The sequence below is a fragment of the Winogradskyella psychrotolerans genome, from assembly GCF_018860545.1.
GTDB lineage: Bacteria > Bacteroidota > Bacteroidia > Flavobacteriales > Flavobacteriaceae > Winogradskyella > Winogradskyella psychrotolerans_A.
This window is the reverse complement of record NZ_JAHKPN010000010.1, coordinates 1-88,007: the sequence shown is the minus strand read 5'-3', so window position 1 is coordinate 88,007 and position 88,007 is coordinate 1. Positions and strand designations below refer to the sequence as shown.

Here is an 88,007-nt window from a genome sequence, read left to right as displayed (position 1 = left end):
CCGTTCTACGGCGAATATTACCATCAGAATCTCTTGTTAAGATATTATCAGTATCTGCTCCGTTATTTACGTTTCTTATTCTAGCGTCTCCGTTGATATCTAATCGAGCTGTTGGACTGTTTGTACCAATACCAACTCCATTAGTGCTACCGTCTATTACTAGAGTACTTGAGTCGAAATTAAGATCAAAGTTACCTTGCGTGATATAACGATTTTCTGTAATTGTACCATTAGTAGAGTAGATGTTATCATCACTTCCGCCACCAGCTGCTACAATTTGTGCAGCCGTTCTACGACGAATATTACCATCAGAATCTCTTGTTAAGATATTATCAGTATCTGCTCCGTTATTTACTGTTCTTATTCTAGCGTCTCCGTTAACATCTAATTTAGCTGTTGGGCTATTTGTGCCAATACCAACTCCATTGGCGCTACCATCAACAACCAAGGTGTTAGCATCTATATTCAAATCATAGTTACCAGTTGTTAATGTTCTATTAGTATCCAATGTTAAATTAGTATTAGCAATATTGCTATCAGTTACTGAAACTATATCTGATAATGGAACAGTTGCAGTATTACCATTTTCCAACGAAATACTCAAATTAGAGCCAATGACACTAAAATTGGTTATTATTTGCTTATCTACATTAGGGCCAGCTGCTACACGAACCCATTCACTATTGTCCCAATAATAGTAGCCAGGTTGAACATCATTTATAGATTGCGTATTGTACACTAATAGGCTTTCTACATTACCATTTGCAATGGTTGTAATGTCATTAGTACTTGTTAATTCTACTCTTGGTATAAGTATTCCTTGTGAGTTTGATTCTATCTCTAATATAGATGATGAGTTAGGTGTAGTTGTACCAATTCCTACTTGGGCATTTGCATAAAAACAAAATCCAAAGATAAACAGGGCAATTTTAAAATTTGAAGTTAGTTGAAGTCTCATTTTATAAAATCATTATTTTTTAGACCACAAATAAACACAAATAAAACCGATAAAATGCATTTTTTACCGTTCAAATACTGTAATCATCGGTAGGATGTAATTTTGTTTTGGTTGTTTCAATGAGTAATTGATTGAATGTTAATTTGTTAAAAATTTAGAACCAATCAAACTTTTTTTTGAAAAAAGTGAAAATATTAATGAATAATTTATGAGAAAAGGAGAATTTAATAAAGTTTAGAGCCAATAATTCTATAAATAGGATGGTGTTTCTGATAAAATAGCTGTTAAATCCAATTTTTATTGTAAACTTAGTGTTATACTTTCTCCATATGTAAGTCTAAATTGGATGAACTTTAATGTGTTTAATGGAGTGAGATTAATTCAATAGGCAATTATTAAATGGTGTTTATTGGAAACAATTCTTTTTAAGCTTGCTGTTAAAAAAGAGGATGAAAGCTAATCTTCGTGTTAAAAGAAGTTATTCATTTTACTCAGATTTGTCAGTATAAAGAGGTTTTAGGAGTGTTTTATCTAAATTGTAAAGAGTAATGAATTATGAAAATTACGTAAAAATCTGTAACATTTTTAATCATTTGCCGTCCTATTAGTATAAAATCATTAATCATGGAATCAAATTATTATACGCTTAAACGCACGGACAATCAATTATTAGTTATAACGCACTTATCTCAATTGTTAACTTATGTCACTGGTTTTGGTGGTCTTTTAGCACCATTAATTATTTGGGCAACTCAAAAGGAACAAGTGGACGGAATGGATGCTCATGGAAAATCGATTTTGAACTTTCAATTAAGTATGCTTATCTATTCTATAATTAGTATACCATTAATCTTCGTTGTTGGTTTGGGAATTTTAACCTTAACATTAGTTGCAATTTTGGCTTTTGTAATGCCAATTGTAAACGCTATAAAAGCTAGTAATGGAGAATTACCATCTTATCCATTGTCTATTAATTTTGTTAATTAGGATTTAAAAGAAATGGAAATGAAAAGGCTCACCTAAATATTGGTGAGCCTTTTTTAATTGAATTACTTTTGCAAGTATGTGTTAGCTATTCAGCATCACTGGCATAACAAGCATTGTTACATGCTCACCTTCATCTAAACCATCAATAGGTGTTAAGATACCAGCTCTATTTGGTAAGCTCATTTCTAATTGAACATTATCAGAACCTAAATTGTTTATCATTTCAGTTAAGAAACGTGAGTTAAACCCAATTTGCATATCGTCTCCTTGATAATCACAAGTTAAACGTTCTTCGGCTTTGTTAGAGTAATCGATATCTTCAGCCGAAATATTTAATTCTGCACCAGCAATTTTAAGCCTAATTTGATGTGTCGTTTTATTAGAGAAAATACTAACACGCTTTACTGAGTTTAAAAATTGATTTCTATCAATAACCAATTTATTCGGGTTCTCTTTAGGGATTACCGCTTCGTAATTTGGATATTTACCATCAATTAAACGACAAATTAATACTGAGTTTTCAAAAGTAAACTTGGCATTAGACTCGTTATATTCTACTAAAACATCATCATCACTACCTGCTAAAATACCTTTTAAAAGATTTAAAGGTTTCTTAGGCATAATGAATTCTGCCGTTTCCGTTGCACTAACATCGTTTCTTGTATATTTTACCAATTTGTGAGCATCAGTCGCTACAAATGTTAAGTTATCTTGAGAAAACTGAAAGAATACACCGCTCATTACAGGTCTTAAATCATCATTACCAGCCGCAAAAATTGTTTTACTAATTGCAGTGGCTAAAATGTCACCCATTATCGTTGTGGTACTAGCATCTTCTATAGAAACCGCATTAGGGAATTCTGCACCATCAGCATAAGCTAAAGCGTATTTACCATGATTAGAGCTAATTTCAACCGTGTTGTTTTCTTCAACAACAAAAGTCAATGGTTGCTCAGGAAATGTCTTTAAAGTATCTAAAAGTAATCTTGCTGGTAACGCAATACTTCCTTCAGAATCACTTTCAACATCAATTGTAGCAGACATTGTAGTTTCTAAATCACTAGCCGAAATCGTTAATTTCGATTGGCTAAGTTCAAACAAGAAATTGTCTAAAATAGGTAGTGTATTACTGTTATTAATAACACCTCCTAATACTTGAAGTTGCTTTAATAAATAAGTGCTTGAAACAATGAATTTCATGTGTTATATCTTAATTGTTTTATATCCGACACATGTAACATCTTAAATTGAATTTTTAAGATAAACCCAACCATATTTGGTTAGATGTTTCATGCTGAATAGATGTGTTTTATACTTTTATTCGTATTACAAATATATCCTAATAGAAGGGTTTTATAAAACAAACTTATTAACAAAATAGGCTTAAAAATGCACAAATCTCAACTTATCCTAGCTAGAAATTTAAGATGTGTATTTTCGCTTTCTTAAATAGTTAAATCCGAAACCAAATATGGCTAAAACTATGAGTGGCAATACAATATTAATAAGTTGCCATGTGGATTTGCTTTCTTTTATTTTTTCGGCATCTAAAAAAGCTACATTTATTTCTTTAGATCTTATGTTTATAAGTCCAGAATCATCCAAAAGGTAATTTACCGAATTCAGCAGAAATTCTTTGTTTCCAAATGATTTTCCTGTGAGTTGATCAAAACCTAATTCTTGTGGTCTATTTCTTATAACGTCATTTTTAATAAGATCTCCATCAGAAATTACAATCATTTTCGTCTCGGGACTTTTAGATTTAAAGTTCTTCACCTTAAAAGGTAATACACGTTGGTCATAAACCGAAGAAAATTCACCTTCCAAAAGAACCGCTAAATTTTGAGAACCTAGATTGTAACTGGCTTCATCTGGTGGACTAGTGACATTAGCTAATGAGATTGTGGTTGGTGCACCTTCTAATTTTGAGTTGGGAGAACTTTGTAGTAAGATAGACTTTTTAATACTGTTTTTTAAGGTGTCAATCGGACTCGCAAAATCAAATTTTACTAAGTTTAAATTCTTAGTAATGGAATGATTAGGGTTAGACGCAGCCAAAGGGGAATATTGCCACTGAATGGGTTGCATTTGTGCCTGACTTCCTTCTCCAATCGCCAACATAATTGGAGCAGAGTAGAGGTCTTTTACTAAGGTTGGGTTGACTCTTACCCCATACTTGAAGAAAAAATCGTTCAGTTGTAAATCACGCATTATAGAAACTCCAGTTCCTGTAGTATTTTTTAAACTGTCTTGATCCATGATTACAGATTCCGTGAGCCACAAACTTTTTCCACCATTCATAGTGTATTGGTCTAAAACTAATTTTTCATTTTCAGTAAACGGAATGCTAGGTTTAGCAGCTATGATTAAATCAAATTCACTTAACTTATCTAAAGTGCCTTGTGGATTTGATGCTACGCTATCTAATGTAAATTGTCCTAAATTATAATATGGTTTAACAGTTTGAAGAAAATCAGCAATGTAAAGATCATCTAACTCACCATTACCTTTTAAAATCGCAATCTTTTTTGATTTAGCATTAACGAGTTTACTAAAACCATCAGCAAACGCGTATTCTAACGATTGTACCGAATTATTAATTTGCTCTGGTAGCCCTTGTGTAATGCTTTTTTTTAGAAGAGGAATTTTAAGTGTTTGATCTTTATAACTGGCAAAAGCCCATGGGAAAATTATGTCTTGTGTTACTTTTCCGGTACTATTATCTGTGTTAATATAGGGTTCTAATCCTGCATTTGTTAATTGCTCAATATACTGTTGGCGTGTTGTTTCGTCTTCAATAGGATCAATATAGTTGACAAATATCTGATTTGTTTCAAGCTTAAATTCATCTATAATTTGTTTCACTTCAGTTTGAAGTAATCTGAATTCTGAAGGAAAATCACCTTCCAAAAACACATCGATTATTAAAGGAGAATCTAAGTCACTAATCAAGTCTTTTGAAACATCCGAAAGGGTGTATCGATGGTCTTTCGTAAGGTCGAAACGTTGAAATACTGAATTTGAAATCGCATTTATTATGATGATTCCAACAATAATAGCGACAATATATAATATAGATTTATTCTTTTTCATTCTCGAAAGTTATGTCTTCTTGATACGTTTTTAAGGCAACGACTGTATCGTTTTGAAAGGTAATTTCTAAGCATTCTCTTTCATCTGTAAAAGCTCCAGGTTCTATACCAAGGCCGTAATTCCATTTATTGGTATCGTGTACTTTTTTAGCGTCATCCCAAGTTAACCATTCTTCATTTCCTAAGAGCGTGGTAATTTTTTCTTTTGAAACTCCTATTAAAGTATCTGATTTCACCGTATTATCAATCATTTCATAACGTAGCGCCGGATTTTCTATCCAAGCATCACTATTAAAATATTTTTGATGATGATAATTACTAATAATATTTATAAACGGATAAAACATATAGAAAAACACGAAAGGTGTTAATACCAAACTGATTAAGGCAGATAGCCATTTGCGTTTGTCAACGGTGTTTAAAAACAAAAACAGAAGTACAAATACAACGATTAAGAATATGACTAATAAAGGTGTAATGATCATATTATTGTTTTTGAATTCTAAGTTTTGTGAATAATAAAAAGGCTAAGGCTATACTTATAAAATATACTAAATCTCTTGTGTCTATAACACCACGACTCATACTATTATAATGTGCTGACATGCCTAAATTTTCCATGTAAACAAGGTCACCAAAAATATTATAGTTAGACAGGCCTTCAAATCCAAAATAGAAAAAGAAACAAATAAAAACAGCAATTATGAATGCTACAATTTGGTTCTCGGAAAGGGTAGAGGCAAACACCCCAATTGCTGTATATGCACCAACTAAAAATAGCAATCCAAAATAAGAACCGATAGTACTTCCTATATCAAGGTTGCCTTCTGGGTTTCCTAATTTGGCTACTGTGTAAGCATACAGTAGCGTAGGAATTAATGCCATTACAATCAGCACGAAAGCTCCAAAATACTTTCCTAATACAATCTGAAAATGTGAAATAGGTTTGGTGACTAACAACTCTAAAGTCCCTTGTTTTTTTTCATCACTGAAACTACGCATGGTGACGGCAGGTACTAAAAATATAAGAATCCATGGAGCCAATAGAAAGAACGATGCTAAACTCGCTTGGCCAGTATCTAAAATATTGAATTCACCTTTAAACACCCAAAGAAATAGTCCATTGAGTAATAAAAACACACCAATAACCAAGTAACCGATTGGTGAGGCGAAGAAGGTGTTTATTTCTTTTTTTAGTATTGCTAACATATATTAGTGTTCAGTGTTCAGTGTTCAGTGTTCAGTGTTCAGTGTTCAGTGTTCAGTGTTCAGTTTTCAGTTTTCTTTGCTTCCTTGCGATGTATTTATTATATCATTTATTTGTACTCAATCTAACTGTAAACTGAATACTGCGACTGCTTACTTGAGCGAAGCGATTTTATCCACACTCCAAGCTTCAGGTTTTGCATTAAACAAAGGTTTTGTATTTGCCCAAACACCTTTAAACAATTCAGAATGTCTATAATTATTTAAATCGTCTTCAGAATTCCAATAGCTATAAGTGAAAAAAATATTAGTCGTATTCTGATCACGATACAACTCTAAAAACTTACAACCCTCAAAATTTCGAATTTTTTCTTTAACTGCTTCAAAATTAGCCAAGAATTCTTCAATCTTCGTAGGTTCAAAACTCATTTTTACAATTCTTACTAACAAAGCCTAAGGATTTAAGAAGTTAACAGTTACCGTGTCCATAGTTTTTAATCCCATTAATGTAGAAGCCCCTCCAACAGAGGTACAATTACTTTTATAAACCGCAATTTCTAAATAACCCGAAGAATTAAAAACCACCAAGCCTTTTCCATCCACGTTTCGTTTAGATTCTTCCATGTCATAATCTACGATATCTGTATATTTATTATGTATTTTTTCAAATTTATAGCTTCGAGCTGAAACTTGATAAGGTCTCGTTTTTTGAACCGACTCAAAAAACTTACGTTTAATATTAGTGACTACATTACCATAATTGTCAATATAAATTACACTGCCAATTATTTGGTTGTGCTCATCATTAATAAACGGCACTAAATTTTTAATAGGCTTAATAGTGTTAATAACTTTTCCGATGACATCCAAGGTTCCTCCTCTAGCAATATGGCAGGCGACCTTAACAAAAATGTCTAATACAGGAAAGTTGGTTTCAACCTTATCATGGATGTTTATCTCTACTATTTTTTCTGCAGCTATATCATTGCAAATCATACTCATAATACCATTGTTGGCACATATAAAGTAATGGTCATCTAGTTTTATTGCAATGTGCTTATTTTCAGGGCTTAACTCAGAATCAATTCCTATTAAATGAATCGTTCCTTTCGGAAAACTACTGTACGCATTTTGAATAATATAAGCCGCTTCAGATATATTAAATGGTGAGACGGAATGTGAAATATCTACAATTCTTATCTCATCAAGTTCACTATAAATAGCTCCTCTTATGGCTCCCGCAAAGTGATCTTTTTCTCCAAAATCAGTCGTTAAAGTGATTATCGCCATGAATTGATTGTTGATATTTTTTTAAGAATTATGGTTGTAAAATTATTAGATTTGTGTGTATTCACATGAATTACAAAATTAATAAAAGAAAACAGATTAACATATAAAATAGACCTCGCTTTTGAATGAACTAATCCTAGAACTCGAAGAAATATCTCCAAAGGAATTCTTCGGAGCCCAAAATGCAAATATTGAACTTTTAAAAAAGTATTTTCCTAAACTTAAAATTGTAGCCAGAGGCAATAAATTAAAGGCGTACGGAGATGAAGATTTACTCGAAGAGTTTGATCGGAGAATGACGATGTTGATGAAACATTTTGGAAAGTACAATAAGCTCGATGAAAATGTTATTGAGCGCGTACTTACAAGTCAAAGTAGTGATGATTATTCCACATCGGCTTCAAGTGATGAAGTCTTAGTGCACGGAGTTGGAGGAAAACTTATTAAAGCGCAAACAGCTAACCAACGTAAACTTGTAGAAAGTATGCGTAAAAATGATATGGTGTTTGCTATTGGCCCAGCCGGAACAGGTAAAACGTACACAGGCGTTGCATTGGCGGTACAAGCATTAAAGCGTAAAGAAGTTAAGCGTATTATCCTAACACGTCCTGCAGTAGAAGCTGGTGAAAATTTAGGATTCTTGCCTGGTGATTTAAAAGAAAAATTAGATCCATATATGCAACCCTTATATGATGCGTTGCGCGATATGATTCCTCATGAAAAATTAGATAGCTACGTAGAAAAAGGGGTTATTCAAATCGCTCCTTTGGCATTTATGCGTGGACGGACGTTAGATAATGCCTTTGTGATTTTAGATGAAGGTCAGAATACAACGCATGCGCAAATGAAGATGTTCTTAACCCGAATGGGAAAGAATGCAAAGTTCCTTTTAACAGGTGATCCTGGACAAGTAGATTTACCACGTCGAACGATTTCAGGATTAAAAGAAGCGCTTTTAGTATTGCAAAATGTTGAAGGTATTGGAATGATTTATTTAGATGACAAAGATGTGATCCGTCATAAGCTTGTCAAAAAAGTGATTGCAGCTTATAAAAGTATCGAAAATAGGGAGTGATGCTTATAGTGTTGTAAGTTAGGTTTTTAGGGCGTTTAGGTTCAAAATTGTATAAAATATACTAGAAATCATGTAAATATTTTAGTGTTAAATCTATATAATTTTGCTGATGTAATAAAAACTTATATAACATGAAAAAAGTAATTTTAATTATCGGAATAACACTAGGATTGAACCCATTATTTGCTCAGGAAGATGACGTAGATATCAATTCAGATAACGCTTGGCTTAAAGCAGGTATAACAGCAGGAGTACCTGTCAGCGATGCAGGTGATGTATCGTCTTTCACTCTAGGAGCAGACTTAAGAGGTCAATATTTATTTAACCCTAACTTAGGAGTTGGTATAGCTACAGGGTATAGCAATTATTTTGGCGAAGATGAATTTGATGATTTTGGTATTATTCCTCTAGCAGGTTTTGTACGTTATTATTTTACTCCAAATGGTCTTTTCTTTGGTTCTGACTTCGGTTATGGTTTTTTAACAGGAGTAGATGACAATGAGGGTGGACTTTATGTAAATCCTCAAATAGGGTACCACAATAGGGATTGGAATATTTACGCTTATTATCAAAATACGTTTGCTGAGAATGATATTGATATTCAAGCAGTAGGTATTGGAGCTACGTATAATATTAGGTTCAAATAATGAATAACAATATAGATTAATTAAAAAGGAGAAATTTTATTTCTCCTTTTTTTATTGAGTTTATTGTCTGACCCAAGTAAAGAAATTACATTTGTAATTCACAATAAATCTTGATTAGATGAACACCATAATTGAAACCAATTTCAATTTTCCGAAGCAAAAGAGTTTTTATAAAGGAAAAGTAAGAGCCGTTTATAATATTAATGACATGCAATTGGTTATGGTTGCTACCGATCGTTTAAGTGCTTTTGATGTGGTGATGCCCAAAGGTATTCCATATAAAGGTCAAATCTTAAATCAGATTGCTACAAAAATGATGAAGGAAACGGAAGATTTAGTGCCTAATTGGTTGGTGGCTACTCCAGATCCTAATGTAGCAGTTGGTCATTTGTGTGAACCTTTCAAGGTAGAAATGGTAATTCGTGGTTATATGTCTGGCCATGCAGCAAGAGAATATAAAGCTGGTAAACGCATGCTTTGTGGAGTGGCTATGCCAGAAGGTATGAAAGAAAATGATAAATTTCGTGAACCAATTATTACTCCAGCAACAAAAGCTGAAATGGGAGATCATGATGAGGATATTTCGAGAGAAGATATTTTAAAAAAAGGAATTGTTTCAGAGGAGGATTATTTAGTATTAGAGGATTACACCAGAAAACTTTTTCAACGTGGTATAGAAATCGCAGCAAAAAGAGGTTTGATTTTAGTAGATACTAAATATGAATTTGGAAAAACAAAAGACGGTAAAATTGTATTGATTGATGAAATTCATACTCCAGATTCGTCGCGTTATTTTTATGCAGATGGTTATCAAGACCGTCAAGATAAAGGAGAAGCACAAAAGCAATTATCTAAAGAGTTTGTTAGACAATGGTTAATTGCTAATGATTTTCAAGGCTTAGAAGGGCAAACCGTGCCTCCTATGAGTGATGAATACATTGCATCTGTAAGCGAGCGTTATATTGAATTGTATGAGAATATTACAGGAGAGGCGTTTGTAAAAGGAGATGTTAGTGATATTCAAAGTAGAATTGAAGCTAATGTTTTGGAGTATTTGAAGTGATTGTTTAGTCATGTCGAACACATGTGAGACATCACATTATTTTGGCATTAAGTTGATTATTTCTATTATGTGATTTCTCGTCGCTCATACTTCGCTCTGTCGAAATGACAAATCAATAATTATTCTAAAAAAATGCTCTTTAGTTTCAATTGTGATTTGGCTATACTGAACCAAAAAGGATTCATGTTCACTCATGTTTCGCTTTATCGAAATGCCAAATCAAATTAATAACGCTTTTTCAATATCTCAGTATGATGTTCCACATGATGCGCCGTCCACATAATTAGTTCTCTAACAGGCATTTTTCCCATTAATGGATGTGGTAATACAACGGTATCTAGATTGTGGTCGCTAATGCGTCTTGTTTTGTATTGTAGTTTCTTTTCTTCGGTTTGTAATCGGTTTAAGAGATATTGTTTGTCTGATAGTTTAGGAACCTTCATATTTTTTGAGCCTTTAAAAGTTGTGCCTTTGGCATCAATTAAAAGTTCATGATAGCGTTTTGCAACAGCATCGTATGTTCTTACTGGTCTATTGGCTTTTCCATATTTAAAACGCAGTAAAAATTTGGGCAAACTCAATACATTATTAAGTGGAATTATACTTTGTAATAAATGAAGTGTTTGCTGACCTGTTGTCCATTTACTTTCAGGTCCAAGTGTCCAAAATTCGTCTGGCTGATTTTGTAACCAAGTGATTAATTCAGAATGTTTAGCATCAATTAAATCAGCAATAGCTTCTTTATCCATATGAAAGAATTTGATAAAGAAAAGATAAGAACTTTTGTTGAATTGTTTATGGAGTAAAAATCATTTTTTTAAGAATCATCAACTATTCCTCAACTTCTTTTTCTTGAATTACAATTTTGTCTTTCTTAAAAATTGGAACTAAATACGAGAAATTAAATCCAAAACCTCCACCAAATCTGCTACTGTCATACGTTCTATTATAGCCAGGTATATAAAGATTTTCGTAATTATTAATTTCTTTATCAGAAATTAATACTTTAAGTTGAACATTAAATCCTGCAAAGAAATTATTAAAAATTTCGGCTTTTAATCCTATAATTAATTCTGTCCATAAAGCGGTCAACCCATCAAATTCTTTACCCTCTTCAACGGTATAGCGTCCATCCCAATATTGATTATAGGTATCGTAAATAGTGTAATTATTTAGGGTTTGACTAAAAGTACTTGCTCCAATACGCAAGCCTCCATAAATCATGTTTTCCATATCTAGCCAGTTTTGGTAAAAATTCATATCAATTCCAGCCTTAAAATAACTTCCTTTTGTTGTATTGTTTAAAACTTCATTTTCAAGAATACGTTCTTCGTTTCCGAGTTCACCAGCAATATAGATGCGTTTGGTAAGTCGATAATCGCCCATAATTTCAAAACCAGTGTAGTCGTCAGAAAAGAAAGTACGCGCAAGTTTACTTATATCAGCTCCAAGCCTTAGTCCATATTTTTCTTTAAAAACTAAAGTGTCGTTGACTGTTTTTTTCTTTTCTTGCGCGAAAGCCATTGTAGAAACTAACAGCAATAATATTACCGTTCTAGTGATAGATACGTACATGTGTTGTGTTTTCATTTGCTATACTTTCTTGGGTCGTTTCTTCAATTTCTATATTGGTAATCCACTGATCATCATCTGTAATTCTTGCAACACCTAAACTATTAAAGTTACTTTTGTAACCACAGGCTCTAGAAACATAAACAAATTCTGTATTGTACGAAATCTCTATAATATCAATATTTGATGAGGTATCATCATCATCATCTAATCTAAGGTCAGTATCTTTTTCTAAGACAAATCTCGTTGTTAAAAGTTCTCCTTCACCGCCTACAATAAGAGGTAAAGCAATGGTGTTACTATTTATGTTAAAAACATAGGAGTCTTCATCGTCATAATCTATAATGATGAGGTCAGATTCTTCAATGGGCTCTGTGGTAACGCCATCTTCATCGGTAAATAAACCATCTCCGTAAACAGTAATTCTAGATACATTTAATAATTCATCTGTGTCAGTAGCATCATAGAAGCCTACAATTAGCCGCGGAGTTGTTTGCGTGGTTGCTGCGCAAATATCATCTCGCTCGCAGTTAAAGTTAATGATAGCTAAGGTGATAAAACTTATAAAAATTAGTAGTCGTTTCAAATTTATTAATTTCAGTATTCAGTGATTAGTACAACTTTAAAATTAAAAAGTTTAAGTTAGTTTTTAGTTTTTTTCAAATAACACCACAGTTTCAATATGTGCAGTGTGTGGAAATTGATCGACTAAACTCAACTTTTTAATACTATAGCCTGCTTCCATCAATTGTTCTGTATCTCTTGCTTGAGTTGCCGGATTACAAGATACATAAACCAAACGTTCGGCATTGAGGTTTATTATTTTTTTAAGAGTTTTTGGTGCAATACCTGCTCTTGCCGGATCTAAAATAATGGTTCTGATTTTATTGGCGTATTCCGGATGTTCTGTAAGAAATTTACCAACATCTGCAGCATAGAATTTGAGGCCTTGTATCTTATTTCGTTTCGCATTTTCTTTAGCATCTTTAATGGCTGCTGCAACGATATCTACACCAACAATTTTAGTGTTTTCAGATTTGTTAGCTATAATTTGACCAATGGTTCCTGTACCACAGAATAAATCTAAAACCACAGTGTTGTCTACAGCTTCTTTATTTTCTAAAGCATAATCCACAACTTTAGAATACAATTTCTCTGCACATTTTGGATTGGTTTGAAAGAAGCTTTTCATGCTAATTTCAAAATTTAAACCCAATAGTTCTTCAACAATTTTATCGTCGCCATTCACTAATGAAATACTGCCAGTGGTTGCAATAGTTCTATCTCCAGTTTCATCGTTTATAGTATGCAATAGACCAGCGACCCTATCTCCAAATAATTCAACTAAATAGTTAGCAAATTTTTCTAAGTCAAAATGAGGTAAGTCGTAAGAGGTGGTAACTAAGTTAAATAGTAACTGATTGGTTTTGAAAGATTTTCTCACCACAAAATATCTAAAAAAGCCTTCGCGTTTTGGAGGATGCCAAGGAGCCAATCCAGTGTCTACACAATAGGCTTTGATATCTTTTAAGCGGTTTTCAAATTCCGCATCAAATAAACCGGAATCTTTTTTAAGATCATCTCCACACCACCATGTGCCACGCTTTTTAAAACCGAGTGTAAATTCGTCTACATCTGTTTTTAAGTCGTGATTATAGCCAATAGCAGAAAAGCCATATTCCATTTTATTTCTATAATGAAAGGTGTTTGGTGAGGTTACAAATTCATCAAATTTATCTTCGATATCAGCAACTTTACCAATGCGTTTAAATAACTCTAAGGTACTTTGTTTTTTATAGGTGTGCTGTTTTTCAATCGGTAAGTTGATATAAGGAGCGCCAGGAATACTTTGATATGGCATATCAATTTCGTCTTCAGATGGTTTTAAAACCTCAAAAAGTTTCCCTTCTGCATACTTTTTACTGGTTTTTTTAATCTGAGTTTTTACCAATTGTCCAGGTAATGTATTAGGAACAAAAACTACAAATTCACCATGCTCATTTCTAATGCGACCAATACCTTTACCGCCAAAGGCGTAATCTTCAATTAAGATGTCTAAGATTTGTCCGCGTTTTACAAATTTATTCCGTTCTCTTTTTGGCATTTCTTATAAGAATTTGGGTGCAAAGATAGTCGTAATTTATAAATAGTTCGGCTGAATTTGAACTCTATAATTTAGATAAACTTTAAAAAGAGTTTTAAGATTTATGTAATGCTTTTATCTATAAAGTATGGAGCCATAAATAGTCATTCCGAACTACTCTATTATTAAAATGAAAAAGAATTACAATAAGTTAAAAGTTTAGTCGCATTGGAAGATTTAGTTTGGTCGACTTTAAGAATTTATGTTTTCATTTTTAGTGGAGAACCGTGTTATAATAAATCCATGGCAAAACTAAACTTTACCAATTCGGTTACGCTATTTATGTTTAATTTTCGATAAATATTCTTTCTATGTGATTTTACAGTGTGTAATGATATGAAATTGAGATCGGCAATCATCTGGTTACTATTGCCTTGTGCTATTAGTTTGATAATGTTTTTTTCTTGTTTAGTTAACGATTGAAATTGAAGCCAACACGTTTGATTGTTTCGTAATGAAGAAAATATTGACGAAACTAGGTTATTTATTCCAGCTATTTCATCTAAAAAGTTTGATGCATTAAAATAGAGGTTATCATTAAGGTGCAATTTATTGGTGTAAAAATAAGTCATTTTATTATTGACTTTAAGGTGTTGTGTATAAGTGCATGTCGCTTGCCTGTCATCTATGAGTTTAAAAATATTAGCTTTATTAATAGCGTTTTGCATTAATAAGGGGCAAGATATTTCTTTAAGATAAGTCGTTCCTTTTTCTACAAGGTTTTCTAATTCTTGGCCTCTATTTATGAGTTTATGATTTGCATAAGTGATATCAAAATTGTCTTTTCTATTTATATGTATGGCTGTAGGAATGTAATCGGCTAATTGACAAAATTTGAGATAATCATTTAAATATAAATTTCGCAAGCGGAAAGCAAAATGCTGGTTATGTATTAAATGTTCTTTTTCTGTGTGTAATTTCATAAGTCAAAAACTTTTAAGGACGCCGTTTTCAAAAGTTCTATAAAGGCATTAGGTTGTTCTAAAGTTGGGTAATGCCCACAATTATTTATGAAAAGTAATTCGCAATTATCAGCTAGCACTTCAATTGTTTTAAGGTAATCTATGCTCACTGTTGGGTCTTGATTTCCTGCCACAATATATTTCGGAACTTGAAGATTTAAAAAGATATCTTTTTGGTTTGACCAGTTGTTTTTAGTGATATCTATTGCTAAAGCAGTTCTTACTAAAGGATTTGCTATTTTAAAATAACGAGATACGGACGGAGCAACTTCGGTCTTATAAACAGCAACTTTTGCTGCAGTTTCTATGTCTGTTTCTGTGGGGTTTTCAGTTAAGTAGGTGTTAAGTGCTGGTACAACATTAAAAGCCTCCTCAAAATTAATTGGATTTGTAACGGGGGGAGTACCAAATATCATTAAACCTTTTAGCCGTTTTATATCTTTTGCTATTTCAATAGCTAGATGGCCACCTAAAGAGTTACCTAATAAAAAAATATCGTCATCAATTGTATTTATATATGTGCTGAGTACCTTACATTGATTTTTCGTTGAAAACAGCTCAATATTACAGTCTTGATGCTCTACTGAGTGTCCTAACAATTCAACAGCGATAATAGTTTGATGAATTATTTGATCGGTTAAAAGGCTTTGGAATATTTCAGGGGAAGAGGAGTTCCCATGAATACACAAAATTGTACCTTTAGTAGAACCTTTTTTTACTAGGTGTACCAATTGATTTTTTGAAGTTAGTTAATTAATAGCTTTAGTAATATAGTAAAAATCTCTTTTTAAACAAAAAAAACGTGATTATTATCAAGAAGATAAGCTCCATTAGCTTATAAAAATGACCTACTAAGTTTTAAATCGGAAGGATTATTTGTAATTTGCGGACTTCAAGGGATGATTTCTTTCCCACGCTGAATTTTTGGACATCACATCTTCTCTAATGTATCTGTGAGTAACGTCTGAAAGGATAAAGGTAGATAAGGAATGGATATTTTATTCATTTATAATTTAACTTATTATGGCTGTTTTAGACCAATTAACATCGCAACAAGCGATAGATTTAGAAAACAAATATGGTGCGCACAATTACCATCCACTACCAGTAGTATTGAGTAGAGGAGAAGGTGTATATGTTTGGGATGTAGAAGGTAAGAAATATTATGATTTCCTTTCGGCATACTCTGCGGTAAATCAAGGGCATTGTCATCCTGAAATTGTTGCAGCGATGACTGTTCAGGCACAAACGTTAACTTTAACATCTAGAGCATTTTATAACGATATGCTTGGGAAGTATGAGCGATATGCTTCAGAATTATTTAATTTCGATAAGCTTTTACCAATGAATACAGGGGCAGAAGCTGTAGAAACGGCTTTAAAAATCTGTAGAAAATGGGCTTATGAGGTTAAAGGTATCGATGAAAACGAAGCCGAAATCATAGTATGTGAAAATAACTTTCACGGAAGAACAACAACAATTATTTCATTTAGCAACGATCCTGTAGCACGTAAAAACTTTGGACCTTATACTAATGGTTTTATAAAAATAGATTATGATAATTTAGAAGCTTTAGAACAAACTCTTAGTAATAATAAGAATGTTGCTGGCTTTTTGGTAGAACCAATTCAGGGTGAAGCCGGAGTTTATGTGCCAACAGAAGGGTATTTGTCAAAAGCGAAAGCTTTGTGTGAAAAATACAATGTATTATTCATTGCTGATGAAGTACAAACCGGAATTGCAAGAACAGGTAAGATGCTCGCTGTAGATCATGAAAACGTAAAACCAGATATCTTAATCTTGGGGAAAGCATTAAGTGGTGGCGCATATCCTGTGTCTGCTGTCTTAGCTGATAATGCCATTATGAATGTTATTCAACCAGGAAATCACGGAAGTACTTTTGGAGGAAATCCAATTGCAGCTGCCGTAGCTATAGCGGCTCTAGAGGTGGTAAGAAAGGAGGACTTAGCAAAAAATGCAGAAGTATTAGGGCAACTATTTAGATCAGAATTATCTAAATTTATTGAAACGAGTCCGATTGTAAATTCAGTAAGAGGAAAAGGGTTGTTAAATGCCATTTTAATCAACGATTCTGAAGATAGTGATACCGCTTGGAATATCTGTTTAAGATTAAGAGACAACGGTTTGTTAGCCAAGCCTACACACGGAAATATTATTCGTTTTGCACCACCTTTAGTAATGACTAAAGACCAATTATTAGATTGTGTGTCTATTATTACAAAGACCTTAAAAGAATTTGAATAACAGAATTTATATCTCATAAAAAAAGCGATTTTCTTAATTGAAAATCGCTTTTTTATTTATAAAAGATAGGACTATTGTGCCATCATTTCTTGCATTTTTTCTTGCATTAATTCTTGGTTTTGCAAAGTCTCCCATCCAAAATAAGAAATAATCCAAAGGATATAAGCAACCATCAATACACTAAGTACTACACCTATAATTCCCATTATTTTACCAGCTTTTACATTTCCAAAACCTGAATAATTTTCAGGGGCTTCCATGTATACTTTTGTGGCTTTACCACCAAGTATAATTGCTACGATTCCGAATATTAATCCAGGAACACCGTAACAACAGCAACCGATAATTGATAAGATTCCCATGACTAGTACTAAGGTTCCATTAGGGATTTGTTGTTTTTCCATTGTGTTAGTTATTTTAGTTGATTAAAAAGGTTTTTATGATAAAACTTATTACAATAATACTAATATTTAATATAAAAAGCCCTAAAATTATTTTATGACCTTTTTTAAATTGGAATTTAAGATGCAATAAAAGGAAGGAAAACATTAAAATAAGCGAATATATAGCAGGATACATAAAAAATGCTCCAACTAAATCACCTTTTAAAATTAGAGAAATTGAGCGCTGCATACCACAACCCATGCAATCTATATTAAACGTTTGCTTCCATAAACAGGGAAGCATATAATCATCAAGTCCTTCTATAAGTATTAGCATTTTGCTAAATTAACAATTTGCTAAAAACTATGGTAATTGCTTTTACTATTTTTCTAAACCTTATTTTTGTATTTGTTTTAATTATTGAATAATGGATATATCTAGACTCATAAATTTTATTTGTATTGTTGTTGGTGGTGTCATCGCTTTTTATGCGCAAGCACAGGAAGAGCAAAATACGTATATTTTAATCGGTGGTATTATGTTGCTTGTGTTTGGTATTTATAGAACGTCTAGAAATATACCGAGCAAATTTGATAAAGAAGAAGAATCTTTTATAAAAACAGAGAAAGAAGATGAAGTTTAAAGTTGGTGATACGGTTGAAACTATTGATGATGCCATTTCTGGAATTGTAACAAAAATTTCTGAAACCACAATTACGGTTGAAGATGTTCATGGTTTCGATTTTCAATTTGAAGCCAATGAATTGATGTTAACGGCTTCTGGAAATAGTTTAGAAAGTGCTGTTTACAATACCGATTTTGAAGCTGTAAAACGAGAGAAGCAAAGCAAAAAACGAAAATCGGCACCAACAGTAAAACCAAAAGAACGTCACGCTCCAAAATTTGAAGTCGATTTGCATATACACCATTTAACAAAATCGTCTAAAGGCATGTCTAATTATGATATGCTAAATCTTCAAATGGATACGGCAAGAGGACAATTAGAATTTGCTATGCGTAAACGTATACCTAAAATTGTATTTATACATGGAGTAGGCGAAGGAGTATTACGACAAGAATTAGAAACGCTTTTTAGTCGTTACAATAATGTAACATTCTATGATGCCGATTATAAAACCTATGGTTTAGGTGCCACTGAGGTTAGAATACTTCAAAATGTAGAACCTTAATAACTTTAATAGTCATCAGGATCAAAGTCCGTTATGGTAGTGGTTAATGTCCCAAAATCAATTTCTGTTGATCTAAAAATCGTTAAATCAGTATCTTTAATTATAAAATTGGTGGTTACCGTCCTTGTGTATGCATTCTCAAACGCATCGTAATCATCAAATTCATATGCGGTATCTTCTGCGGAGTTGAGATATAAAAGTACCAATACACCATTAACAGTAACACGGTCATCATTAGGGCCATTTTCGCCATTGGCATCTTCTAAGCGTGTAGGAATTAAATCTCCATCATCATCGGGATCTAAATAATCAGGAAGATCATCACTGTTTGTTGGATGGTTTGCATCAGTATTTAAAGGATTCGTTAAAGGATCATCATCTCCGTCTTCATCCAATTCGTCAAGTTCATTTTCTGTTAATACATTATCTCCATCATCATCGATATCTAAATAATCGGGTATGCCATCGTTATCTGTGTCTTGAGGATCGTCAATACCTCCAGGACCATATTCTGAAATACTTGGCACTCCATCATTATCGTCATCTACGATAGTAGAGGTGATGTAGACATCTCCAGAGCCAGCTTCGTAATCATCAATTATCGTTAAATCATACGGAGTAATTATAGCACACATATCGTCTTCATCTAACTCTCTATTATACGTTCTATAAATAAAACGCACGTCATCTTCGTCAATTGTTAATTCTTCAGGAACATCTACAGTAGTTGCAGATGTAAATAAAGCATCATTTGTAGTGGACTTAGGGAAAATTAAAATAAGGGCTTCATTCGGGTCCTCACGTGTATCATAAACAAGATGATATTCTTCAAAATTCTCACAATAGTCTAAATCTTCATCAAAATCTAAATCTACAGTTAAGATATCACCATCATCACAGGTGGTTAAAAAAGCAAAACAAAAGAGAATTAAAAAACGACGGATCATAGATACAATTTTTAACAAAAATAACGGATTTGTAAAATTATAACGCTCCATTATCTAAATAATTTTATTTAGGATATTTTTGCACCTAGAAAAGTGCATGTTCAAAATGTTTTCATTTATGGAAAAGATGATAGCGCAATGCATAAGTACAAAAAACAAGACTACATTTACACCTATGAATTCAGTATATTTAGATAACGCAGCAACTACAGCTTTACGACCCGAAGTTATTGATCGTATGACTCAGGTGCTTAAAGAAAGTTACGGAAATGCGTCTTCTACTCACAGTTTCGGACGTGCATCTAAGGCGTTGTTAGAACAATGTAGAAAAAATATAGCGGCTCACTTTAATGTTTCGGCCTCAGAAATAGTGTTTACCTCTGGTGGTACAGAAGCTGATAACTTAGCATTACGAAGTGCTGTTAGAGATTTAGGCGTTACAGAAATCATTACCTCTAAAATTGAACATCATGCGGTTTTACATACCGTTGAACAGCTAGCAAAGGAGTACAATGTAACGATCCAGTATGTCGATTTAGATGAGTGTGGTTTAATAAATTACTCCCATTTAGAAGAATTACTACAATCTGCCAACCATCCGCTAGTAAGCCTAATGCATATTAATAACGAAGTAGGTAATATTTTGGATATTAAAAAAGTAGCTCATCTATGTAAAGCCTATAATGCAATGTTTCATTCTGATATGGTGCAGTCTGTTGGACATTACAACATCAATTTAAAGGAAATTCCTATAGATTTTATGGCAGCAAGTGCCCATAAGTTTCATGGACCAAAAGGTGTTGGGTTTTGTTTTATACGAAAAGAATCGGGTTTAAAACCGTTGATTTTTGGAGGGGAACAAGAACGCGGTTATAGAGCGGGAACAGAAGCTATACATAATATTGTAGGAATGGATGAAGCTTTGAAGCTAGCGTACGCTAATCTAGATGATGATAAGACCTACGTTTCCGAATTAAAAGATTATTTCATTCAGCAAATAAAAACACATTTATCTCATGCGAGTTTTAATGGTGGATGTGAAGATGCGATAAACAGCACCTATACATTGGTTAATGTCTGCTTGCCAATTGCACCAGCAAAAGCACCAATGTTACAATTTCAACTCGATTTAAAAGGGATTGCATGCTCTAGAGGTAGTGCTTGCCAAAGTGGAAGTAGTCAGCTATCTCATGTGTTATCTGCTTTTTTAAGTTTAGATAAACTAAAACAGCCATCAGTTCGTTTTTCGTTTAGTATGTATAATACCAAAGAAGAATTGGACTATGTCGTTAGTGTTTTAAAGGAATTTGTAATTGGAGTTAGTTCTTAATAATTACTTTTTGAGACTTTGATTTTGTGTTTGTTTGAGTTGAAACATTTACAACATAAACACCATCACTTAATTGCAACGTAGAGATCTCGTACTCGCTCTCAATAGTATCAACATTAGATTGAAATATACGTTTACCAGAAACATCAAAAATCTCAATAGTTTTAATATCTAAGCTATTTGGATTTTGTACCGTCAGTTGATGTTTGCCATTGTCCTGAAAAATATTTAACGATGTATCATCGAATTCATAAATGCCTAAAGTACTTTCTGTTGTAAATACGATTTCAAAACGATCCGTGTAGCTTCCTGGCTCAATATTTAATTCATAATCTAAGTTTCTTAAATTAGTATAGGAATCATTGACATTATCATGAATATAAATGCCTTGTGTTTCACCGAAATTCTGAATGTCAAATATTCTAAAGCGTAAGGGCTGTTGTTGTTCAATATCAATAGTAATTGGAATACCGAGAGCGTCTTCAAAAGCAAATGCTTGTCCAGAATATACTTTTTCATCTAAAGAGAAATAGGCATCTGAACTGTAGCTTTCTGAACGTATGAGTTCTAAACCATAATCAAATCCGGGGGTCGCAGAATCATGAAAATTTAAAACCAATTGTCTTGTGTATTGAGATGCGTCATCACTAAAGTCGACATTAATTCTAAAGCGTTTATAATCTTCTGGTATTATAGGAAGTCCATTATCTTGGTATTGTATGCCTATTGGTTCATTCGTTTCAGAAGTATTAGAATCGTTTGTAGTACTCCTAAAAAAGTAACTATCACCATCAGATTCTTTTGCAAACGCACGATGTGAATTCCTAGTGTACACTGCAGCTGGTGCTTCTGGTGTGCCAGCGATACCTTCAACCATAAAGCCTTGCCCAACGGGTATGTAGCGTACCGCTTGTTTTGATCCTGAGCCTCCAGGTCCAGGAGGTAAAGAAAATACGTTGTCTTGTTCATCGTATGTAAAGAAAACAGCAGGAGTGTTAGTGATAATTCCACCAAATTCATCTATTGTAAATAAAGAGTACCCACCAATATAATCTTGTAAGACATGAGAGGCTACATTACCATCTTGTTCCCAATATTGTAGTGTACCATTAATAGATGCTTGGTTGGCTGGATCATGAATAAACGCAGCGGAATCCATAGCACTTGGATACGGATTACCAATTAAAGTGTTTAAGCCATTAGCAACATCATTTGTAATAGTACCATTGTTTGGCTTGCCTCTAAAGTCATACAATTGGCTACCTGTTGAACCCGTTCCATTTCCTTTCATGGTAAAGCCAAGTCCAGGTTTAATATTTCCTGTAGCTCCAACAAAAACCCAATCGAGGTATTGATCTGATATTTGATATGTCCATAACCAACGTTGAGCTATCGATAATGGACTAGCACTGCCGTCGTAACCTCCTGCAAATAATGCATCTACGCTAGATGTTAATCCTGTAGCATCATCAATTAAATTAACGCGTGCATCTTCATTTCCAAAAGCGGCTGAATTATTACCAACAGGCGAACACCAATAATTATAACTCCATTGGTTTACTGTTCCTGTTTGATAGACACTCAATTGACCAAGACCAGAATTACCAGTGGTTCCATTACCTTGAAGAAGCTGAGCTTCCTCTCTTAGATATATTTTAGAATCAGCATCATCAATATTAACATCGTCTGTAACATAGACATATTGGTTTTTTACAAAGACATAAGCGTCATTTTGAACACTAAGTTGCGCGAATGAAATACTACAACAAATTAGTAGTAATGAAGAGAGAAGGAGTTTCATAAGTCTTAAATTTTGAACTAAAGTATTCAGGGTAAGTTACTCAAAATAATTTAGCTGCTCAAAATTAGTTATTTATAATAATGTTTTCTTGCTGAATTCATCCAAAAACACACTCATTTCATTCTAAACAAGACAATAATCTAAAAACGTGCAGACAATCTTACATTAAATACACGTGGTGTTAAATAATTAGGAATTGCATATTGTTGCTTGCTATACACATCTCTAACCCAAGTATTGGTAATAGAGTTTTGGTTGTTAAACATATTATAGATCTCAAAACCAATAGCAAGTTCTTTAAAGGACGTTTTCCATTTAGAATTGTATGTTTTTTCAGGATTAACAAGTTGGTATGAAATTCCTAAATCGGCACGTCTATAATCACGCAATCGCAATTGGTAATTATAAGGATCGGCGTAACTTGGTGAACCACCAGGAACACCAGTATTGTAAACCAGGTTTAAATACATTTTTAAATCTGGCATATTAGGCACATAATCTTGAAATAATGCACCAAATTTTAAACGCTGATCGGTTGGTCTCGCAATATAACCACGGTCATCTATATTTTCTTCGGTTTTTAAATAGCCGAAACTAAACCAAGATTCTGTGCCAGGGACAAATTCACCGTTTAGTCTTAAATCTAGGCCGTAAGCATAGGCTTTAGCATTATTGTCAGCACTGTATCGAATTCTTACGTTTTCTATTGTATAAGGGTTTACATCAGTCATCCCTTTATAATAAGCTTCAGTCACTAATTTGAATGGACGATCCCAGATTTCAAAACTATATTCATTACCTAAAACGATATGAAAGGATTGTTGTGCTTTTACATCTGGCTGAACAACGCCTTCTGAATCTCTTAATTCTCTATAAAATGGAGGTTGGTAATATAAACCAGTAGCCACTCTAAATAACATATCTTTTTCCCAATTAGGCTTAATAGCAAATTGCGCTCTTGGACTAATTACAGTTTGTGTTTTACTATCTGAAATACCATCTCCACCAACGGTCCAAGTATGTGATCTTAATCCTGCGTTATAAAATACCTCACTGCCGTTCCAATCTGTACGTTTACTGTATTGGGCAAAAGCTTGAAGTCTATTTATTTGTACACGATTGGTCGCTCTCGTATTTTCATATGCCGCTAATGGTCCAGAAAAAGGAGCGTACGGCTGAGGATTAGTTTGACTTAAAAGAGGAGGTCTAATTGAAAAACCTGCAGAATCTATAACTTCATATTCAACTAAGCGATCTCTAATATCTTCGTGAGTGTATTTAACAGACCATTCTACAGTACTTTCCTCATCAATTTTATAATCGCCTCTGTGCTCAGCGTTAATAATGAATGCATCTAAATCGTTCCGAGCATGTGTTAATTGAGAACCGATTCCTTCACTAAATTCTACTTCTCCTAAATTTTCGTCTCCAATATTGGTGTTCACTTCACCTAAACGGTATTGTGCTAAAATGTCGAAATATTCTTGTTCGGTGGTGTGATATGCAGAAGCAACAAGTTTAAGCGTTAAGTCATCCGTAGCAAAATAATTGGCTTTAAACGCACCAAAGTAGGTTTGGTATTGGTCTTTTTCTTGCCCATCATAATACACTAAAAGCGCAACAGGATCATCTATAGTACCAAAGTTAGTTTGTCTGTTTTCGGGTTGAAAATTGTATTTGTTTGAAGAAATATTTCCTAAAAAGTTTAAATGAAATTTACTCGAAAAGCGATAGGTTAAATAGGTTTGTGCATCTGCAAAAACAGGTTCTACATTACCATCCGTTTCAAGACTATTCAATAATAAACTGTTGTCTCTATATCGTACTCCTGCAATTCCTGAAAATTTACCATCTTTTGAAACCGTTTCGACAGTAAGACTTCCTCCAAGTAAACTTAAATCAGCACGTATTCCAAAATCAACAGGATTTCTATAAGTGATATCTAAAACCGACGATAATTTATCTCCATATTTCGCTTGAAAGCCACCAGCTGAAAAATCGACATTATGAACCATATCGGTATTCACAAAACTTAAACCTTCTTGATTACCCGAACGAATTAAAAACGGTCTATACACTTCAATTTCGTTAACATAGACTAAGTTTTCGTCAAAATTTCCACCTCTAACGGAATATTGTGTACTTAATTCATTAGAAATATTAACTCCCGGTAGGGTTTTCAAAATGTTTTCTACGCCCGGTTGTGCACCTTTAATAGTCCGTATCATTTGCGGTGAAATAGAAGTTACTCCGTCCACCGATTGTCTGGTGTTGGTATTAATAACAACGGTTGCAATTTGTTCAACTTCAATAAGCATTACTGGGTTGTATTCTATTTCCTGGCCGTTTTTAAGGACAAATTTTTGTTCTACACGCTTATGAGAAACGTGTGTAAATATTACTGTGACTTCTTCTCCATAAGGGATTTTGAGTTCGTAAAACCCGTTGCTGTTGGTCGCTGTACCTTCGCCTGTACTTGTGGTGATATTGACTCCTTCAATAGGGAAATTGCCTTCGTCTAAAATGACACCTCTAATAATAGCGGATTGAGCAAAAGAAAGCCCACCAATAAGCAAGCTAAAAATGAGGATAAAATGTAAGCGTTTCAAATGGTATATTTTTTCTTAGTTAGGTTGAAATTTTATTTTTAGAATTCAGTTTCATTACTACCTAAAAGTTAATTTCAATGCTTAATATTTGAGCGCAACTATAAGCGTTTGTGTTCTTTAATTCTAAAAGTGCAAGCGGTTTAAATACTTGTTTATCTATTTTCTAAAAAACGTTGCTTCAAATGTAGAACTATTTCCCACATTATCTGTTACAATTATTTTTAATTCGTTCTTGGTATCTTTAACGATGTTATCGTTAAAATCGTGTATTAAAGTTTTCGTTTTATAATCGTACTCCATTAAAATCCACTTGCCATTAACTGTAGCTCTATACTTACTGATCCCTGTTAATTTATCATCAACCTTAAGTTTTAGATAACGATAATTGCTAATCCATTTTTTATCATGGAAGTTCGTTGGAGTTATCGTTGGTGGTTCTGTATCAGTAGATAACGCATAAGTTCCTAAAGCTTTGGTTTTGGCTGTTAAGATATCACCTTTACGAGAAGTCGATACATAATAAGGTTTCCAATAATTTCCATAATATCTAGCAACATAAAGTTTGTCTTGATGCTCAGCTTTATAGTTGCTTAAGTCGTAATTAATATAGAAGTTTTTCTGCATGGCTATGTTGTCATCACCTAAAAAAAGCGTGTCAGAACCTACTTTGAAATCTATATAAGCATCATCATACAAAGTGTTTTGATAAAAGTCTACTGTGAAATTCCCTGAGCTCAATGTTGTGGTTTTGTCACTACTAACGAATGATTTTGTAGAAACATCCATTAGGCTATCTTTCGTAATGGTTTCAAATTTTCCATGTATAGGTATAACTACCCAAGACTCATTTTCATGATAATCTCGTATTCTCATTTTATAAACAGAAGAGGTACTATCTTTTATGGCCACATAACCATTATCATAAGCATCTTTATAAATGCTTAAAGGATTATTTTTCTCAATAAAAAGTTTTTGGATTTTCGCTTTCTTGCTAATAAAATACTCGTAATCTAATAGTCTTTTTATGTGTCTAGTTTCATCAAAACTAATGCGTTTAAAATCGATTTCTAAGCTTTTATTCCCATTAAAAAATGTTTGAATATTGCTCACACCATTATTATTTGGAGCTAAATCTTGTTTATCAAAAGAAATGACACCAAAACCGACATTACCGTAGGCTGTAATTTCTTCGACAGCATAATCTCCAGTTTTTTGAGGGATTAATCGCAAAGGAACGCGCTCGTTTTTACCATTAATGGTTGCATTTTCATCTTTAGGATAAGCGAAAACACCTGAAACATAGGGACGTTTAGAGTCTTTAACCTCCATACCAAAAAGCAATGGATTCATCGGTCGTTCTTGGTTGTCTCTTATTTCAAAATGTAAATGTGGTCCACCAGAGCTACCGGTATTTCCAGAGAACGCAATCACTTCGTCTGGTTGAATAAGTAATTCTTCAGAATGAGGAAAGACCTCGACTTCAAAACTTTCTTTATCGTATTGGCATTGCTTAATATAAGCTTCTAAACGTTTAGAGAATTTCTGAAGATGCCCATAAACCGTCGTGTAACCGTTGGGATGCGTAATGTAAATGGCTTTTCCGTAGCCAAAATGAGAAATTTTAATTCTACTGATGTAACCTGCAGCAGCAGCATAGACCTTTAAGCCTTGCCTTTGTTGTGTTTTAATATCCAATCCACCATGAAAATGGGTAGAGCGTAATTCGCCAAACGTACCAGCAAGTACTATGGAAATATCTAAAGGATTTCTAAAATAATCTTGAGGGTATTCTGATTGCCCATAAATAGAACACGATATTAGAAAAAAGAGAAAAAAATGTTTCATAAAATCAACTATTATAGCGAAAATATCAATTTGAGAACGATTTGCAAATTATAAAATCGTATTATTTTTATTAACGCTTTAAATCACTTGAACTTATAATATTAAAAAATAAATGTAAAACAATTGTATTTTTTCATTAGGTATGTTAACTTTGTTTCAATAGTATTGAATTGCTTTAATGAGTAAAATAGAAGACATTGTTGATGCACTTGAGAATAAAATCAGTAAGATTTTACATAAGCAGGAGGTTTTAAAACAAACCAACGCTAAACTCTCAGAACAATTAGAACAACAGCAACAAAGACTTTTAGAGCAGCAAGATGAAATTTCTACTTGGGTAGAAAAACATGATACACTCAAAATGGCGAATTCAATGCTTGGTAGTGACGAAAATAAACGAGAAACGAAACTCAAAATAAATGCACTTATTAGAGATATTGACCATTGTATTGGGCAATTATCAGAATAATAATGTAAATTTAGATTATAATGTCAGAACAATTAAAAATTAAACTTTCTATTGCTAATAGAGTTTATCCGTTAACGATAAATCCGAGTCAGGAAGAAGGTTTACGAAAAGCCACAAAAAAAATTGAGGCTATGATTGGACAATTTGAGCAGAATTACTCTGTAAGAGATAAGCAAGATGTATTAGCGATGTGCGCTTTACAATTTGCAGCTCAAGTAGAGCAAAAGTCAATAGATAAAGAGTATGTGAATGATGAAGTACAGGAAAAGCTAGTCGCTTTAAATGAACTTTTAAACCAGCATATTTAACTCGTACGTTCTTTAAAATAATTAAGGTTACTGCCTACATTAGTTACATTTTTTGATAAACTCAACGATCAATTCTTTAAAAAGGGTGAGTTTAAGTTGTAAAATCGTGCTGTTAGTGCTGAACTTGTTTCAGTATCTTAGACAGATTTTTGATCAGCTTGTTAGCCCTAAACTTGTTTTAAGGAGTTTATACAAAACCGATAACTGATGTAGGCTTTTTTTATACACTAAAACTAAATAACAAACATGGACACTAACACAATTTTATATATTGTTGGAGGAGTAATAGTAGGAGTAATACTAGGATATATAATCGCTAAAGCTTTAGAAAAAGGAAAGGCTTCAAAACTAATTGCTAGTGCAGAAATCGAATCGAAATCTATTTTAAAACAAGCTAAAGCAGATGGGGAATCGATAAAAAAAGATAAAATACTTCAGGCTAAAGAAAAATTTATTGAGTTAAAATCAGAACATGAAAAAGTGATTTTATCTCGCGATAAAAAAATGGCGGAAGCTGAAAAGCGCATTAGAGATAAAGAATCTCATGTTTCTAATGAACTTAGTAAGTCTAAAAAGCTTAATCAATCTTTAGAAGCTAAAACTAAAGATTACGATTTTAGACTCGAATTCCTTGATAAAAAACAAGAGGAAATTGAAAAAGCGCACAAGAATCAGGTGAAACAATTAGAAGTTATTTCGTCGTTATCAGCAGAAGAGGCGAAAAGTCAATTGGTAGAATCGCTTAAAGAAGAAGCCAAAACAGATGCGATGGCTTTTATACAAAATCATGTAGAAGAAGCGAAGTTAACGGCACAACAAGAAGCTAAGAAGATTATTATTAACACCATTCAGCGTATTGGAACAGAAGAGGCAGTCGATAACTGTGTGTCTGTATTTAATATCGAATCTGATGATGTTAAAGGTCGAATTATCGGTAGAGAAGGCCGAAATATTAGAGCCATTGAAGCTGCTACCGGAGTTGAGATTATTGTAGATGATACTCCAGAGGCGATTATCTTATCTTGTTTTGACTCTGTTAGACGTGAAATTGCACGTTTATCATTACACAAATTAGTAACGGATGGTAGAATACATCCGGCACGAATTGAAGAGATCGTTAAGAAAACCGAAAAACAAATTGAACAAGAAATCATTGAAGTCGGTAAACGTACGGTTATCGATTTAGGAATTCATGGATTGCATCCAGAATTAATAAAAATGGTAGGTCGTATGAAATACCGTTCGTCTTACGGACAAAACTTATTACAACACTCGCGTGAAGTTGCTAAACTTTGTGGTGTAATGGCTGCCGAATTAGGCTTAAATCCAAAATTAGCGAAACGTGCTGGTTTATTACATGATATTGGAAAAGTACCATCTTCTGAAACTGATGTAGAAACTCCTCACGCGATCTTGGGAATGCAATGGGCAGAAAAGCATGGTGAAAAACCAGAAGTTTGTAATGCTATTGGAGCACACCACGATGAAATAGAGATGACGACATTATTAGCTCCAATTATTCAAGTATGTGATGCGATTTCAGGTGCTAGACCAGGAGCAAGACGTCAGGTATTAGATTCATATATACAACGATTAAAAGATTTAGAAGATGTAGCCTTTGGGTTTACAGGTGTAAAGAAAGCCTACGCGATACAAGCTGGTAGAGAATTGCGAGTTATAGTAGAAAGCGAAAAAGTAACGGATGAGAAAGCCGCAGGTTTATCGTTTGAGATTTCACAAAAGATACAAACCGATATGACCTACCCAGGACAGGTGAAAGTGACTGTTATTAGAGAAACTAGAGCAGTGAATATTGCTAAATAGTAAGAATTATAGAATAATAAAAAAATCCGGTTTATACCGGATTTTTTTATGCCTTTTTTTTAATTATCTACAGCAACAAATTGATGTTTTATGGAAGATAAAAATGACTCTATTGATTCACAATTACGAGCGTAATACCAGCAAATTTATGTATTAAAGATTTCGACTGAAAAAGCAATACTTAGCTTTAGTCTGCCACCAATGTTTTGTGCTTTTTGAATGTTAGAATGAAGGCTGTACCTTCGTTAAGTTTGCTTTCTAGTTCAATTTCACCATCTAACGCTTCAACTTGTGTTTTGGTAATATAGAGACCAATACCTCTAGAGTCTTTACGGTCTGTACCATGAAATGTTTGGTACATATCGAATAATTGATCTTTAAATTTGGTAGTGTCTATACCAATACCATTATCTGAAATCATAATTTTTATGGTGTCTTTGGTGTGAATGGACTGAATAATGATTTGAGATTTTTTATTAGGATCCGCATATTTTATACCGTTTGAAATAATATTATAAAACACGCTTTCTAAATAAGAGCGATTGGAGAATAAAGTTTCGTCTTGTCTTAGAGCATTATGGATTGTAACCTCGTTTTTAGTGCTGTCTAAAGTTAAACTCTCCGTTATTTTATTAACACAATGATGTAAATTGATGTGTTCATTAAACTGGTTGAGATTGGCTTTAGATTTTATGCTAATTATGTCATCTAAATCAACGATAGTAGTTGTTAAGGATTCCGAAATTGATTTCAGATGCCCAATAAGTTCTTCTTTTTCAGATTCATTATTAGCGTCGTCATAAAATTCTAGAATATTTTTGAAGTTACCAATATGTGTTTTTAAATTATGAGAGACAATGTGTGTGAAATTTTGAAGCCTTTTATTCTCACTGCTCATCACCTGAAGCGTCTTTGTTATAAGGTCCTTTCGCTTTCTTATATTCGTAATATCAATAATAGTTCCGATAGCTTTTGTAGGTTCGTTACTGGTATTTTTTTCTATAACCTTTCCTTTTGCCAATATCCATTTATAACTCCCATCTTTACATAAAACCCGATATTCATGCTCATATAGTTCGGCTTCCCCAACTAAATGTGCGTTTATTCTAGACGTGTAATCTTCAAAATCGTCTGGGTGAACACGCTCCCTCCAAGCTTGAGGTGTGCTTTTTAATTCATTACCAGAAAAATTGATAATGTTTTTAAATTCTTCGGAATAATACGTTTTATTTTTTTTGATATCCCATTCCCATAGCCCTACATTGGAAATTTCTAAAGCAATTTCGTGCTTTCTATCGTCGTTAAAATGATCTAAAGATTTTTTATTTTTATACTTAATTGAGTTGTAGTTGATTAGATTTATTCCAGACAATTTCATAGGCTATATTTTGTTATAAGACACTAAACTCCGGGCTTTGTCACAAAATATATTGATAATTAAATATTATTTTCAAGGGTAAAATACTATTAAAATTCTCAATTAATTTTGAGTGAATTATAGAACTATAAATTTAATGGATTCTATTAAATTAACGTAAAATATTTAGTTAAAGTTAATATAGTCAATGGCTTATTGCTACTAATACTATTATTTTCTTGGATGAAACTTGTTTAAAACCTCGCTTAAATGAGAGCGATCAACATGCATGTATATTTCAGTAGTTGTAATGCTTTCATGGCCAAGCATCATTTGAATGGCTCTTAAGTCTGCACCATTTTCTAATAAATGAGTCGCGAAAGAATGTCTAAAGGTGTGTGGAGATACGTTTTTATTCAATCCTGTTTTTTCTACTAATTGTTTTATAATCGTAAAAATCATAGCTCTTGTGAGTTTTCCTCCTTTGTAATTTAAAAATAGAATGTCTTTAGAATGAGGTTGAACTTCAATATGGTTTCTAATAGCAATCCAAATATTTATGAATTTTTGAGTGTTCAGACCTATTGGGACAAAACGTTGTTTGTCTCCTTTACCAGTAACTTTTATAAAACCTTCTTCAAAAAATATGTCCGATATTTTTAACTCAATTAATTCGCTAACGCGCAAACCACAACTATATAAGGTTTCAATAATTGCTCTATTGCGTTCACCGAGATTAACACCGTTATATTGGTAACTTAAATCGATGGCATTAATTAAGTTATCTATATCTGAAATAGATAATGTATCTGGTAGTTTTCTTCCAATTTTTGGAGATTCAATTAAATCTAAAGGATTATGAGCTCTATAGTTTTCAAAAATGAGATAGTCAAAAAAATTTCGAAGTCCAGAGATTAAACGGGCTTGTGACCTAGGATTAATAGATTTTGAAACAGAATAAATGAAATCTTTAACAGAATTGGTGTCGATAGTAATAGGCGACATGTTAATGTTGTGATCATCAATATATAAGATGAGCTTTTTAATGTCGTAACTATAGTTTGCTATCGAGTTTTTAGACAATCCACGTTCTATACGAAGGTAGTGTGCGTAATCTGTTAATGCTTGCTCCCATTTCATGGTTAAAAATAGTGATTTTAGCGTTTAAATAGGGGTAAAAGGACGATGTAATTTATCCTGTTTTCGAGCTTAATTGTTAATAAGTGTAATTTTAAATAGCTGTAAATAAGAGTGTTATTTTTAAATGTTAAAAAAAATGTTAATAACTATGCAGTAAAATTTTCATAAGAGAAAAAAAAGGCTTTAGTTTGTAGTAATCAATTTAAACTTATATTATTATGAAAAAATTATTTTTATGTGCTGCTTTGGCAGTATGCTCATTTGCTAGTGTGGATGCGCAAGAAGTATCTTTTGGAGTAACTGCTGGTTTTTTAAGTGGAGACGCAAAAGTTGAATATGGAGGGGAAGAGATTTCTTACTCTGATTCTGGTTTCTATTTTGGTGGAGTTGCTGATATAGGTATTTCTGAAGAATTCCACATTCAACCAGAATTACTGTATGCGACTATTGATGGTTCAAGTGCATTAATGTTACCAATTATGGCAAAGTATTATGTTGCTGAAGGTTTTAATATTCAAGCAGGTCCTCAATTTGTTTTTTCACTAGAAGAAACAGGAGATGATTATTCATCAATTGAAATAGATTTAGGAATTGGAGTTGGGTATGATATTAACGAAAATTTCTTTATTGAAGCAAGATACGCATTGCAATTAAATAATTCATATACAGGTGATGAAGATTTGACTGCTAAGGCTAATTATATTAATGTTGGTGTCGGATATAATTTCTAGATAGACCACATATATAAGTAATATTTTAAAGAGAGGCAATTCGCCTCTCTTTTTTTGTTCAATAGATTTAAATCTTTGAATTATTAGTATATCAACAGTTTAAATTCAATATGATTCTTGGTTTTAATTTCGACTTATTTTTTGATGTTTTAGAAATCAGATGTTTAGATTGTTTTGGTGTTATAAGGTTTGTTTTTACCGATGAAATGCCTATAATTTTAACAATTATAGGGTTTGTACTATAAAACTAAAGTCTACTTTTGCCGACCAATTTAATTATCAATTTAAACATTTATTATGAAAAAATTATTATTTACAGCTGCAGTTGCAGTATTAGGATTTACAAGTGTAAATGCACAAGAAGAAGTTAAAACTTATAGTTTTGGTGAAGGTGATATCTTTCTTGAAGGTATGGTTGGTTTTAACAGTTCAAATGACAAAAACACAGAGGTAAAAGAAAACAGTTTTGAGGTTAGCCCAAAATTAGGGTATTTCATGAGTGAAGATTTAGCTATTGGTGGTGAATTATCATTTATCTCTTCTAAGGAAGAAACTGCAGGAACTGATACAGCAGACCAGTCTACTTTTGGTGTTGGTGTATTTGCACGTTACTACTTTTTAGATTTAGGTGAGCGTTTTAAGACTTATACTGAATTTGGTGTTGGTTATGCTAGCCAAGAGGATAAATTAAATGATTTCAAAGTAAATGGTTTCGGAGCTGGTTTAGACTTAGGTATTAACTATTTCGTAACTGAAAACATCGCTTTATCTTTTGGTTTAAAAAACGTCGTATCTTTTGCAAGCGCTAAGGCTGATGTTGATGGAGCAGAAGCTGTTTCAGAATTTAACTTAGGTTTTGGTGATGTTGCTAACCCATTTGGTGGTAACGCTGCTTTTGGTATCTTATTCAAATTATAAGACTCAAAACAACAAATCAATATAATTAAAACCGAAGCTAGCGCTTCGGTTTTTTTATGCCGTTTTTTTAGGATTATAAAAACTAATTCAAAATGATCCACGTCATTAATCCTATTGTTTAATAGCTATAATTTTGTATCAACGAATTTGGCAGAAAGCCCAAAACTTAAATATTAAAAAATTATATATCATGAAAAAATTAATGTTAATGGCTGCACTCGCAGTTTTCGGATTCACAAATGTAAATGCTCAAGACGATACTTCAGGTGGACAAACATCGGAAGGTAAATGGTTAATTGAGGCAAATACAGGTAATCAAATGTTAGGAACGACAGGGCTTTATTTCTCATCGAGTGATGGTAGTTCTAGCTACAATATCGGTTTAGATGGTGGCTATTTTATTATGGATGATCTTGCTATTAAAGCAGGGTTAGGTTATGGCGGCTATAGTCCCGATGAAGGTGATTCTACAAGTGCATTTTCTTACCGTTTAGGGGCAAAGTACTACTTTAATAGTATGATTCCTGTAACAGTAGATTTAACAGGTGCTTCAGGTGATGGAGCTGAAAATTATGCAGGCGAAACACCATTATGGTTAGGTGTTGGTGCCGGTTATGCATGGTTTATTAGCGATAATGTTTCTATTGAACCAGGTTTAAGATACAATGTCTCTTTAAACGAAGATTATACCGATGAAGGTGTGCTGCAATTCAATGTTGGTTTTGCTTTACATTTCTAGCACTTACGACATTTTAAAAATAAAAAAAGCCGAAGTATTTCCTTCGGTTTTTTTATGCGCATAATTTAATATATTTACAGTATGAAGGAACTTATCATTATTAACGGTCCAAATTTGAATCTCTTAGGCAAGCGCGAAACCAATATTTACGGTAATTTAACGTTTATGGAATTTTTTGATACTGTAGTGCAAAAATATCCTAATGTAAAGCTAGAACATTTTCAATCTAATATAGAAGGAGAGCTTATTGATAAAATTCAGGAAGTTGGTTTTTCGTATGACGGTATTATTCTAAATGCCGCTGCTTACACACATACCTCTGTCGGAATTGGTGATGCTGTTAAAGCCATTACAACTCCGGTTGTAGAAGTGCATATTTCTAATACATTTTCAAGAGAAAAATTTCGACATAAATCGTTTATATCTCCAAATGCTAAAGGAGTGATTTTGGGCTTTGGCTTACAGAGTTATGAGTTGGCAATTGAGAGTTTTATTTCAAGCTAAAAGCCCATCTTAACACTGTCAAAAACAAGGGAATCCTACGGTTAAGAAGACTCACTGTAAATAATAAAGCCGTTTTATATGAAAAATTTTATTCGAATAGCCTTAATTTTAGTTACTATTTCTGGCTCGTTTAATGTACAGGCTCAAGCAGATTTTGGTTTAAAAGGAGGAGTCAATTTAACTTTTTTTAATGTTGAAGAAGCTAATTTTGGCGAGAGTTCAGATGTGCAATTAGGGTTTTATGCAGGTTGCTTTGCTGATTTTGAAATAGAGAACGATTTTCATTTACAACCCGAATTACTTTATATAAGACTAGGGGATTTCAAATTTTTAAATGCACCAGTTTATTTAAAGTACCATATTAACACTAATTTTAATATTCTTGTAGGACCAAGTATTAATTATTTCTTCGATTTTAATACTGCTAAATTGAAGGTAAGGGCAGATTTAGCATTTGCTTATAATCTAACTTCAGATTTAGATGTACACATGAAATACACCATCGGATTTGAAGAAATTACTCCAAACGGTTTGTTTTTAGGTGTAGGTTACAAATTATAAATCAGACACGTTTTTTACATAAGAGTCAACCTTTTTAGCAATTGCGTTGACAAAACTATTCAACTTTTCCGATTGTTTTTTGACTAAAAACAGAAACCTGTTAAACTGCTGTTAAGCCTTATTGTTACTAGGTTTTTGGCTGTTAGATTTGTGGCTTTAACCCAAATATAACAATGATAATTATGAAAAAATTAATAGTTTTTACAGGAGTATTTTTATTAGCATTAACATCAGTTTCTGCACAATCAGATTCAAAATTAATTCAATTAGGAGCAAAGGGAGGTGTCAATTTTTCTAAGATAACAGGAGATGATTTTGATGACGTAGATTCAAGAACAAGTTTCAATGTAGGTTTGGTTGCCGAAATTCCATTATCCGAAAGAATATCTTTTCAGCCAGAAGTTTTTTATTCTGGACAAGGATTTGATATTTCAGAAATAGATCAGGATAATGTTTTTGACACTGATCAAAATATAGAATATCAATTAGATTACATTCAAGTCCCGTTATTATTTAAAGCGTACTTAGTAGAAGGTTTAAGTGTTGAAGCTGGTCCACAATTTGGATTTAAAATCCACGAAGAATTTGATTCAGAACCAAACTCGGATGGTGGAGATTTAGAAATTGATGAAGACGATTCTTACGTTAAGGATTTTGACACAAGTTTAGCTATAGGGACGTCGTATAAGTTTGATAGTGGCTTCTTTGTAAGTGCACGTTACACTATGGGATTAACGAGTATTTTTAAGGATGATACACTTTTTGAAGACGTTGATGGTAAAAATGAAGTTGTACAAGTTGGTTTAGGATTTATGTTCTAATCTAACCCTCTTAATTTATAGCATAAAAAAAGTTCCAGATAATTCTGGAACTTTTTTATTTTAAACTATGTATTGTATAGTTTATAAATGAATAACTTCATCATAAGCAGCTGCAACAGCTTCCATAACCGCTTCACTCATGGTTGGGTGTGGATGCACTGTTTTTAAAACTTCATGTCCTGTAGTTTCTAACTTACGACCTAAAACAGCTTCGGCAATCATATCGGTAACACCAGCACCAATCATATGGCAGCCTAACCATTCACCGTATTTAGCATCAAAAATCACCTTTACAAAACCGTCTTTATTTCCACCTGCACTTGCTTTGCCAGACGCTGAGAAAGGGAATTTACCAATCTTCACATCTAAACCTTGGGCTTTAGCTTGCGCTTCAGTTAACCCAACACTTGCAATTTCTGGTGAGCAATACGTACAACCAGGGATATTACCATAGTCTAAAGCTTCTACATGTTTACCAGCAATTTTTTCTACACAAAGAATACCTTCAGCAGAAGCAACGTGAGCTAAAGCTTGTCCTGGAGTCACATCTCCAATAGCATAATAGCCAGGAATGTTAGTTTGGTAGAAATCGTTAACTAAGATTTTATCTCTATCAACAGCAATTCCAACATCTTCTAATCCTATATTTTCAATATTAGATTTAATACCAACCGCAGATAATACGATATCGGCTTCTAATACTTCTTCCCCTTTTTTAGTTTTTACAGTAGCTTTAACTCCAGTTCCAGACGTATCAACAGAAGTGACTTCTGCAGAGGTCATAATTTTAATGCCAGATTTTTTAAAGCTACGCTCTAGTTGTTTAGAGACTTCGTCATCTTCAACAGGAACAATTTTATCCAAATATTCTACTATAGTGACTTCAGTACCTATAGAATTATAGAAATAAGCAAACTCAACACCAATTGCACCAGAACCTACAACAATCATCTTTTTTGGTTGTTTTTCTAAGGTCATGGCTTGTCTGTAACCAATTACTTTTTTACCATCTTGTGGTAAGCTTGGTAACTCGCGAGAGCGTGCTCCAGTTGCAATTATAATATGATCCGCAGAATATATGGTACCATCAACGTCAACTTTCTTTCCAGATTTTAGAGTTCCAAAACCTTCAATAACGTCAATTTTATTCTTTTTCATTAAGAATTTTACACCATTACTCATACCTTCAGCAACACCACGACTACGTTTTACAACGGCCTCAAAATCGTGCTCTGCACCAGACACTTTAAGTCCGTAATCTTCAGCATGTTTAAGGTACTCAAATACTTGAGCAGATTTTAAAAGGGCTTTTGTTGGAATACAACCCCAATTTAAGCATACACCACCAAGGCTTTCTTTTTCTACAACGGCAGTTTTAAATCCTAATTGTGATGCTCTAATTGCAGTTACGTAGCCACCTGGACCACTTCCTAATACTATTATATCGTATTTACTCATGAGAAAGTTTTTTTATTGAATTTTTGATGTTACAAAAATAACAAATTCCAAAAAGAAAATGCCAAAATACAGCGCGTTTAAATTGCTATATATGATTTCTAAGTTGATTTATTAAATTTAGATCTTGTTATTTTGGGATTTTAATTAAAGGTCATCCGTAAAATGCTTACGACTTTTATCTTGTAGGAATTTATCTTGGTTATAAGCTTTAGATTGATCTTTAGCAATTGATAACGTCTCCCATTGGTCGCCTTTTATTAATTTTCCAATAAATACGATTTGACCAACATGATATGCGTAATGCATCATTTGTCTATTAATAGCTTCAGTCACTGAATGACCTTCATTTCTTATGTAGATAGTTGTTTCTAAATCGGATACTTTCAAAGGAGTAATAGCTTCAAACAAACAATTCCAACCTTGGCTCCAAGCCTCTAATAATTCAATCTTAGAATTAAAACTATCCACAAATTCTTCATCACGAAGTCTCCATTCTTTTTCGCCATCTTCGGTTAAAAAATGGGTCCATCGGCTCAGCATATTTCCAACAAGATGTTTTACTATAATAGCAATAGAATTTGAATCTGTTACAAATTCTTTTTTTAATTCATCAAAAGATAATTGAGCCATGGTTTTGTCTCCAAGAGCTTTGTAGTATTCAAATTGTTTTATGGTGCTTGTGATGTAACTGTTCAAAACATAGAGGTTTAATAATGGATTTTAGATGTTAAAAACTAAATATGAGTTATTAGATACCACGTAAGAATGTTTTCAATAAAATGAATGTCCTATAAAAGTGTAAGTTTTATATCCATTTTAAGACTCTTTAGTTAACTAAATTCTAGTTTTACCAATTTACTATATATAAATGAATTCTTAATGAAAAATTATATAATTGTCCTCTTCGTCGTTTTACTGTCTAGCTGTAAAAATGAAAATTCTACGACCCACAAAACCAATCTAGAAACGAATTCGAAAACCTTAACCGCAAATGATATTATTGATAAATCTATTGCTATCTCTGGTGGTGAACGTTTTGAGCAATCGAGCTTAAAGTTTGAATTTAGGGATACCTATTACCAAGCATTACGTAAAAATCACGAGTTTCTCTTAGTTAGGGTTATAGTGAATGATAAGGATTCTATTTTTGATATGTTGAGTAATGTGGGCTTTGAACGCTATCATAATGAAGCGTTTGTAAAACTTGAAGATTCTATCGCAGACGTCTATTCGGCATCAGTAAATTCAGTCCATTATTTTTCGGTTTTACCATATGGACTAAATGATGAGGCGGTTAACAAAACGCTTTTGGAAAGTGAGCAAATTAAGAATAAAGATTATTACAAAATTAAAGTCACTTTTGATGAGCTGGGTGGAGGTGAAGACCATGAAGATGAATTTGTGTATTGGATAAATAAAGACACCTTTAAAGTTGACTATTTAGCCTATTCATATGAGGAAGTTTCTGGATTAGGTATGCGGTTTAGAGAGGCTTATAACGAACGTTATGTAAATGGATTGCGTTTTGTAGACTACAATAATTATAAAACTGAAAATAATTCAATTCCATTAGAGAGTCTTGGAAAAGCTTTTGAGGATAATCAGTTACAATTACTTTCTAAAATTGAACTTGAAAATATTAAGGTCGATTTAGTTAACAACTAATGACTCAGCCGTTTTTCCACTTTTTGATACCGTAATTATATAAAGACCACCATTGTTATCGTCGGCCATATCGTCGTACTTTTCTTCGCCTAATAAACGATTTGCGAATTTTGGAGTGGTATTACTATGCCCAACAATTAATACGGTCTTGCCTTTAGTTTTTTCTTTAAAAGCTGCAATGTCTAAATCTGAAGGATTATATAATTGAATTTCTACGTTGTTCTGTTTTGCTGTAGGTAAGGCAGTTTGTTTTGTTCTATTGTAATCTGTAGAATAAACCGCATCAAATTTTATATCTTTAAAATGTTTGGCCCAATTTTCAGCACGCTTGAGACCGGCATCAATAAGATCTGGATTGTGATTAGATGGATCCGTTCTGTTTTTCTCGGCATGTCTAATTAAATAATATGTAGAAACGACTTCTTTCTTTTCAGTTTTCTCATTACAAGAAGAAAATGTAACTATTGAAATAAGAGCGATTAGAATTAATTTTTTCATAGCAAAAACAAATAAGTTGATGCTAAGGTAAGATTTCTAGACTAAAGACAGATCTTTAGAAATCATAATTCAGGTAAACGCTTATTACTTATGCTAATTCTAACGCAATTTCTATCATGTTTTTAAATGTGGTTTCACGTTCTTTGCTTGTTGTGCTTTCGCCTGTAACTAAAGAATCGGAAATGGTTAAAATTGCGAGCGCATTAACATTGTGTTTGGCTGCAACAGTATAAAGTCCGGCAGCTTCCATCTCCACACAAAGCACCCCAAATTTGGACCATTTTACATAGGCTTCTTTACTGTCTTCGTAGAAAATATCAGAGGATAAAACATTACCAGCTTTGATCTCAATATTTTTAGTACGCGCGGCTTCTACTGCTTTTAAAAATAATCCTGAATCTGCTGTGGGAGCATAATTTGCACCACCAAATCGTAGCTCATTAACACCGGAATTAGATGAGGCAGCCATCGCTAAAACAACATCTCTCAGTTTAACATCCTTTTGATAAGAACCTGCACTGCCAACCCTAATAAGATTTTTTACGTCATATTCGGTGATAAGTTCGTTAGCATAAATTGAAATGCTTGGCACTCCCATACCAGTTCCCATTACAGAAACGCGTTTACCTTGATATGTACCAGTGTAGCCAAGCATTCCTCTGACTTCATTAAAGCACTGAGGATTTTCAAAAAATGTTTCAGCAATCCATTTGGCTCTTAATGGATCTCCAGGTAATAATATTGTTTCTGCGATTTCGCCTTTCTTGGCTCCGATGTGTACACTCATAACACAAAGTTAAGCAAAGTGTTTTAATTAATAGTCAGCATTTGACACGAGATTATTCATCATGGCTACTCCAGATGATGCCCCAATTCTATCAACACCTATGTCAATATATTTTTGAGCTGTTTCTGCATCTCTAATACCGCCTGAAGCTTTAATCTGTAGCTTATCTCTAACTGTTTTTCTCATTATTTTAACCGCTGTAAGCGTTGCGCCACTTTTTGAGAAACCTGTTGATGTTTTTACAAAATCGGCTTTCGCGTCAATGCAAATCTCACAAGCTTTAACGATTTCATTTTTTGAAAGCTCACTGATTTCTAGAATCACTTTAAGTGGTATAATGCCAATTGCTTGCTTCACTTTACTGATGTCTTTAAGAACAGCTAGGTAATTTTTGCTTTTTAGACGGCCAATATTCATGACCATGTCAATTTCTGTAGCTCCTTGATCAATGGCTGTTTTAGCTTCAAATATTTTAGCTTCTGTAGACATGGCTCCTAATGGAAAACCAACGACAGTACAGATTTTTACTTCAGATCTACCTAAAGCTTGTTTGGCTAAAGAAATATAACTACTGTTTACGCAAACAGAATAAAAATTATATTTTAAAGCTTCTTCGCAAAGTTGTAGAATGTCTGCTTCTGTAGCAGAGGCACTTAATAAAGTGTGGTCGATGTATCTGTTTAAATTCATTTTTTTTATATAAGTAGGGTTATAACATAAAATGGCTATAGTAATTATCTACAAGTAGAGGGATTACTGATAAGAATTAAATATCGTAAAAGTTTTGTTGGAATTAAATAGCTCGACAAAATTAATCATTTATCCGATAAAAGGAGCGCTAAAAAAAAGATTTTATTATGCATTTCATCGAATAATTGTTAATAACTCTGAAACTATTTCATTTTAAGGATTGTAGAAATCCGAATTTTCTGGATTTTTTTGTGAGAAATTACTTCTTTTAGAAAAAAGTATAAAAAGGAAGAGCAACACTCCTTTCAAGCGCTTGAAATTTGTGTTGCTCTTTACCAACCAATCATTATAAAGACTTTATAAAATCTAGTTTGTTACACTAAAATTACATTGTCTCAGCAACTAAATCGCCTTGATTTCTGAAAACTAACTGTCCATCAAATTCATCTAACAATATAATACTATCCGTACTTACACGCCCCGCTAATATTTCTTTACTCAACTGATTTAAAACCTCTTTTTGTATCACACGTTTTACGGGTCTTGCACCATATTCTGGATTATAACCTTTGTCGGCTAAATAGCTTACGGCTTCTGGCGTCGCATCAAATGTAATACCTTGTTTTGCTATCATTTTAGTGATGCTTTTAAGTTGTAAACCTACAATATCAATAATGTTTTCTTTAGATAATGGAGTAAACATTATGGTATCATCAATACGGTTTAAAAACTCAGGTCTTACCGTTTGTTTTAACAATGCTAAAACATCCACTTTTGCCGCTTCAATTGCTGAAGGAATATCTTTTGTAGCTTCAAAACGTTCTTGTATAATCTGACTTCCCATATTAGAGGTCATTATTATAATGGTGTTTTTAAAATCAGCAACACGTCCTTTATTATCTGTTAATCGGCCTTCATCTAATACTTGTAATAAGATATTAAATGTGTCGGGATGCGCTTTTTCAATTTCATCTAATAAGACTACAGAATAAGGTTTTCGTCGCACTGCTTCTGTTAACTGTCCACCTTCATCATAACCAACGTATCCAGGAGGTGCACCAACTAAACGACTTACTGCGTGGCGTTCTTGGTATTCACTCATATCTATACGTGTCATGGCATTTTCATCATTAAACAAGTATTCTGCCAATGCCTTTGCCAATTCTGTTTTACCAACGCCAGTTGTTCCTAAGAATAAGAAAGTTCCAACTGGTTTACTAGGGTTTTGTAACCCAGCTCTAGAGCGTCTTACAGCGTCACTAACTGCTTCAATTGCTTCTTCTTGTCCAACGACACGTTTATGTAATTCGTCTTCAAGTTTGAGTAATTTTTCACGATCACTCTGCAGCATTTTGGTTACCGGAATTCCAGTCCACTTCGCAATAACTTCTGCAATATCCTCATAAGTCACTTCCTCTTTAATTAAGGATGTTTCGTTTTGTTCCGCTAATTCTTTTTGAAATTTTTCAAGTTGCTCGGTAGCTTCCTTAATTTTTCCATATCGAATTTCGGCTACTTTACCATAATCACCATCACGCTCGGCACGTTCAGCCTCCAATTTATAGTTTTCAATTTCTTGTTTTATATTTTGAACATTATCCACCACCTCTTTTTCAGACATCCACTTCGCGTTTAGCTCGTTTCGTTCCTCCTTAAGATTGGCTAATTCTGATTTTAAACTTTTTAGTTTAGTTTCATCTTTTTCACGCTTAATGGCTTCATGTTCTATTTCAAGCTGCATAATTTTACGATCTAAAACATCTAATTCTTCAGGTTTCGAATTGATTTCCATTCGTAATTTAGAAGCTGCCTCATCCATTAAATCAATGGCTTTATCTGGTAAAAATCGATTCGTAATATAACGTTGAGATAATTCTACAGCACCAATAATAGCTTCATCTTTAATCTGAACTTTATGGTGGGCTTCATATTTTTCTTTAATACCACGTAGAATAGAAATAGCGCTTTCAGTATCTGGTTCATCTACTTTTACCATTTGAAAACGACGTTCTAAAGCTTTGTCTTTCTCAAAGTATTTTTGATACTCATCTATAGTAGTTGCACCAATAGCTCTCAATTCTCCACGCGCTAAGGCAGGTTTTAAAATGTTTGCAGCATCCATGGCGCCTTGTCCACCACCAGCACCAACTAAGGTGTGAATCTCGTCAATGAATAAAACGATGTCTCCATCACTTTCAGTCACCTCTTTAATAACCGCTTTTAGTCGCTCTTCAAATTCTCCTTTATATTTTGCACCAGCAATTAAAGCCCCCATGTCTAAGGCAAAAATCTGTTTGTCCTTAAGGTTTTCTGGAATATCCCCATCAATGATTCTATGCGCTAATCCTTCGGCAATAGCAGTTTTACCTGTTCCTGGTTCACCTACTAAAATCGGATTGTTTTTGGTTCTACGCGATAAAATTTGAAGTATTCTTCGAATTTCTTCATCCCGTCCAATAACCGGGTCTAATTTGCCATCCTGAGCTAACTGATTTAAATTTTTAGCATATTTACTCAGAGAGTTGTACGTTTCTTCTTGACTCTGTGACGTCACGCGATCCCCTTTTCTTAGCTCTTCAATAGCTGCATTTAAACCTTTTTCAGTAACCCCTTGATCTTTTAAGATTTGAGCAATTTTGCTTTTAGATTTAAAAATAGCTAATATTAAATGTTCAATAGACACGAAGTCATCATTCATTTTTTTAGCAATGATCGAGGCTTCATTTAGTGTTTTACTAGCCTCACGTGAAAGCATAAGGTCTCCACCGGAAACTTTGGAAAAACTCTCAAGTTCTTTGTCTAAAATTTGTTGAAGTATTGACACATTAACATTCAACTTCTTAAGTAAGAATGGTAATACATTTTCATCAACATTAAATAAAGCTTTAAAAATGTGCTCGTTTTCTATTTGCTGATGACCAAAACCTTGAGCGAGCTGTTGCGCTTGCTGTATGGCTTCTTGTGATTTAATGGTATAGTTGTTAAAATTCATCTTATATTATTTTTGCTGTTAATTGGAAACTTCTATTAGCTCTAATCAACCTTGTTTTATTGTTGTGTTTGACTATCTTTAGACAATTATCTTACCAATTTAATAATGTAAGAATTAAACGACAAAATGTCTGTTTTAGTGATTTTATAAATGACGTTTTGTCTTATGTAAGATTACGAATTTGTTTCGACTTAAAGAATGACCTTGGTCAGTTTAGGGTTCTGGGTATAGGTTAACTAAATTGCTAGAACTGACGATAGACCATTTAAAAAAGAATTATGTTTAAAAAATTATTCGGTTCTTCAGAACCTAAGGAAGAAAAAATATTGCCTTGGCAACCATTAAGCGATGTATCTCAATTAACTACTATTGAAGAGAAATCTAAGACTAAAACACAAATTATATTTAAGCACTCAACACGTTGCGGTATTAGTAGTATGGTGATGAAACAATTTGTATCGGCATACGATTTAGAACTAAATGCTGATTTGTATTATTTAGACTTATTGAGTTATAGAGACGTTTCTAATGAGGTTGGTCACAAATTTCAGGTGATGCATCAATCTCCTCAGCTTTTAGTTATTAAAAATGGAGTGGTGGTGACACATGCGAGTCATGGTGAGATTAATGAAATTGATTTGGTTCAATTTGTTTAGATTGATATAGCACCTTTAGCTATAGTTATTTGATTACTGTTATATACGTTAGAATCTAAATCGCATTTTACCAATGTCTTTATTACAGACTATTTTAAATACCTTAGTTTTTTTAGTTTATATAGGTAACATTCAAGAATACAAAACCCTCAAAATCTTTGTGACTTTGAGGGATTAGGTTTTTTTTAAAATCTGTTATCAGTATTTAATTATAATCTTTTTATTAAATGTAGCTGTTTCTGTTTCAGCTTTAATAATATAATTACCTTCAGAAATATGTTTCACCGGAATTTTAATCTCGTTAGACATGGGGAGGTTCGTAGCATTCCATGAAGCTACAGTTTGACCACCGACGTTAATTAAGTACAATTGCTTAACCTTAGCAGAAGGAGGTGTCTTCACATAGATTTCATTAGTATCGTGTAAATATCTAACCATGACATCTTTAAACTCTTCTTCAATACTAGAAAGTGTACTGTCTTCTTCAAATGCTAAGTAGAATCTATCATTATAAGTCCCAGCTCCTAAATTCATTTGGAAATTAACCTCATTAAATCTGGTATACGTCCCTTCTACAGCATCAAAAATATAGACATCTATAGCCTCGTCGAAGTTTTCAAGTTCAGTGAGTCCGATTTCAATATTGCCTTGCTCACCAATAACCATATCTAAAGGATAGACTTTAGTCTCATCAAATTCACCTACACCTTGAATGACATAGTTTTTACCTTCGATAAGGAAGGATAGGTCGCTTGGGAATGTTTCCGTGTTTAAGGCGTCATAGCCATAATCAAATAAATCTGTGGCATCATTGTTTGGAGTGAAAGCCAATAATAAAGGTCTTATAGCACCTTCGGGTGAACTAAATTTCAATCGGATACGTTGGATTAAATTCTCATCACCATTTTCTACGCTTATATTTAAATCTGATGAATCATTGGTAGATCTTAGAAATAAAGATTCAAGACCTTCTTTTTTAAATGAACGTTGACTATTTTTAAATATAACAATGTTGCTGTTTTGGCCAGCGGCAGCGTTTACAAAGAAACCTTGTCCTACGGGAATATATCTTTTTGGTATTGCTAAAATAGCATCACCAACAACTCCAATACCAGGGGGAGCTACAGCTCCTAGACCACCAGATAAATTGTAAGTTGCATAACCACCTTGATAATCTGCAAAAATATGAGTGTTATTTGTTGATGCCTGCTTCCAAAAATAGAGAGCACCATCAATACTGCCAGTTGTTCCGATATTAGCAGTAGGCACAACACTATTAGGAATGTTATCTTTAATAAATTCATTAGCATCAATAGCTGATGGGTATGGATTACCTACTAATGTTTGATTAAGAATAGGGGCATTATCCGTAACAGTTGTAGTGATTTCACCATTATTCGGCATTCCTCTGAAAGTGTAATTATGGTTTCCTGAAGCATTTCCGGGGCCAGGACCTTTCATTGTAAATCCTAAAGCTGCACTAATGACGCCTGTTTCTCCTTCTAATTCCCAATCAGACATATCATCTTCTTGACCTTCAGAAAAGGAATAAATCCAACGACGTGTAATTGATACTGGGTTTCCTGGTGCACCATCATGTCCATTTATCCAAATAACTTTTTGGTTTCCGTCGTAAAGAATATCTTCTAAAGTATATGTTCTAGCATTAAATGCTCCAGCAGAACTCACAGGGCTGCCCCAATAATTATAATTAAATGTATTGGCTGTACCCTTTTGGTCGCGTTCCATATGGCCGCTACTGTTTGTGTAATCTATATATGCATTTTCATCTTGTAAGAGTTGCGATTCTCCTTCTAAATCTAGTACACCATCACTTTTTAAGTATTTGTTTACAGTTAATAACTGATTATTATTAATAGTATAGGTGTTGGCATCAACCGATAAACCAAGAAGTGTTGTTTCTCTATTTTCAGAAGTGATGTTATGTTGGATTCTAACAATGTTCCAATCTATGCCACCTGTATTTGGTAACATTTGAACATCGTGATTTAGCCATGTTTCTGGCGTGTCCCAATATCCGCTTGCTGCACTTGTATACGGTAAAGGTGCAGTTTCAGCTTGACTTGTCGTCATGTTTAGTAAACGTCCATTGGTACCAACGTCTGCATTTAAATATCCAGCGCTAATATCTGATGTACCTTGGTTCATTTGGTAGTAAGCATCCAAATCAGACCAACTTAAGTTTGTAGGAACTTGATTGCCTGTCACACTTCCAATTACACCACCATCGTTTTCAATTTCTTGGTTCATCATTGTTCTAATTTGATCTACTGTCAATGCTTTATTCCAAATACGGATTTCATCCATCCAACCATTATAGTAGTTTGTTGGAGTGCTTGTTGCTTGTGCCATAGCGCCTAAAAGCATGTCAGAACTGTTTCCTGCAGGACTAGCAGCTGAAATAGCATCTTTTTCAATGCCATCTACATAAAGCGTATATGTTCCGTCATAGGTAACAGCGATATGATACCAACGGTTTGCTGTCATTCCACTTGCTGAAACACTTGTACTATTATTGGTGTTAAATGAGATTGTTCCATCTACTAAACGTAAATCATAGCCATCTGTTAAGCTACTAGCATCTCTTTTAGATAGAATAGTTTGAATAGTCCCATTAATAGCATTTGGTTTTACCCAAATTTCAATACTAAAATTTCCTGAGACATCATAGGAATCACCGAAATTAACACTGCTCTCACTACTAGCATCGAAATCTATGAATTCACCACAAGATAGGAAGTTAACATTAAATGTAGTAATAGATTGTGCACAAGGCCCAGCGTTATTTAGTGTCCAGGTAATTGTGTAGCTTGCACCGCTTTCACCGGTAAAAGTCGCATTTGGGTCTAAGGGGTCAGAGAAGCTAAAAGCATTTCCCGAAGGAATAGAGACTGCAGACCAAGTCCCTGATTCATTACCTTCCAACTGAATAGTTGTGTCGTTACAATCTACAATAGTTGATAAATCAGCAGAAGCATCAGCATCAATAAATGGAATCACCGTTTTTTCAACTGTATTACTAATTTCAGAACACGCAACACCGTTTTGTGTTGAGGTTGTTATCAACTGATAAAAAGTTGTGTTAGATAGTATTGGTGGATCGTATGTAGTACTAGTTGCTAAATTTATATTTGTCCAAGGACCAGAAGCACTCGGAGCACTTTGCCATTGGTAGGATAAAGTTCCATTTCCAGTCGCAGGTGTTGTTACTGTAAATGCAGTAGGATCATCTGTACTACAGACTATTTGATTACCTGCAATAGTTGAAGGTGAAATATCATTTACAAATACAACTAAAAAGTTTGATTCGGATTCACAACTAACACCATTAATAGTTGCTGTTACAACGCGTTGATAATAGGTAGTGGTTGTTATGCCTCCTGGTACATTATAGGTTGCGCTCGTAGCACCTCCAATATTAGTCCATGGTCCAGCACCAGATGTGGTACTACTTTGCCATTGGTAGGTTAAACCTGTACCTGTGGCAGGTGTCAATATTGTAAACGGATCTGGATCTCCACCAGAACAAACCGTTCTATTCCCAGAAATTGTACCGGCAGTAACACTATTAGCTATGACGGTTATGGCATTAATACTTGTGGCTTCGCATGCCACTCCGTTTAAAGTAGAAATTACTATTCTTTGGTAATAGGATGTTGTCATCAAACCAGCAGGTGCGTTGTAAGTAGCTCCATTAGCACTTGCAATATCTGTCCAAGGACCTGAAGTACCAGTAGTACTTATTTGCCATTGGTAAGATAATGAACCACTACCAGTTGCTGGTGTGATTACCGTAAACGCGTCTGGATTATCTCCACAAATGACTTGGTCGTTTCCAATTTCACCACCAGTGACTTTGTTTACTGTTACAATTATACAATTACTTGCTGCTGTACAATCTGCAACGTTGAGTGTTGATGTTCCTAAACGACGGAAATATGTGGTATCTGTTAAACCTGGTGGTGGATTATAAGTGGCACCCGTAGCGCCAGAAATATCTCCCCATGAACCACCACAGCCCGTTATGTTGCTTTGCCATTGGTAGCTAATAGTACCACCTCCAGTAGCAGGTAATGTATTTCCTAATACAGTCGGGTCTCCACCATCACAAATGGTTTGGTCTCCAGAAATAGTACCTCCATCAATATCATTAATTAGGACTTGTATTGGTGTTGTGTTAACGGACTCACAATTTACACCATTAACGGTAGAGGTTACAACACGTTGAAACCATGTGGTTTGTGTTAAGGCAGGTGAGTTATAAGTTGTAGATATTGCACCAGTAATATCTGTCCAAGGGCCAGTTGCACTTGTTGTGCTGTTCTGCCATTGGTAAGATAAATTTAAACCAGTGGCAGCTGTTGTTTGTGTAAAAGCAACTGGGTCACCACCAGAACATAAGGTTTGGTTTGTACCAACAACGCCAGGGTTAACTTTTGGTGCCACAGCAATAACAAATGTTATTTCATCACCAATACATCCGTTAGATGTAGGAGTAATAGTATAAGTGACATTTCGTGTTACACTGGTATTATTTACCAAGTTATTTACAATTGTATAACTGTTGGAAGGTGTGCTTATGTTACCTGAGTTACCACTAGAAGGGCCAGAAACATTGCCTGTGTTATTTCTAGTCCATGAGAACTGCATATTGGCATCTGTAATATTTCCGTTGACTTCAATATCAGCGCTAGTGTCACTACAAATAGTCGTAAAAGGTGCAGATGCTGTGGCTACAGGTGTTGGTCTTATGGTTACATTAATATATTGAGGTGAAATACTACAGATAAAATCACTATCATCTGGATTATTTCCCGCGTAGTTATAAACTGCGGGCGTAATTTCTAGAACGGTCGTAACCGTTGCATTAGTATTATTCTGAGTAGTTAATGGCCCTATAGTTCCTGTTGAGTTTCTAAGGAGATTAAAAAAGTAACGCCCTCCTGTAGTGCCTATAGGTCCACCAGTACTTGGTAAAATATAATCACTATCTGCAGCCCAACTGTAACGTACGGCTGAGCTACTAGCATGGGCAGACGTTAGGGAAGGAGAGAAGGAGCCTCCAGGACATAATGCACCGCTCAAATCATCATCCGTATTAAAATCAAAACCTCCATCAGATATTACTTGTATGAATACAGGTTCACTATATACAGTTCCACAAGCATCAGTAATTTTGACTCTATAATAGTAGTTGTCAGCGTTCCAAGAAAATATAGGGATGCTAGGTGGTTGATAAGTACTATTAGTTGCGCCTGCTATATCACTCCATCCTATTATTCCGTCATCACTTCGTTGCCATTGGTAACTATAGCTACCAGAACCACCTACAGATGCTAAATTATCAATTTTTAATATAGTTGGATTGGCTCCTAAGCAGACAGACTGGCTATCAGATATTACTGGATCAATCAAAGGGGCATAAACAGTTACCGTAGCTGTTGTAGTTGTACTACAGCCATTTGCTGTAGCAGTAATAGTAAATGTAGTCGTTTGTGTGCTAGTTGTTCCATTTAATAATGTACCACTTATTGTAGAACTTGTACCACTTGCTGCTACACCCGTTATATTAGTTGTGTTATTTCTAGTCCACGAATACGTTGTTCCTGAAACATTATTACTAGTGCTTAATACAATATTGGTAATTGCTGTATCATCACAAATCGTTTGTGAAGTTGGTGTAGCTACTATTTTTGGTGTTGGCTTTACTATGACTTCAGATGTGGTTGTTGAACTACATCCGTTGACAGTGGCTGTAATTGTAAATATGGCAGTTTGATTAACGTTGGTATTATTTACAAACGTGCCGTTAATTGGTGAGCCAGACCCACTATTTGGAAAACCAGTTAGATTTGTTGTGTTGTTTCTTGTCCAAGTATATATAGTTCCTGATACATTATTAGGGTTTGTAATTGCAATCGGACTTATGGCGTCACCATCACAAACGGTTTGTGATGCTATTGATGCAGAAACGGTTGGGGTAGGATTAACAGTTACTGTAGCTGTGGTTGTTGCTGAAGCACAACCATTAGCGTAGGCAGTTATCGTAAATGTCGTCGTTTGAGGAGTGTTTGTTGTATTGGTTAAGGTGCCTGAAATAGCTGTTCCTAAAGCAATACTTGTGCCACTACTCGGCATTCCGGCAGTATTGGTTAGATTATCTCTATTCCAACTATAAGTTATGGTTCCTGCAACATTATTAGGATTACTAATCGCGATATCAGTTATGGCATCACCTGAACAAATATTTTGAGTGCTAGGTGTGGCTAATACAGTAGGAGTAGGATCAACAGTTACAGTAATAGTAATAGGATCTGATGTACACCCATTTTGAGACGTACCTATTACTGAGAACGTAGTTGTTTGTGCAACATTAGTGCTATTTGATAAAGTTCCTGTTATTGACGATCCAGAGCCATTAGCAGTCATACCTGTAACATTGCCTGTGTTACTTCTAATCCAATCGTAATCTATTGTTCCAGAAACGCCACTAGTTTCAGAAAAATTTATCGTAGTTATTGCTTCTCCTGGACAAATGGTTTGACTAATTGGTGTTGCACTTACAATTGGTTTTGGATGTACTGTCACAACAACTACAAAAGTAGAAGCGGAGCAGCCACCCGTTGTCGCTGTGACATTATAAGATGCTGTTTGGGTTGAACCCGTCGTGTTAACAAGTGTTTGATTAAAGTTGGCTTGTCCACTTTCAACAGTTGCACCTGTAAGACCTCCTGAAATACTTGGTAAACCCCAAGAATAAGTGGTTCCAACAGGAACTGTATTGCCTCCTCCATTTGCAGGCGATACTATTGCCAAACCTTCACTACAAGCGGTTGTTGTATAGTTAATAGCAATATAAGGTGTTATATTTATTGTTATAGGAAGTGTAGAAATAGATCCAACACCACAAGCATTAGAGCCTTGAACGGTTATACTTCCAGAAGCTGCTGTTACACTATAGTTTACAATAATACTATTTGTATTTGCTCCACTAGCAATTGTTGCTCCTGTTGGTAATGTCCAAATATAATCTGTTGCATTAGTAATAGCAGGCACGGTATAAGTAACACCATTTTGACCTTGACAAACTTCGATAGGACCTGTAATAGTTCCTGCGGAATCTGGCAATGGGTTTACGGTTACGGTTACAGATGCACACGATGTAGTATTACAATCCCCAGAATATCTAACAAAGTATTCAGTAGTTGTTGTTGGAGAAACCGTAATACTATTTCCTGTACCTTCAGAAGTACCAACGCAAGAACCAGAAAACCATTCTGCAGTTGCTCCAGTGCCAGCAATGCCACCATCTAATGTTAAGGTGGTAGATTGAGTTTCACATATAGTTGAGGTTCCTAAAATACTTGTTGGTTTTACAGATGGGATATTTACGGCGATATCAAAATTAGCTGATACCACACCTGAGCCACAAGAATTAGTTCCTACTACGGTAATAACTCCTGATGCAGCTACTGCTGAAAAGTCAACGGTAATGGATTCTGTATTACTTCCTGATACTATTGAGGCACCTGTAGGTAATGTCCATGTATAATCAGTAGCGTTCGCAATTGCTGGTATAGAAAAAGAAACACCTGTATCACCTTGACACACAATTGCTGAACCTGTAATTGTTCCTGCTGTGTCAGGTAAAGGATTAACCGTTACCGCGAAATCGGAAATTGTACCGTTACCACAAGAATTTGTGCCTTGTACACTGACATCACCAGAGGCTGCCGATAATCCAAAATCTATTTCAATACTATTTGTTCCAGCTCCATTAACTATAGTCGCTCCAGTTGGGACTGACCATGTATAGCTTGTTGCATTAGTAATTGCAGGTACGGAGTAAGATACATTATTTTCACCTTGACAGACTGTACTAGTACCTGTAATAGTTCCTGCTGCGAGTGGTAAAGGATTTACTGTTACTGTTACAGAAGCACACGATGTTGTATTACATATACTTTCATATCTCACGTAATATGTGGTGTCTGTTGTTGGTGAAACCGTAATGCTATTTCCTGACCCAACAGATGTACCACCACACGAATCCGTGTACCATTCTATATTAGCAGCTGTACCAACAGTCCCTCCATTTGCAAAAAGTTCTGTAGATGTTCCTTCGCAAATGTTTGATGTTCCTGTGATGCTTGTAGGTGCCATAGACAGGTTATTTACTGTTACCGAAAAATTTGAGTCAGCACCATCACCACATGCATTTGTTCCAAAGACACTTATTGTTCCAGAAGTTGCAGTTGGTGAAAAATCTACAGTAATACTCTCTGTATTAGCGCCAGAAACAATTGTTGCTCCAGCTGGTAACGTCCATGTATAGCCTGTTGCATTAGAAATTGTAGGTATAGAAAATGAAATACCTGTTTCTCCTTGACATACAGTAGCTGTACCTGTGATGCTTCCTGCGTTATTTGGTAAATTATTTACAGCGACGGGAAAACTAGAAGTTGCTCCATTTCCACATGAATTACTGCCGTAAACTGATACATTTCCAGAAACGGCTGATGCCGAAAAATTAACAGTAATACTATTTGTCCCATTACCAGATGCTATGGTAGCACCTATTGGTAACGACCACGTGTAATTTGTAGCATTTGTGATTGTTGGCACAGAAAAAGCAATGCCTGTTTCTCCTTGACAAACCGGAGATGTACCTGTGATTGTACCTGCAGCTGTGACAGGATTTTCTACTGTAACTGTATATGATATACAACCTGTAGTATTACAGGTGCCATTTCGTCTCGCAAAATAAGTAGTCGTTGAAGGTGGGCTAACATTAAATGTATTCCCAGTATGAAGAACGGTACCTCCGCATGATCCTGAAAACCATTGAATAGAGGAGCCAGTTCCTGCTTTGCCACCACTAGCTGTTAATGTTGTAGAACTCCCTGAACAAATAAGATCTGTTCCAGATATAGCACTAGGTGCCGTAGATGATGAATTGATTATTATATTATTTGCGCTGTTGGCAGTTCCTGCACTTGTTGTTACGGTAATTGCGCCAGTAGTTGCAACTGGTACAACAGCTGTAATTTGATTAGCACTATCTACGGTATAAGATGTGGCATTAACGCCATTAAATCTAACCGCAGTTGCACCAGAAAAATTGGTTCCTGTAATGGTTATAGAATCTCCCGGACAAACAGTTGTTGGATTAAAGTTTGCTATCGTTGGTGTTGGGTTGGTATAACGTAAATACACATTATCTATGGCAGCAGGAGGTTGACTACCTGCGCTATTATCATTTCTCCATTCAAAAACTAACCTGAATGTGGTATTGGCATATGTGTTAGGAATGGTAATATTCGTTTCATTGGTCCATGTATCCTGATCGTAATAATCGTCTTCACCAATTTGCACTCTTCCCCCAAAAGCAGTAATTTGACTGTTATAATTTGGTGTATAAGAAGTAGGTACCAACCATACTCTCATAGCATCATAAACAGTTCCCCTCCATACTTCGCCTTCACTAATCCACCTAAAATCTAATAATATATTAGTAGCACCAGCTGGAATTGTGACATTTCTATAAAGATGAGTTATTCTGGTTCTATTGGTTCTGTACGAATGATCATATGGTGCTCTATTATCGTATGATACGTATGCAGATCTATTACCTGTAAATCCTGGTTCTGCATCAGGTTCACATACCCATCTTGTATTATTGTTATTAGTTGTTGCACTCCAGCCATTGCTAGCAAATGTAGTTCCTGATTCAAAACCACCTTCAGCATTCGGGTTAATGACGGTGGTCTGTGCAAAAGAAAAAGTAGAAATTAATAATAGAAATACTAATGGAGCAACAAAAGTTAAAAACCTAAAGTAATGATTTATCATAACAGTAATATTTAATGTTTAAAAAAACAAAACATTATTAGGGAGTAATGTTTAGCTCGTTAATTTTATATAGTGAACTAAAAATTTTATTACATGTAGGGATGGGCAAATATAGATTTTAAAGTGAAATTTACAAACATAATCATCGGTAAAATGCAATTTAATGCGATAAAGTGTATTTTTATATAGTGTAAAGTAAGAAAATGACTGGTGCTTAAGTCTTGATTTAGTAAGGGTTTTCTTGTGATTCGATTATAAAAACACAGGTTCTTCAAACTTAAAAATATGATATTGCACATAGTTAAAAAAGATGATTTTCTTGCTATTTAGTCTTGATGAGACTTAATTTTTGATGTTATTCAGCGATTTACTTTGAATAAATATCAAAATTTAAAGTATTTTAGTCATCATTTGTATAGTACCCGTCGTTCTAAATTTTCCACAACGGACATACGCCGTTTTCTTATTAAGCGCTTACTTTATAATTGCTATGAACTAAATAGGGATATTCGGATATAAATGAAAAATTGATTCCACTTCTATAAAATCTACAATCCGTGTAAATTAAATTTTTAAAAAAGTTGTTGAGATATAATTAATTGAATTGATTGAAAATATCAAAATGATATTTTAGAGGTGGATTTTATGTGAAATTCATAAAATAATAGATATAAAAAAACTCTCATGAATGAACATTGATATGCTCATATGAGAGTTTTATTCTGCTGAATTAGAAAACAATTCTAACTTCTTGTCACAGTATACGAATTAATAATGTTTTTTAACTGAAGCTTCAAATCTTCACCAGTATCATAGACCATTTGTTCATCAGAAGGGAATTGAATTTGTCTCTGGTTCAACAAATTTCTATCGTCTTTGTTTAAAGCTCTTCTATCGCCTTTATAAGTGCCAAAAATGTTTTCAAAAACAAATCCACTATCTACGGTAAACGTATCAATAGTTTGATTCTGTTTTAAGTCTTTGTAAACAACATTGGCAATAACTTGAGACGATTTAGTTTGTATAACCTCTGTAAACCTAGCTTTCACATTTACAATCTTGTCAATCTTTATGTCATTGCCGAGGCTATCTTTTTTTACATTGCCAGCACGATCTAATTGATATTCCCAGCCATCAACAATTTCTTGTTCTCTTAATATTTGACGTTCATTAACCCGTTCAGGTGATACAATGATTTGCTTTAATTGTAATTGCATGGCATAATCATAAGTTATAGATTTATCAGGAGTTGCGTGGTATGTTGTCCAGAATTGATCTAAACCATAGGTGTTAAAATCTAATAATTCCGCTTCTAATTGTTGTGGAATAATTTGCTGTGTGTGGTTTTGAATAGACACGTGGATATAATCCATTCCTTTTAGATGTGCTTCTGTTATTAAGCTTCGGTTTTCTTCAAAATTAGGATTAATACGTTCTATATAACTAAAGATGTCATGCGCTTCTCTTGCATTGTATTTATCATTTGAATCCAAAAGCGCTATGCCTTGGTTAATTAAATAGTCAGACGTTTTATATCTATAATCAACCAATTCAGAACTATAATCTTTAAATGTAAAATTGATGGTTTTACCGTCTATTTGTAAAGGCATTACACGTTTTATCGCGACTTGTCTAGCTTCCAAGTCCGAATACATATCATAAATTGTTTTGTATTGCTCTGGATTGCCATCTTTTTTAAGATGTTTTATAGTTTGTAAATCCTCTTCCAAAACTTTATTATATGCATCTTGAAGCATCACAATATAATCTTGCTTACGATTTTTATCTTTGTTATTTTCTAATTTTTCTAAAGCATCAGAAATAGCTTGGTCATAATTTCCTTGGCTAATGGCGCTCTCAATTTGTTTTTTGGCACTACAAGATACAAGTACCGTAACAAGGACTGATAATAGTAGAAGTCTTTTCATAATCTTGTGTTTTTATTGGTTATAAATCTCTAATTCCAATTATGATGCCAAAATATAAAACTTTCACCAAATGAAGGGATTAATGCTGTGTGAATAAGTAGTGTCGCAATGTTTTTTTTACTTAAAGAGATCTCGTAACCATATGAATAAAAATAAATTTCACTTCAGCTGACGGTTGTAACTCATTTATAATTTTGTTTCTTTGCAAATCAATAAAAAGTACATGTTTTACACGGAAGATGGTTGTTTTCATCCTATAGCAGATAACACATCGGAAACACTTCCGGAACAATTCACCTTTCCGTTTTATTATACATCACATCCACTTTGTGTTAAAGCTGCTGAGGAGCTAAAAACCTATCTAAATACACAATTAGATTTTGAGCATAATTTTGGTTTGTGTGAAAATAAATCAGGTATATCAATCGGAAAAATGTTTGGTGTGATGATCGTTGAAACTTTAGAAGGACAACTAGGTTATATCGCAGCATTTTCGGGGAAATTGGCGGAAACAAATCACCTTAAAGGATTTGTGCCACCTATATATGATACTTTAAATGAAGACGGTTTTTACAAACAAAACGAAGGTCAATTAAATATTTTGACCAAAGCGATTGAAAACTTAGAGCAGAATCCGGAATTAGATGAAATAAGGTTATGTATTGAGCAAATAAAAGAAGATAATGCTCAAAAAATTCAAGATTTTAAAAAACATATAAAAACTGAAAAACAAAAAAGGAAGCTCCGTAGAGTAGAAGTAGAGCATGAGCATCTATCAATAGCAGAGAACGAATCTTTTTTAGAGACACTGAAGCAACAAAGCATTAAAAATAATCTCGATTTAAAATATTTAAAGTTAAAATGTGAGGCTGAACTTGAAAAAGCGGAGCAGCGTTTACGGGAATTAACGCAGCCTATTGAGGATTTAAAACTAGAGCGAAAAACACGTTCTGCAGGTTTACAAAAACGAATTCACGAGCAGTATTGTTTTTTGAATGCAAAAGGAGATGTAAAAGATTTAATAGATATTTTTAAGACTACAGAATTAGGGAGACCTCCAGCAGCGGCAGGAGAATGTGCTGCTCCTAAATTATTTCAGTATGCTTATGAAAATGCTTTAAAACCTATTGCCATGGCTGAATTTTGGTGGGGAATAGCACCAAACACTGAAGTACGTCGTCATGGACAATTCTATCCCTCTTGTCGTAGCAGATGTGAACCTATTTTAGGCCATATGATGCAGGGTTTGGATGTGGAACCCAACCCAATTGAAACTGCAGGAGTATTTAATGGCGAGTTAAACATTATTTATGAAGATGATTTTCTCTTAGTTTTAAATAAGCCACATGAGTTTTTATCAGTACCAGGAAAAACCATAAAAGATTCGGTGTTAACACGAATGAAAACCTACTTACCTGAAGCTACAGGTCCTTTATTATTGCATCGTTTAGATATGTCTACATCAGGTTTGTTGGTTGTTGCTAAAAGTGAAAGAGCTCATAAACACCTTCAAAAACAATTTATTAACCGAACCATTAAAAAACGATATGTTGCGGTTTTAGATGGAGTTTTAGAAACAACAGAAGGTATTATAGATTTACCACTTCGAGTGGATTTAAATAACAGGCCTAGACAATTAGTGTGTTATGAACATGGTAAAAAAGCGACGACAAAATATGAGGTAGTTGAGGTCAAGGACCATAAAACTAGAATTCACTTTTATCCAATATCCGGTAGAACCCATCAATTGCGTGTCCATGCAGCGCATCACAAAGGTTTAAATTCTCCCATAGTTGGTGATGATTTATACGGTAGACTTGCCAACCGATTACACCTTCATGCAGAAACTTTAAGTTTTGAACATCCCATAAAGCGAGAGTGGGTTAGTTTTAGTTGTGAAGCTCCATTTTAAATGTTGAAAAGCGGAAACTTCTCAATGCGATTTTAGCTCCTGTCTTTTTGTTTTTTGTGAATGGTCTTTAGAAGAAAAGCTATTGCAAACCACAAATTTTATCCTAACTTTGTAAACCAACAACGCTTGGAAACTATGAACTCATTTCTACTTTTGAATTTAGGCGAAAATTAAAGATTTTTGCGCTGTGTTGAAGTCATTTTTGACTTGCATAGCATCGTTACGGAAGTAATAAATGATAAAAACATAGTGAAAAAGATTAATTTTTTAGCAACTTGAAAAGTTTAAATGAGTTCTATTTATGAGTCAAAAAGTATTACTTAACTCTAAGGAAGTCAACATTATCCTTCATAGATTGGCTTGTCAACTCATTGAAAATCACGATGATTTTTCTGAAACTGTTTTAATCGGAATTCAACCAAGAGGAAAATTTTTAGCTGATCGTTTAGCTCAAATTTTAACCGATGATTATAAGATTAAGAATATTCAACTCGGACATTTAGATATTACGTTTTTTAGAGATGACTTTAGAAGAGGAGACAAACCATTAGAAGCGAATACAACTATAATTAATTTTATTGTTGAAGATAAAAATGTCGTTTTTATAGACGATGTCTTATATACAGGTCGAAGCATTAGATCTGCACTTACTGCAATTCAATCTTTTGGAAGACCAAAGGATATTGAATTATTAACCTTAATTGATAGACGTTTTAGTAGACATTTACCTATTCAACCTAACTATAGAGGTAGACAGGTGGATGCTATTGATAATCAAAAGGTAATCGTGAAGTGGTTTGAAAATGAAGGAGAAGATGCCGTTTATTTAGTGGATAAATGAGAAAAATGAAGTTGAACTTGAAATCAAAGTTGAACTTGAATAAACAAGTAAACATAAAGGGAATTGCTAAAAGCTAATAGCTAATAGCCAAAAGCGAATAAAAGATGAGCGAATTAAGTGTCAATCACTTATTAGGAATTAAATATCTGACCAAACAAGATATCGACCTTATTTTTGAAACTGCCGATCAGTTTAAAGAGGTGATAAACAGACCCATTAAAAAAGTACCATCGCTTAGAGATATTACGATTGCAAATCTGTTTTTTGAAAATTCTACACGTACCAAATTATCTTTTGAATTGGCAGAAAAACGTTTGTCAGCAGATGTTATTAATTTTTCTGCATCGCAGTCATCCGTTAAAAAAGGGGAGACACTAATAGATACGGTTAATAACATTTTATCTATGAAAGTAGATATGGTGGTGATGCGTCACCCTAATCCTGGTGCAGGTGTATTTCTTTCAAAACATGTTAATGCAAGTATAATTAATGCTGGAGATGGAGCACATGAGCACCCGACTCAAGCCTTATTAGATTCCTATTCAATACGCGAGACATTAGGAAGTGTAAAAGGAAAAAATGTGGTCATTGTCGGTGATATTTTGCATAGTCGTGTGGCGTTGTCAAACATTTATGCCTTACAATTACAAGGAGCAAACGTTATGGTTTGTGGTCCTAAAACATTATTACCTAAATACATAAAGGACTTAGGCGTAAAAGTAGAAACCAATTTAAAAAAAGCCTTAGAATGGTGCGATGTTGCCAATATGCTCAGAGTACAAAATGAGCGTATGGACATCAGTTATTTTCCTTCAACACGAGAATATACCCAACAATTTGGCGTTAATAAAGAACTATTAGATAGCTTAAATAAAGAGATTGTAATTATGCATCCTGGACCAATTAATAGAGGAGTAGAAATTACAAGTGATGTTGCAGATTCTAAACAAGCCATTATCTTAAATCAAGTAGAAAATGGTGTTGCCGTTAGGATGGCAGTCATCTATTTGTTAGCTTCTAAGATAAAACAATAAGATATGATTATAGATAAAGATGGTAATGTTACCATAATTACTCAAGAAAAAGTTTCAATTGTTGATTTAGTTAAAAAAATTGAAGCAGATTACGATACCTATAAACACACACATTTAATCATCAACCTAACGAGTTTAGATCAAATATCGCTTCAAGATGTGATTGAGTTTTTACGTCTTAGTAATACGCATCGTAGTGATAAAAAATCGTTTGTTTTAGTGTCTGAAAAAGTAGATTTAAACGACATGCCAGATGAAATAGTTGTAGTGCCAACTATGCAAGAGGCTTTTGATATAATTGAAATGGAAGATATTGAGCGCGATTTAGACTTCTAAAAGTTGAGAAGTTTGTTGTTAAGTTGTAAAGTCGAAGGGTATATACAATTAACGAGAAACGACGAAACGACAATCTATTTTAAATGAAATTAACTATTCTCGGCTGTCACAGTGCCACTCCAAGTATTAACAGTAATCCTACAGCTCAAATTTTAGAGATTAAAAACCATATGTTTTTGATTGATTGTGGAGAAGGGACTCAAGTTGAACTAAGGAGAAATAAGATTAAGTTTTCGAGAATTAAGCATATTTTTATTTCCCACCTTCATGGCGATCATTATTTTGGGTTGGTGGGTTTGGTGAATACCTTTAGTCTTTTAACTCGGGAAACCGAACTTCATATTTATGCACCAAAAGGTTTAAAGGAAGTTATATTACTTCAAATGAAATTATCTTCAAGCTGGACGAAATATCCACTTATTTTTCATGAATTAAATTCAAATGAATCAGAATTAATTTATGAAGACGATAAAGTTGAAGTTTATACAATTCCTTTAAAACATCGGGTTTATACGAATGGGTTTCTTTTCAAAGAGAAGGAAAATGAGCGGAAAATTGACATAAATTTAGTCACTGAAGCTAATATAGATAAGGCCTATTTTAGAAAGTTAAAACAAGGGTTTGATGTCGAAAATGAAGATGGTGTTTTAATTAGTAATGCGAAAGTAACTAAAGACCCATTGCCACCAAAAAGTTATGCATTCTGTAGTGATACGGTTTACAATGAAGATATCATTCCTATTATAAAAGACTGTACCGTTTTGTATCATGAATCTACGTTTTTAGACAAAAACGAAGCACTTTGTATACCAACGAAACACAGTACTGCAAAACAAGCGGCTACGATTGCTAAAAAAGCCAATGTAGAGACTTTAATACTTGGCCATTATTCCACACGGTATAACGGTTACGAGGAATTTAAGTCGGAAGCCAAAACAGTTTTTGATAATGTGTTATTATCAAAAGATGGCAAGACCTTTAATTTTGATTAGTATCTTTTTTAAATTCTTTTAAATTCATAATCCATTCAATAGCTTGCTCTAAATTGTCGCAACGTTTCAGACTTTTACTGAAAAATTGTTTTTCTAAAGATGCGTTGAGGTAGCTAAAGTCAGAGTAAGTCACAATTGCAGAAGCAATAAATGCATCGTAATCATTATTGAAATCTACCCAAAGTTGCGGGTCAAACGAATATGAATTATAACGATTGGCTATGTAGCCTATTTTGTGACCTCTCAAAATTAAATCACTAAATCTAGAAATTAATTCACTAGCAATATGGTGATCCACATGAATACCTTCATTTAGTTCTGATAATAAGAAATATTCTGTCTCGTATAATGTTCCAAAAGAAAACTCTACTTTTTTGTAAGATAATAGCTTAGAATATTTACTGTCTTCAAACTTCATTTATGTTATTTAATCCTTAAATTTATAGTGAAATTTGCTGTAGAAAAAATTATAGAAGCATAAAATCTAAAAATAATACGTAATGAATGCAGACCTAGGTAATTATAGAAAATCTTACGAAAAAGGGGAATTGTTATTAAATAATGTCCCAGAAAATCCTATGGAGCTATTCCGAAACTGGTTTGTAGAAGTCGATACCCATTTTAATGTTGGTGAAACTAATGCCATGACAATTTCTACTATTGGATTAGATAGTTATCCAAAGAGTAGAGTAGTGCTGCTTAAAAAATACACGCACGAAGGCTTTATTTTTTATACAAATTATAAGAGTGAAAAGGGAAAAGCAATTTTAGAAAACCCTAATGTGTGTTTATCATTCTTTTGGCATTCGGCTGAACGACAAATTATAATAAAAGGTAAAGCGGAAAAAATTTCAGAAAACCTAAGTGATGGCTATTTTGAATCACGACCAAGAGGAAGCCAATTAGGAGCTGTTGTTTCTAATCAAAGTGAAGTGGTTGCTGATAGACAAGAATTAGAAACGAAACTAAAAGACTTAGAAATTAAATTTGAAGGTAAAGAAGTACAACGTCCTGAGCATTGGGGAGGATTCATAATTAAACCTGTAGAATTAGAATTTTGGCAAGGCAGACCCAACCGACTTCATGATAGAATTCGATATCAACTTCAAGAGGATTACAATTGGAAAATTGAACGCTTGGCACCGTAGTTATCAATGAGAATTAGATTAAGTCCAATCATCATTTTATTAGGGATCTCTATTATAATTGAGGTTTGTGGCTCTATTTATTATTTGCTCATTAATAATAATGGAGGTATGGCTTTGGCTGGTACTTTCTTTTTCTTGGGATTAATAGTTTCAATTTTCTTGGCGTTTATAGAACAATCTATTATCAAGAATTTAAAAATTAGTACGAATAAATTATGGATAATCGAAACTGTAATTATAATTATTTTGATCCTGTATTTTATTTTCACCAATTAATGTCATAGCAAAAGTTGATACAGAAATACCACAATTTAGTCGTGGAATTGATTTCGCTGAAACGCGTATTTATTCGCTGTAATACTCGTTTTTGAGCTTTAAAAATGTATTTCATCGATGTTTTGCATTAAAAATCGACTAACTACACGTTGTTTGTCGATTTTAACATTTCTTTAACAGTTTAGTTTCACTGTAAGGTTAATTTAGTAGTCCCAAACCTAAAGAACCTACATAATGAAAGTTACTAACCTCCTACAAGTAATGGCTTTTATTGCTATTATTAGCTTTACATCTTGTGCTACTGACTCTACTGAAGATGAAGCCCTAAATTCAATTGAAGTTCCTGTTGCACCTGTTGCAAAATCGATAGAAATAGAAATTATGGAACTTATTAATGCCTACAGAATTACTGAAGGATTGAGTTCGTTAGAGAATCACGAAACGGTTAAGGCGGTTGCATCCACGCATACAGATTATATGATTGAAGTTAACAATGTTTCTCACGATAATTTCTTCTTAAGAAAACAAAGTTTACAAGCTAATGCAAATGCTAACATGGTAACAGAGAACGTAGGTTATGGCTTTAGTTCTGCTGATGCTGTTGTAAATGCATGGATTGCGAGTCCTAGTCACAGAGAAAATATTGAAGGTGATTTTACGCATTTCGATGTTTCTGCTGAACAGAACAGTGCAGGGAAATGGTATTTTACCAATATCTTTATTAAACGCTAGTTACCGCTCTTCACAATAGTCTTTACTATTTTTCAAACACCACTTTTGTTTTTATAAAAGGAATTGCATAGTACTTCTTTTTAAGCACAGATTTTCGAGAATGCTTTGACCAATTATTTGAGTGGAAGCGTGTGAATTTTAATTGTTTTTCAGCATGTGTATGTAGAATGCTCGGCGTTGTTAAATACATTGAATTGGTAATTTCAACATGCGCTGGCTTTATAGTTTCAATACCTACGAAAATTCCATTTTTACCGAATGGTATAGGTTGATCTTCTAAATCTATTTTAAAATTCTTTGTGTGCTTTTCAGGCTTTATAATGATGTCTTCATAATAGATAAGTTCACCAGGAAAGCCATGGTCGTCTACATTATAAAAAGCTAGTCTATAATACGTTTGATATGTTTTATACATCTCAGAACTAGAATCTTTAAATTTTAATTCTACTTCAATTAATTTACCTCGACGCTGCTTTGTGTTTTCTATTAATGTGGCTGTTTCGTAACCAAAAGGAATCGATGTTGGGAATACTTGTTTTCGTTTACTTGTGGATAGACGCGTTTTCTGTTTTTCGTATACTTTTGTGTTACTTAAAATAAGAACTTCGGTAAGGGCTTCTAGTTTTGGCAATAGAGAAATGTTTAACACATAGTTATTTGTATTGTTGTAATCTGATAATGATATCCTTTGCTCTTGAAATCCTATTAAAGACACTACCAACGTATCCGAGGTCGCTACCCTTGAGATATCTAAATTAAATGCTCCATCTTCATTGGAATATACACCTATTTTAGTGTTTTTAATAACGAGGTTAGCATAGGCTAATTTAGTATTGCTTAGACTGTCTATAACTTGTCCACTTAGCGTTTGTGAATACATTGATACATGCGTTATGGCAATTAAGAGTAATACTATGATTTTCATTTAAACAATTATTAATGTTAGGCTAAAATTACTTTCTTTTGGTGCTTTACTATTAAAATGAATATATTTTTTTGCACAAAAAAAAAGAGTAAACTTATATAAGCTTACTCTTTTTCAATAATTAAAATTGTATTGACTATCTATCTTTATCAATTATATAGAAGTATGAACGTCTATTTAACTGATGCTCTTCCTCTGAACAGTCAGAATTATTTCCACAATCATTTAAAAGTTGTGTTTCACCATAACCAATGGCGCTTTCAATTCTTTCAGGACTTATGTCTCTTGATAAAAGGTAGTCTCTTGTAGATTTTGCACGTCGATCAGATAACTTTAAATTATATTTATCACGACCTCTACTATCGGTATGTGATTCTATTTTAATAATCATTTCTGGATGCTTGCGTAACACATCAACGATGTTCTCTAATTCATATTGCGCATCTGTTCGTATGTTAGATTTGTCAAAATCAAAGAATATTGGATTGATCACAATCTGATCTTCCTTAATTAATGGTCGCAATGATAAATCTAATGAATTCACCTTTTCATTTTCATTAGATGTCGTAATAGTGCCTTTATCATCTACATAGTCCGACTTAGACCCTAATATGGTATAGGTTTTACCGCATTCTACATCAAAAGTATAAGTTCCATCTTCTGCAGTTATTACTTCTTCTAATATTTTACCAGTTTCGTCAATAAGTTGAACTGTAACTCCACTTAAGATAATATCTGTTCTTGATTCTCTCGCAACACCTGCAATTTGCTGGTGACATTCAGTTACGGTATAGCTATATATGTCATCACTTCCTTTACCTCCTAATCGGTTAGAAGAGAAATAACCTTTTTGTGTTTCACTATTAATAAAATAAGCAAAGTCATCATAACCACTATTAAAAGGTGCACCAATATTAATTGGAGCTTTTGTAGCATCTCCTTGTAGAATGTTAGATTGAAAAATGTCTAAAAGGCCTAAATTTAAATGACCATCAGAAGAGAAGTAGAGGGTGTTATCGTTACTTACAAATGGAAACATCTCTCTACCTTCAGTATTGATTTCATCTCCTAAATTTTCAGGTTCACCGTAAGTACCATCTTCATTGATAGCTACTGAATAAATATCGGTTTGTCCTAAGCCACCGTCTCTATCTGATACAAAGAATAAGGTTTTGTTATCCGGACTCAATGCTGGGTGCCCCGTAGAATATAAATCATCATTAAAAGGTAACTCTTCAACATTATTCCATTGATTATCTACTAAAGTAGCTTTATAAATTTTCAGATGTGTTGTTCCTTCTTTATCGTATTTTAATCGATTACGTTTTGTTGTATTATCTCTAGTGAAATACATGGTTTCTCCATCGTTAGTTATAGCAATGGAAGCTTCGTGATAGTCTGTATTTAAATCGTCTGCATTAATTGTAGACGCGTCTCCATAAGACTGAGAGCCATCATCTTCATTTGTAACTTCTATTTGAAAAATATCTAAGAAAGGTTCTTTATTCCAATTATAAACTTTGCTGTCACTACTACTTGATGAAGCGAAATAAAGCGTATTATTATACATATAAGATCCGAAATCAGAATTTTCAGTATTGAAAGGTAAATTTTCAATGTGAACAATAAGGTCGTTATTCTTTGAAGTTAATTTATCAAAAATATCAACTTCATCAGGATCATAACCTTTAAGTCTACTATCTCCGTTTTGAGCCGCACTAAGTTTTTTAAACCATATATCGGCTTCTTCGTAATTTCCAATACTTCTTAACGATTGAATATATTTATAAATATACTCAGCTTCAATGTCACTGTGTTCAGCTAAGGCTTTCTCATACCAATATGCAGCTTTTTCTGAATCAGAATTATTGTAATAAGCATCACCTAAGCGTGTTAATACATGGGCGCTATTTGTTCCTTTTTCAACAGCTTTTTCATACAATTCAATGGCTTTTACATAGCCATAATTCTCAAAAAATTTATCTGCCAATTTTGTTTGGGCAAAAGAGAATGTAGTACTTAAAACTATAACGAACGCTAATATTTTGGTCTTCATAATTGGATCTTTTTAGAAATATCTAGGCGATTTAATACGTTTGCTTTTAAAGACTTCAAACATTAATAATACTTCGTGAGTACCACTAGTGTAAGGTCTTAAGTCTGAAATTGGATACTCATAAGCATAACCAATTCTTAATTGTTTTGATACTTGAAAATCAGCTATACCACCAATGGCTGCTGCATTTTCGTTGACACGATAAGCTCCTCCTAGCCACAGTTTATCATAGAATAGAAAGTTTGCTGACATATCGAAAGATAAAGGTGCGCCATTAGTAGCTTTTAATAATACAGATGGTTTTAATTTTGTGTTTTCACTTAAATCGAAAACGTATCCACCAGTAGCATAATAACTAATTCGTTCTAAAGCGACATAATCAACAGAGCCACTTTCACCATTATTGTAATCAGTATTTAATATTCTTGGTGCAGAAAGACCAAGATACCAACGCGTGGAATGTAAATATAAACCAGCACCAAAATTTGGACTCCAACGATTAGATACATCATTAAAAAATTGATCAGTTACAATTGAAGGATCAGTTAATAACTCTTCATCTAAGCTGTAATGTGTAAGCCCTCCTTTAATACCAAATGCTAATTTTACAGTTTCACTTGCTTTAATAGTATAAGAATAATCAGCGTAGAGATATGAGAAATTTTCATAACCGAGCTTATCATTAATAAAGGAAATTCCTAAACCCATGTTCTCGTTACGTAATGGAGAATGAATAGATAGCGTTTGTGTTTCTGGTCCACCATCTAAACCAACCCATTGACTTCTATGTAAACCTACGACACTTAGTGTTTCTCTACTTCCTGCGTATGCCGGATTAATAGAGATAGTGTTAAACATATACTGCGTAAATTGAGGTAACTGCTGAGCAAAAGCTGTAGAAACACTCAAAAATAGTATCGCAATACTTATAATTTTTGATAACTTCATTGGTTAAGTTTTTTGTTAATTTGTAGCTACGTAGATAGGACCAGCAATTGGCTCTAATCCACTATTTTTTAGGTTAATAATGTAATAATATGTACCAGTTGGGACTTTTCCAGAACTTCCAACAGAAGACCTGTGTGATTCACCACCCCAATCATTTAAATAATTGTTAGATTTATAGATCTCTGCACCCCAACGATTAAATATTTGAAGCTCAATTACAAATCCACAATCTTCTATTCCTGTAATTGTAAAAAATTCATTGTGAGCATCACCGTTAGCGGTAACTGCCTTAGATATTACGACATCATCTTCACCACATGCTAATACAACACAATCATCATCTAAAGTAACATTAACTTCGATATCGGCAGGACAAGAAGCATCGGCGATAGAATACATAAATGTGTACTCGCCAACGTCTGCAGAAGCTGGGTCAAATAAACTGCCATTCACAGTAGCATTACCAGAAACTACACTCCACGTTCCATTAGTGTCGAAGTCACCAGATAATAAATCGAATAAATCAATTTCAGAATCTTCTATACAAAGGTTGATATCTGTAGCCTGCATTGTATTTGTTAATTCTACTGCAATAGTTTGTGTAAATACCGCCTCGTTACCACAATCATCAGTAACCGTCCAAGTTCTAATGATATTATAATCTTCTGAGTTATTTGTTTGTGTCGATTCTTCACTGAAACTCACATCAATATCGTTAGAGCAAGAATCTTCAAAAACTAAGCTTGGTACTTCCGGTATATTATCACATAAAACATTTACCGTTTCTTCAAAAGCCGTAACTGATGTTGGTGCGGTATTATCTTGCACACTAATAATTTGTGTATGTATAGCATCGTTACCACAGTCGTCTGTTGCTGTCCAAGTACGCTCAATGATGTATTCTCCCATACAAGAACCATTAGTAATGTCCTCAGAAAATGTAACGTCTGCGGTTCCACAGTTATCCGTTGCAGTTAACGTTACTGCTTCTGGTACAGCATCACATTCTACTTCTAAATCCTCAGGTAATGTTTCATTAAAAGAAGGCGCTGTACTATCTTGAATGGTTATAGTTTGTACAAATGTTGTTGTGTTATCACAGTCATCGGTTAAAGACCATGTTCTTGTAATAACAGATGAGCTTGGGCACGTTCCGTCTGATACACTATCTGAATAAGTAGCTTCTAAATCCACTGCACAATTATCTGCTTCGTCCGTAACATCTCCTGTAATGGTAATGTCTGTAATATCTTCATCACATTCTATAGTGATATCTGCAGGCACTGAAAATGTTGGTGCCGTAGTATCTTGAATTGTTATCGTTTGAATAAATGTGGTTGTATTATCACAATCATCAGTTAATGTCCATGTTCTTGTAATTACAGAAGCACCAGGACAAGTACTATCTTCAATGCTATCTGTATATATGGCATCAAGATCAACAGCGCAATTATCCGCTTCATCAGTAACATCACCTGTAATTGAGACGTCAGTAATATCTACATCACATTCTATAGTGATATCTTCAGGACCAGTGAATGTTGGTGCCGTAGTATCTTGAACTGTTATCGTTTGAATAAATGTGGTTGTATTATCACAAGCGTCAGCTAAAGTCCATGTTCTTGTAATAATAGATGCTCCAGGACATGTTCCGTCTTCTATAGTATCTGAATAAATTGCTTCAAGATCAACCGTACAATTATCGGCTTCGTCAGTAACATTACCTGTTATAGAAAGGTCCGTGGCATCAACATCGCATTCAATAGTAATATCGGCAGGTCCAGTAAAAGTTGGAGCCGTAGTGTCTTGAACGGTAATGGTTTGCACTTGTGTTGTTGTGTTATCACAATCGTCAGTTAAAGACCACGTTCTAGAAATAACATAAGAACTAGGACAAGTTCCATCTGTAATAATATCCGTAAATGTCGCTTTAAGTTCAGTAGAACAGTTATCAGCTTCATCATTTACAAAACCAGTTATATTAAGGTCTGTAGAATCGTAATCACACTCTACTGTAATATCTTCTGGAACTGTGAAGGTTGGAACAACGTCATCAATTACAGAAATAGATTGTGCACATTCTGTACTATTTAAAACAGTAGTTTCATTAGTGTCAAGGATGCCATTTCCATTGGTGTCCTCATACGAAGTAATTGTATATACGCGTGTAATAGTTTGATTACATGTATTTTGGTTTATGCTGTTTTGAGCTGTAATAATGATTATACCACAAGCATCGTCACCAATGATTCCATCGGCATTACCTAAAGCTTCAAATTCATCAATAGTATATGTTGTCTGAGAAGGTATTTCTCCATAACATGATACCGTAGTTTCTTGGAACGTAGGACAGCTCACAATAAACTCACAACAGATTGCAGCTTCACCTGATAGTGTAACGGTATTACAAGAATTGGTGTCTTGAATATCAACAGTATAAGTTTGGTTCGCCGAAATAGCATCAGATGTCCAAGTGAAAGTGTCATCGTTATTATCTACCCATGTGCCAGGTTGCCCAATTCCACTAGCAGTAAAAGGAGCTGAACCTGTAAATGTTGCCACAATGGTATATGTTGTATTATCATCAGAACATATCGTTTCTTCAACAGTTTGTAATGTTATATCTGCATTCAATACGACTGTTACAGCTAAGCGTTCTAAACTCTCACAGCCTTCAGAAGACGTTTGAGTTGCATAATAAGTATTTCCGTCTATTAAAGCTTCAGATGCATCTATTGGAGTTGTTTCTTCTTCACTTGCATACCATTGTATAGTTTCACCTGTAGCATTTAAGTTAGCAATAGTAGGAGCACTTGATTCGCAAAATTCTTGATTTGTATTTCCCGTAGGTGCATCAAGCGTATTTAAATTAATAGTTATAGTAGCTACCATTGATGGTGTACCAATTATATCTGTAATTATGTAGTCTACAGAGGTTCCTGAGAATCCAGGTTCTGCTTCAAATGTTACAACACCAGAATTACTAACTGTAAATGTACCTTCACCAGGAATTGTAACTGTAGTTGTAAGTGAAGATGATACCGGGTCTACAAATTGTACGCTTGTAACATCAATTTCATAAGTTCCTGCAGAGTCATTATCTAAAACACTAATTTCTATCGGTGCATCGATCTCATCAGAAGTTACACAAATAGAGTCATCATTTGCCATAGGAATAATTAATTGAGAAGGACAACGTGCTCCGTCACCAGGTTCTATATCAATTAATTCACCATGAAGTGTAGCTACTAAATTTCCGGTATGTGGTAACGCTATTCTATAAATGTTTCCAGAAATATTGTTTGCAATGTACATGTTGCCAAGTGCATCCATGTAAGCCGTTCCAAAAGCGTTAGTTGTTTCTGAGCTTAAACCAGTAACTATACCAAGGTCATCTATAGTGTTAGTAGTTGTATTAAAACGAAGTAATTTTCTATTCGTTGTACTCGTTACCATATAGATGTTTCCATCCACAGGGCTAACTACGATATCATTAATGTTAACGTTATAGTTTAATAATGTTGATGATGTTAAATAGTTTGGACTCGTTGGATTCAAATCTATAGAAATGAATTTGTTTTCACCATATAAAAACAGAATACCATTTGCATTGATATCACCAGAACTGTAATCTCCGACTGTAAATGGTCCAACAATTGGAAGGAACTCTACATTGGCAGATGCATCAATTTTTACGATATTATTCGTGTTTTGTTGAATACCATAAATATTATTGTCTAAAATATTATAACCAATACCGTTAACAAATTGAGATTCAGATGGGTCTGAAATTAAAGGTGCTTTAATTAAAGTTTGCGCATGTGTTGCCAAATCGTAAGAATATAAACCAGAAACATAATCATTATTACTATCTCTGTCATTAACGATTATATAAGCAAAACCATCGTCACAATCAAAAGGGGTATTTAAACATTCTGCAGGAGAAGGTCCTGTTAATGCTATAGAACTACATTTATCTTGAATAGTTACATTGTAAATTTCAACAACACTTTCAATAGGGGCCGAAACCCAAGTTGTAGTACCATCACCATTATCTGTAAATGTTCCAGATTGGCCATCACCAGAAGCTGAAAAAGGAGCAGTACCTGTAAATGTGGCTTCAATTATGTATTCGGTTCCATGAACAACGGTACAGCTTGTTTCTTCAGGTGATACTAAAGCAATTTCACTACTAAAATTAACGGTAACCGCTAATCTTTCTGTACTTTCACAACCAGCAGTGCTTGTTTGAGAAGCATAATAAGTGTCACCATTATTTAAAACAGTATCTAAATCTAATGCGTTATCACTAGTTTGATTGGCGTACCATATAATATCATTTCCTGAAGCTACTAAATCAGCTACAGTTGCATTTTCACTTTCACAAAATTCTTGTGTTGCTGAACCCGATGGAGCTTCAGTATCATTTAAATTTATAGTTATAACTCCTGGTGTCGAAGTAAAACCTATAACATCAAGAATCGTATATTCAATAGAAGCACCTGTAAAACTAGCTAATGCTTGAAATGTCACTTCTCCATTAGATCCCAATGTAAATGTACCTTGACCAGAAATGGTGACGCTACTAGATGGTAACGACGTATCAGGGTCAATGAGTTGTACGGAATTTGAGTCAATAGCGTAAGTGCCTTCAGAATCATTATCAGCTACATTAAGTGTAATAGTTGTAGTTCCTGACGTGATACAAACACTATCTGCAATAGCAATTGGTTTAGTAGGTTGAGAAGGACAACGTGCGCCATCACCTGGACTTACTCCCGGTAAATTACTGTAGAAAGTAGCTGTTGTACCTCCTAAGTGAGGTGTTGCAATTTTATAAGTATTACCTGAAGAATTATTTGCAACATACATGTTACCTAAAGCATCCATGTAAGCGGTACCAAATGAATTAGTAGATTCAGATTGTAATCCTGAAACACTTCCTAAATTAGTAATGGTATTCGTAACAGGGTCAAATTCATATAGTGATCGCGAACCTGAACTTGTCAACATATATAATTTATTGTTAACAGGGCTAAAGGCCATATCATTAACAGAATTAGAATGTTGTAAAACAGTATTGGCTACTAAGTAATCTGGACTTGATGGGTTTAAGTCAATAGCTACAAATTTGCTGCTTCCAAATAAATATAAAATTCCATTCTCATCGATATCACCGGATGCATAATTGCTTCCTGTAAAACCTGTAATATCCAATAATTCTATATCCCCATTGCTATCAATTTTAACAACCTTACTGCTGCCTTGTAATATTCCATATAAGAAATTATCAATAACATTGTATCCAATGGCATTAATAAACTGAGACGTATTTGTTTCAGCAATTATAGGATCCTTAATTACACTTAGTGCATTTGTAGATAAATCAAAAGAATATAAGCCCGTAACGTTACCGTTAGAACTTGAAACATTTGTTAAAATGTATCCAAAACCATCATCACAACTAAAAGGAGCATTGGCTTCACCAATGTTTGCTTTTTGTAATTCTGTATAATTTGAAGGCTTGTGAAGCTTAAAAGCTTCATTTGTTGAACTGTAAATCTCTGACGGCACTTGAGTCTGAATTTTTAGTCCTTTTTTATTCGTTGGCAAAATAGTTTGACCAAAAGAGTAAAAGTTAACCAGAACTAAAGTCATGATAAGCACCAATCTCGTTAGAGACGTTCTAGGTGTTTTCGATTTGGGATTGTATAAATGTTTCATCTTAAGCTTTTTTAAGTTAATCAGGTTATGATTGCTTTAAAATATGATTTTGAGTTATATAGGTTGAAAAAGTTTGGTAAATATATGGTTGTAAATCCTTCTTTATAATAGAGTGATTATTATTTAAACAATTATTGACTTCTAATGCCTTAACTATTGATGAATTAAAACCATCAGTCGCTATTTCCTGCTCAGTACTCGTACAACGTTCAGGGGTCAGCCTGCAGTCAAACTTACTTGATGATGAAAATCCTGAAGTAACATACATTTTAGGTAAAATTATTTTCATATTAACAAATTTTAAATTCGCTTAGCGATGTTTTATTTTTTTATTAATGAAATACATCAATAGCTCATTAAACAACAATCATGTCTGTTTAATTGAATAATTAAAATATTTAGAGGGAGGGATTTTTAGTATCGAAATACTAAAACATGGATTTATTAATATATTTTTAATTTGGGGTCTTTTACATTAATTTTACTGAACAAAATAACTTATAACTCAATTGATAATCAAATATTCAAGTTGAAGCGGCAATATACTCGTCAAAACGGACATATGCAACCATTTACCGAAAAAAAATGCATTTAATCGATATTATATGAAGGAAATTTTACTGATAAGACATGGTAAATCGTCTTGGGAGTTCGATGTAACGGACTATTATAGACCTTTAAAACAAAGGGGAAAGGATGATTCTATGTTAGTAGCACAGGAGTTATTATCTAAAGGGAATACTCCAAATGTAATTTTTTCGAGTCCGGCAACAAGGGCCTTAAATACAAGTAAAATTTTTGCAAAAATTCTAGAAATCAATGAAAAAGAAATAATTATCATTGAAGATTTATACGATTTTGATGGCCGAAATGTGATTAACTTTATGAAAACATTACCAAATGAATTAAATAAGGTTATGATTTTTGGTCACAATCATGCTTTCACATCAATTTCTAATATATTTGGGGATAGATTTATAGATAATCTTCCTACAAGTGGTTTAGTAAAACTTACTTTTGATATTGAAGATTGGAAAGATCTAAATAAAGGACAAACAGAATTTATTATAATCCCAAAGGATTTGAAAGAATGACAAAAGACAAAAACACTTATATAAATAGAGAGTTAAGTTGGTTAAAGTTTAATGAGCGTGTTTTGCAAGAGGCGGCAGATATGGATGTTCCTCTCATTGAGAGGTTACGTTTTTTAGGTATTTTTTCTAATAATTTAGATGAGTTTTTTAAAGTTAGATATGCCACTGTAAAACGAATTTATGAAGCAGGAAAAGGTGGCAAATCAGAATTAGGTGGTATTAGAGCAGGCGACTTATTAGAGGAGATAACGCAGATTGTAATTACCCAACAGAATTACAGTTTAGAGATTTTAGAAGAGATCGATTTAGAGCTTCAGAATGAAAATATATATATTATTAATGAAACTAAAATTGACGAAACTTATCATGATTTTATCAAGAATTATTTCTACCAAGAGTTAAGTCCGGCATTAGTTGTAATAATGCTTAATGAAGATGTCGCACTACCAGAACTCATGGATATTTCCGCTTATTTAACAGTGAAAATGACCAGCTCAGATGGTAAGAATCAGGTGGCATTAATAGAGATTTCTTCTACAATGGATCGTTTCGTTGTACTGCCGAGTAAAAATGGTGCTAACTATATTATCATGGTAGATGATATTTTGCGGTATTGTTTAGACGATATATTTAGCATTTTTACATATGAGAGTATTAGTGCTCATATGATTAAGATTACAAGAGACGGTGAGTTAGATTTTGATAGTGATTTAAGTAAAAGTTTTATAGATAAGCTTTCAGAAAGTGTTAAAGACCGACAAAGTGGAAAACCAGTACGTTTTGTTTACGATATGAATATCGATCAAGAAACCTTAAGTTTCCTTCTTAAGCATATGTCTATTGATGAAAAAGAGAGTATAATTCCTGGTGGCAGATATCATAACCGGAGAGATTATATGAGTTTTCCTAGTTTAGGAAGAACGGACTTACTTTATGATAAAATTAAACCACTTCCTGTAAATGGACTCAGTTTAGAAGAGAGTATTTTTAAGACCATTGCTAAAAAGGATTATATGGTGTATACTCCTTATCATACCTTTTCTTATATCGTTAAGTTTTTAAGGGAAGCTGCATTGGACCCTAAAGTGAAAACCATTAAAATTACGATTTATAGATTGGCTCAAATTTCTCATGTAGCCAGTTCCTTAATTAATGCGGCTAAAAACGGTAAAAAAGTAACCGTTTCCATAGAACTGAGAGCACGTTTTGATGAAGCAGCAAATATTAATTATGCTGAACAAATGCAAGATGAAGGTATTAAAATGCTCTTTGGTGTTACAGGTTTAAAGGTTCATTGTAAAATGTGTGTTATAGAGCGCGAAGAAAATGATAAATTAGTGAGATATGGTTTTATAAGTACTGGGAATTTTAACGAGTCTACAGCAAAAATTTACACAGATTTTACCTTAATGACTGCAAATGCAAAAATCTTAAAAGAAGTAAATAAGGTTTTCGACTTTTTTGAAGTCAATTATCAAGTTAATAGGTATAAACACATTATTACATCACCTCACTACACGAAGTCTAAGATATTTGCATTAATAGATAAAGAAATAGAAAGTGCAGAAAAAGGAAAGCCAGCTTATATTAAACTTAAAATGAATAGTATAAGTAGCTATAAAATGATTGATAAATTATATGAAGCAAGTAGAGCTGGTGTAAAGATTCAAATGATTGTTAGAGGGTTGTGTTGTTTAGTGCCAGGAGTTAAAGGCATGAGCGAAAATATTGAGGTTATTAGTATCATCGATAAGTTTTTAGAACATACGCGTCTGTATATTTTTTCGAATGAAAATAATCCAAAAATTTATATTTCCTCTGCAGATTGGATGACTAGAAATATAGATAATAGGGTAGAAGTGAGCTGTCCAATATATGATGAAGATATTAAAGTTGAGTTGCAACATTTATATGATATTTGTTGGAATGATAATGTAAAAGCACGTGTCATAAACGAAATTCAGGATAATTCTTATCGAAGAAACGATAATCCTAAAGTAAGAGCTCAATTTGATACCTATAAGTATTACTTAAATAAATTAGAAAGATAATAATTATGCTGAAGATACAGAAGTTTGCAGCTATTGATATTGGATCTAATGCCGTAAGGTTATTAATTTCAAATATTATAGAACAAGATGATGAACCTACAATCTTTAAAAAAAACTCATTAGTTCGTGTGCCTATTAGGTTAGGTGCAGATGTATTTCTAAAAGGAAAGATATCAAAATATAATCAAGAACGAATGTTAGATACTATGATGGCCTTTAGTCTCATTATTAAGTCTCATGGAGTATCTCGCTATAAAGCTTGTGCGACGTCTGCGATGAGAGAAGCTAATAATAGTGCTCCTTTATCAGAAAAAATATTTGAAACTTGCGGTATTAATATCGAAACTATTGATGGTGAAGAAGAAGCGGCAATAATTGCTGCAACCGATTTGCAATCCTTTATCAATCCTAATAAAACGTATCTTTATGTCGATGTTGGTGGTGGAAGTACAGAGTTTTCTATCATACATAATGGAGATAAAAAAATGTCGAGATCGTTTAAAATTGGAACGGTGAGGTTACTAAACGATATTGTGAAGAATGAAACATGGAGAGAGTTAGAAAACTGGATTAAAGAAAACACTAAACAATACGAGAAAATAGAATTGATAGGTTCTGGTGGAAACATCAATAAGATTTTCAAAATTTCAGGTAAGGATGTCGGCAAACCGTTAACATATTTCTATTTAACGAGCTATTACAAAATGCTTCAAAATTATTCTTACGAAGAGCGTATTACAAAATTAAACTTAAATCAAGATAGGGCAGACGTTATTATTCCTGCCACCCGAATATACTTATCTGCAATGAAATGGAGTGGTGCAAAAGATATATATGTACCTAAAATAGGACTATCGGATGGTATTATTAAAAGTATGTATTATGAAACAGTGTCGAGTGTTGAAGTGTAATTTTAATAAATAATAGTCCATTTGTCCGATTTTTCGTTATGTAGACCAAATAATTGATACGAAATTATAATTTAATTTATCTTCGTAATCTCAAATCTATAATTATGAAAAAATATTTATTTGCCTTAGTATTCATTTCTTTCACTTCCATAGTAATGTCCCAAGATATTCTATACGGTGTAAGAGGTGCCTTAAATGTGTCTAATCTAGACTTTGATCCTGATGCTAATTTTGAAAATAAACACAGAAATGGTTTTGCCTTTGCTGGTTTTGTTGATTTTAATTTATCAGATAATTTGTCATTATTAACAGAACTGCAATGGTCAGCTGAAGGAGGTAAAGAAAGAAATCTTAGAGCAGATTATCTAAAATTACCAATCCTACTTAGATTTTCAATATCAGATGATCTGTTGTTGGGTGTTGGTCCTCAGGTTGCTTTAAAAACATGGGAATATGAAGACGCCTTCTCAACATTTGTGTTCTCTGGTGTTGCAGGTGTAGAGTATATGATTACTGATGAGTTGTTCTTGGATGCAAGATATTATTATGGAATTACCAATATCTTAGATGAAGATTTAACAGATATTGAAGCTAAAAACCATGTGATTCAATTTGGTTTTGGAATCAAATTATAAAACGAAATTACTTCGAATAAAATATAAGCCTTAACAGATGTTGAGGCTTTATTTTTTTACAAATTTTAAGGTGGTTAATGTGTTGTTGCTGTCACTAAAATTTATAAAATAAAGGCCAGATAATAAGTGGTGTACCTCTATGTTTGTTGTAGTGAGTTCTGATGTAAAAATCAGTTTTCCTTCTAAATTGAATATGGTATATTTTAAATTTTGAAATGATAAATTATCATCAAAGTTTAACAATATTTGGTCTTCAACAGGATTCTTTACAATGCGAATTGAATTGGCATTATAATCAAAATCATTTACTGAAAGTGCTTCCTTGCTAAAACTTAAAACCTTGCTATTGTCATTAGCAGAGCGACCTTCATCATCGGTAATACTAGTAAGAATTAAGTTCTCACCATTATTGATGATTTCAAAACCAAAGGTGTTTACAGATTCATCACTAAGTATTGAAAAATAAGCATTCTCAAAGTCACTAGATGGTTCGCAAATATTGGTAGTTGGAGTAAAGCTATCAATATTAATTTCATCACCATCACCTTGATAAATATAATAATCACCATTAAATGTATTACAGACTCCTGTACCATTAAATGAAATGTTATCAAAAAAAGGGTCTGCTTCTAATCCTATTGTAATACTAGGTGATTCAGTAGACTGGGCACTATACGTAGTGTCATTATCAGAAACGGTCTGTAAATACCACGTTCTATTTAATATAGCATTAGTTTCTGTTTTCTGGTACACTATTGAATCTCCATTAGAGTTACTAAGTGTCAGCGTTTGTTCATCTCCACTGCCAGATATTTCGTAGGAATGAACACTTGGATAGGTGTAATTATTAGTTAAAACTGATAAATATAAATCGTCAAAAATACCATTTGGTTGATTATAGCAATCTAAGAGTGTATGAGTAGTTTCAATAATTGTAATCTCGTTATCGGTTAGTATATACTCGCCACCAAATGAATTACAAGCTGATGATCCAGTGAACCCTAAATAATTTTCGTAATAAATTTCGTTAGTAAATGTTATAGGTAAGTTATTATACACATTGTAATATGTAGAGCCATTGTTTGTTGTAACAGATTTTAAATACCAATTATCAACTATTTCCTCATTAGAAGTATTGATTTTTGTAAAGTAGCCAGTTACACCTACAGGTGTATCATCATCCGTAAAAAAAATATGACTAAGTTCTAAATAAGTTGTGGTGCCATCATCTGTAATACTGTAAGTTAAATCTTTTGGTTCGCCATCGTTAATATTGAAAAGAAGACTAATAGCTGTTTCCCAACCGACGTTGTCTTCACTACAACTAAAGATGTCCCAATTTGCTTCAGTAATTTCTATAGTGTTTTCTGCGGTAGATGTTGTATATAAATCGAGATAGGTGTTACCGCAATAACTTTGAATCGTTATACTATTACTATTAATTTCTATTGTAATTGGATTGGAAGGGTTCTCATAAAAGACATCAAATTCAAAGAATGAATTCATGGTCCATTCGCCTAATAAAAGGTCATCTTGAGAATAGCAAATTGATGATAAGAAAATAAATCCTAAGTAGATTTTTTTCATAAGATATAGTCGTAAGTTTAGTAAACTTACAAAAATTATCCATGGATAGTTTCCTTATCTCCTAAGTTTTTCATAATACTAGCTTCATAGTCAAGAAGTTGTTCCCATTTATGGTCAACTTCTGCTCTGTCACCATATTTTCGTGCAAAATTTAAAAACATGGTGTAATGGCCAGCCTCGCTAATCATCAGTTTACGGTAAAATTTGGCTAATTTTTTATCTTCTAATTCTTCAGATAATAATCTAAAACGCTCACAACTTCGTGCTTCAATTAATGCTGCATATAGTAATCTGTGAACCAATTGTGTCGTTCTACTGCCACCTTTTGGAAAAAATTTTATAAGCGCAAGTACATAGTCATCTTTACGATCTCTACCAAGTGTCCAACCGTTTTCTAAAATCCTATCGTGTACCATTTTAAAATGGCTCATTTCTTCCTCTACTAAAGCTATCATTTCTTGTACCAACTCCGTGTATTCTGGGAAACCCACAATTAAGGAAATAGCCGTACTTGCTGCTTTTTGCTCACAATAGGCATGATCGGTTAGGATATCTTCAATATTCTTTTCAACGATATTTACCCATCTCGGATCGGTTGGTAATTTTAGTCCTAACATAATTAGTTTTGTGTTACATGTACCATATTAATAGTGCCGTTATCGTTAACAAATAACGTGTGTAGCGCAGTGCGATTAGTTTCTGGTATCGCATACATTACATCTATAAGTACTTTGTTTTTTGGTGAAGGTTCATCATCTACTTGTATAGATTGTAAGATGGCCAATTTATCAAAATTATAAAAAGGAGAGTCTGATACGAAGTCATCGCGATAACCAAAGAGTTTATTTGCTTTGTGTTTATCATAGCTTTCTTCAAAAATTAATTGGCCTTCTTTTTCAACACGAATATCAAACTTAAAATTTCTGTAATGGGTTTGGTAATTAATCGTGTCTTTTATTTTCGAAAATAAAACGTCGCTAGACATATCAGAATAGGTTTTTATTTTTACTCTAAAACCATTGCTCATCAAGGTGTCTACTTGGTGTTCTAAGTAATTTTCAGGGATATAAATATTGGTTTCAAAAGTTGCTGTTTTTTTGAATTCGGCAATACTTTCAGATAAGGCTTGGCTTTGTGTTTTTCGACCTTCGCAGCTTGTAAATGCGATAATAATTATAATAAAAAGTGCTAATAAATGTTTCATCTGTTTGAATTTTAAGCCACCTTATTAATCGTTCTTTTTTCGTTCTCTAATAGTTAATACCATGGATATAATAATCAAAACACTAGATAGTGTTGACATCCAAAACCCACGGTCAAATTTCTCTGAGAATATAAAATTGACAACAATTAAAATAGCGCTTGCAATAATAACTATTAAAGGTAAGTTTTTTTTCATGCGTTCCAAATTTTGAAACTGATTGTTGCTTAAACATCTAACCCAAACATCTGTCGCAACACCTCAATATTAGGGTTTTTATCTTTTAGTTTTTCGTATTTTTCTAATGGTGTGAAAGCGTATTTTTTTGCGATTTCTTCGTTTACGGTTATGTCTAATTTAAGATCGTAATTAAGTAATTTTTTCTTTAAAAAAGCCATTAAAGGAAACTCAGCACGTTCTAATTCTATCTTATTAGTATTGTTTGAATAGGTTAAATATATGGTGGTGCCTTCTAATTTTGGCATATCCATTTGTAAAATAGAAGCCATGATTTTTTCACCTTTCTGATCCATGGATTTAGTGTAATCTTTCCAGGCTTCGGTTAAGGCCTCTTGAGTTACAGGTTCTTTAGGTAGGTTGTCTTCATCAATTACCACATCCATTTGGCGTAATTGATGCTCTTTCTTTTCTCTAATACTTCTTAGGGATAAACCAGAGGTTGACTTTTTAGGTTGATTTATAGATATTTTTGGAATACTAACAGGTTCCTTTACGACAGAAATTGCTGCTTTCGGCGCTACTTTTTCTTTGGCAACTGTAGTTTGTTCATTAGGTTTTTCGACGTCAATCTTCGGTTTTGTAACAGGAATAGGAGTAATACCTCTTGCTTTAAAATACGAAGGTGGAATTATGAAGTGCTTAAGATTTTTTTTTTCTCCATCAAAAGTGATAGAGGCAAGTTGCATAAGTGTTAACTCAACAAGTAAACGTTGATTTTTACTCGTCTTATATTTAAGATCACAGTCATTGGCAAGTCGAATGCCTTCCATTAGAAAACTATGCGTTGTTTTCTTGGATTGTTCCATGTATTTTAGACTAGTATCCTCGCCAACTTCTAATAAAGGAATGGTTGCAGGATTCTTACAAACCATTAAATCTCTAAAATGAGAGGCTAAACCTGCAATATAATGATGGCCATCAAAGCCTTTAGAAATAATGGTATTAAATTGTATGAGTAAGTCTGGAATCTTATTCTCTAAAATTAAATCGGTACTTGTAATATACGTTTCGTAATCTAGAACGTTTAGGTTCTCTGTAACGGCTTGTCTTGTTAGGTTTTTACCCGAAAAACTAACCACACGATCAAAAATAGATAGAGCATCTCGCATGGCTCCATCTGCTTTTTGCGCAATAATATGAAGCGCATCGTCTTCAGCATTTATACCTTGCTCTTTGGCAATATATTTTAAGTATTCTTTAGCATCAGAAACCGTTATACGTTTAAAATCAAAAATTTGACAACGCGATAATATGGTTGGTATGATTTTATGTTTTTCAGTCGTTGCTAAAATGAAAATACAATGCTTTGGTGGCTCTTCTAAAGTCTTTAAAAAGGCATTAAAAGCGGCTTGAGATAACATATGTACCTCATCAATAATATAGACTTTGTATTTTCCAACTTGGGGTGGAATTCGGACTTGATCCGTTAAACTTCTAATATCATCAACGGAGTTGTTAGAAGCGGCATCCAATTCAAAAATATTAAACGCAAAATCTTCGTCTTCACTTGTATTGCCATCACTATTTATCATTTTAGACAAAATACGAGCACAAGTGGTTTTTCCAACTCCTCGTGGTCCTGTAAATAATAAAGCTTGGGCTAAGTGGTTGTTTTCAATGGCATTGAGTAATGTATTGGTAATAGCCTGCTGACCTACAACATCCTTAAAGGTTTGTGGTCTGTATTTACGAGCCGATACTACAAAGTGTTCCATTAAAAATTTACTGAATTACAAATTTAAGAATAACCTTTAAATTGGCGATTGTTAGTATCAGAATTTAATATGAGTTATTAACAATTTATGTACTTTTGCGGCAAGCAGATCGCCTTATCGATTCTAAATTTATTTAGGGTAGGAAAGTCCGAACACCATAGTGCAATCATAGTGGTTAACAGCCATCCATCGTAAGGTGAGGAAAAGTGCAACAGAAAGTATGTACAGGTAATGCTGTAGTGAAACCAGGTAAACTCTATGTGGTGCAATGTCATGTATACTAACGTTTGAGCGTGCACGCGCGATTGTTAGAGGGTAGGCAGCTAAAGTTTGCTGGTAACAGTAAACGTAGATAAATGATAAGGGCTTTTTTTTGTAAGGAATTCATTTCTTAAAAAGAAAATGTACAGAATTCGGCTTATAGATCAGCTTAAACAAACAAGCTTCATGTTTATATATGAAGCTTTGTTTTTTTTGTATTATGTTTTGAGTTGAATTAGCTTTTGGCTGAATAATCAAAAAAACTAAACATATTGCCACCATAACTTTTAGAGTGTGAGTAATGGTCTAGTTGACTTAAATCGGTATGTTTTGAATGCTCTACAACTAACACTCCTTCGTCCTCTAAAAGTTCATTTTTAAAAACTAATTCTGGAATTTTAGAAAAGGCCTCTAATTCAAAATCATAAGGTGGGTCTGCAAAAATGATAGTGTGTTTTTGCTTCGATTTTTCTAAAAATTTAAAAACATCACTTTTTACCGTACTGATAGTCATTTCAAAAGCTTCAGCAGTTTCATTTATAAATTTGATACAACCAAAATTTTCGTCTACAGCCGTAATCTCTTCTGTACCTCGTGATGCGAATTCATAACTGATATTCCCTGTTCCTGAAAATAAATCTAATACCGAAATATCATCAAAATAATATTGATTATTTAAGATGTTGAATAGCGCTTCCTTGGCCATATCTGTTGTTGGTCTAACAGGTAATTTTTTAGGCGCTGTAATACGTCTGCCTTTAAATAATCCGGATATAATACGCATTAAAATGAATTTAAGATTAAAAAATGTTTGTGTAAATAGCGTCTATCTATTCCGGCTGAAATTGAAAATTTATAAACTTTATCTATAAAATTTACATGTCTAATATAGGTGTATAGAATATTGTAGAGGTCATCATCTTTCTCAATGGCACCACTTAATTCAATTGTGGTGGTCTCTACATCGAGCTTTAATTGTTCAAACACAAATAAAATGTAATAGATAAAATCTTCTTTACTGTAGTATTCAAAAACATTAAATAGTTGAAGTTTGTTTTTTTCTAGCACTAAGACTTCAACCGTGCTTTTATTAATATTGATATAAACGATTGCTTCTTCTTTGTTTTCATCATGTTGTAAATGCGAATTGATAAGGACACTTGAAGCGTGTTTGTAAACAAATTCACCAAAGGTATCAAAGATGTAATTGTTGATGTTTACATAGGGAACATAAACATTCACGCTTTGATTTACTACAATTTCGTCTTCAGTAATAAAATCGTTACGAAGTATTTTTGAATTGAATTTTAAATAGTCTGCTTTATGCTCGGCATTATAAAGTTCTTTGGGAACTAACGTGGCTAATTCATTTTGATGAATCACTAAAACAGCATCAAAATCTTCTGAAAAAACCGTGTTACTACTCAGTTCTGCTTTTAAACTATTGAGAACTTCTGCAGGTGTCGATTTGTGTTCAAACGGAATTGTTTTGAGAAACTCAATCGTATTTTGAGTTCTATTTAGAATACAAAAAGAAAGCCCATTCAAATTAATTTGAATGGACAGTTCTTTAATATCGTTTATTTTCAAACTATTCTTTATTTGTGTAGCTTTTTGGCCAGTTTCCTTTAGTGAATACTTCCGTCATAGATCCAACTTTTAATGTTGGTCCGTTAACACCATCAACAGATACCACCTGATTTTCTTTTTCTACTAAATATGGTTCTTGGTCATGTAAAATAACAGATTTATCTACACTTGCTTCAAATACAGAAAATTCGTCTAACTTACCCGCTTGCAATTTAAATTTAGCACCTTCTTTACCAACACCTACATTCATCATCGTTTTATAACGGTCACTGCCTTTAAATAATGAATCTTTAACTGAGTAAAAACTTAACGTATCAATTAAAGTTAATGTTTTCATGGTTTCAACACCACCAAATAACTTTGTTTTTTCTTCATCTAAAACTAAAGTATCACGTCTTTGTGTAATTGGCACTTTTCCAGTTTCAACGAAGTTGATTAATTTTTCGAAACTATCAGTATAAGTTCCGTTAACATCTTTATAAGCTAATTCCGCATCTCTAACATCAATTAAGCGATCGATAACCACAGCAAAACGTTCTTTTTTCAATTGGTTAAATTCAATTTCTCTATATACTGACATATAAGTCATGTATCCTAGGAAAATAATTAAGACCCAAAGTAAGATATTTATTACTGGTTTTATTTTTTTTGGTACAAATTTGTCGATTAACCATACAATTCCAATGGTTAAAATTATAATAACTACAATTGCTATAATAATGTTCATATTAGTTTTTATTTATTAGGTCTATCGCAAATCTACAATTTTTTTTTGTACGTTAAAACTATCTAAATTAAAAAAAATAAAAATATCGAACTAAATGAGATATGGGCTTTAAAAATACAGAATAATAGTATCTTGCTATATATTTATTTTCTATATGATTTCTAATGCTTCTGCATTCTATTCGCTGATAAAATCCAAATTTCCATTTGCACCAACTTCTAAGCAAGATATGGTGTTAATGCAGTTATCCCAGTTTATTTTTGACCATAATAAAAATTCTATTTACTTATTAAAAGGATACGCTGGAACTGGAAAAACAAGTATTATAGGTACGATTGTTTCTAATTTATGGCAAGCCAAAAAAAGTGCTGTTTTACTGGCGCCTACAGGTCGTGCTGCTAAGGTGATTTCAAATTACTCTAAAAAAGAGGCTTTTACCATTCACAAAAAAATCTATTTCCCTAAAAAGGATAAAGGAGGTGGTGTTAATTTTGTAATGCAACCTAATAAGCATCGCAATACTATTTTTATTGTAGATGAAGCTTCAATGATTTCTGATACACCTCCAGATTCCAAATCATTTGATAGTAGTTCGTTGTTGGATGACTTAATGCGATATGTGTATTCTGGTCATGACTGTAAATTGCTTTTAATTGGAGATAAGGCACAGCTACCGCCTGTGAAATCTGATTTAAGTCCGGCCTTAGATGAAAATAGGCTTAGCTTAAATTATAATAAGGATGTTGTGGGGATTGAGTTGGATGAAGTGGTGCGACAAGAACAAGATTCAGGTATCTTAAGTAACGCAACAGAGCTAAGAGCGGTTTTGGAGTCTAATTTTTATGACAGTTTTAAATTTGATTTAAATGGATTTGCGGATAGTGTCCGTTTAATTGATGGCTATGAAATTATGGATGCTATTAATGATGCGTATAGTGCAGATGGTTATGAGGAAACAGCCATTATTGTGAGGAGTAACAAGCGTGCGAATGCTTACAACCAACAAATTAGACAACGTATTTTGTTTAATGAATCTGAATTGTCGGCTGGTGATTATTTAATGGTCGTAAAGAATAATTATTTTTGGCTAAAACCTACGAGCGAAGCTGGATTTATTGCGAATGGCGATATCATTGAAGTCTTAGAGATTTTTAGTATCAAAGAATTGTACGGTTTTAAATTTGCCGAAGTGAAATTGAGAATGGTCGATTACCCTAACATGAAGCCGTTTGAAACTGTTTTACTTTTAGATACTATAGCTGTTGAAAGTGCTTCATTAAGTTATGAAGAGTCCAATAGATTATATCAAGAAGTATCAAAAGATTATGAAGAAGAGCCTTCTAAATATAAACGCTTTTTAGGAGTTAAGAATAATAAGTTTTTCAATGCACTACAAGTGAAGTTTTCTTATGCCATTACCTGTCATAAATCGCAAGGTGGACAATGGAATACTATTTTCGTAGAACAACCGTATTTGCCAAATGGTATGGATAAAGATTATATTCGTTGGTTGTATACAGCAATTACTAGAGCGAAGGAAAAGCTATATCTTATTGGTTTTAAAGATGAAATGTTTGTAGAGAAAGATTAATTTATTAAATCTAACAATCTAAAAATCTAACAATCTAACCAATCTAACCAATCTAACCAATCTAACCAATCTAACCAATCTAACCAATCTAACCAATCTAACCAATCTAACCAATCTAACCAATCTAACCAATCTAACCAATCTAACCAATCTAACCAATCTAACCAATCTAACCAATCTAACCAATCTAACCAA

General features: G+C 33.5%; 73 protein-coding genes, 2 other RNA genes and 1 pseudogene. 33 read left to right on the top strand and 43 right to left on the bottom strand.

Features of this window, described 5'->3' with window-relative positions; translation table 11 throughout:
- Positions 1-958, bottom strand: a pseudogene (locus tag KO515_RS03435) (hypothetical protein); the annotation flags it as partial.
- A 624-nt stretch (positions 959-1,582) separates the two neighbouring features.
- Between KO515_RS03435 and KO515_RS03430 the strand changes: the two are divergent.
- Entirely contained in the window at positions 1,583-1,945 is a 363-nt protein-coding gene (locus KO515_RS03430; RefSeq protein WP_215934984.1) for a DUF4870 domain-containing protein, read from the top strand.
- Between the two features lie 81 nt (positions 1,946-2,026).
- Here the strand turns inward: KO515_RS03430 and dnaN are convergent, their stop codons facing one another.
- From dnaN to KO515_RS03400, 6 genes are all read right to left on the bottom strand, one after another.
- Entirely contained in the window at positions 2,027-3,145 is a 1,119-nt protein-coding gene (gene dnaN, locus KO515_RS03425; protein ID WP_215934983.1) for a DNA polymerase III subunit beta, read from the bottom strand.
- A 222-nt stretch (positions 3,146-3,367) separates the two neighbouring features.
- Positions 3,368-5,038, bottom strand: a complete 1,671-nt coding sequence (gene gldG / locus KO515_RS03420; protein ID WP_215934982.1) for a gliding motility-associated ABC transporter substrate-binding protein GldG — start codon at positions 5,036-5,038, stop codon at positions 3,368-3,370.
- Positions 5,025-5,522 carry a hypothetical protein gene (locus tag KO515_RS03415; protein WP_215934981.1) on the bottom strand — a complete coding sequence of 166 codons (498 nt, stop codon included), beginning with the start codon at positions 5,520-5,522 and terminating at the stop codon, positions 5,025-5,027. Before KO515_RS03415 ends, gldG begins: the two co-directional genes overlap by 14 nt.
- A gap of 1 nt (position 5,523) precedes the next feature.
- Entirely contained in the window at positions 5,524-6,246 is a 723-nt protein-coding gene (gene gldF, locus KO515_RS03410; protein ID WP_215934980.1) for a gliding motility-associated ABC transporter permease subunit GldF, read from the bottom strand.
- Between the two features lie 150 nt (positions 6,247-6,396).
- Positions 6,397-6,693: a putative quinol monooxygenase gene (locus tag KO515_RS03405; protein ID WP_215934979.1), complete on the bottom strand. Its 297-nt coding sequence runs from the start codon at positions 6,691-6,693 to the stop codon at positions 6,397-6,399.
- Between the two features lie 3 nt (positions 6,694-6,696).
- Complete coding sequence (locus KO515_RS03400) at positions 6,697-7,533, bottom strand: SAM hydrolase/SAM-dependent halogenase family protein (protein ID WP_215934978.1); 837 nt, start codon at positions 7,531-7,533, stop codon at positions 6,697-6,699.
- A 121-nt stretch (positions 7,534-7,654) separates the two neighbouring features.
- Between KO515_RS03400 and KO515_RS03395 the strand changes: the two genes are divergently transcribed.
- The 3 genes from KO515_RS03395 (at position 7,655) to KO515_RS03385 (ending at position 10,318) form a co-directional block, all read left to right on the top strand.
- Positions 7,655-8,608 carry a PhoH family protein gene (locus tag KO515_RS03395; RefSeq protein ID WP_215934977.1) on the top strand — a complete coding sequence of 318 codons (954 nt, stop codon included), beginning with the start codon at positions 7,655-7,657 and terminating at the stop codon, positions 8,606-8,608.
- A 131-nt stretch (positions 8,609-8,739) separates the two neighbouring features.
- A complete protein-coding gene (locus KO515_RS03390; RefSeq protein WP_215934976.1) occupies positions 8,740-9,255 on the top strand; it encodes a hypothetical protein in 516 nt (171 codons plus the stop codon).
- A gap of 118 nt (positions 9,256-9,373) precedes the next feature.
- Complete coding sequence (locus KO515_RS03385) at positions 9,374-10,318, top strand: phosphoribosylaminoimidazolesuccinocarboxamide synthase (RefSeq protein ID WP_215934975.1); 945 nt, start codon at positions 9,374-9,376, stop codon at positions 10,316-10,318.
- Positions 10,319-10,542: 224 nt separating this feature from the next.
- On the opposite strand, the gene KO515_RS03380 is transcribed toward KO515_RS03385, so the two are convergent.
- The 6 genes from KO515_RS03380 to KO515_RS03355 form a co-directional block, all read right to left on the bottom strand.
- A complete protein-coding gene (locus KO515_RS03380) occupies positions 10,543-11,067 on the bottom strand; it encodes a DinB family protein (protein ID WP_215934974.1) in 525 nt (174 codons plus the stop codon).
- Positions 11,068-11,149: 82 nt separating this feature from the next.
- Positions 11,150-11,908 carry a DUF6048 family protein gene (locus tag KO515_RS03375; protein WP_252723771.1) on the bottom strand — a complete coding sequence of 253 codons (759 nt, stop codon included), beginning with the start codon at positions 11,906-11,908 and terminating at the stop codon, positions 11,150-11,152.
- Positions 11,874-12,476 carry a DUF6452 family protein gene (locus KO515_RS03370; RefSeq protein WP_215934973.1) on the bottom strand — a complete coding sequence of 201 codons (603 nt, stop codon included), beginning with the start codon at positions 12,474-12,476 and terminating at the stop codon, positions 11,874-11,876. Before KO515_RS03370 ends, KO515_RS03375 begins: the two co-directional genes overlap by 35 nt.
- Before the next feature lie 63 nt (positions 12,477-12,539).
- Complete coding sequence (rlmD, locus tag KO515_RS03365) at positions 12,540-13,994, bottom strand: 23S rRNA (uracil(1939)-C(5))-methyltransferase RlmD (protein WP_215934972.1); 1,455 nt, start codon at positions 13,992-13,994, stop codon at positions 12,540-12,542.
- A 269-nt stretch (positions 13,995-14,263) separates the two neighbouring features.
- Positions 14,264-14,956: a response regulator transcription factor gene (locus tag KO515_RS03360; RefSeq protein WP_215934971.1), complete on the bottom strand. Its 693-nt coding sequence runs from the start codon at positions 14,954-14,956 to the stop codon at positions 14,264-14,266.
- Positions 14,953-15,726: an alpha/beta fold hydrolase gene (locus tag KO515_RS03355; protein WP_215934970.1), complete on the bottom strand. Its 774-nt coding sequence runs from the start codon at positions 15,724-15,726 to the stop codon at positions 14,953-14,955. Before KO515_RS03355 ends, KO515_RS03360 begins: the two co-directional genes overlap by 4 nt.
- 292 nt (positions 15,727-16,018) lie before the next feature.
- On the opposite strand from KO515_RS03355, the gene rocD reads away from it, so the two are divergent.
- Complete coding sequence (rocD, locus tag KO515_RS03350; protein WP_215934969.1) at positions 16,019-17,260, top strand: ornithine--oxo-acid transaminase; 1,242 nt, start codon at positions 16,019-16,021, stop codon at positions 17,258-17,260.
- A gap of 71 nt (positions 17,261-17,331) precedes the next feature.
- On the opposite strand, the gene KO515_RS03345 is transcribed toward rocD, so the two are convergent.
- Positions 17,332-17,664 (bottom strand): CCC motif membrane protein, encoded by a 333-nt coding sequence (locus KO515_RS03345; protein WP_215934968.1) that lies wholly within the window; start codon positions 17,662-17,664, stop codon positions 17,332-17,334.
- Positions 17,665-17,677: 13 nt separating this feature from the next.
- Positions 17,678-17,947, bottom strand: coding sequence for a DUF2752 domain-containing protein (locus KO515_RS03340; RefSeq protein ID WP_354668263.1), 270 nt, complete (start codon positions 17,945-17,947; stop codon positions 17,678-17,680).
- A 124-nt stretch (positions 17,948-18,071) separates the two neighbouring features.
- Between KO515_RS03340 and KO515_RS03335 the strand changes: the two genes are divergently transcribed.
- Together KO515_RS03335 and KO515_RS03330 are read left to right on the top strand one after the other, a co-directional pair.
- Entirely contained in the window at positions 18,072-18,287 is a 216-nt protein-coding gene (locus KO515_RS03335) for a hypothetical protein (protein ID WP_215934966.1), read from the top strand.
- Complete coding sequence (locus tag KO515_RS03330; protein WP_215934965.1) at positions 18,277-18,834, top strand: Smr/MutS family protein; 558 nt, start codon at positions 18,277-18,279, stop codon at positions 18,832-18,834. The genes KO515_RS03335 and KO515_RS03330 overlap by 11 nt, the downstream gene beginning before the upstream one ends.
- 5 nt (positions 18,835-18,839) lie before the next feature.
- Here KO515_RS03330 and KO515_RS03325 read toward each other — a convergent pair whose 3' ends face one another.
- Positions 18,840-19,832: a hypothetical protein gene (locus KO515_RS03325; RefSeq protein ID WP_215934964.1), complete on the bottom strand. Its 993-nt coding sequence runs from the start codon at positions 19,830-19,832 to the stop codon at positions 18,840-18,842.
- 124 nt (positions 19,833-19,956) lie between these two features.
- Between KO515_RS03325 and KO515_RS03320 the strand changes: the two genes are divergently transcribed.
- The gene (locus KO515_RS03320; RefSeq protein WP_215934986.1) at positions 19,957-21,111 is read left to right on the top strand and encodes a cysteine desulfurase family protein; all 1,155 of its coding nucleotides are present in this window, start codon (positions 19,957-19,959) and stop codon (positions 21,109-21,111) included.
- On the opposite strand, the gene KO515_RS03315 is transcribed toward KO515_RS03320, so the two are convergent.
- From KO515_RS03315 to KO515_RS03305, 3 genes are all read right to left on the bottom strand, one after another.
- The gene (locus tag KO515_RS03315) at positions 21,101-22,912 is read right to left on the bottom strand and encodes a T9SS type A sorting domain-containing protein (protein WP_215934963.1); all 1,812 of its coding nucleotides are present in this window, start codon (positions 22,910-22,912) and stop codon (positions 21,101-21,103) included. The two genes, KO515_RS03320 and KO515_RS03315, sit on opposite strands and share 11 nt — an antisense overlap.
- A gap of 140 nt (positions 22,913-23,052) precedes the next feature.
- Positions 23,053-25,521, bottom strand: coding sequence for a TonB-dependent receptor (locus KO515_RS03310; protein ID WP_215934962.1), 2,469 nt, complete (start codon positions 25,519-25,521; stop codon positions 23,053-23,055).
- A 156-nt stretch (positions 25,522-25,677) separates the two neighbouring features.
- Positions 25,678-27,366 carry a M23 family metallopeptidase gene (locus KO515_RS03305; RefSeq protein ID WP_215934961.1) on the bottom strand — a complete coding sequence of 563 codons (1,689 nt, stop codon included), beginning with the start codon at positions 27,364-27,366 and terminating at the stop codon, positions 25,678-25,680.
- A gap of 178 nt (positions 27,367-27,544) precedes the next feature.
- Between KO515_RS03305 and KO515_RS03300 the strand changes: the two genes are divergently transcribed.
- The 4 genes from KO515_RS03300 (at position 27,545) to rny (ending at position 29,967) form a co-directional block, all read left to right on the top strand.
- A complete protein-coding gene (locus KO515_RS03300) occupies positions 27,545-27,835 on the top strand; it encodes a hypothetical protein (RefSeq protein ID WP_178984992.1) in 291 nt (96 codons plus the stop codon).
- A gap of 20 nt (positions 27,836-27,855) precedes the next feature.
- A complete protein-coding gene (locus KO515_RS03295) occupies positions 27,856-28,143 on the top strand; it encodes a cell division protein ZapA (RefSeq protein WP_215934960.1) in 288 nt (95 codons plus the stop codon).
- Positions 28,144-28,202: 59 nt separating this feature from the next.
- A non-coding RNA gene (gene ssrS / locus KO515_RS03290) (6S RNA) lies at positions 28,203-28,332 on the top strand.
- A gap of 57 nt (positions 28,333-28,389) precedes the next feature.
- On the top strand, positions 28,390-29,967 hold the full coding sequence (gene rny, locus KO515_RS03285) for a ribonuclease Y (RefSeq protein ID WP_215934959.1): 1,578 nt from the start codon (positions 28,390-28,392) through the stop codon (positions 29,965-29,967).
- Positions 29,968-30,154: 187 nt separating this feature from the next.
- Here the strand turns inward: rny and KO515_RS03280 are convergent, their stop codons facing one another.
- Together KO515_RS03280 and xerA are read right to left on the bottom strand one after the other, a co-directional pair.
- Positions 30,155-31,345, bottom strand: coding sequence for a sensor histidine kinase (locus KO515_RS03280; protein ID WP_215934958.1), 1,191 nt, complete (start codon positions 31,343-31,345; stop codon positions 30,155-30,157).
- A 210-nt stretch (positions 31,346-31,555) separates the two neighbouring features.
- The gene (gene xerA, locus KO515_RS03275) at positions 31,556-32,464 is read right to left on the bottom strand and encodes a site-specific tyrosine recombinase/integron integrase (RefSeq protein ID WP_215934957.1); all 909 of its coding nucleotides are present in this window, start codon (positions 32,462-32,464) and stop codon (positions 31,556-31,558) included.
- Between the two features lie 218 nt (positions 32,465-32,682).
- Between xerA and KO515_RS03270 the strand changes: the two genes are divergently transcribed.
- From KO515_RS03270 to KO515_RS03245, 6 genes are all read left to right on the top strand, one after another.
- Complete coding sequence (locus KO515_RS03270; RefSeq protein ID WP_215934956.1) at positions 32,683-33,195, top strand: porin family protein; 513 nt, start codon at positions 32,683-32,685, stop codon at positions 33,193-33,195.
- Between the two features lie 297 nt (positions 33,196-33,492).
- Positions 33,493-34,113 carry an outer membrane beta-barrel protein gene (locus KO515_RS03265; RefSeq protein ID WP_215934955.1) on the top strand — a complete coding sequence of 207 codons (621 nt, stop codon included), beginning with the start codon at positions 33,493-33,495 and terminating at the stop codon, positions 34,111-34,113.
- 190 nt (positions 34,114-34,303) lie between these two features.
- The gene (locus KO515_RS03260; protein WP_215934954.1) at positions 34,304-34,852 is read left to right on the top strand and encodes an outer membrane beta-barrel protein; all 549 of its coding nucleotides are present in this window, start codon (positions 34,304-34,306) and stop codon (positions 34,850-34,852) included.
- 81 nt (positions 34,853-34,933) lie between these two features.
- Positions 34,934-35,356, top strand: a complete 423-nt coding sequence (gene aroQ / locus KO515_RS03255; protein WP_215934953.1) for a type II 3-dehydroquinate dehydratase — start codon at positions 34,934-34,936, stop codon at positions 35,354-35,356.
- A 78-nt stretch (positions 35,357-35,434) separates the two neighbouring features.
- Entirely contained in the window at positions 35,435-35,917 is a 483-nt protein-coding gene (locus KO515_RS03250; protein WP_215934952.1) for an outer membrane beta-barrel protein, read from the top strand.
- Positions 35,918-36,099: 182 nt separating this feature from the next.
- Complete coding sequence (locus KO515_RS03245; protein WP_215934951.1) at positions 36,100-36,738, top strand: porin family protein; 639 nt, start codon at positions 36,100-36,102, stop codon at positions 36,736-36,738.
- Between the two features lie 81 nt (positions 36,739-36,819).
- On the opposite strand, the gene lpdA is transcribed toward KO515_RS03245, so the two are convergent.
- Together lpdA and KO515_RS03235 are read right to left on the bottom strand one after the other, a co-directional pair.
- A complete protein-coding gene (gene lpdA / locus KO515_RS03240; protein ID WP_215934950.1) occupies positions 36,820-38,196 on the bottom strand; it encodes a dihydrolipoyl dehydrogenase in 1,377 nt (458 codons plus the stop codon).
- Positions 38,197-38,340: 144 nt separating this feature from the next.
- Positions 38,341-38,892 carry a DUF1572 family protein gene (locus tag KO515_RS03235; protein ID WP_215934949.1) on the bottom strand — a complete coding sequence of 184 codons (552 nt, stop codon included), beginning with the start codon at positions 38,890-38,892 and terminating at the stop codon, positions 38,341-38,343.
- 183 nt (positions 38,893-39,075) lie between these two features.
- On the opposite strand from KO515_RS03235, the gene KO515_RS03230 reads away from it, so the two are divergent.
- On the top strand, positions 39,076-39,861 hold the full coding sequence (locus tag KO515_RS03230) for a DUF6503 family protein (protein WP_215934948.1): 786 nt from the start codon (positions 39,076-39,078) through the stop codon (positions 39,859-39,861).
- On the opposite strand, the gene KO515_RS03225 is transcribed toward KO515_RS03230, so the two are convergent.
- The 4 genes from KO515_RS03225 to clpB form a co-directional block, all read right to left on the bottom strand.
- Positions 39,847-40,359, bottom strand: a complete 513-nt coding sequence (locus KO515_RS03225) for a SixA phosphatase family protein (RefSeq protein WP_215934947.1) — start codon at positions 40,357-40,359, stop codon at positions 39,847-39,849. The genes KO515_RS03230 and KO515_RS03225 overlap by 15 nt on opposite strands.
- 88 nt (positions 40,360-40,447) lie before the next feature.
- A complete protein-coding gene (deoD, locus tag KO515_RS03220) occupies positions 40,448-41,146 on the bottom strand; it encodes a purine-nucleoside phosphorylase (RefSeq protein WP_215934946.1) in 699 nt (232 codons plus the stop codon).
- A 27-nt stretch (positions 41,147-41,173) separates the two neighbouring features.
- Positions 41,174-41,836: a deoxyribose-phosphate aldolase gene (gene deoC / locus KO515_RS03215; RefSeq protein ID WP_215934945.1), complete on the bottom strand. Its 663-nt coding sequence runs from the start codon at positions 41,834-41,836 to the stop codon at positions 41,174-41,176.
- A gap of 385 nt (positions 41,837-42,221) precedes the next feature.
- Positions 42,222-44,828, bottom strand: coding sequence for an ATP-dependent chaperone ClpB (clpB, locus tag KO515_RS03210; RefSeq protein ID WP_215934944.1), 2,607 nt, complete (start codon positions 44,826-44,828; stop codon positions 42,222-42,224).
- Positions 44,829-45,106: 278 nt separating this feature from the next.
- Between clpB and ytxJ the strand changes: the two genes are divergently transcribed.
- On the top strand, positions 45,107-45,484 hold the full coding sequence (gene ytxJ / locus KO515_RS03205; RefSeq protein WP_215934943.1) for a bacillithiol system redox-active protein YtxJ: 378 nt from the start codon (positions 45,107-45,109) through the stop codon (positions 45,482-45,484).
- A gap of 198 nt (positions 45,485-45,682) precedes the next feature.
- Here the strand turns inward: ytxJ and KO515_RS03200 are convergent, their stop codons facing one another.
- Both KO515_RS03200 and KO515_RS03195 read right to left on the bottom strand, forming a co-directional pair.
- Complete coding sequence (locus tag KO515_RS03200; protein ID WP_215934942.1) at positions 45,683-55,357, bottom strand: PKD-like domain-containing protein; 9,675 nt, start codon at positions 55,355-55,357, stop codon at positions 45,683-45,685.
- A 743-nt stretch (positions 55,358-56,100) separates the two neighbouring features.
- Positions 56,101-57,285: a hypothetical protein gene (locus KO515_RS03195; RefSeq protein ID WP_252723770.1), complete on the bottom strand. Its 1,185-nt coding sequence runs from the start codon at positions 57,283-57,285 to the stop codon at positions 56,101-56,103.
- Positions 57,286-57,508: 223 nt separating this feature from the next.
- Here KO515_RS03195 and KO515_RS03190 point away from each other — a divergent pair, with 223 nt between their 5' ends.
- From KO515_RS03190 to KO515_RS03170, 5 genes are all read left to right on the top strand, one after another.
- On the top strand, positions 57,509-59,197 hold the full coding sequence (locus tag KO515_RS03190) for an RluA family pseudouridine synthase (protein WP_215934941.1): 1,689 nt from the start codon (positions 57,509-57,511) through the stop codon (positions 59,195-59,197).
- Between the two features lie 301 nt (positions 59,198-59,498).
- On the top strand, positions 59,499-60,038 hold the full coding sequence (pyrR, locus tag KO515_RS03185) for a bifunctional pyr operon transcriptional regulator/uracil phosphoribosyltransferase PyrR (RefSeq protein ID WP_215934940.1): 540 nt from the start codon (positions 59,499-59,501) through the stop codon (positions 60,036-60,038).
- Between the two features lie 104 nt (positions 60,039-60,142).
- Complete coding sequence (locus KO515_RS03180) at positions 60,143-61,072, top strand: aspartate carbamoyltransferase catalytic subunit (protein ID WP_215934939.1); 930 nt, start codon at positions 60,143-60,145, stop codon at positions 61,070-61,072.
- 3 nt (positions 61,073-61,075) lie between these two features.
- Positions 61,076-61,408: a ribonuclease Z gene (locus tag KO515_RS03175; protein ID WP_215934938.1), complete on the top strand. Its 333-nt coding sequence runs from the start codon at positions 61,076-61,078 to the stop codon at positions 61,406-61,408.
- A gap of 83 nt (positions 61,409-61,491) precedes the next feature.
- Entirely contained in the window at positions 61,492-62,400 is a 909-nt protein-coding gene (locus tag KO515_RS03170) for a ribonuclease Z (protein WP_215934937.1), read from the top strand.
- Here KO515_RS03170 and KO515_RS03165 read toward each other — a convergent pair.
- Complete coding sequence (locus tag KO515_RS03165; protein ID WP_215934936.1) at positions 62,387-62,818, bottom strand: hypothetical protein; 432 nt, start codon at positions 62,816-62,818, stop codon at positions 62,387-62,389. The genes KO515_RS03170 and KO515_RS03165 overlap by 14 nt on opposite strands.
- A gap of 82 nt (positions 62,819-62,900) precedes the next feature.
- On the opposite strand from KO515_RS03165, the gene pdxH reads away from it, so the two are divergent.
- Positions 62,901-63,548 carry a pyridoxamine 5'-phosphate oxidase gene (gene pdxH / locus KO515_RS03160; RefSeq protein WP_215934935.1) on the top strand — a complete coding sequence of 216 codons (648 nt, stop codon included), beginning with the start codon at positions 62,901-62,903 and terminating at the stop codon, positions 63,546-63,548.
- 510 nt (positions 63,549-64,058) lie between these two features.
- Positions 64,059-64,556 (top strand): CAP domain-containing protein, encoded by a 498-nt coding sequence (locus KO515_RS03155; protein WP_215934934.1) that lies wholly within the window; start codon positions 64,059-64,061, stop codon positions 64,554-64,556.
- Between the two features lie 25 nt (positions 64,557-64,581).
- Here the strand turns inward: KO515_RS03155 and KO515_RS03150 are convergent, their stop codons facing one another.
- The 5 genes from KO515_RS03150 to KO515_RS03130 all read right to left on the bottom strand — a co-directional run bounded on the left by KO515_RS03150 (position 64,582) and on the right by KO515_RS03130 (position 74,498).
- Positions 64,582-65,481 carry a carboxypeptidase-like regulatory domain-containing protein gene (locus KO515_RS03150; protein WP_215934933.1) on the bottom strand — a complete coding sequence of 300 codons (900 nt, stop codon included), beginning with the start codon at positions 65,479-65,481 and terminating at the stop codon, positions 64,582-64,584.
- Positions 65,482-65,617: 136 nt separating this feature from the next.
- Positions 65,618-67,537, bottom strand: coding sequence for an OmpA family protein (locus KO515_RS03145; protein WP_215934932.1), 1,920 nt, complete (start codon positions 67,535-67,537; stop codon positions 65,618-65,620).
- A 12-nt stretch (positions 67,538-67,549) separates the two neighbouring features.
- The gene (locus tag KO515_RS03140; RefSeq protein ID WP_215934931.1) at positions 67,550-68,485 is read right to left on the bottom strand and encodes a PorP/SprF family type IX secretion system membrane protein; all 936 of its coding nucleotides are present in this window, start codon (positions 68,483-68,485) and stop codon (positions 67,550-67,552) included.
- 15 nt (positions 68,486-68,500) lie between these two features.
- Positions 68,501-74,209, bottom strand: coding sequence for a DUF6923 family protein (locus KO515_RS03135; RefSeq protein ID WP_215934930.1), 5,709 nt, complete (start codon positions 74,207-74,209; stop codon positions 68,501-68,503).
- Between the two features lie 25 nt (positions 74,210-74,234).
- Positions 74,235-74,498: a hypothetical protein gene (locus KO515_RS03130; RefSeq protein ID WP_215934929.1), complete on the bottom strand. Its 264-nt coding sequence runs from the start codon at positions 74,496-74,498 to the stop codon at positions 74,235-74,237.
- Positions 74,499-74,814: 316 nt separating this feature from the next.
- On the opposite strand from KO515_RS03130, the gene KO515_RS03125 reads away from it, so the two are divergent.
- The 4 genes from KO515_RS03125 (at position 74,815) to KO515_RS03110 (ending at position 78,900) form a co-directional block, all read left to right on the top strand.
- Positions 74,815-75,303, top strand: a complete 489-nt coding sequence (locus KO515_RS03125; protein ID WP_215934928.1) for a SixA phosphatase family protein — start codon at positions 74,815-74,817, stop codon at positions 75,301-75,303.
- Positions 75,300-77,354: a polyphosphate kinase 1 gene (gene ppk1, locus KO515_RS03120; protein ID WP_215934927.1), complete on the top strand. Its 2,055-nt coding sequence runs from the start codon at positions 75,300-75,302 to the stop codon at positions 77,352-77,354. Before KO515_RS03125 ends, ppk1 begins: the two co-directional genes overlap by 4 nt.
- 5 nt (positions 77,355-77,359) lie before the next feature.
- Positions 77,360-78,265: a Ppx/GppA phosphatase family protein gene (locus KO515_RS03115; protein ID WP_215934926.1), complete on the top strand. Its 906-nt coding sequence runs from the start codon at positions 77,360-77,362 to the stop codon at positions 78,263-78,265.
- A 104-nt stretch (positions 78,266-78,369) separates the two neighbouring features.
- The gene (locus tag KO515_RS03110; RefSeq protein WP_215934925.1) at positions 78,370-78,900 is read left to right on the top strand and encodes a porin family protein; all 531 of its coding nucleotides are present in this window, start codon (positions 78,370-78,372) and stop codon (positions 78,898-78,900) included.
- A 48-nt stretch (positions 78,901-78,948) separates the two neighbouring features.
- On the opposite strand, the gene KO515_RS03105 is transcribed toward KO515_RS03110, so the two are convergent.
- The 5 genes from KO515_RS03105 to dnaX are packed head-to-tail and all read right to left on the bottom strand — an operon-like array spanning position 78,949 to position 83,643.
- Complete coding sequence (locus KO515_RS03105) at positions 78,949-80,487, bottom strand: META domain-containing protein (protein WP_215934924.1); 1,539 nt, start codon at positions 80,485-80,487, stop codon at positions 78,949-78,951.
- Between the two features lie 35 nt (positions 80,488-80,522).
- Positions 80,523-81,104: a tRNA-(ms[2]io[6]A)-hydroxylase gene (locus KO515_RS03100; RefSeq protein WP_215934923.1), complete on the bottom strand. Its 582-nt coding sequence runs from the start codon at positions 81,102-81,104 to the stop codon at positions 80,523-80,525.
- Positions 81,105-81,106: 2 nt separating this feature from the next.
- Positions 81,107-81,691 carry a hypothetical protein gene (locus KO515_RS03095; RefSeq protein ID WP_215934922.1) on the bottom strand — a complete coding sequence of 195 codons (585 nt, stop codon included), beginning with the start codon at positions 81,689-81,691 and terminating at the stop codon, positions 81,107-81,109.
- Positions 81,692-81,715: 24 nt separating this feature from the next.
- The gene (locus KO515_RS03090) at positions 81,716-81,886 is read right to left on the bottom strand and encodes a hypothetical protein (RefSeq protein WP_215934921.1); all 171 of its coding nucleotides are present in this window, start codon (positions 81,884-81,886) and stop codon (positions 81,716-81,718) included.
- 29 nt (positions 81,887-81,915) lie between these two features.
- Positions 81,916-83,643 carry a DNA polymerase III subunit gamma/tau gene (dnaX, locus tag KO515_RS03085; protein WP_215934920.1) on the bottom strand — a complete coding sequence of 576 codons (1,728 nt, stop codon included), beginning with the start codon at positions 83,641-83,643 and terminating at the stop codon, positions 81,916-81,918.
- 101 nt (positions 83,644-83,744) lie between these two features.
- Between dnaX and rnpB the strand changes: the two genes are divergently transcribed.
- An RNA gene (gene rnpB, locus KO515_RS03080) (RNase P RNA component class A) lies at positions 83,745-84,080 on the top strand.
- A 59-nt stretch (positions 84,081-84,139) separates the two neighbouring features.
- Here rnpB and rsmD read toward each other — a convergent pair.
- From rsmD to KO515_RS03065, 3 genes are read right to left on the bottom strand one after another with little or no spacing between them, the layout of a single operon-like run.
- Entirely contained in the window at positions 84,140-84,688 is a 549-nt protein-coding gene (gene rsmD / locus KO515_RS03075) for a 16S rRNA (guanine(966)-N(2))-methyltransferase RsmD (RefSeq protein WP_215934919.1), read from the bottom strand.
- A complete protein-coding gene (locus KO515_RS03070; protein WP_215934918.1) occupies positions 84,688-85,494 on the bottom strand; it encodes a DUF3822 family protein in 807 nt (268 codons plus the stop codon). The genes rsmD and KO515_RS03070 overlap by 1 nt, the downstream gene beginning before the upstream one ends.
- Before the next feature lies 1 nt (position 85,495).
- Positions 85,496-86,221 carry a hypothetical protein gene (locus tag KO515_RS03065; protein WP_215934917.1) on the bottom strand — a complete coding sequence of 242 codons (726 nt, stop codon included), beginning with the start codon at positions 86,219-86,221 and terminating at the stop codon, positions 85,496-85,498.
- 154 nt (positions 86,222-86,375) lie between these two features.
- On the opposite strand from KO515_RS03065, the gene KO515_RS03060 reads away from it, so the two are divergent.
- Positions 86,376-87,812 carry an ATP-dependent DNA helicase gene (locus tag KO515_RS03060; protein WP_215934916.1) on the top strand — a complete coding sequence of 479 codons (1,437 nt, stop codon included), beginning with the start codon at positions 86,376-86,378 and terminating at the stop codon, positions 87,810-87,812.
- The last annotated feature ends 195 nt before the right edge of the window (positions 87,813-88,007 follow it).

What these genes read in the sequence shown, in the direction of transcription:
- KO515_RS03430 (WP_215934984.1), top strand. Translation starts at nt 1,583, where the DNA reads ATGGAATCAAATTATTATACGCTTAAACGCACGGACAATCAATTATTA.
- dnaN (WP_215934983.1), bottom strand. Translation starts at nt 3,145, where the DNA reads ATGAAATTCATTGTTTCAAGCACTTATTTATTAAAGCAACTTCAAGTA.
- gldG (WP_215934982.1), bottom strand. Translation starts at nt 5,038, where the DNA reads ATGAAAAAGAATAAATCTATATTATATATTGTCGCTATTATTGTTGGA.
- KO515_RS03415 (WP_215934981.1), bottom strand. Translation starts at nt 5,522, where the DNA reads ATGATCATTACACCTTTATTAGTCATATTCTTAATCGTTGTATTTGTA.
- gldF (WP_215934980.1), bottom strand. Translation starts at nt 6,246, where the DNA reads ATGTTAGCAATACTAAAAAAAGAAATAAACACCTTCTTCGCCTCACCA.
- KO515_RS03400 (WP_215934978.1), bottom strand. Translation starts at nt 7,533, where the DNA reads ATGGCGATAATCACTTTAACGACTGATTTTGGAGAAAAAGATCACTTT.
- KO515_RS03390 (WP_215934976.1), top strand. Translation starts at nt 8,740, where the DNA reads ATGAAAAAAGTAATTTTAATTATCGGAATAACACTAGGATTGAACCCA.
- KO515_RS03385 (WP_215934975.1), top strand. Translation starts at nt 9,374, where the DNA reads ATGAACACCATAATTGAAACCAATTTCAATTTTCCGAAGCAAAAGAGT.
- KO515_RS03380 (WP_215934974.1), bottom strand. Translation starts at nt 11,067, where the DNA reads ATGGATAAAGAAGCTATTGCTGATTTAATTGATGCTAAACATTCTGAA.
- KO515_RS03375 (WP_252723771.1), bottom strand. Translation starts at nt 11,908, where the DNA reads ATGAAAACACAACACATGTACGTATCTATCACTAGAACGGTAATATTA.
- rlmD (WP_215934972.1), bottom strand. Translation starts at nt 13,994, where the DNA reads ATGCCAAAAAGAGAACGGAATAAATTTGTAAAACGCGGACAAATCTTA.
- KO515_RS03360 (WP_215934971.1), bottom strand. Translation starts at nt 14,956, where the DNA reads ATGAAATTACACACAGAAAAAGAACATTTAATACATAACCAGCATTTT.
- rocD (WP_215934969.1), top strand. Translation starts at nt 16,019, where the DNA reads ATGGCTGTTTTAGACCAATTAACATCGCAACAAGCGATAGATTTAGAA.
- KO515_RS03345 (WP_215934968.1), bottom strand. Translation starts at nt 17,664, where the DNA reads ATGGAAAAACAACAAATCCCTAATGGAACCTTAGTACTAGTCATGGGA.
- KO515_RS03340 (WP_354668263.1), bottom strand. Translation starts at nt 17,947, where the DNA reads ATGCTTCCCTGTTTATGGAAGCAAACGTTTAATATAGATTGCATGGGT.
- KO515_RS03335 (WP_215934966.1), top strand. Translation starts at nt 18,072, where the DNA reads ATGGATATATCTAGACTCATAAATTTTATTTGTATTGTTGTTGGTGGT.
- KO515_RS03330 (WP_215934965.1), top strand. Translation starts at nt 18,277, where the DNA reads ATGAAGTTTAAAGTTGGTGATACGGTTGAAACTATTGATGATGCCATT.
- KO515_RS03325 (WP_215934964.1), bottom strand. Translation starts at nt 19,832, where the DNA reads ATGGAGCGTTATAATTTTACAAATCCGTTATTTTTGTTAAAAATTGTA.
- KO515_RS03320 (WP_215934986.1), top strand. Translation starts at nt 19,957, where the DNA reads ATGAATTCAGTATATTTAGATAACGCAGCAACTACAGCTTTACGACCC.
- KO515_RS03315 (WP_215934963.1), bottom strand. Translation starts at nt 22,912, where the DNA reads ATGAAACTCCTTCTCTCTTCATTACTACTAATTTGTTGTAGTATTTCA.
- KO515_RS03305 (WP_215934961.1), bottom strand. Translation starts at nt 27,366, where the DNA reads ATGAAACATTTTTTTCTCTTTTTTCTAATATCGTGTTCTATTTATGGG.
- KO515_RS03300 (WP_178984992.1), top strand. Translation starts at nt 27,545, where the DNA reads ATGAGTAAAATAGAAGACATTGTTGATGCACTTGAGAATAAAATCAGT.
- KO515_RS03295 (WP_215934960.1), top strand. Translation starts at nt 27,856, where the DNA reads ATGTCAGAACAATTAAAAATTAAACTTTCTATTGCTAATAGAGTTTAT.
- rny (WP_215934959.1), top strand. Translation starts at nt 28,390, where the DNA reads ATGGACACTAACACAATTTTATATATTGTTGGAGGAGTAATAGTAGGA.
- KO515_RS03280 (WP_215934958.1), bottom strand. Translation starts at nt 31,345, where the DNA reads ATGAAATTGTCTGGAATAAATCTAATCAACTACAACTCAATTAAGTAT.
- xerA (WP_215934957.1), bottom strand. Translation starts at nt 32,464, where the DNA reads ATGAAATGGGAGCAAGCATTAACAGATTACGCACACTACCTTCGTATA.
- KO515_RS03270 (WP_215934956.1), top strand. Translation starts at nt 32,683, where the DNA reads ATGAAAAAATTATTTTTATGTGCTGCTTTGGCAGTATGCTCATTTGCT.
- KO515_RS03265 (WP_215934955.1), top strand. Translation starts at nt 33,493, where the DNA reads ATGAAAAAATTATTATTTACAGCTGCAGTTGCAGTATTAGGATTTACA.
- KO515_RS03260 (WP_215934954.1), top strand. Translation starts at nt 34,304, where the DNA reads ATGAAAAAATTAATGTTAATGGCTGCACTCGCAGTTTTCGGATTCACA.
- aroQ (WP_215934953.1), top strand. Translation starts at nt 34,934, where the DNA reads ATGAAGGAACTTATCATTATTAACGGTCCAAATTTGAATCTCTTAGGC.
- KO515_RS03250 (WP_215934952.1), top strand. Translation starts at nt 35,435, where the DNA reads ATGAAAAATTTTATTCGAATAGCCTTAATTTTAGTTACTATTTCTGGC.
- KO515_RS03245 (WP_215934951.1), top strand. Translation starts at nt 36,100, where the DNA reads ATGAAAAAATTAATAGTTTTTACAGGAGTATTTTTATTAGCATTAACA.
- lpdA (WP_215934950.1), bottom strand. Translation starts at nt 38,196, where the DNA reads ATGAGTAAATACGATATAATAGTATTAGGAAGTGGTCCAGGTGGCTAC.
- KO515_RS03230 (WP_215934948.1), top strand. Translation starts at nt 39,076, where the DNA reads ATGAAAAATTATATAATTGTCCTCTTCGTCGTTTTACTGTCTAGCTGT.
- KO515_RS03225 (WP_215934947.1), bottom strand. Translation starts at nt 40,359, where the DNA reads ATGAAAAAATTAATTCTAATCGCTCTTATTTCAATAGTTACATTTTCT.
- deoD (WP_215934946.1), bottom strand. Translation starts at nt 41,146, where the DNA reads ATGAGTGTACACATCGGAGCCAAGAAAGGCGAAATCGCAGAAACAATA.
- deoC (WP_215934945.1), bottom strand. Translation starts at nt 41,836, where the DNA reads ATGAATTTAAACAGATACATCGACCACACTTTATTAAGTGCCTCTGCT.
- clpB (WP_215934944.1), bottom strand. Translation starts at nt 44,828, where the DNA reads ATGAATTTTAACAACTATACCATTAAATCACAAGAAGCCATACAGCAA.
- ytxJ (WP_215934943.1), top strand. Translation starts at nt 45,107, where the DNA reads ATGTTTAAAAAATTATTCGGTTCTTCAGAACCTAAGGAAGAAAAAATA.
- KO515_RS03200 (WP_215934942.1), bottom strand. Translation starts at nt 55,357, where the DNA reads ATGATAAATCATTACTTTAGGTTTTTAACTTTTGTTGCTCCATTAGTA.
- KO515_RS03195 (WP_252723770.1), bottom strand. Translation starts at nt 57,285, where the DNA reads ATGAAAAGACTTCTACTATTATCAGTCCTTGTTACGGTACTTGTATCT.
- KO515_RS03190 (WP_215934941.1), top strand. Translation starts at nt 57,509, where the DNA reads ATGTTTTACACGGAAGATGGTTGTTTTCATCCTATAGCAGATAACACA.
- pyrR (WP_215934940.1), top strand. Translation starts at nt 59,499, where the DNA reads ATGAGTCAAAAAGTATTACTTAACTCTAAGGAAGTCAACATTATCCTT.
- KO515_RS03180 (WP_215934939.1), top strand. Translation starts at nt 60,143, where the DNA reads ATGAGCGAATTAAGTGTCAATCACTTATTAGGAATTAAATATCTGACC.
- KO515_RS03175 (WP_215934938.1), top strand. Translation starts at nt 61,076, where the DNA reads ATGATTATAGATAAAGATGGTAATGTTACCATAATTACTCAAGAAAAA.
- KO515_RS03170 (WP_215934937.1), top strand. Translation starts at nt 61,492, where the DNA reads ATGAAATTAACTATTCTCGGCTGTCACAGTGCCACTCCAAGTATTAAC.
- KO515_RS03165 (WP_215934936.1), bottom strand. Translation starts at nt 62,818, where the DNA reads ATGAAGTTTGAAGACAGTAAATATTCTAAGCTATTATCTTACAAAAAA.
- pdxH (WP_215934935.1), top strand. Translation starts at nt 62,901, where the DNA reads ATGAATGCAGACCTAGGTAATTATAGAAAATCTTACGAAAAAGGGGAA.
- KO515_RS03155 (WP_215934934.1), top strand. Translation starts at nt 64,059, where the DNA reads ATGAAAGTTACTAACCTCCTACAAGTAATGGCTTTTATTGCTATTATT.
- KO515_RS03150 (WP_215934933.1), bottom strand. Translation starts at nt 65,481, where the DNA reads ATGAAAATCATAGTATTACTCTTAATTGCCATAACGCATGTATCAATG.
- KO515_RS03145 (WP_215934932.1), bottom strand. Translation starts at nt 67,537, where the DNA reads ATGAAGACCAAAATATTAGCGTTCGTTATAGTTTTAAGTACTACATTC.
- KO515_RS03140 (WP_215934931.1), bottom strand. Translation starts at nt 68,485, where the DNA reads ATGAAGTTATCAAAAATTATAAGTATTGCGATACTATTTTTGAGTGTT.
- KO515_RS03135 (WP_215934930.1), bottom strand. Translation starts at nt 74,209, where the DNA reads ATGAAACATTTATACAATCCCAAATCGAAAACACCTAGAACGTCTCTA.
- KO515_RS03130 (WP_215934929.1), bottom strand. Translation starts at nt 74,498, where the DNA reads ATGAAAATAATTTTACCTAAAATGTATGTTACTTCAGGATTTTCATCA.
- KO515_RS03125 (WP_215934928.1), top strand. Translation starts at nt 74,815, where the DNA reads ATGAAGGAAATTTTACTGATAAGACATGGTAAATCGTCTTGGGAGTTC.
- ppk1 (WP_215934927.1), top strand. Translation starts at nt 75,300, where the DNA reads ATGACAAAAGACAAAAACACTTATATAAATAGAGAGTTAAGTTGGTTA.
- KO515_RS03115 (WP_215934926.1), top strand. Translation starts at nt 77,360, where the DNA reads ATGCTGAAGATACAGAAGTTTGCAGCTATTGATATTGGATCTAATGCC.
- KO515_RS03110 (WP_215934925.1), top strand. Translation starts at nt 78,370, where the DNA reads ATGAAAAAATATTTATTTGCCTTAGTATTCATTTCTTTCACTTCCATA.
- KO515_RS03105 (WP_215934924.1), bottom strand. Translation starts at nt 80,487, where the DNA reads ATGAAAAAAATCTACTTAGGATTTATTTTCTTATCATCAATTTGCTAT.
- KO515_RS03100 (WP_215934923.1), bottom strand. Translation starts at nt 81,104, where the DNA reads ATGTTAGGACTAAAATTACCAACCGATCCGAGATGGGTAAATATCGTT.
- KO515_RS03095 (WP_215934922.1), bottom strand. Translation starts at nt 81,691, where the DNA reads ATGAAACATTTATTAGCACTTTTTATTATAATTATTATCGCATTTACA.
- KO515_RS03090 (WP_215934921.1), bottom strand. Translation starts at nt 81,886, where the DNA reads ATGAAAAAAAACTTACCTTTAATAGTTATTATTGCAAGCGCTATTTTA.
- dnaX (WP_215934920.1), bottom strand. Translation starts at nt 83,643, where the DNA reads ATGGAACACTTTGTAGTATCGGCTCGTAAATACAGACCACAAACCTTT.
- rsmD (WP_215934919.1), bottom strand. Translation starts at nt 84,688, where the DNA reads ATGCGTATTATATCCGGATTATTTAAAGGCAGACGTATTACAGCGCCT.
- KO515_RS03065 (WP_215934917.1), bottom strand. Translation starts at nt 86,221, where the DNA reads ATGAACATTATTATAGCAATTGTAGTTATTATAATTTTAACCATTGGA.
- KO515_RS03060 (WP_215934916.1), top strand. Translation starts at nt 86,376, where the DNA reads ATGATTTCTAATGCTTCTGCATTCTATTCGCTGATAAAATCCAAATTT.